This is a genomic window from Methylobacterium sp. J-088, from assembly GCF_022829295.1.
Taxonomy (GTDB): Bacteria; Pseudomonadota; Alphaproteobacteria; order Rhizobiales; family Beijerinckiaceae; genus Methylobacterium.
In genome coordinates, this window is sequence record NZ_JAKSYH010000251.1 from 1 (window position 1) to 104,950 (window position 104,950).

91 protein-coding genes, 1 other RNA gene and 2 pseudogenes are annotated in these 104,950 nt (G+C 67.7%); 62 read left to right on the top strand and 32 right to left on the bottom strand.

Going from position 1 to position 104,950, the window contains the following annotated elements; genetic code table 11:
• A pseudogene (locus MKK63_RS27080) lies at positions 1 to 191 on the bottom strand (IS21 family transposase); the annotation flags it as partial.
• On the opposite strand from MKK63_RS27080, the gene MKK63_RS27085 reads away from it, so the two are divergent.
• Entirely contained in the window at positions 144 to 941 is a 798-nt protein-coding gene (locus MKK63_RS27085; protein ID WP_244007036.1) for a tyrosine-type recombinase/integrase, read from the top strand. The pseudogene MKK63_RS27080 and the gene MKK63_RS27085 overlap by 48 nt on opposite strands.
• A 173-nt stretch (positions 942 to 1,114) precedes the next feature.
• On the opposite strand, the gene MKK63_RS27090 is transcribed toward MKK63_RS27085, so the two are convergent.
• Positions 1,115 to 1,507 carry a hypothetical protein gene (locus tag MKK63_RS27090; protein WP_147939994.1) on the bottom strand — a complete coding sequence of 131 codons (393 nt, stop codon included), beginning with the start codon at positions 1,505 to 1,507 and terminating at the stop codon, positions 1,115 to 1,117.
• Between the two features lie 907 nt (positions 1,508 to 2,414).
• On the opposite strand from MKK63_RS27090, the gene MKK63_RS27095 reads away from it, so the two are divergent.
• Both MKK63_RS27095 and MKK63_RS27100 read left to right on the top strand, forming a co-directional pair.
• The gene (locus MKK63_RS27095) at positions 2,415 to 4,634 is read left to right on the top strand and encodes a TonB-dependent siderophore receptor (RefSeq protein ID WP_244007038.1); all 2,220 of its coding nucleotides are present in this window, start codon (positions 2,415 to 2,417) and stop codon (positions 4,632 to 4,634) included.
• A gap of 116 nt (positions 4,635 to 4,750) precedes the next feature.
• On the top strand, positions 4,751 to 5,032 hold the full coding sequence (locus MKK63_RS27100) for a hypothetical protein (protein ID WP_147939992.1): 282 nt from the start codon (positions 4,751 to 4,753) through the stop codon (positions 5,030 to 5,032).
• Between the two features lie 346 nt (positions 5,033 to 5,378).
• Here MKK63_RS27100 and MKK63_RS27105 read toward each other — a convergent pair whose 3' ends face one another.
• The gene (locus MKK63_RS27105; protein ID WP_244007040.1) at positions 5,379 to 6,599 is read right to left on the bottom strand and encodes a DUF2325 domain-containing protein; all 1,221 of its coding nucleotides are present in this window, start codon (positions 6,597 to 6,599) and stop codon (positions 5,379 to 5,381) included.
• Between the two features lie 64 nt (positions 6,600 to 6,663).
• Positions 6,664 to 7,032 (bottom strand): winged helix-turn-helix domain-containing protein, encoded by a 369-nt coding sequence (locus tag MKK63_RS27110; RefSeq protein WP_147939990.1) that lies wholly within the window; start codon positions 7,030 to 7,032, stop codon positions 6,664 to 6,666.
• Positions 7,033 to 7,175: 143 nt separating this feature from the next.
• Between MKK63_RS27110 and modA (MKK63_RS27115) the strand changes: the two genes are divergently transcribed.
• From modA (MKK63_RS27115) to MKK63_RS27125, 3 genes are read left to right on the top strand one after another with little or no spacing between them, the layout of a single operon-like run.
• Positions 7,176 to 7,955 (top strand): molybdate ABC transporter substrate-binding protein, encoded by a 780-nt coding sequence (gene modA, locus MKK63_RS27115; RefSeq protein ID WP_147939989.1) that lies wholly within the window; start codon positions 7,176 to 7,178, stop codon positions 7,953 to 7,955.
• 32 nt (positions 7,956 to 7,987) lie between these two features.
• Positions 7,988 to 8,197, top strand: a complete 210-nt coding sequence (locus MKK63_RS27120; RefSeq protein ID WP_147939988.1) for a molybdopterin-binding protein — start codon at positions 7,988 to 7,990, stop codon at positions 8,195 to 8,197.
• A complete protein-coding gene (locus MKK63_RS27125; protein WP_244007042.1) occupies positions 8,197 to 8,709 on the top strand; it encodes a hypothetical protein in 513 nt (170 codons plus the stop codon). Before MKK63_RS27120 ends, MKK63_RS27125 begins: the two co-directional genes overlap by 1 nt.
• Positions 8,710 to 8,736: 27 nt before the next feature.
• Here the strand turns inward: MKK63_RS27125 and MKK63_RS27130 are convergent, their stop codons facing one another.
• On the bottom strand, positions 8,737 to 9,465 hold the full coding sequence (locus MKK63_RS27130; RefSeq protein WP_147939986.1) for a substrate-binding domain-containing protein: 729 nt from the start codon (positions 9,463 to 9,465) through the stop codon (positions 8,737 to 8,739).
• Positions 9,466 to 9,671: 206 nt separating this feature from the next.
• Positions 9,672 to 10,166: a tRNA (N6-threonylcarbamoyladenosine(37)-N6)-methyltransferase TrmO gene (tsaA, locus tag MKK63_RS27135; protein WP_244007044.1), complete on the bottom strand. Its 495-nt coding sequence runs from the start codon at positions 10,164 to 10,166 to the stop codon at positions 9,672 to 9,674.
• 436 nt (positions 10,167 to 10,602) lie between these two features.
• On the opposite strand from tsaA, the gene MKK63_RS27140 reads away from it, so the two are divergent.
• Both MKK63_RS27140 and MKK63_RS27145 read left to right on the top strand, forming a co-directional pair.
• A complete protein-coding gene (locus MKK63_RS27140) occupies positions 10,603 to 10,803 on the top strand; it encodes a hypothetical protein (RefSeq protein ID WP_147940008.1) in 201 nt (66 codons plus the stop codon).
• 564 nt (positions 10,804 to 11,367) lie between these two features.
• Positions 11,368 to 14,421: a response regulator gene (locus tag MKK63_RS27145; protein ID WP_244007045.1), complete on the top strand. Its 3,054-nt coding sequence runs from the start codon at positions 11,368 to 11,370 to the stop codon at positions 14,419 to 14,421.
• A 25-nt stretch (positions 14,422 to 14,446) separates the two neighbouring features.
• Here MKK63_RS27145 and MKK63_RS27150 read toward each other — a convergent pair whose 3' ends face one another.
• Positions 14,447 to 15,946, bottom strand: coding sequence for a DUF2252 domain-containing protein (locus MKK63_RS27150; RefSeq protein WP_147939983.1), 1,500 nt, complete (start codon positions 15,944 to 15,946; stop codon positions 14,447 to 14,449).
• A gap of 674 nt (positions 15,947 to 16,620) precedes the next feature.
• Between MKK63_RS27150 and MKK63_RS27155 the strand changes: the two genes are divergently transcribed.
• Positions 16,621 to 18,873: a TonB-dependent siderophore receptor gene (locus MKK63_RS27155; protein WP_243957026.1), complete on the top strand. Its 2,253-nt coding sequence runs from the start codon at positions 16,621 to 16,623 to the stop codon at positions 18,871 to 18,873.
• Positions 18,874 to 18,946: 73 nt separating this feature from the next.
• On the opposite strand, the gene MKK63_RS27160 is transcribed toward MKK63_RS27155, so the two are convergent.
• Positions 18,947 to 19,318 carry a transposase gene (locus tag MKK63_RS27160; protein WP_147939981.1) on the bottom strand — a complete coding sequence of 124 codons (372 nt, stop codon included), beginning with the start codon at positions 19,316 to 19,318 and terminating at the stop codon, positions 18,947 to 18,949.
• Positions 19,319 to 20,435: 1,117 nt separating this feature from the next.
• Between MKK63_RS27160 and MKK63_RS27165 the strand changes: the two genes are divergently transcribed.
• The 11 genes from MKK63_RS27165 (at position 20,436) to murD (ending at position 33,620) form a co-directional block, all read left to right on the top strand.
• Complete coding sequence (locus tag MKK63_RS27165) at positions 20,436 to 21,581, top strand: DUF2235 domain-containing protein (RefSeq protein ID WP_244007046.1); 1,146 nt, start codon at positions 20,436 to 20,438, stop codon at positions 21,579 to 21,581.
• Positions 21,582 to 21,714: 133 nt separating this feature from the next.
• Complete coding sequence (locus MKK63_RS27170; RefSeq protein WP_244007047.1) at positions 21,715 to 22,695, top strand: aldo/keto reductase; 981 nt, start codon at positions 21,715 to 21,717, stop codon at positions 22,693 to 22,695.
• Positions 22,696 to 23,248: 553 nt separating this feature from the next.
• Positions 23,249 to 23,689, top strand: coding sequence for a VOC family protein (locus MKK63_RS27175; RefSeq protein WP_244007048.1), 441 nt, complete (start codon positions 23,249 to 23,251; stop codon positions 23,687 to 23,689).
• A 46-nt stretch (positions 23,690 to 23,735) separates the two neighbouring features.
• Positions 23,736 to 24,134, top strand: an RNA gene (rnpB, locus tag MKK63_RS27180) — RNase P RNA component class A.
• 418 nt (positions 24,135 to 24,552) lie between these two features.
• Positions 24,553 to 25,614 carry a 16S rRNA (cytosine(1402)-N(4))-methyltransferase RsmH gene (rsmH, locus tag MKK63_RS27185; RefSeq protein WP_244007049.1) on the top strand — a complete coding sequence of 354 codons (1,062 nt, stop codon included), beginning with the start codon at positions 24,553 to 24,555 and terminating at the stop codon, positions 25,612 to 25,614.
• Entirely contained in the window at positions 25,611 to 26,024 is a 414-nt protein-coding gene (locus MKK63_RS27190) for a hypothetical protein (RefSeq protein ID WP_244007050.1), read from the top strand. The genes rsmH and MKK63_RS27190 overlap by 4 nt, the downstream gene beginning before the upstream one ends.
• A gap of 6 nt (positions 26,025 to 26,030) precedes the next feature.
• Positions 26,031 to 27,929, top strand: a complete 1,899-nt coding sequence (locus MKK63_RS27195; protein WP_244007052.1) for a peptidoglycan D,D-transpeptidase FtsI family protein — start codon at positions 26,031 to 26,033, stop codon at positions 27,927 to 27,929.
• A 10-nt stretch (positions 27,930 to 27,939) separates the two neighbouring features.
• Positions 27,940 to 29,400, top strand: a complete 1,461-nt coding sequence (locus tag MKK63_RS27200; RefSeq protein WP_244007054.1) for a UDP-N-acetylmuramoyl-L-alanyl-D-glutamate--2,6-diaminopimelate ligase — start codon at positions 27,940 to 27,942, stop codon at positions 29,398 to 29,400.
• Between the two features lie 18 nt (positions 29,401 to 29,418).
• Positions 29,419 to 30,870, top strand: coding sequence for a UDP-N-acetylmuramoylalanyl-D-glutamyl-2,6-diaminopimelate--D-alanyl-D-alanine ligase (locus MKK63_RS27205; RefSeq protein WP_244007056.1), 1,452 nt, complete (start codon positions 29,419 to 29,421; stop codon positions 30,868 to 30,870).
• Between the two features lie 94 nt (positions 30,871 to 30,964).
• A complete protein-coding gene (gene mraY, locus MKK63_RS27210; RefSeq protein ID WP_244007058.1) occupies positions 30,965 to 32,050 on the top strand; it encodes a phospho-N-acetylmuramoyl-pentapeptide-transferase in 1,086 nt (361 codons plus the stop codon).
• A 205-nt stretch (positions 32,051 to 32,255) separates the two neighbouring features.
• Positions 32,256 to 33,620 carry a UDP-N-acetylmuramoyl-L-alanine--D-glutamate ligase gene (gene murD, locus MKK63_RS27215; protein ID WP_244007060.1) on the top strand — a complete coding sequence of 455 codons (1,365 nt, stop codon included), beginning with the start codon at positions 32,256 to 32,258 and terminating at the stop codon, positions 33,618 to 33,620.
• 7 nt (positions 33,621 to 33,627) lie between these two features.
• Here murD and MKK63_RS27220 read toward each other — a convergent pair whose 3' ends face one another.
• Complete coding sequence (locus MKK63_RS27220) at positions 33,628 to 35,103, bottom strand: PAS domain S-box protein (protein ID WP_244007061.1); 1,476 nt, start codon at positions 35,101 to 35,103, stop codon at positions 33,628 to 33,630.
• 254 nt (positions 35,104 to 35,357) lie between these two features.
• Here MKK63_RS27220 and MKK63_RS27225 point away from each other — a divergent pair, with 254 nt between their 5' ends.
• The 3 genes from MKK63_RS27225 to murC are packed head-to-tail and all read left to right on the top strand — an operon-like array spanning position 35,358 to position 39,087.
• Complete coding sequence (locus MKK63_RS27225; protein WP_244007062.1) at positions 35,358 to 36,524, top strand: FtsW/RodA/SpoVE family cell cycle protein; 1,167 nt, start codon at positions 35,358 to 35,360, stop codon at positions 36,522 to 36,524.
• Entirely contained in the window at positions 36,521 to 37,630 is a 1,110-nt protein-coding gene (murG, locus tag MKK63_RS27230; RefSeq protein ID WP_244007063.1) for an undecaprenyldiphospho-muramoylpentapeptide beta-N-acetylglucosaminyltransferase, read from the top strand. The genes MKK63_RS27225 and murG overlap by 4 nt, the downstream gene beginning before the upstream one ends.
• Before the next feature lie 50 nt (positions 37,631 to 37,680).
• The gene (gene murC, locus MKK63_RS27235; RefSeq protein WP_244007064.1) at positions 37,681 to 39,087 is read left to right on the top strand and encodes a UDP-N-acetylmuramate--L-alanine ligase; all 1,407 of its coding nucleotides are present in this window, start codon (positions 37,681 to 37,683) and stop codon (positions 39,085 to 39,087) included.
• Between the two features lie 15 nt (positions 39,088 to 39,102).
• Here murC and MKK63_RS27240 read toward each other — a convergent pair whose 3' ends face one another.
• Positions 39,103 to 39,444, bottom strand: a complete 342-nt coding sequence (locus MKK63_RS27240; RefSeq protein WP_244007065.1) for a helix-turn-helix domain-containing protein — start codon at positions 39,442 to 39,444, stop codon at positions 39,103 to 39,105.
• 52 nt (positions 39,445 to 39,496) lie between these two features.
• Positions 39,497 to 39,766 (bottom strand): type II toxin-antitoxin system RelE family toxin, encoded by a 270-nt coding sequence (locus MKK63_RS27245; RefSeq protein WP_244007066.1) that lies wholly within the window; start codon positions 39,764 to 39,766, stop codon positions 39,497 to 39,499.
• A 152-nt stretch (positions 39,767 to 39,918) separates the two neighbouring features.
• Between MKK63_RS27245 and murB the strand changes: the two genes are divergently transcribed.
• The 11 genes from murB (at position 39,919) to MKK63_RS27300 (ending at position 51,249) form a co-directional block, all read left to right on the top strand.
• Positions 39,919 to 40,851, top strand: coding sequence for a UDP-N-acetylmuramate dehydrogenase (gene murB / locus MKK63_RS27250; protein WP_244007067.1), 933 nt, complete (start codon positions 39,919 to 39,921; stop codon positions 40,849 to 40,851).
• A gap of 30 nt (positions 40,852 to 40,881) precedes the next feature.
• Positions 40,882 to 41,115: an AbrB/MazE/SpoVT family DNA-binding domain-containing protein gene (locus MKK63_RS27255; RefSeq protein ID WP_244007069.1), complete on the top strand. Its 234-nt coding sequence runs from the start codon at positions 40,882 to 40,884 to the stop codon at positions 41,113 to 41,115.
• A complete protein-coding gene (locus tag MKK63_RS27260) occupies positions 41,102 to 41,449 on the top strand; it encodes a type II toxin-antitoxin system PemK/MazF family toxin (protein ID WP_244007071.1) in 348 nt (115 codons plus the stop codon). The genes MKK63_RS27255 and MKK63_RS27260 overlap by 14 nt, the downstream gene beginning before the upstream one ends.
• Positions 41,450 to 41,487: 38 nt before the next feature.
• A complete protein-coding gene (locus MKK63_RS27265; protein WP_244007073.1) occupies positions 41,488 to 42,411 on the top strand; it encodes a D-alanine--D-alanine ligase in 924 nt (307 codons plus the stop codon).
• Positions 42,378 to 43,319, top strand: a complete 942-nt coding sequence (locus MKK63_RS27270) for a cell division protein FtsQ/DivIB (protein WP_244007074.1) — start codon at positions 42,378 to 42,380, stop codon at positions 43,317 to 43,319. The genes MKK63_RS27265 and MKK63_RS27270 overlap by 34 nt, the downstream gene beginning before the upstream one ends.
• 52 nt (positions 43,320 to 43,371) lie before the next feature.
• Positions 43,372 to 44,694: a cell division protein FtsA gene (gene ftsA, locus MKK63_RS27275; protein ID WP_244007075.1), complete on the top strand. Its 1,323-nt coding sequence runs from the start codon at positions 43,372 to 43,374 to the stop codon at positions 44,692 to 44,694.
• A gap of 87 nt (positions 44,695 to 44,781) precedes the next feature.
• Entirely contained in the window at positions 44,782 to 46,524 is a 1,743-nt protein-coding gene (gene ftsZ, locus MKK63_RS27280) for a cell division protein FtsZ (protein WP_244007076.1), read from the top strand.
• Between the two features lie 437 nt (positions 46,525 to 46,961).
• The gene (lpxC, locus tag MKK63_RS27285; RefSeq protein ID WP_244007077.1) at positions 46,962 to 47,909 is read left to right on the top strand and encodes a UDP-3-O-acyl-N-acetylglucosamine deacetylase; all 948 of its coding nucleotides are present in this window, start codon (positions 46,962 to 46,964) and stop codon (positions 47,907 to 47,909) included.
• A 190-nt stretch (positions 47,910 to 48,099) separates the two neighbouring features.
• The gene (locus MKK63_RS27290; RefSeq protein WP_244007078.1) at positions 48,100 to 48,981 is read left to right on the top strand and encodes an outer membrane protein assembly factor BamD; all 882 of its coding nucleotides are present in this window, start codon (positions 48,100 to 48,102) and stop codon (positions 48,979 to 48,981) included.
• Positions 48,982 to 49,258: 277 nt separating this feature from the next.
• Positions 49,259 to 50,932 carry a DNA repair protein RecN gene (gene recN, locus MKK63_RS27295; protein WP_244007079.1) on the top strand — a complete coding sequence of 558 codons (1,674 nt, stop codon included), beginning with the start codon at positions 49,259 to 49,261 and terminating at the stop codon, positions 50,930 to 50,932.
• 116 nt (positions 50,933 to 51,048) lie between these two features.
• Positions 51,049 to 51,249 (top strand): hypothetical protein, encoded by a 201-nt coding sequence (locus MKK63_RS27300; protein WP_244007080.1) that lies wholly within the window; start codon positions 51,049 to 51,051, stop codon positions 51,247 to 51,249.
• Positions 51,250 to 51,271: 22 nt separating this feature from the next.
• On the opposite strand, the gene MKK63_RS27305 is transcribed toward MKK63_RS27300, so the two are convergent.
• On the bottom strand, positions 51,272 to 51,517 hold the full coding sequence (locus MKK63_RS27305; RefSeq protein WP_244007082.1) for a hypothetical protein: 246 nt from the start codon (positions 51,515 to 51,517) through the stop codon (positions 51,272 to 51,274).
• A gap of 229 nt (positions 51,518 to 51,746) precedes the next feature.
• Here MKK63_RS27305 and pstS point away from each other — a divergent pair, with 229 nt between their 5' ends.
• From pstS to phoB, 6 genes are all read left to right on the top strand, one after another.
• Entirely contained in the window at positions 51,747 to 52,787 is a 1,041-nt protein-coding gene (gene pstS / locus MKK63_RS27310) for a phosphate ABC transporter substrate-binding protein PstS (protein ID WP_244007084.1), read from the top strand.
• 85 nt (positions 52,788 to 52,872) lie between these two features.
• Positions 52,873 to 53,850, top strand: a complete 978-nt coding sequence (gene pstC, locus MKK63_RS27315) for a phosphate ABC transporter permease subunit PstC (RefSeq protein WP_244007085.1) — start codon at positions 52,873 to 52,875, stop codon at positions 53,848 to 53,850.
• A gap of 8 nt (positions 53,851 to 53,858) precedes the next feature.
• Positions 53,859 to 54,746, top strand: coding sequence for a phosphate ABC transporter permease PstA (pstA, locus tag MKK63_RS27320; protein WP_244007086.1), 888 nt, complete (start codon positions 53,859 to 53,861; stop codon positions 54,744 to 54,746).
• Between the two features lie 63 nt (positions 54,747 to 54,809).
• Positions 54,810 to 55,601 carry a phosphate ABC transporter ATP-binding protein PstB gene (gene pstB / locus MKK63_RS27325; RefSeq protein ID WP_243920627.1) on the top strand — a complete coding sequence of 264 codons (792 nt, stop codon included), beginning with the start codon at positions 54,810 to 54,812 and terminating at the stop codon, positions 55,599 to 55,601.
• A gap of 114 nt (positions 55,602 to 55,715) precedes the next feature.
• Complete coding sequence (gene phoU, locus MKK63_RS27330) at positions 55,716 to 56,435, top strand: phosphate signaling complex protein PhoU (protein WP_243920520.1); 720 nt, start codon at positions 55,716 to 55,718, stop codon at positions 56,433 to 56,435.
• A 125-nt stretch (positions 56,436 to 56,560) separates the two neighbouring features.
• Positions 56,561 to 57,256, top strand: a complete 696-nt coding sequence (gene phoB, locus MKK63_RS27335; RefSeq protein WP_244007087.1) for a phosphate regulon transcriptional regulator PhoB — start codon at positions 56,561 to 56,563, stop codon at positions 57,254 to 57,256.
• Between the two features lie 136 nt (positions 57,257 to 57,392).
• Here the strand turns inward: phoB and MKK63_RS27340 are convergent, their stop codons facing one another.
• Both MKK63_RS27340 and MKK63_RS27345 read right to left on the bottom strand, forming a co-directional pair.
• On the bottom strand, positions 57,393 to 59,549 hold the full coding sequence (locus MKK63_RS27340; RefSeq protein ID WP_244007088.1) for a protein-disulfide reductase DsbD family protein: 2,157 nt from the start codon (positions 59,547 to 59,549) through the stop codon (positions 57,393 to 57,395).
• Between the two features lie 106 nt (positions 59,550 to 59,655).
• Complete coding sequence (locus MKK63_RS27345) at positions 59,656 to 61,494, bottom strand: aminopeptidase P family protein (RefSeq protein WP_244007089.1); 1,839 nt, start codon at positions 61,492 to 61,494, stop codon at positions 59,656 to 59,658.
• Positions 61,495 to 61,704: 210 nt separating this feature from the next.
• Between MKK63_RS27345 and MKK63_RS27350 the strand changes: the two genes are divergently transcribed.
• On the top strand, positions 61,705 to 61,971 hold the full coding sequence (locus MKK63_RS27350) for a hypothetical protein (protein WP_244007090.1): 267 nt from the start codon (positions 61,705 to 61,707) through the stop codon (positions 61,969 to 61,971).
• Between the two features lie 97 nt (positions 61,972 to 62,068).
• On the opposite strand, the gene MKK63_RS27355 is transcribed toward MKK63_RS27350, so the two are convergent.
• Positions 62,069 to 63,001, bottom strand: coding sequence for a 50S ribosomal protein L11 methyltransferase (locus MKK63_RS27355; RefSeq protein WP_244007092.1), 933 nt, complete (start codon positions 62,999 to 63,001; stop codon positions 62,069 to 62,071).
• Between the two features lie 916 nt (positions 63,002 to 63,917).
• Between MKK63_RS27355 and modA (MKK63_RS27360) the strand changes: the two genes are divergently transcribed.
• Together modA (MKK63_RS27360) and modB are read left to right on the top strand one after the other, a co-directional pair.
• Entirely contained in the window at positions 63,918 to 64,733 is an 816-nt protein-coding gene (modA, locus tag MKK63_RS27360; protein WP_244007093.1) for a molybdate ABC transporter substrate-binding protein, read from the top strand.
• 16 nt (positions 64,734 to 64,749) lie between these two features.
• Complete coding sequence (gene modB / locus MKK63_RS27365) at positions 64,750 to 65,442, top strand: molybdate ABC transporter permease subunit (RefSeq protein ID WP_244007094.1); 693 nt, start codon at positions 64,750 to 64,752, stop codon at positions 65,440 to 65,442.
• 48 nt (positions 65,443 to 65,490) lie between these two features.
• Here modB and MKK63_RS27370 read toward each other — a convergent pair whose 3' ends face one another.
• Positions 65,491 to 66,174 carry a glutathione S-transferase family protein gene (locus MKK63_RS27370; RefSeq protein WP_244007095.1) on the bottom strand — a complete coding sequence of 228 codons (684 nt, stop codon included), beginning with the start codon at positions 66,172 to 66,174 and terminating at the stop codon, positions 65,491 to 65,493.
• 419 nt (positions 66,175 to 66,593) lie between these two features.
• Here MKK63_RS27370 and modC point away from each other — a divergent pair, with 419 nt between their 5' ends.
• The 6 genes and pseudogenes from modC (at position 66,594) to MKK63_RS27400 (ending at position 71,441) form a co-directional block, all read left to right on the top strand.
• Positions 66,594 to 67,697, top strand: coding sequence for a molybdenum ABC transporter ATP-binding protein (modC, locus tag MKK63_RS27375; protein WP_244007096.1), 1,104 nt, complete (start codon positions 66,594 to 66,596; stop codon positions 67,695 to 67,697).
• Positions 67,698 to 67,815: 118 nt separating this feature from the next.
• A complete protein-coding gene (locus tag MKK63_RS27380; RefSeq protein ID WP_244007097.1) occupies positions 67,816 to 68,262 on the top strand; it encodes a TadE/TadG family type IV pilus assembly protein in 447 nt (148 codons plus the stop codon).
• Positions 68,259 to 69,905 (top strand): TadG family pilus assembly protein, encoded by a 1,647-nt coding sequence (locus tag MKK63_RS27385; protein ID WP_244007098.1) that lies wholly within the window; start codon positions 68,259 to 68,261, stop codon positions 69,903 to 69,905. The genes MKK63_RS27380 and MKK63_RS27385 overlap by 4 nt, the downstream gene beginning before the upstream one ends.
• A gap of 322 nt (positions 69,906 to 70,227) precedes the next feature.
• Positions 70,228 to 70,362 (top strand): annotated as a pseudogene (locus MKK63_RS27390) (hypothetical protein); the annotation flags it as partial.
• A 60-nt stretch (positions 70,363 to 70,422) separates the two neighbouring features.
• On the top strand, positions 70,423 to 70,890 hold the full coding sequence (locus MKK63_RS27395) for a DUF1348 family protein (RefSeq protein WP_244007100.1): 468 nt from the start codon (positions 70,423 to 70,425) through the stop codon (positions 70,888 to 70,890).
• Positions 70,891 to 70,895: 5 nt separating this feature from the next.
• A complete protein-coding gene (locus tag MKK63_RS27400; RefSeq protein ID WP_244007102.1) occupies positions 70,896 to 71,441 on the top strand; it encodes a TetR/AcrR family transcriptional regulator in 546 nt (181 codons plus the stop codon).
• 556 nt (positions 71,442 to 71,997) lie between these two features.
• Here the strand turns inward: MKK63_RS27400 and MKK63_RS27405 are convergent.
• Positions 71,998 to 73,158 carry a M20 aminoacylase family protein gene (locus MKK63_RS27405; RefSeq protein ID WP_244007104.1) on the bottom strand — a complete coding sequence of 387 codons (1,161 nt, stop codon included), beginning with the start codon at positions 73,156 to 73,158 and terminating at the stop codon, positions 71,998 to 72,000.
• A 3-nt stretch (positions 73,159 to 73,161) separates the two neighbouring features.
• Positions 73,162 to 74,424 carry a GNAT family N-acetyltransferase gene (locus tag MKK63_RS27410; RefSeq protein ID WP_244007106.1) on the bottom strand — a complete coding sequence of 421 codons (1,263 nt, stop codon included), beginning with the start codon at positions 74,422 to 74,424 and terminating at the stop codon, positions 73,162 to 73,164.
• A gap of 131 nt (positions 74,425 to 74,555) precedes the next feature.
• Here MKK63_RS27410 and MKK63_RS27415 point away from each other — a divergent pair, with 131 nt between their 5' ends.
• Positions 74,556 to 74,963: a hypothetical protein gene (locus tag MKK63_RS27415; RefSeq protein ID WP_244007108.1), complete on the top strand. Its 408-nt coding sequence runs from the start codon at positions 74,556 to 74,558 to the stop codon at positions 74,961 to 74,963.
• Between the two features lie 110 nt (positions 74,964 to 75,073).
• Here the strand turns inward: MKK63_RS27415 and MKK63_RS27420 are convergent, their stop codons facing one another.
• From MKK63_RS27420 to MKK63_RS27430, 3 genes are read right to left on the bottom strand one after another with little or no spacing between them, the layout of a single operon-like run.
• A complete protein-coding gene (locus MKK63_RS27420; RefSeq protein ID WP_244007109.1) occupies positions 75,074 to 75,520 on the bottom strand; it encodes a lysozyme inhibitor LprI family protein in 447 nt (148 codons plus the stop codon).
• Between the two features lie 35 nt (positions 75,521 to 75,555).
• Positions 75,556 to 76,302, bottom strand: a complete 747-nt coding sequence (locus MKK63_RS27425) for a glycerophosphodiester phosphodiesterase family protein (RefSeq protein WP_244007110.1) — start codon at positions 76,300 to 76,302, stop codon at positions 75,556 to 75,558.
• Between the two features lie 2 nt (positions 76,303 to 76,304).
• Complete coding sequence (locus tag MKK63_RS27430; RefSeq protein WP_244007111.1) at positions 76,305 to 76,778, bottom strand: RidA family protein; 474 nt, start codon at positions 76,776 to 76,778, stop codon at positions 76,305 to 76,307.
• A 270-nt stretch (positions 76,779 to 77,048) separates the two neighbouring features.
• On the opposite strand from MKK63_RS27430, the gene MKK63_RS27435 reads away from it, so the two are divergent.
• From MKK63_RS27435 to MKK63_RS27450, 4 genes are all read left to right on the top strand, one after another.
• Positions 77,049 to 78,239: an aspartate aminotransferase family protein gene (locus MKK63_RS27435; protein WP_244007112.1), complete on the top strand. Its 1,191-nt coding sequence runs from the start codon at positions 77,049 to 77,051 to the stop codon at positions 78,237 to 78,239.
• A gap of 168 nt (positions 78,240 to 78,407) precedes the next feature.
• Complete coding sequence (gene argF, locus MKK63_RS27440) at positions 78,408 to 79,388, top strand: ornithine carbamoyltransferase (RefSeq protein ID WP_244007113.1); 981 nt, start codon at positions 78,408 to 78,410, stop codon at positions 79,386 to 79,388.
• A 244-nt stretch (positions 79,389 to 79,632) separates the two neighbouring features.
• Positions 79,633 to 80,649 carry an Hsp33 family molecular chaperone gene (locus MKK63_RS27445; protein WP_244007114.1) on the top strand — a complete coding sequence of 339 codons (1,017 nt, stop codon included), beginning with the start codon at positions 79,633 to 79,635 and terminating at the stop codon, positions 80,647 to 80,649.
• A gap of 170 nt (positions 80,650 to 80,819) precedes the next feature.
• Complete coding sequence (locus tag MKK63_RS27450; RefSeq protein WP_244007116.1) at positions 80,820 to 82,040, top strand: hypothetical protein; 1,221 nt, start codon at positions 80,820 to 80,822, stop codon at positions 82,038 to 82,040.
• A gap of 44 nt (positions 82,041 to 82,084) precedes the next feature.
• Here MKK63_RS27450 and speG read toward each other — a convergent pair whose 3' ends face one another.
• The 3 genes from speG to apaG are packed head-to-tail and all read right to left on the bottom strand — an operon-like array spanning position 82,085 to position 84,244.
• On the bottom strand, positions 82,085 to 82,633 hold the full coding sequence (gene speG, locus MKK63_RS27455; protein ID WP_267427545.1) for a spermidine N1-acetyltransferase: 549 nt from the start codon (positions 82,631 to 82,633) through the stop codon (positions 82,085 to 82,087).
• A 14-nt stretch (positions 82,634 to 82,647) separates the two neighbouring features.
• Positions 82,648 to 83,817: an acetylornithine deacetylase gene (gene argE / locus MKK63_RS27460; protein ID WP_244007120.1), complete on the bottom strand. Its 1,170-nt coding sequence runs from the start codon at positions 83,815 to 83,817 to the stop codon at positions 82,648 to 82,650.
• A gap of 34 nt (positions 83,818 to 83,851) precedes the next feature.
• Entirely contained in the window at positions 83,852 to 84,244 is a 393-nt protein-coding gene (gene apaG, locus MKK63_RS27465) for a Co2+/Mg2+ efflux protein ApaG (RefSeq protein ID WP_243920488.1), read from the bottom strand.
• A 274-nt stretch (positions 84,245 to 84,518) separates the two neighbouring features.
• Between apaG and MKK63_RS27470 the strand changes: the two genes are divergently transcribed.
• The gene (locus MKK63_RS27470; protein ID WP_244007122.1) at positions 84,519 to 85,643 is read left to right on the top strand and encodes a 2'-deoxycytidine 5'-triphosphate deaminase; all 1,125 of its coding nucleotides are present in this window, start codon (positions 84,519 to 84,521) and stop codon (positions 85,641 to 85,643) included.
• A gap of 33 nt (positions 85,644 to 85,676) precedes the next feature.
• Positions 85,677 to 86,138 carry an Lrp/AsnC family transcriptional regulator gene (locus MKK63_RS27475; RefSeq protein WP_244007124.1) on the top strand — a complete coding sequence of 154 codons (462 nt, stop codon included), beginning with the start codon at positions 85,677 to 85,679 and terminating at the stop codon, positions 86,136 to 86,138.
• Positions 86,139 to 86,153: 15 nt separating this feature from the next.
• Here the strand turns inward: MKK63_RS27475 and MKK63_RS27480 are convergent, their stop codons facing one another.
• From MKK63_RS27480 to MKK63_RS27515, 8 genes are all read right to left on the bottom strand, one after another.
• A complete protein-coding gene (locus MKK63_RS27480; RefSeq protein ID WP_244007128.1) occupies positions 86,154 to 86,675 on the bottom strand; it encodes a cysteine dioxygenase family protein in 522 nt (173 codons plus the stop codon).
• A gap of 184 nt (positions 86,676 to 86,859) precedes the next feature.
• The gene (locus MKK63_RS27485) at positions 86,860 to 87,948 is read right to left on the bottom strand and encodes an HD-GYP domain-containing protein (RefSeq protein WP_244007129.1); all 1,089 of its coding nucleotides are present in this window, start codon (positions 87,946 to 87,948) and stop codon (positions 86,860 to 86,862) included.
• Between the two features lie 73 nt (positions 87,949 to 88,021).
• On the bottom strand, positions 88,022 to 88,747 hold the full coding sequence (gene pgl / locus MKK63_RS27490; protein WP_244007131.1) for a 6-phosphogluconolactonase: 726 nt from the start codon (positions 88,745 to 88,747) through the stop codon (positions 88,022 to 88,024).
• Between the two features lie 9 nt (positions 88,748 to 88,756).
• Entirely contained in the window at positions 88,757 to 89,734 is a 978-nt protein-coding gene (gene gnd / locus MKK63_RS27495; RefSeq protein WP_244007133.1) for a phosphogluconate dehydrogenase (NAD(+)-dependent, decarboxylating), read from the bottom strand.
• Positions 89,735 to 89,872: 138 nt separating this feature from the next.
• Entirely contained in the window at positions 89,873 to 92,719 is a 2,847-nt protein-coding gene (locus MKK63_RS27500) for a bifunctional transaldolase/phosoglucose isomerase (protein ID WP_244007135.1), read from the bottom strand.
• A 169-nt stretch (positions 92,720 to 92,888) separates the two neighbouring features.
• Entirely contained in the window at positions 92,889 to 94,961 is a 2,073-nt protein-coding gene (gene tkt, locus MKK63_RS27505) for a transketolase (protein WP_244007137.1), read from the bottom strand.
• A complete protein-coding gene (locus tag MKK63_RS27510; RefSeq protein WP_313901802.1) occupies positions 94,958 to 96,901 on the bottom strand; it encodes a glycoside hydrolase family 15 protein in 1,944 nt (647 codons plus the stop codon). Before MKK63_RS27510 ends, tkt begins: the two co-directional genes overlap by 4 nt.
• 72 nt (positions 96,902 to 96,973) lie before the next feature.
• The gene (locus tag MKK63_RS27515; RefSeq protein WP_244007140.1) at positions 96,974 to 97,633 is read right to left on the bottom strand and encodes a hypothetical protein; all 660 of its coding nucleotides are present in this window, start codon (positions 97,631 to 97,633) and stop codon (positions 96,974 to 96,976) included.
• A gap of 216 nt (positions 97,634 to 97,849) precedes the next feature.
• Here MKK63_RS27515 and MKK63_RS27520 point away from each other — a divergent pair, with 216 nt between their 5' ends.
• The 6 genes from MKK63_RS27520 (at position 97,850) to MKK63_RS27545 (ending at position 104,913) form a co-directional block, all read left to right on the top strand.
• Complete coding sequence (locus tag MKK63_RS27520) at positions 97,850 to 98,437, top strand: ANTAR domain-containing response regulator (protein WP_243920468.1); 588 nt, start codon at positions 97,850 to 97,852, stop codon at positions 98,435 to 98,437.
• Complete coding sequence (locus MKK63_RS27525; RefSeq protein WP_244007141.1) at positions 98,434 to 99,435, top strand: CmpA/NrtA family ABC transporter substrate-binding protein; 1,002 nt, start codon at positions 98,434 to 98,436, stop codon at positions 99,433 to 99,435. The genes MKK63_RS27520 and MKK63_RS27525 overlap by 4 nt, the downstream gene beginning before the upstream one ends.
• Before the next feature lie 144 nt (positions 99,436 to 99,579).
• Entirely contained in the window at positions 99,580 to 99,741 is a 162-nt protein-coding gene (locus tag MKK63_RS27530) for a hypothetical protein (protein WP_244007142.1), read from the top strand.
• Positions 99,742 to 100,214: 473 nt separating this feature from the next.
• Positions 100,215 to 101,483 carry an NAD(P)/FAD-dependent oxidoreductase gene (locus MKK63_RS27535; RefSeq protein ID WP_244007143.1) on the top strand — a complete coding sequence of 423 codons (1,269 nt, stop codon included), beginning with the start codon at positions 100,215 to 100,217 and terminating at the stop codon, positions 101,481 to 101,483.
• Positions 101,484 to 101,494: 11 nt separating this feature from the next.
• Entirely contained in the window at positions 101,495 to 103,312 is a 1,818-nt protein-coding gene (locus MKK63_RS27540; protein ID WP_244007144.1) for a NirA family protein, read from the top strand.
• The gene (locus tag MKK63_RS27545; protein ID WP_244007145.1) at positions 103,309 to 104,913 is read left to right on the top strand and encodes a sulfite reductase subunit alpha; all 1,605 of its coding nucleotides are present in this window, start codon (positions 103,309 to 103,311) and stop codon (positions 104,911 to 104,913) included. Before MKK63_RS27540 ends, MKK63_RS27545 begins: the two co-directional genes overlap by 4 nt.
• Positions 104,914 to 104,950 lie beyond the last annotated feature (37 nt).

Genomic DNA, 104,950 nt, shown 5'->3' on the forward strand with positions numbered 1-104,950 from the left:
TCATCTTCAGCCGGCAGAAGCGAACACACGTTCGGCGTCTCGATCGGCTTCGAGTGCCTGTTGCGCGGTGGCAGTGAGAACCGGCACATGTTGGCAATTGCCTCGTGCTTGAGCCCGAATACCCGAGCTGCCGACCGACGAGCGTGGCCGACGATGAAAACGAACTGCCGAACGGCCGCGTAGACTTCCACGGCAAACCTCCTGGGCCCCTCCCGAAAGAGAAGCCTCTCGACTGGCCGGCTTTTACCCCGGCCGCATCAGCACCCCGCCGACGCTCCAGTGGATGGTTTTGTCACCGCCCTACACACGCTGCCTGGCTCGATAAGTCGGCCCCACACTTTCACGCCCTGCTGCTCATCTGCCTTGCCACCGGGAGTCGGCCGGAGGCCGTCAAGCAGCTTCAGTGGACGCAGGTCGATTTCGACGACGACTTGTTGCACCTTAATCCCGAAGAGCGCGAGCAGACGTCAAAGCGGCGTCCAGTGGTTAAGATGCCACCAAGTCTAATCGCGTATCTGCGTCAGCTTCCGCGTGAGTCGGATTTCGTGGTCAGCTTCCGGGGGAAGCCAGTTGACCGGTACTACACCGCGCTAGGCGAAAGCAGACGGCGAGCAGGGCTTGATGGTCGAGTGAACCTTTATAGCCCGCGGCACACGGTGGCACGCTGGCTGCGCAAGGAGCGGGTGCCGTTCGAGGAGGTGGCGGGCCAGCTCGGGCACCGGGTGGCGGGGTTTGCAATCACCGAGATCTACGCGGCGTATTCGCCGGACTACCAGGCGCTGGCCACCGCGGGGATCGAGCGGCTGCTGCAGGCGATCGCGGTGCACAGTCAGTCGTGTCAGTTCCTCGTCCAACGAGGGGCGAGGCCGGCGGGGCACGTGGGCGTATGCGCTTCCCGTCTGGACGCTATCGGTCTGCACGAAGCGTCCGGTCCGCGGTAATCTTGGCTCGATGGGGTCTACGGCACCCACTGAGGTCTCATAGACGGCGCTGGCTATCCCTCCAGCAGAGAGGGAAGACGAAGTCCAAGCTCGACCACCACAGGGTTCGTTTCACCTCCACTCTCGCCGTTCGCGAGCGGTCACCATGGCGATAGGCACCGCCATGGAGGTCATCAGAGCACGATGTCGTATGCGGCGAGCTCGGGCAGCATCGCTTCGACGACGAAGTCCACGAACGCCACCGGCACGTCCAGGTAGAACTCCCTGTCGGAGTAGGCCCCAATGCGGGCGGTCAGTCCTCGTGCGGTGAACCAAGACGCCAAGCGCCGCAGATCAGCTTCAGGGGTATCACTGAGGAACGAGACCTGCGAACGCTCCCGGTCAGCATCTCGGTGCCCGGTATCGCTGCGGCTGAGCTGGAGATCCACGTTGGCCCCGGTCTGCCGCAACCAAACGGCGCGTTCGGTGCGCCGCAGCTCCACGAAACCGAGCTGCTGGACGAACATGTCCACGACGATCTCGAAGTGACACGGATTGACGCGATTGGCTACGTGGTTGAACCGCAAGATCTGGCTCCCTCCCCTTGGGCGATAGCGTCTCTACGTCGAACACCAGCTGAGCGCTTGTCCCATCATGATCGCGCGTGGGGCTACGTGATAGGGGTGCTGCGCTGTGCGATTCAGGCTCTAGATGATTACCGCTACGATCCGCGGTGGGTCGGCGATTCGGGGCAGGGCGCAGGCGGTTGCGTCTCACCGGTATTCGAAGGTTCGCTCCCCCATACCCGGCGAAGCTTGATCCGTTGTGCAAGACCGGACGCTCCGCTTTGCGCCCATCCCGGCCATTCGATGGGTTATCACGAGTTCCCACAAGCAGACGTTACCACCGACGTTCGGAGAGCGGCCTACGGGATGATCTAACGGTACGGAAGCGGCTGCCGACATGGCCGAACATTCCTTAACCGTGTCTGTCCCGCGGCAATCCCGCCGAGTTCTATAAGGATCTCAGATGTGTGCGATTTTGCGTTCCAAAAGGCAGAGACCACCCGATGGAACGCTTATGATTCTTGGTACGGACCGTTCCACAGGAGCGGGCCCTATTGGACCGATTTTGGTAGTGGGGTTCGGTGCACGAGCTTGCAGCAATCGCCTTGGAGGCGGGTGCAACGGCTGCAGCGGGTGGGAAGCGGGATTTGACGTAACGCTTGGAAGCGGACCTTCAACTCCGCTCCCGGCTCAGTCGTTCGGGGTGATGCAGTTGGTATTTTTAAGGATCGCCCTCGGTCAAACACCATTTGGCGCAGCTCGCTTTCGCGCAGTACCAGCAGGTGCTCGATAAGCTCTAGCTTAGAACGCCTTCAGATTTGAACCGTTGTAAGTGTGTGATCTATAACACGTTTTCGGCTTGCTCAAGGATCTGTGAACGGCGATCACTGGGGCGTTGCGCCGTTCAAGGCGCGTGTCAGCGTGATCTATGTCTTACCGTTCCTCGCTCCTCGCCGTCCTTCTCGCCACCACCACCCTCGCTGGGAATGCGAGCGCGCAGGACGGGACCATCCAGCTCAACGAGATCTCAGTCGACGCGGCAGGACCCGGCAGCTCTGCCCCGGGACCGATGGGCTCCAGCGGCCTCAACCTCAGTGCGGGCGACGGCGGCACGGCCGCGACCAGCGGCGGTGGCGGTGGTCCGTCCGGCATCACCGGCTACACCGCCCGCGTGACGACTGCGGGAACGAAGACCAACACGCCAATCATTGAGACGCCGCAATCGATCTCGGTCGTCACCCGGGAGCAGCTCAACGACCGCAACGTCCAGACCCTGAGCGATGCGATCAACTACGTCCCCGGCGCCATATCGGCCCGGTCGGGCTTCGATCCGCGCTTCGACCAGATCTTCATCCGCGGCTTCGACGTGCTCACCAACCAGGGCACCTACCGCGACGGCCTGCGCGTAATCGGCAGCGGGTTCATCTTCCCGCGCATCGAGCCCTACGGCGCGGAGGCCGTGACCATCCTACGCGGGCCGTCCGCCGGTCTCTACGGCCTCGGCTCGCCGGGCGGCATCCTCGACATCACGAGCAAGCGCCCGGTTTTCGTGCCATTCGGCGAGGTCCAGTTCCAGGCCGGTAGCTTCGACCGCGTCCAGGGCAACTTCGACTTCGGTGGCCCAGTCGAGGGCTCGGGCGGTACCATGGCCTACAGGCTGACCGGCATCCGTCGCGAGGCAGGCACCTTCATCGGCCTCGGCACCAACGACGACCGGTTCAACATCGCGCCCGCCTTTACCTGGAAACCCGATGCCGCCACGACGTTCACGTTCCTGAGTGAGTTTCAAACGACCAACACGCCAGCCACGACGTTCTACTACAACTACCCAGGTTTCCGGGCGAGCCCGTACTATATGGGCGACCCGCGCTTCGCCGGTCTCGACCAGACGCAGTATCGGGTCGGCTACGCCTTCGAGCATTTCATCACGCCCGATTTGGTCTTCCGCCAGAACTTCCGGCACTACGGCGTCTTCCTCAGCGGGAAGTACGTCGATATCAACGGCATAAACGACGCAAACACGATCGGCACGCGCGACACTGGCTACATCCGCGAAGGCTTGGTGCAGCAGACGCTGGACAACCAGTTGGAGGCGCGCTTCGCCACCGGCCCGATCGCTCACACCGTGGTCGGGGGCGTCGACTATGCGCGGTACAGCTTGAGCCAGCGCCTCGGCTTCGGCCTTGCCCCAGATCTGAACCTGATCACGCGGAACTACGGCCAACAGTTCATCGCCACGCCGACCCTCGGGTCCGCCGCACGTCAGACCCAGGAGCAGATCGGCGTCTACCTGCAGGATCAGGCCAAGTTCGGCGACTTCATCCTCACCCTGAACGGACGCCACGATTGGGTCTTCCAAGACAACTTCACGACCCCCGACAGCGCGGTCTCACGCCAGAACAACAGCGCGTTCACGGGCCGGGTCGGACTGGGTTACGTCCTAGCGCCGGGCCTCGTGCCCTACGCCAGCTACGCCACAACCTTCACCCCGCAGGTGGGCCTCGACCGAAACGGACAGGCGTTCAAGCCGGCGACCGGTGATCAAATCGAGGCGGGCGTGAAGTACCTGATCCCCGGCACCAACATCCAAACCGCATTCGCCGGCTTCGACATCACACAGTCGAACATTTTGATCCCCGACGCGTCCTCCCTCGCGTTCCAGACCGCCGGCGGTGCCGTGCGCTCGAAGGGCTTCGAGGCCGAGGCGACCGCCAACCTCGCCCCAGGCACCAACCTAACGATCGCCTACACCCACGTCGACATCCGGTTCGTGAACTCGGTCTCCTCAACCGGCCAGTCGCTCGCCGGCAACCTCGTCTCGGGCATTCCCCAGGATACCTACGCGTCGTTCCTGACCTACGCGTTCCCACCATCCTCGCCTCTGCGCGGCCTTCAGATCGGCGGTGGCATCCGCTACATCGGTGCGAGCTTCGCCGACGATCAGAACACGGTGCGCAACACTGCCGTCACGCTCTACGACGCTTTGGTGGCCTACGACTTCGCGGCCCTCGATCCGAAGTACAAGGGCTTCCGTGCGCAGCTCAACGGCTACAACATCTTCGATCGGAACTATCAGACCTGCTCGTTTGGGTTCTGCAATCGCAACCAGCCGGCGACGGTCATTGGCAGCCTGATCTACCGGTGGTGAGAGGCGCCCCCTTCAACGGCTGGGTATTCAAGTGCTGAACCGTTACACCAGCACGACGACCGCGGCGCGCTGCATGGCGGGCTGCGGCTGAGGTGATACGGGCGTGAGAGGATGCCGTGCACGAGATCGATCTGACCCCAACTTACCAGGACACCCTTCGTCTCGCGCAGCTCCGGAAGCAGGCGAAGAGCCTCGGACTGAAGTTGTCGAAGTCGCGCTGGCGTCAGTCTTATATTCGGAACCGCGGCGGCCTGATCCTCCTCGATAGTCGGGACGAGGTCGTCGCAGGGGACGGCTACAGTCTCAATCTGGCGGCGGCCGAGAGGATCTTGTCCGTCATGGCCGATCAAATGCCCTCTTCGATGGCACGATCGATGGAACGTATGGGGTCGGCATAGAAAGCTTTGCTCAATAAGCGCCCCAGTGCCGGTAAGCAGACCTTTCCGAGGTCCTAGAAGGGTCGAAAGCAGACTCTAGACTCTACGCGGGAAAGATATGTAGCATCGTGCCGATCACGCCAAGCGCACATATGCCGATTAGAGCCGCTGTGATGTACAATAGCATCCAGCTTTCACTTTTGATGGGCGAGTGGCTGTCGTCGTCAGGATCGTCAAACCAATCTGTCACGTGGTCATATCATGTCGGGCAAGTTGAAGAGCGGCTTATGTACGCTATGCAATGAGAACATAAACCTATAAGCTTCTTCCGGTCTGCCCGTGCCCCCCGAGCGATCTGCTTGATCGCCTACGACGAGCTCGCCATCGGCGTGACGACGTGCATAAAGCTCGCCATGCCAGCGCTCCGCACCGGGTGGAAGGGTTTAGCCTGTGCTTCGCAGTATCGTTTCAGGTGAAGGCTCGCCTCGTGGCTGACACAGCTCACGGGGAACACCGCTAGATCCGCTTGCCCAACCAGCCCCGCCAGAAGGCACAGGTTGTCCTCGATACCTCCGTCATGGTTGAGCAGCCTGCCGCCCCTGGCCTCCACGAAGCGGCGGAGATTGGCCACCTGACGCCGCCGGCCGCCAACATAGAGGATGACCTGTCCGTCTAGCCGTCCCGATGTTTGGCTATCGGCTGTATCCACGCTCGGCACATCCAGAGCCGCTTCGAGGGCAGCCAGTTCCCTTTCGGCAACTGATCGGCGGGCTATCTCCGTGGCTAGATCAGCGCTGAGGCGTTCGGCTGCGCCAGCCAGCACCGCAAGCCGCTCCTCCAACGCGGTCGCATGCGCGATCTCCCGGGCCAGCCGCACCTCCAGGCCGCGCGTGGACGGTGGCTCGATGGTCGTAGTAGCCGGGATGGGACGCTCGATTTCGATCGTCCGGGTGCGCTTCCCGAGATCGTCGCGCTCGCGCATGAGCGCCATGATGCGCTCGTCCCGTGCCGCAAGCGCTTCATCGCGTCGGCCCAACTCCTCTTCGAGATGGCGCAGGCGGCGGATGTCGGCCCGGTTCGACTGACCGACGAGGTGCGAGAGCATGTGCACTTCGCCGAAGATTTCCTGCACGAGTGGCCAGTCGGTGGCTGGGTGGGTGATCGCTGCCCAATAAGCGCCAGGGATAGCCCCACGCTCCAGCGAGGACTTCCAGAGCGCCCGAACCGCGTCAGCGGTGCGCGCCTCGGCAAAGCGTTCGATCTCCCGCTCGTGCCGCCGGTCCAGGGTCTTTTGCAGCAGACGGCCACCCCCGTCCTTGCGACCGGCTATCTGGACGATCTCTCCGTGCAGGTGGTGCTCACTGATCGTCCGAGCGTCGGCACGCCCAAGCTTGGCCAGGATCGCGCGGGCTTCAGAGTTGGTCAAGCAGGTGCCTACGATCGAGCAGTGCAGGTTCTCGGCAAGCTCCCAGATCCGGTCCCGCGGTTTATCCGCCGAGTCGGGTTCAGGCGGCGGCACGAACGGCGGACGGGTGACGGAAGCGAGGGCGCGCAGCGCTGGACCGTCGAGGTGAGCGATTGGCGGCATCGGCGTCTCGTCAGTCGTTATATCCATTCGGATATAACACTCTGTCCAAAAACAATCGGCTTGCCTAGGGGGAGGTCACAGCCGGCAGGTCGTCTGCGGTTCGCTCGGGAGCAGCAATCCGATCTAGGAAGGGCGCGGCCGCCCGGTCGGCAGCACGCTCGATCGCCCTGTAATGCGCGACCAGATCGACTCCGAGTGTAGACAAGCGTGCCCCGCCTCCCGCCTTACCGCCAATCTGCGCCTCGACTACCGGCTGCCCGAAACCGCTGTTCATCGCCTCAATGAGCATCCATGCCCGCCGGTAGGACATGCCGAGCGCCCGCCCGGCTGCGCTGATCGAGCCGTGCTCGGCAACCATCTCCAGGAGTTGCACTTTACCGGGGCCGATACGATTGTCGGGCCCAACGTCGATACGAATGCTCAGGCTTGCCATCAGGTCTCTCCCTCGCCTCATGCCACGAACCGACGCGTCGACCGGTGGAGCAGTCGCGAACGCAGCGCAATCGATGGCTTTCGGCGATATATTCTGCTTGATATAGCGCTGCTGGCACATCCGACGTCGAGGACCGCTTCCGCATGCGCAGTTTGATCCGCTCCGGCCTCATCGCCGCCTTGTTCCTCACCGTTGGAGCAGCCCAAGCGGCCGAGACCACGACGGTGTTCGGAGCAGCCAGCCTCAAGAACGCTCTCGATGATGCCGGCAAGGCATTCACAGCACAATCTGGGATCGAGATCCGGGCAAGCTACGCGGCGTCCTCTGCCCTCGCCCGGCAGATCGAGGCCGGAGCGCCGGCCGACCTGTTCGCCTCGGCCGACCTCGAATGGATGGACTACCTCGCCAAGAAGAACCTCATCCGTCCGGACACGCGGGTGAGCCTGCTCGGCAACCGCCTCGTCCTGATCGCGCCGCGCGACGCCAAGGAGAACACGGTTGCCTTCACGCCGGAGGGCTTCGCCAAAGCGCTCGGCTCCGATGGGCGGCTGGCCACCGGCGAGGTCAACTCGGTGCCGATCGGCAAGTACGCTAAGACCGCTTTCGAAAAGCTCGGTCTGTGGGGGAGCATTCAACCTCGTCTGGCTCAGAGCGACAACGTCCGAGCGGCCCTGGCTCTGGTCTCGCGCGGGGAGGCGCCGCTCGGCGTCGTCTACGAGAGCGACGCGAAGTCGGATCCCGGCGTGAAGGTCGTGGGCGTGTTTCCGGCGGACAGCCACCCGCCCGTGGTGTACCCGTTCGCCGTCACCGCGGACGCGAAGGGCGACGGCGCGAAGCGCTTCCTGGACTACCTCCGGAGCGCAGCAGCAAAGCCCTTCTTCGAGGCTCAGGGCTTCAGCGTCATCGAGGATGGCAATAATTAAGCGACCCGGAATGGGCCAGGAAGGCGGACACCGTGAAGATCAGCGCGCGCAACATCATCAAGGGCACCGTGACGGCGATCGAGAAGGGCGCCACCACGGCGCACGTCAAGATTGAGATCATGCCGGGCCAGGTCGTCACCGCCGCCGTAACCAACGAAGCGGTCGACAGCCTCAACCTCACGGTGGGCGGTCCGGCCTATGCCGTGATCAAGGCGTCCGACGTCATGGTTGCCGTCGACTGATGAAGCCTGGATCCCGCGTTCTCCTCACCGTCGCATTGACGGTCTGCTGCATCGGCCCGGCGGTCGCTGAGGATGCGCCGGCTTGTGCGGGCTTCGCATGGTCGGTCGCGCGGGATCGTGCTGCGTTCACGGCGCCCGATTTGGCCGGGCTCGCATCTGGATCGGCTCTACCCGGCGGGACGGGGGCGGCGCAGGTGTCGTTGAAGCCGGCGGCAGAGGTGACACTGCCGGTTCAATCTGAGAGGACCGCGAAGCCAGGGACGTTCGCGGGCTTCATCACGGCCACGGTGCCATCCGCCGGCACCTATCAACTGACGCTGTCGGAGGAGGCCTGGATCGACGTCAGCCAGGATGGGCGCACGACGCTCAAGCCCGAGCGCATCAGCGGCAAGGCCGGCTGCCCGGAGGTCCGCAAGAGCCTGCGTTTCGCACTCGACGCCGGCCCGGTGACGATCGAGATCGGCCGCGCGCCGAGCCAGCAGATCAAGCTCGATCTGCTCCCGGCGGAGTAGCCGCGTCGGCCGCCTGTCTCGACTGCCTCACGGTCCGCTGATCGGCCCGAGTTCGTGGCGGGCGAGGATCGCCTGCCCCTTCTCGGACACGAGGAACAGGGCGAGGCGCATCGCGTCCGGGTTGTCGGTGATCAGTGCCATGGCGTAGGTCGCCGGCACCAACAGGTTGGGCGGAAGCTGCACGAGGCTTAGGCCGGGCGCCTCCTTCATGGTACCGCTCTGGCCACTGCAGTAGTACAGCAGCGCGTCCGCGTTGTTGCCTAGGAACACGGTTGCGCTGGGGCTACGGCCCGCCATCGGCACCATCGTATTGGGCGAGCCGAGCAGCTTCAACGCCTTCTTCTCCAGCATAGCCTTGGACCCTGGATGTGCGGTCTCGGCTCGATCGAATACGGCCTGGGCGTAATCGCCGCCAGGATCGGCGCCTGGCGTCGAGGTTGCCAGCCGCAGGTCGGGTTTGAGCAGGCGATCGAGGAGGTTGTCCGGGGTCAGACCAAGATCAGCGCGGGCGAGCACGCACATCGTGTTACGAGCAAACGGCACGACATCCTTGGCCCTGCCTGCATCGACAAGGCGGCGCGGGCTGGCAAGGTCGGCTGAGAGATAGAGGTCTGCCTTCTCGCCATCCTCTATCCGCTTTCGCAGCAGTCCAGCCGGCCCGAAGGTCGGTGCCGCCACCGCCTCGGCAGGGATGCCTGAGGCAGCGATCACGTCCTTGAGCGCAGCCACGAGGCTGCCAGCAGCATAGACCTGCATCGGCTCAGCCCACGCTCCGCCTGTAGATGACAGCGTGAGGCAGCCGAGGAGAGCTAATTGCCGAAGGATGCGCGAGGGTATGGTGAGACGGGTGGCGGGCAATGATGCCTCCAGACGGCTAGAGCAGTGCTATATCTGTTCGGATATAGCCCAAAGCCTGGCAGGATCACCCCTGGCACATGCGTTTCAGGCATCGAGTCGAGGCGTCAGTCGTCGGTCTCGAAATCACCCGGTTGCGGCGGGGCGATCGGCGTGAAGAGGGTCCGGTCTGGCTTGAGGTCGAGGAGTGGTGTGCCATCGAGGCAATCGAGGCCCCTGACCGTCAGGATGTTGCCCTCGATGGCGACGAGCGTGGCGATCGATGTTCCGATTGGGTTCGGCCGCACGGGCGAGCGCAGAGCAAAGGTGCCGCGCGTGCTCCCATTGTTGGCCGGGCTCTGCCGCACAAGATCTCGTCGGGAAGCATCGAGCCAGTACAGCACCTCAATCCAAGCGAATTTTGCTAGCCCGTCTAGCGCTGCGCCCCAAGGTTCAAACAGCTCGATACGGCAGATCGGGCCATCCGACCTGCCTTGTCGTGGGCAAGCGAGACGATCGGTCCAGGGGGTGTGGATACGACCGATGTAGACCAATCCGGCGTCATCGGCTGCAGGTGCCGCGACTGCGACTTCGCCGGTTCTAATTTCGTTGAGGCGCACCATGGACGGCCTTCTCCCATGGACATCAGGCTCACGCCACTAGGTTAAAGCCAGCTGCGTAACACTGAACAGCGCGAAGGGAATTTGCGTCCGATTGCACGATCGTTGGCCATGGGCCGGCGCTCGCGGTGTCCAGCTCCCCCGCAATGCACCGACCCTCGCACGACCGCCCGACCGAGGCTCCACGGGCGGGCGGCAGGGAACTGGCCTGCGTCCGCCTGTCGTCGCGTACTCACACCGCCGCACGTCTTGCGGCGTCGCGAACGCCTCGGATGTGCAGTCAGAAGAGAGGGCTTTCATAACCATTCTGACGTCGATGTCATCCACAGGGTGCCTTCAGCCGAACCGGAACCGGCTGATGCTGTCGCCGTTGACCTACCAGATTGGATCTGTTCTAATTCGCAACAAGACGGATCGACCATCGAGTAGGGGCACCGACATGGCCAACGCGCACTGCGAGAGCTGCAAGTTTTTCGACGAGCACAAAGGTAACGGCGCTTCCGCTCAGGGTGATGCCGGCCTGTGCCGCTTCAACCCGCCGATCAGCCAGCCGGCGCCGGAGGCGAAGGGCTTGTGGCCGGTGGTTTCGTCCGAGGACTGGTGTGGTCACTTCACCGCAGAGATGACTGCGGCCGAGTAAACCGTTCTCGTCGCATCCCTCACGGGAACGCGGGGCCAGCCTTCGGGCTGGCTTTTTTATTGCTGTGTCGTCACGACTGCCGATCGATAGAGCCGATCGGATGCTCGGCACAAAGCCGACTTTCTCGTCGAGCTGATGCTGTCCAAGCTGCCACGTTCCAGCGCGGCAGTTCCAATGCACTTGCCCTATTGGAACGCTGCACTCCGCGCTCGCTTTAGGGCGAAATAGCAGGGTGCGGTTTCCACCCCAGACCGAACCTGCCGAATGGCAGACGTACGCTCGCTCTGCCGGGGAAGGCTGTCAACGGTCATGGCGGCAGGGTCGGGTCGGTAGGAGGTCGTCCGCTTTTCCCGACAAAACGGCTTCGAAGCAGACCGGCCGGTTTCAGCCAGATCTAGAAACATGGGTATGCGCGACCGTACGAGGTACGAAGAGACCCTGTAGTCGCTTCCATCGCAGGGCCCTTTGATTGCAAATTCGAATTAGATGCCAGGGCTCGCGCATCATGTGTGAACCCGGCTACGACTTGCCGATGCCCGATCGTGGAGGGCGCAGGTAGCTCGCATGCCCGACACCCACCCGCTGATCCAGCGTCCAGGCCTGCGGGGCGCGCGTCCGCTCGCCGGGCTGCCCAGTTCGCCGCTCGCCTACGGCCTGCTCGCCCTGGCCTTGACGGCGGTCGGGTGGAACTTCGTGGCCGGCGATGCCGCTCGTCGCGAACGGTTGCACCGCCGAGAGTTGATCGGCCACAGCGAGCGCCTGCTCTCGACGATGAAGGATTTGGAGACCGGCATGCGCGGCTACGCGCTCACCGGCAAGCCCGAGTACCTCGAACCCTATGCCGATGCTCTCGGCCGCATCCCCGGTGAGAGCGCCTTCCTCGACAATCTCGACGGTGGCTCTTCCGATCCAGCGATCGCGGCACTCACTCCCGTGCGCAAGCTGATCGGCGATGAGACGGTGTTCTCCGACCGGGTCGTGATCGCGCGGCGTGACCAGGGGTTCGACAGCGCAGAAGCCCTGATCGAGACCGGCGCGGGCAAGCGCCTGATGGATGCGATCCGTGCCGCCACCGCGACGGCCAACCGATCCGCCGCGGAGGCGTCGGCGGAGAACGACCGTCGCGACAGCTTGCGCTACACCGCTCTGACGGCGTTCAGCCTGCTTTGCGCGACCCTCGCGATCGTGCTGCTGGTCCGCCTCACGATAGTACGGCGCCGCGAGAGCCAACGCAGCAGCGGGCTGTTCGAGGGCGTGCTCGCCAATGCCCCGGTCGGGCTCGGCTTCCTCGACGGCGGGTTTAACATCCGTCACATGAACCGCGCCCTGGCGACGATGAGCGAGCGCGGCTTCGGCGCGGATCTCGGCGCACCGATCTGGACGCTTCTCCCTAAGCTGGAAGATCAGCTCACCCCGCTGCTGGAGGCGGCGCGCGACCACGGCCTCGTCAGCGCTGACGTGCCGGTCAGCGTGCCGAGCGAGAGCGCGCCGGGCGGGATGCGCCACTTCCGCATGAGCTTCTACCCGCTGTGCCAGGATGAAGGGTCGGCTGTGGCCACCGGCGTCGGCCTCGTCGTGGCGGACGTAACTACGGCCGTCCTGTCCGAGGCCCAGGTCCGAGCGGGCGAAGCGCTGCTGCGGAGCGTTCTCGACACACTGCCGGTGGGCGTGCTCATCGCCGACGCGCCGTCCGGACGGATCACCGGCCACAACGCCCGCGCCGAGACGATCCTCGGGCACGGGGTGCTGCCCGCGCAACCCGGCGAGGGACCGGCCCGCTGGGTCGGCTTCCACGAGAATGGCCGGCCGGTCGAGCCGAGCGAGTGGCCGCTGATCCAGGTGGTGCGCGCCGGCGAGCCACAGTCCGAGCTGGAGGTCGACTATCAGCGCGGCGACGGTGCCCGCGCCTGGGTCGGCTTCGCCGGCGCGCCGATGCGGGATGCCGAAGGCGCGCTCATCGGCGCTGTCGTTGTGGTGTCGGACATCGACGCGCGCAAGCGCTCCGAGCACGTCCTCGCGGCGGCGAAGGACGCCGCCGAGGAGGCCAACCGCGCCAAGTCCGAGTTCCTGGCCAACATGAGCCACGAGCTGCGCACCCCGCTCTCGGCGGTGATCGGCTACTCGGAGATGCTGCAGGAGGAGATGGAGGACGCCGGCCAGGCGGACCTGCTGCCCGATATGAAGAAGATCGAGGCGAACGCGCGCCACTTGCTCGGGCTGATCAACGACGTGCTCGATCTGTCGAAGATCGAGGCCGAGCGCATGGAGGTGTACCCGGAAAGTATCGACGTCGCCGCGACCGTGCGCGACGTCGCCGCCACGGTGGAAGCCCTGGTGGAGAAGAAGGGCAACGCCCTGGTCCTCGACATCGCGGAAGGGCTTGGCGGTGCGTACACGGACGCGACCAAGCTGCGCCAGTGCCTGATCAACCTGCTGAGCAACGCGGCAAAGTTCACGGAAGGCGGGGAAATTACGCTGTCGGCACGCCGGCAGACGGACGCCGAGGGTGATCGGCTGGTGTTCGCGGTGGCCGACACCGGCATCGGCATGAGCGAGGAGCAGGCGTCACGCTTGTTCAAGCGCTTCAGTCAGGCCGACGCCTCGACCACGCGGCGCTTCGGCGGCACGGGGCTCGGGTTGGCGATCACCCGGGCGTTCGCGCACATGCTCGGCGGCGACATCGCGGTCGAGAGCCGTCAGGGTGAAGGTACGACCTTCACCCTGACGCTGCTGGCGAGCGTGGCCGAGGGCGAGGAGAGACAGGCGCAGGCGAGATCCCCGCGGGCGCCGCAACCCTCGGCCGAGTCGATAGCCGGCAGCGAGGTCTTGGTCATCGACGACGATCAAGCCACCCGTGACCTGCTCGCCCGCTTCCTGGCCAAGGAAGGCTTCCACGTCGCAACGGCGGCTGATGGAATGGCAGGGCTCGAGCAGGCGCGCACGCGGCGTCCGCGCGCAATCCTGCTGGACGTAACCATGCCGCGCATGGATGGATGGGCCGTGCTGCGCACCCTGCGCGCCGACCCGGAGCTCGGCGATCTGCCCGTGATCATGGTCACGGTGCTCGACGAGCAGAACCTCGCGTTCTCGCTCGGGGCGACCGACTACCTGCAGAAGCCGGTCGACTGGGTACAATTGAAGGAAGCGATGGAGCGGTTCCGGCCGAAGGCCCATGACGGGCCGGTGCTGGTCGTGGACGACGACGGCGACCTGCGCGCGTTGATGGCATCCCAGCTCACCCGGGACGGCTGGCAGGTGGTCACGGCGGCGGACGGCCGAGCGGGCCTGGCGGCGGTCGGCGAGCACCGGCCGCGGTTGATCCTGCTCGATTTGATGATGCCGGAACTCGACGGCTTCGGCTTCCTGCGCCTGCTGCGCACCCGCCCGGAGTGGTACGACATTCCCGTGGTGGTTCTGACGGCCAAGGACGTCACGGCGGACGACTTCCGCCAGCTGGCCGGGCAGGCCGACCGCGTGGTGCAGAAGGCCGGCCTGTCCTTCTCCGACCTCTCGGCGCTCCTGACGACGCTCTACGGAGCCGATCCCGCCGAGCATCAACACGGTGGGCTGGGATCTGATCAGGCCGACGGATCCGGGATGACGACGTCGTCCGAGTGATCAGCCCGTCGACGCATGCGCCAGATCAAAGATGTGGGTCGTCGGCCGCTCGGAGCCTGCCCGCCGCGATGGCCGTCCGGAACGCCTGATAGTCCGCCTCGTTCCGGTCACCGTAGGCCATCGCCCAATCGGCGAGGGCCTCCCGCAGGTCGGCGCGGCCATCGTGGCCGCAATAGCCCGCGATCGCCGCCGCATCCCCGGTCCGCGCATGGGCCTTGGCCAGCAGGGCGCCGTAGGCGTGCGAGAAGTACAGCAGCGACCGGCCGGTCATGCGCGCGACCGGAATCTCGCCCTTCATGTTCTTCATCTGCCGCACGTAGAACGGCCGACCATCGATCTTCGTCCAGCCCAGCAGCGGATCGCCCACCGCCTGCAGCAGACGCTGGCCGTAGATCACGCGCTCGCCCTCATGGTCGGCGTAGGGCTTGGGCATGCCGCGTAGATACGGCGCGTGGGCCGGTCGCACGGCTTCCTTGACCTGGAGGAAGAGCGCGTCCTGGTCCGAGTTGCCGCACAGCAGCGCGACGTACGCCCGGGTGCCGACGCTGCCGACGCCGACGACGCGGTGTGCGACGTCGACCACGTGGTAGCGGCTGAGCATGAACCGCCGCTCGCGCGGCAGCGTCTCGGCGTAACGCTCCAGGCCGGTGGTGACAGCCTCGCGCGTCGCCTCGTCGACGCGGACGAGGATCGGCGGCTCCTCGCGGAAGCGCCAGCCGCCGTCCGTGCGCCGCTCGCCCACTCGATCGAGCAAACTCGTGTTGTTCTTCCGCCGCGCCTTCTCGACAGCCTTGCGCACCACGGCCTGCGAACGCGCGTCGATCTCGATGCCGGCGAAAGCGAGGTCCTCGGCTCGCGCCGCGCGCTGCCAGACGTCGAGCGAACCGCGCGGGGCGAGGTCGTCCATCGTGTGCTGGTAACCAGCCACCGCGCTCAGTACCGCCTGCCGCCGTTCGGCCGGCGGGACGTCGGCATCCCGCGCGGCGACCTCGATGCTCGCGCACAGGCGCTTCAGGTCCCACTCCCACGGCCCGACCGTGACCTCGTCGAAGTCGTTGAGGTCGAGCACCACCTCGCCCTGGGGTGAGCCAAACAGGCCGAAGTTCGAGATATGGGCATCTCCGTTCATCACCACGTCGATCGCCCCGCGAGGTCCCTGTGCGAGATCCCAGGCCATGACCTGAGCAGCCCCGCGTAGGAAGGCGAACGGCGAGGACGCCATGCGGGCGACCCGCAGCGGAAGCAGGTGCGACTGTCGCCCGTCGTGGGCCGCCTCGATGAGCGTGACCGGGTCGGGACGGTCGCGGGCGAGATCGAGCACGGCATGAGCCGAATGCGGTAGATCCAGGCGCAGGATCTTGCCGGCGGCGCGACGTTTCTCCCACGGCTCCACGCCAGAGCGCAGGTCGATGTGCGGGAAGTCTGCCAGGGGCTCTAGGACCGCCTCCTCGGCAGCTCCGATCACCGCCTCATGCTCATCGGCCGCCGCCGATGAGGTATCCGTGGACTGCGCTGACCGTTCCATCGACCTCGTCCAACCGCCTCAGACCACACCAACGGTTCGACCAGGGAATAAACCTTCCCGCTCAACGTGGACTTAACCGCACACCGAACCCACCGCATCCTCAGCCACTATCGCTCGGCACCTCGCCCGCAGGGTTGCAGCCAAGCAGCGTGGCTGGGCGACGAAGGCCCCGCTCTCGTTCGCAACTATGACTATCCCCTCCCCATCATCACCCTGCGGCTCGAACTCACCGCGCGGTCTCAGCGTCGCGTGATCGCGATGGCGCAACGATTCTAGGGCGGCCGCCTAGATGGGATGAATGAAGATAAATTAGTCGCCAGCTGTACCCTCGGCGGTCGCATAGAATCTTCAGTGGCATCAACCTGTGATGCTTACTATTCGCGACCGAAGCCTCACACGCCGTTGCGCTAAGTTTGCCGATGCGAGGTGTGCGGTGACCGGTCCGCGGCTGTGACCTCGCTGCAACTGGTCCGCCGTATCCACCGAAGTTGGGGTCTAACCGTCTTGTCCATCCTGTGTCTCAACCGTATCCGTTAAGCAGAAAAGTAAAGCAAAACAGCAGTTTATAACAATTTCAAACAACAAGGCAGCCACGTTGCATCTCTTTGCGGCGAGCGCGGGCGGCTGCTTGGATCGGGCTCGGGGCTATGAAGATCATTAGCACTCAACACACCATGGTACGCTCGCTCGCCCTCGCGGGCGTTTCCCTCGCGGTGCTCGGCGGCGCGATGGGACGAACCTCCGCTCAGGAGGCGAACACGCCGCGACGGGGCGTCTCGGCGAACGCAGGTAGCGTGCAGCTCGACGAGTTGAGTGTCGAGAGCCGGGGCGCCGGTGAGCGCTATGGGCCGGTCTCGTCCGGACAACCGGGACCCGGCCAGCCCGAGAACCCGAATGGGCCAATCGACGGCTTCGTCGCCAAGCGCTCCGTCACCGCTCTCAAAACCAACACGCCGCTGATCGAGACGCCGCAGTCGATCACCGTCGTAGGACGCCAGCAACTCGACGCCCAGAACGCGCAGAACCTATCCCAGGCGACGCAGTACGTGGCCGGCACCTACGCCAGCCCGTTCGGCTACGACACGCGCTTGGACTACTTCCTCCTGCGCGGCTTCGTGGCGAGCGACTACGGCCTCTACCTGAACGGCTTGCAGACGCTGAACTACGGCTTCGGCTACTTCCGCTACGACACCTTCGGGCTGGAGCGCGTCGAGGTGCTGCGCGGGCCCGCTGCGGTGCTGTTCGGCGCCGGCCCGATCGGCGGCATCATCAACCAAGTCAGCAAGCGCCCAACCGAGGATCCGTTCGGCTACGTCGAGGTCGGCGGCGGCTCGTATGGTCAGAAGTACGCCGCCTTCGACGTCGGCGGCCCGGTCGACAAGGAGGGGCACTACTTCTATCGCTTGACCGGATACGGCCGCAACGGTGGCACGCAGATCGACGGTCTGCAGGACAACAGCTACTTCATCGCACCCGCGTTCACCTACAAGCCGGACGGGGCGACGACCTTCACGGTCCTGACCGCATTCCAGCATGACACGACCGGCGTGTCGGCGAACTTCCTGCCCTACGCCGGCACGGTTCGCCCGCAGGCGCTTGGCCTGCGCATCCTGCGCTCGACCAACGTCGGGGATCGCGACTTCAACACCTTCCAGCGCGATCAGGCGTTCCTCGGCTACCAGTTCGAGCACGTCTTCAACGACACGTGGTCGTTCCGTCAGAACCTGCGCTACTCGTTCGGCGACAGCTATCAGAACTCGTACATCGGCAACGGCTACGCCTTCGGAGACGCGACGCAGACCCAGCTCGCCCGCTACCAGTTCCTCGTGAAGGACCGGGTCAACATCTTCCAGGTCGACAATCAGGCAGAGGCGCGCTTCTTCGACGGCTTCTTCCGCCATGATCTGCTCATGGGTGTCGACTACAAGGATTACCGGCTGAGCGACAATCAGGGCACGAACTTCGGCGCGAACCCGTTCTACTCCGCGCCGGACCTCAACATCCTGGCCCCTGCTTACGGTGGTCCCGCCGGCACGCCGGGTCCCTACCAGGTCAACTTCGACACCTTCAAGCAGCTCGGCCTCTACGGGCAGGATCAGATCAAGCTCACCGACCAACTGACCCTGTTGGTCGGTGTTCGCCAGGACTTCGCCGAGAACCGGATCAACGACAAGCTCACCAATGGCGCCCGGAACGACGGTCGCAATGATACCGCGACCACCTACCGTACGGCGCTGATCTACAACTTCGACTTCGGCCTCGCGCCGTACGTCAGCTACTCGACCTCATTCCAGCCCTTAATTGGCACCGACATCAACAACCGAACGTTCAGGCCCGAGACGGGTGACCAGATCGAGGGTGGCGTCAAGTTCGAGCCGCCGGGCCAGGGCTACTTCGTCACCTTGGCCGGCTTCGACATCCACCGCCAGAACGTGCTGACGGCGAACCCAACCAACCCACAGTTCCAGTCGCAGCTCGGCGAGGTGCGCTCGACCGGATTCGAGGCGCAGCTCACCGCCACCGTGTTCAGCGGCCTCAACGTGTCCGCCTCGTACACGATCTACGGGCTGACCAACGAGAAGAACGGTGATCCCACCCTCATCGGTAAGGTTCCGGTGAACACCCCGGAGAACTTCGCCAACGTGTTCTTCGACTACACCTTCCCGACAGGCGAGCTGCGCGGCTTCGGGTTCGGCGGCGGTGCGCGTTACATCGGTCGGTCCTTCGCGGATCAGGCCAATATTTTCCACGTGCCTGAGTACGTGCTGTTCGACGCGCAGGTTCACTACAACTGGGATCGTTGGCGCTTCCAGGTGAACGCGACGAACATCGCTGATCGGCGCTTCGTCTCGTCCTGTCAGACGGTCAACGCCTGTTTTTACGGTCAGGCGAGACAGGTATTGGCGAGCATCAGCTATAAGTGGTGAGGAGACACTCCTGCAGTTCGCCTGCCATGCGTTGAGCCTGCGGCGCACCACTCAATCTGTGGTGCGTCGGTCGTCAGATGGTCGCTCCGGGGGGGGCGCGCCATTTGCGGTCAATTCTCAGGCCACGCCGGCGTGGACGTGATCGCGCCATCGCCACGGGATCGAGGGCGCGGGCTTCATCGGTCCACCCGGCATCGGACAGCTTCTTCAGCATGGCCGACCAGAAGGGTCGATGGCGCCATCGACTGAAACGTCGATAGACGGAGCCGCGCGGACCGTACACTGCCGGGCAATCTGGCCACCGGCATCCTGTCAGCGACACATGGATGATGCCGGACACGGTGTGACGGTCGTCTAGGTGCTCGGCGACTGAGTTAGGCATGTAGGGGGCAATGACAGCCCACTGCGCGTCGCTGAGCCAGAACAAGCCTTCCTGATCGACCATACGACGTAGGCCATCCGCGACGCTCTAACCTTTTTAGAATAGCTCCAATGAGATCGCAAGGCTTTCGGTGCCGATTCGACGAGCCAGGCGTCAGACGGTCTACATCGATTTGCTGATGTTTCAGCAAAAGTAATATCTTTAGAATCAACTTATTGTTTTCGGATGCGTCTAGAAATTTTACATAAAAATCCGAACTTTCGTGGCCAGATCGCAGTCGTTAGCTGGTACAGCGTTAGTATGTTGTCGGCTTTCGAGTAACGACTCAACTTCATATGTCCACCTCTTCCGAAATTTCAAGTTGGCTAACGGACGGCCGCCTTGGGGGAGCGCCGACAGCCGTCCGAACAGCTGGATTGGGTCATCAAAAAGCTGTCCGCTTCTCCAGTGCTTTTTCCCCGAAGCGGACCGGCCGCTGTCGGCCAAACCCGGACGTTCAGGCTGAGCTGAGAGTGTCGCTTTAGGACATCCCATAAAGGCTACGTTTGCCACTATGGGAACGGCCAATGGCGCGATACAAGTGCTTACTGAACGAGCAGCCGAATATGCCAGCAAGCTTAGATAGATGTTCTAGTGACGGCGTGTATTCGATTGAGGTTGCGAACAAGGACTAGGAGGGGGAACCGAGCAAATTAACCGGAGCGTGGCGGAGTGGGATCTGGGCATATTAACGATACTACTAACACTTCATACGACCCTTTTATGTCTCCAAAAGCTAAAAAATACCTTATTGATCAGGGCTTTACTCGGAAAACCCAACGTAAATATCTAGTCATGCGCTCGACTAACTGTCGAATTCGATCCGGAGCATCAGCGGTCGACCGATGCTGGCATCGCGGTAGGGTACGGCCCCGCATGCAGTCGTGGAGGATTGTAGCCAACCCGGGTAACGCCTCTATTTGGCCTACGACAGCATCAAGCGTCGGCCTGTTGCCTCCGCCTTTCCGCGCCTACGTCTTGGCGGACGGCCGAAGATCACCGGTAGGGTAGATATGAGTCCGAGACCGACCGTCATTCAGGGGCAGTCACCAAACTTGTGACGGCCCACATAGAGATTAGTTTCAAACAGTCCTAAATCATTACCGGCGGTCATTTAGCGGCGATCGCGGGGGAGGTCCCGATGAAACGGATCGTGGTTTGCTGCGACGGCACCTGGAACAATGACGACCTCCAAACCGACGACACAAACGTTGCGCAGATCGCCCGCTCGATCCACGGGTCGGTCGAGACAGGCGAGGCCTCGTTCCAAATCGTGCTCTACCTTCGAGGCGTCGGGACAACCGGCTTGACGTTGGAGACGTTCATCGAGGGCGCGACCGGATTCGGCATCGACGATAACATAAGGTCAGGGTACCAGTTCATCGCTCAGAACTACGTTCCCGTTGACGAGATTTTCCTGTTCGGATTCTCGCGAGGCGCTTTCACTGCCCGTAGCCTAGTCGGCTTGATGTCCGCTTGCGGGGTCCTGAAGCGGCAATCTCTGGCATCGCTGCCGGACGCTTGGGCGTACTACCGCTCCTCCAAGCCCCATTCGCCGAAGGATTTCGCTGTCAGATCCAAAGCCCAAGTCCACGACGGCGTGACGATCGAATTTTTAAGCGTGTGGGACACGGTAGGCAGCCTCGGCATCCCCGGCACCCTCCTTGCTGATGCCAACAAGAAGGCCTTCGCCTTCCACGATACAAGCCCTTGCTCCATCGTGAAGACGGCCGTCCAAGCCCTGGCCATCGACGAACATCGCCACAACTTTATTCCGACCTACTGGACGGGCACCGCGCCGGCCGGCTCTTCGGTCCAGCAGGTGTGGTTCGCAGGCGCGCATGCCGATGTCGGAGGCGGCTACAACAACCGAACGCTCGCCGACATTCCGCTGGTCTGGATGGCGAGGAAAGCCGAGGCGGCCGGTCTCGCGATCGATTGGGATTGTTTGCCCAAGGGACAGCTGGACGCGGGGGCGCCCGCCCACGACTCGTCATCAGGGCTGTTTGCCCTCGACCACTTCCGCCCAACGCTACGTCGGATCGGTGAACGTCCGTGTGATGCAGCGTTCAACGAGAGCCTGTATATCGCCCAGGACGAGAACGGACGGCCGATTCAAGCGATCAACCAGGCGGTGCACCGGAGCGTGATCAACCGCTACGGCAAGCCCGCTCAGCTGTGCACCGACGACGGGAGTGGAACGTGTTCGTCTGCGATCTACCAGCCTAAGACCCTGCAGCCTTACTTCGATAAAAGAGGTTTCTCAGGCCTGCCGGTCGTCGACTAAGCGCAGAAAGACCGAGTTCGGAAGGCCGCACGCCAACGGTGGGCGAGGGCTGAGTGAGCCTACCTTCTGCGCCGAACTCCAACCGATCGACGCTGCACCCATCGACAATTAAACTCACCGCGAGGAAAGCCGCATGGAGTACGTGAAGTTCGGTTCGACAGGGATCAAGGTCTCTCGCCTCTGCCTCGGCTGCATGACCTTTGGTGATCCCGAGAGGGGCGCCCATCCCTGGACGCTCGATGAAGAGAAGAGTCGGCCCGTCATCCGACAGGCCATCGAGCACGGGATCACCTTCTTCGATACAGCCAATGTGTACTCCGACGGCTCGTCGGAGGAGATCACGGGCAGGCTCCTCAAGGAATTTGCCAATCGCGACGACATCATCCTCGCCACCAAGGTCTACAACCGCATGCGACCCGGCCCGAATGGGATGGGCTTGTCGCGCAAGGCGATCATGCGGGAGATCGACGCCAGTCTGAAGCGACTTGGAACAGACTATGTCGACCTCTACCAGATCCACCGCTTCGACCACGACACACCCATTGAGGAAACTTTAGAGGCGCTCCACGACGTCGTGAAGGCGGGCAAGGCGCGTTACATCGGCGCCTCCTCGATGCCGGCCTGGCGCTTTGCCAAGGCGCGGTATGTCTCACGTCTGCACGGCTGGACGGAGTTCGTCAGCATGCAGAACCACGTGAACCTCCTCTACCGGGAGGAGGAACGGGAGATGCTGCCTCTATGTGCCGAGGAGGGGGTGGCGGTGATGCCGTGGAGCCCACTGGCAAGAGGGCGGCTCACGCGTCCCTGGGACGAGACGACGGATCGGCTACGAACGGATGATGCGCTTCACCGATTCTACGGTAAGACCGAGGACGCGGATCGCAAGGTTGTCGATGCGCTTGGCGAGGTCGCTGAGCAGAGAGGCGTACCTCGCGCTCAAATCGCGCTGGCATGGCTTCTCAGGAAGGGCAAACAGGTCACACCGATCATCGGTGCGTCTAAGCCGAATCACCTGACCGACGCTGTTGCTGCGTTGACGCTCGAGCTGACTGACGAAGAATGCTTGGCGCTGGAAGCACCTTACATCCCGCACGAAGTGTCAGGTCATAGCTGATCCTGGGGCACTCGCTGAGCATGCTGGAGTGGGCGAGGAGGATCAGGGGGGAGGGAGCTCCATCCTGAGGCTGAGACCGAAAAGCCCAAAGAGGCTGATTCGGGCTAGAGATCAGGCGGGGTAAATTTCCGACCAGGAATGGATCGGGCGATCTGGAGTAGCGAAGGGTAGCTGCGGAAGGTGAACTCGAACGACAGCTCAGGGTGCGGGATAGCGGCATAATAGCGATACTGCTCTGCTTCTCCTTCGCGAACTCGATCATCCGCCTTCCCGCAGAGCTGTTCCAAATCAAAGACTTACACCGTCACGTCGTTGCGCCGATCGCCAGCGCACCGACCCAACCGTCCAATTCGAGCGGTTTGGAAGATACCAGAACCCCTTAATGACCTCGGGCCGATAGCAGCTCACATCCGGCCTACTCACCGGCTCACTCGACGCTAACTATCGTCGCGATCAACCGGCTGCCGCGGGCGGTCGCCCTGCAACCAAGCGCGTGTCAGCTTCTTGCCAGGGCCCATAAAAACCCTGCCGATATCAATAGGATAGCTTCCCTATGGAATTTCTGCACACCATGGTCCGGGTGGCCGATCTCGACCGGGCGCTCGCCTTCTACGTCGATACGTTCGGCCTGCAGGAGGTCCGGCGCGTCGAAAACGAGAAGGGTCGGTTCACCCTGGTCTTCCTGGCGGCCCCCGGCGATGCCGCCCGGGCCAAGGAGACGAAATCGCCGCTGGTCGAACTGACCTACAATTGGGACCCGGAGACCTACTCGGGCGGGCGCAATTTCGGGCACCTCGCCTATCAGGTCGACGACATCTACGCCTTCTGCGCCAAGCTGAGGGACAAGGGCGTGACCATCAACCGGCCGCCCCGCGACGGCCACATGGCCTTCGTGAAGTCGCCGGACGGCATCTCGATCGAGATCCTCCAGAAGGGGGGCGCCAAGGAGCCGCAGGAGCCCTGGACTTCCATGGAGAACACCGGCACCTGGTGATCCGTCCTTGACCCGGACTGATCCGCGAGCGCATCTGCCCGCTGGATCAGCCGGCCGGGCGGCCGCTCCGGACGCTTTCGCGTCCGGGGAGGAAAGTCCGGGCTCCATGGAGAGACGGTGCCGGATAACGTCCGGCGGGGGCGACCCCAGGGACAGTGCCACAGAGAGCAGACCGCCCCGGACGCGTCCGGGGTCAGGGTGAAAGGGTGCGGTAAGAGCGCACCGCGGACGCGGCAACGCGGACGGCATGGCAAACCCCACCGGGAGCAAGACCGAATAGGGGCGGCGCGCCCTTCGCGAGAGGGGCAGGCCTTCTCTCCAGGCCAGTCGCCCGGGTTGGTTGCTCGAGGCGGTCGGCAACGACCGTCCCAGAGGAATGGCCGCCACGTCGGCGTGCGCAAGTGCGCCGGCCCTACAGAACCCGGCTTATAGGCCGGCTGATCCACCACCACCGGAAATTTTAAACGGACACAAGGGCTTACCGCCGACGGACATCGCCCGCCGCGGCCTGTGCGGACGTGCGATTTTCCGCGCGGTGAAAACCTTCGGTTAACCTTGCGGGGGTCAGATCGGTTCGCGCGGCAGCGCCAAGCGTGTCCGTTGACGATCCTCCGAGGCCCATGATACCCGGCATCCTCCCGTCAACGGCGCGTATCGGATCGCCGGGCGCAACCTGCCTCGCCGCAGGGCCCGTCCGTGCGCGGCGTTTTGCGCACGCTGCATCCGGTGCCGTTCCCGTCACGTGTGCCGCCCTCGGGCGGCCCGGCCCAGGGCACCATGAGACGCTTGAGCCGCTTCCGCGACCGGCTTTCCGGACCGCGCAGCTATCCCGCCCCGTTCCGCGCCGCCGCGCCGAGGCGCGCATGACCCGACGCCGTCCCCTGCCGGAGGATCATGACCCTGCGCACCAGCGCGGCGCAGCCGCGCCGCACATCCCCGTCCTGCTCGACGAAGTGGCGGCCGCGTTGCGGACCGACGGCGGCCTCGCGGTCGACGGCACGTTCGGCGCCGGCGGCTATACAGGCGCGCTGCTGGAACGGGATCCAGCCCTGAACATCATCGCCATCGATCGGGACCCGAGCGCGATCGCGGCCGGGCAGGCCCTGGTCACGGCCACCAAGGGTCGCCTCCGTCTCGTCTCCGGCCGCTTCGGCGAACTCGACGCCCTCCTCGCCGAGGCCGGCGAGGCGCAGGCGGACTACGTCGTGCTCGATATCGGCGTCTCGTCCATGCAGCTCGACGCGCCGGAGCGCGGCTTCTCGTTCCGCTTCGACGGCCCCCTCGACATGCGCATGGGCAGCGACGGCCCGAGCGCCGCGGACCTCGTCAACGAGGCCGAGGAAACGGCGTTGGCCGACATCATCTATCATTACGGCGAGGAGCGGCGCTCACGTGCCGTCGCGCGGGCCATCCACGAGGCCCGCCGCCGCGGCCGGATCGAGACGACCGCGCAGCTCGCCGAGCTGGTCGCCGGCGTCGTCCGGGTCGAGCCCGGGAGCCACATCCACCCGGCGACGCGGACCTTCCAGGGTCTGCGGATCGCCGTCAACGATGAACTCGGCGAGCTGGTGCGGGCACTGCACGCGGCCGAGCGGGTGCTCCGGCCCGGCGGCCGGCTCGCGGTCGTGACGTTCCATTCCCTGGAGGACCGGATCGTCAAGCAGTTCTTCGCCGCGCGCAGCGGCCGGTCCGCCCAGGGCTCGCGGCACCTGCCCGGCACGCAAGCCGAGGTTATGCGGAGCTTCACCCTCGTGACCAAGGGCCCGGTTCTGCCGGGCGAGGCCGAGATCGCGCGCAACCCGCGCGCCCGCTCGGCCAAGCTCCGCGCCGCCGAACGCACGGAATGCGCGGCACCGGAACCGCTGGCGGCGCTGACCGAACTCGCGAGCCTCCCCGAAGCCGCCCGTGGGGGCCACCGCCGATGATCCGCCTCCTCAACCTGCTGGCGGTCGTCGGGCTCGTGGCCTCGGCGATCTATGCCTACTCGATCAAGTACGACACGCTCTATCAGGGCGGTCAGGTCTCGAAGCTGCAGACGGCGCTGCACAAGGAGCGCCAGGCGATCGCAGTGCTGCGCGCCGAGTGGCAGCTCCTCACGCGCCCGGACCGCCTCCAGGCTGCCGTCGACAAGCATCTCGCCCTGGAACCGATCGGCACCAGCCATCTGGCGCGCCTCGCGGATCTGCCCGCCCGGCAGGAGCGCGGTGACGAGATCGGCCGGCTGCTCGCCGCCACCGCGACGCCCAAGGATAAGGGCGGGCCCGAGCCGCGCACCACCGGCTCGATCACCCGCACCGTCACCACGGCCCGCACCCCGACGACCGCTTCGAGGTAGTCACCCGTGTCCCAAGACACCGACCAGACCCCAGACGCCGCCGCTGCGGCGCCCGACACCGGCGTGTCGGAGCACGAGGCCGCGCTTCTCGAGGCCGCCGCCCTGGCCCTTGCGGCGTCCACCCCACGCCCGATCCCCGACGAGGCGCTTCCGCCGGAGCCGCGCGCCGACCGCGCCAAGGCGTTCGTGCGCAGCATGTTCCGGCTGGCGATCGAGCGGTCGCATATGCGCGTGGCGCTCGTCGGGCTGGTCTTCGTCGGCGTGTTCGGCACGATCTCGACCAAGCTCCTGATGATGGCGATCTTCGGGGAGCCGCCCAGCCAGGAGCACCGGGTGGCGGCCGCCTCCTCGACGGCGTTCCGGCCCGACATCGTCGACCGGAACGGCGAGATCCTGGCCACCGACATCCGCACCGTCTCGGTCTTCGCCGAGCCGGGCAACATCTACGACAAGGACGAGGCGGTGGAGCTGCTCACCGCGGTCCTGCCGGAACTCAACGCTACGGAACTCCGCGCCAAGCTGTCCTCGCGCAAAGGCCGCAGCGGCGCGGGCTTCGTCTGGGTGAAGCGCGAGCTGACCCCGAAGCAGCAGGCCGAGGTCCACCGGCTCGGCATCCCCGGCATCGGCTTCCTGCCCGACCACAAGCGCGTCTACCCGAACGGCGTGGCGGCTGCCCATATCCTGGGCGCGACCAACCTCGACGGCATCGGCATCGCCGGCATGGAGAAGTACATCGACAACACCGGGATCCAGGCGCTCAACAGCTTCGGGCTGATCAACAAGCAGGCCGACCTGAAGCCGGTGCAGCTCTCCATCGATCTGCGCGCCCAGTTCGCGGTGCGCGACGAGCTGGCCTGGGGCATCGACCACTTCAAGGCCAAGGCCGGCGCCTCGATGATCCTCGACGTGAAGACCGGTGAGGTCATCGCCCTGGTCTCGATGCCCGACTTCGACCCGAACGACCCGAAGGACGCGCTGTCGCCCGACCGGATCAACCGGATGAATGTCGGCGTCTACGAGATGGGCTCGACCTTCAAGGCGATGACGCTCGCCATGGCGCTCGATTCCGGCAAGTATAACGTCAACTCGACCTTCGACACCCGCGGCGGCGTGCTGAACTGGGGGCGCCAGAAGATCCACGAGTATCACGGGACCAACCGGGTCATCACCATGCCGGAGGTGTTCACCCACTCCTCCAACATCGGCTCGGCCAAGATGGCCTTGGGCGTCGGCGTGCCCGGCCACAAGGCGTTCCTGAAGAAGATGGGCCTGCTCGACCGGCTGCGCACCGAGCTGCCCGAGAGCGCGGCACCGATCGTCCCGTCCCGCTGGACCGAGATCAACACCATCACCATCGCGTTCGGCCACGGCATCGCGGTGGCGCCGATCCAGGCGGCGGCGGCGGTGGCGGCCATCGCCAATGGCGGCGACCTGATCACCCCGACCTTCCTCAAGGCGAATCCCGACGACAAGGCACGCTCCACCCACGTCCTGTCGGGTCAGACCTCCGAGGCGATGCGCTACATCATGCGCCTCAACGCCTCCGAGGGCTCGGCCAAGAAGGCGGCGATCCCGTACTACTTCGTGGGCGGCAAGACCGGCACAGCCGAGAAGGTGATCGGCGGCCGCTACATCCACAACCGGTTGTTCACGACCTTCATGGCGGCGGCGCCGATGAACGACCCGAAATACCTGTTCGTCACCATCATGGACGAACCGCAGGGCCTGCCGGAATCGGGCGGTTACGCCACGGCGGCCTGGAACGCGGGCGTGGTCACCGGCAAGGTGATCGAGCGCGTCGCGCCGATCCTGGGCCTGCCGCCGCAATTCGAGCCGCCGGTGCGGCCGTTCCCCCAGATGGTCAAGCTCAACGCCTACCACATCAACCAGCTCGGCGGCCCGTGAGGGAGGTGTCATGACGGCCCGGCTCGCCGATCTCTTCCCAGAAGCCCCCGCGGGCGCCGCGGAACTGGCGGTGTCGGGCCTGACCGCGGACAGCCGGCAGGTCGCCACCGGCACGGTGTTCGTCGCCGTGCCGGGCACGAAGGCCGATGGGCGTCGGTTCGCCCCCCAGGCGGCCAATCGCGGCGCCGTGGCGGTGGCGGGGGAAGGCGCGCGTCCGGCCGACCTGCCGGAGGCGGTGGCCTGGGTGCCCGTGGCGGACGCCCGCAGGGCTCTGGCGCTGGCCGCCGCGCGGTTCGCGGGATCGCAGCCGGACAGCGTGGTGGCGGTGACCGGCACCGCGGGCAAGAGTTCCGTCGCCGACTTCGTGCGCCAGATCCTGGCCCGCCTCGGCCGCGACGCGGCGAGCCTCGGCACCGTCGGGATCGTCACCAACCGCGGCGCGCAGTACGGCTCGCTCACCACGCCGGACCCCGTGACGCTGCACGAGACTCTGGCGCGTTTGGCGCAGGAGGGCGTGACCGACCTCGCCATGGAGGCGTCTTCGCACGGGATCGAGCAGCGCCGCCTCGATGGCGTACGGCTCATTGCGGCGGGCTTCACCAATCTCGGGCGCGACCACCTCGATTATCACGCGAGCATCGAAGAATATCTCGCGGCCAAGATGAGGCTTTTCACGGAGCTCCTGCCAGCAGGTTGCCCGGCGGTGGTCAACGCCGACGGGGCCTATGCCGACCGGGTGATTGCCGCCGCCGGGGAGGCCGGCCGGCCCGTCCGCACGGTCGGCCGCGCCGGCCGCGACCTGCGGATCGAGTCCGTCCAGACGGAAGGGTTCGCCCAGGCGGTCCGGCTCATCGAACGGGAGCGCGTCCGCACGCTGCGTCTGCCGCTCGTCGGCGAATTCCAGGTTGAGAACGCCCTGGTGGCGGCCGGCCTCGCGCTCGCCACCCCCGCCGGCGCAGCCGACCCGGACGGTGTGTTCGCCGCTCTGGACCATCTCACCGGCGTGCCCGGCCGGATGGAGCGGATCGGGGAGGCGCGGGGCGGGCTCTGCCTCGTCGACTACGCCCACAAGCCCGAGGCGTTGGAAAGCGTGCTGACGGCTTTGCGCCCCTTCGCGTCCGGCCGGCTCGTGGTGGTGTTCGGCTGCGGCGGCGACCGCGACCGCGGCAAGCGCCCGCTGATGGGCGCGATCGCGCAGCGCCTCGCCGACACGGTCATCGTCACCGACGACAACCCGCGCACCGAGGCGCCCGCGGCGATCCGCCAAGCGATCCTGGCCGCGGCCCCGGGAGCCGAGGAGATCGGCGACCGGGAAGCGGCGATCCGGACAGCCGTGGGCCGCCTCGGGCCCGGCGACGTGCTGGTCGTAGCTGGCAAAGGTCATGAAACCGGCCAGATCGTGGGAGATCGCACCCTACCGTTCTCGGACCACGCGATCCTGCGTGCCGCCATCGCCGACGCGGCCGCCTGACGGCGACGGGGGTTGACCATGACCGCACTCTGGACCAGCGCGGAGCTCGAAGCCGCCACCGGCGGCCGCCTGATCGGCGCTGAGCGGCCGATCGGTGGCGCCTCGATCGACACCCGAACGCTTCAAGCCGGCGACCTGTTCTTCGCCATCCGGGGCGAGGCGCGCGATGGACACGACTTCGTCGCCGACGCCCTGGCGCGCGGAGCCGGCGCCGCGCTGGTGCGCCAGGATCGCGCCGACGCGCTGGCGGCGCATGGCCCGCTGCTGGCGGTGCCGGAGATCGGCGAGGATCCGGTCCTGACCGCGATGGTCCGCCTCGGCTCGGCCGCCCGCGCCCGGACCTCGGCTCAGGTGGTGGCGGTGACGGGCTCGGTCGGCAAGACGGGCACCAAGGAAGCTTTGCGCCACGTCCTGTCCGAGCAGGGCGAGACCCATGCCTCGGCGGCCTCCTACAACAACCATTGGGGCGTCCCGCTGACGCTGGCCCGGATGCCCGCTTCGACGCGCTACGGCGTGTTCGAAATCGGCATGAACCACGCCGCCGAGATCATGCCGCTGACCGCGCAGGTCCGGCCCGCCATCGCGCTGATCACCACGGTCGAGCCGGTCCATATCGAGCATTTCGCATCGCTTGCCGCCATCGCGGACGCCAAGGGCGAGATCTTCTCCGGGCTCCAGCCCGGCGGCGTCGCCATCATCAACCGGGACGGCCCGCATTTCGACCGCCTCGTCGCCCACGCGCAGGCGTCCCGGGCCGGCCGGATCGTCAGCTTCGGCGAGCACCCGCAGGCCGATGTCCGCGCCCAGCGGATCGTGCTGCGCCCCGATCTCTCTGTGGTGGACGCGGTGGTGATGGGTGAGGCCGTCACCTACAAGCTCGGCACCGCCGGCCGGCACACGGCGCTGAATTCGCTCGGCGTCATGGCGGTGATCCATGCGCTCGGCGCCGACCTCGCCCGGGCCGCGCTGTCGCTCGGCACGCTGTCCCCACCCGCCGGGCGCGGGGCGCGGACCGCGCTGGAGATCGACGGCGGCACCGCCTACCTCATCGATGAGAGCTACAACGCCAACCCGGCTGCGGTCCGGGCGGCATTGGCGACGCTGGCCGGCATCGAGACCGGGCCGCGCGGGCGCCGCATCGCGGTGCTCGGCGACATGCTGGAACTCGGCGCCGCCGCCCCGGACCTTCATCGCGGCCTCGCCGAAGCGGTCGAGGCCGCGCACATCGATCTCGTCTTCACGGCCGGCCCGCTGACGCGCCACCTGTTCGAGGCGCTCCCGGTCAGCCGCCGGGCCGGCGTGGCCGACACCGCCGCCGACCTGATCGAGCCGCTCACGCGGATCCTGCGGCCCGGGGATGCCGTCATGATCAAGGGATCGAACGGCAGCCGCATGGGCCGGATTGTCGACGCGCTGAAAGCCCGCTACGCGAACGACCCGGCGCGGCGCGCCCTCGCGACGGCCCCCTGATCGCGCGCCTGAGTTGATCGATGCGGACGAGCGTCAAGGACGATCGGTGCCGCTCCCTGAAACCCTCGCCTGAACGAAGGGGCCGAGCGCCCGCATGCTGTACCTTCTCTCGGAACTGAGCGGCAGCTTCACGCCGCTGAACGTGTTCCGCTACATCACCTTCCGCACCGGCGGCGCGCTGTTCACGGCGGGCCTGTTCGTGTTCTGGTTCGGCCCCTGGATCATCTCGCTCCTGCGGATCCGCCAGGGCAAGGGCCAGCCGATCCGCGAGGACGGGCCGCAGACCCATCTGCTGACCAAGCGCGGCACCCCGACCATGGGCGGCTTGATGATCCTGGCCGGCGCCGTGGTGGCGATCCTGCTCTGGGCCAACCCCCGCAACCATTATGTGTGGGTGACGCTGACCGTCACGCTCGGGTTCGGGGCGATCGGATTCTACGACGACTACCTCAAGGTGACGAAGCAGTCGCACAAGGGCTTCTCCGGCAAGTTCCGATTGGCCTTGGAGGCTGTGATCGCGCTCGCGGCCTGCATCACCGTCGCGGTCTATTCCCCCTCCGCGCTACAGAACCAGCTCGCCTTCCCGGTCTTCAAGGACGCGCTCCTGAACCTCGGCTGGTTCTACCCACTGTTCGGTGCCTTCGTGATCGTCGGCGCCGGCAATTCCGTGAACATGACCGATGGGCTCGACGGGCTCGCCATCGTGCCGGTGATGATCGCCTGCGGCACCTTCGGGTTCATCGCCTACCTCGTCGGCAACTCCTTCACGGCGAGCTACCTGCAGGTGAACTACGTCCGCGACACGGGCGAACTTGCCGTGGTCTGCGGCGCGGTGATCGGGGCCGGCCTCGGCTTCCTCTGGTTCAACGCACCGCCGGCCCAGATCTTCATGGGCGACACCGGGTCGCTCGCGCTCGGCGGCCTGCTCGGCAGCATCGCGGTGGCGACCAAGCATGAGATCGTCCTGGCGATCGTCGGCGGCCTGTTCGTGCTGGAGATGATGTCGGTGATCATCCAGGTCGCGTCGTTCAAGTTGACGGGCAAGCGCGTCTTCCGGATGGCGCCGATCCACCACCATTTCGAGCAGAAGGGCTGGAAGGAGCCGCAGGTCGTGATCCGGTTCTGGATCATCGCGGTCATCCTGGCGCTGGCGGGCTTGGCGACGCTGAAGCTGCGCTGATACTTATGATAGACAAGCGATACGAGAGGGCGATCCTATCCGCGCCCTCATCCGGAGGTGCCGTAGCGTAGCGGAGGCCTCGAAGGAGCTCTCCAGCCGGCCGTGCGATCCCTGGAGCGCCCCTTCGAGGCCCGCTGACGCGGTCACCTGAGGATGAGGGCGAGGGTGGGATCGGCCGGTTCGGTCGCCGCATCCAGAGCTCCCCATGATTCCCGTCACCGTCTTCCAAGATCAGACCGTCGCTCTGTTCGGGCTCGGCGGCTCCGGACTCGCCACAGCGCTGGCCCTGAAGGCGGGCGGTGCCGATGTGCGGGCGTGGGACGACAACGCCGACAGCCGCGTCCGCGCGCAGGACGCTGGAATCGGCATCGCGAATCTGCGTGAGTCCGACTGGTCCCGCCTCTCGGCGCTGGTGCTGAGCCCCGGCGTTCCCCTGACCCACCCGGAACCGCATTGGAGCGTCCGCCTCGCCAAGGAGGCCGGCGTCGAGATCATCGGCGACATCGAGCTGTTCTGCCGCGAGCGCCGGGCGCGGGCGCCGGGGGCACCCTTCGTGGCGATCACCGGGACCAACGGCAAATCGACCACCACGGCGCTGATCGCCCATGTCCTGGCCCAGGCGGGCCGCGACGTGCAGATGGGCGGCAATATCGGCACTGCGATCCTCTCGCTGGAGCCGCCCTCCGCGGACCGCGTCCACGTGATCGAGATGTCGTCCTTCCAGATCGACCTCACGCCAAGCCTCGACCCGAGCGTCGGCGTGCTGATGAACATCACCCCGGACCATCTCGACCGTCACGGCACCATGGAGCAGTACGCCGCCATCAAGGAGCGTCTGATCCAGGGCGCAGGGGTTGCCGTTGTCGGCATCGACGACGCGCCGAGCCGCGCCATCGCCGAAAGGCGCGGCATCGACCTCGTGCGTGTCCACGTGCCCCACGGTGAGGTTCTCGCCACCGATGCCCTGACGGTACGCGACGGCATCGTCCGCGAGCCGGACGGCACGGCGCTCGCCGATGTGAATGGGATCGGCTCACTGCGGGGCGCCCACAATTGGCAGAACGCGGCGGTCGCCGTGGCGGTGGCGCGGGCGCTTGGTCTGTCGGGTGAGCAGATCCAGGCCGGGTTGGCCTCGTTCCCGGGCCTGCCGCATCGGATGGAAGAGGTCGGACGGCGCAGCCACGTGCTGTTCGTCAACGACTCCAAGGCGACCAACGCCGATTCCACCGAGAAGGCACTCCTCGCCTTCCGGGACATTCACTGGATCCTCGGCGGCAAGGCCAAGGATGGTGGAATCTTCCCGCTGGTGCCGTATTTCGAGCGGGTCGCCCATGCCTATTTGATCGGTGCGGCGTCCGACGCCTTCGCGGCGACCCTGGACGGTGCCGTCCCCTATACCCGCTGCGAGACGCTGGACGTGGCGGTGCCGAAGGCCGCCGAGAACGCCGCCGCGTCGGGCGCCCCGGAGCCCGTGGTGCTGCTCTCGCCGGCCTGCGCGTCCTACGATCAGTTCCCGAACTTCGAAGTGCGCGGCAACAAGTTCCGGGACCTCGTGCGGGCGCTCGACTGAGGGAGGCTCAGCGCGCCAGAACCTTGGCGGCCTCGCGGGTCGTCCCCACCGCCTGCGAGACGCCGGCCACCGACTGCACGATCGCGCCGATATTGCCCGTGATCGCCGTGACCGCGCCGGAGGCGCTCTGCATGTTCTCGGCGAGGTCGCGCGTCACCGCACTCTGCTCCTCGATGGCGGCCGCCGTCGCCACCACCGTCTCGCGCATCACCGAGACCGAGGCCCCGATCGAGCCCAGCGCCACCACCACCTCCTGCGAGACCCGCTGTACGCTGGCGATCTCGCCGTTGATCTGGCCGGTGGCGCGGGCGGCCTGATCGGCCAAAGCCTTCACCTCGGAGGCCACCACCGCGAAGCCGCGCCCGGCCTCGCCGGCGCGCGCCGCCTCGATCGTGGCGTTCAGCGCCAGCAGGTTGATCTGGCCGGCGATGTTCTGGATCAGGCCGACGATGCCCGTCATCGCGGTCGCGGTGACGGCGAGCCGCTTCGTGTGGGCGTCGGCATCCTGAACGCAGGCATAGGCGGTGTCGGTGGCGCTCTGGGAGCGCACGATGCTCTGGGACATTTCGGCCACCGACGCCGCCAGTTCCTCGGCCGCGGCGGCAACGGTCTGGACATTGCCGGAGGTCGAATCGGCAGCCGAGGAGGCCAGCACGGCCGCCTGGGTCGAATGCGACACGGCCTGCTCGATTTCGCCGAAATTCTGATCGATGAGCGTGCGCAGGTCGGCGAACAGGCGAACCTGCTCGCTGATGTCGGTGGCGAACTTGACCACCTTGTAGGGACGCCCGGCCGCATCCAGGATCGGATTGTAGGAGGCCTGGATCCAGACCTCGCGGCCACCCTTGCCGATCCGGCGGAACTGCGCCGCCTGATAGCTTCCATTGCGCAGGGCCGCCCAGAAGGCCCGGTAGGCCTCGCTGTCCCGGTAGCCCGGCTCGACGAACCGGCTGTGATGCTGCCCGACGACCTCGGTGCGGTCATAGCCCATGACCGCCAGGAAGTTGTCGTTCGCCTCGATCACGGTGCCGTCGAGGTCGAAGGCGATGACCGCCTGTACCTTGTCGATCGCCGCGATCTGGCCGGCGCGGTCGGCTTCTTCGGTCCTTTGCCGGGTGATGTCGGTGGCGAACTTCACCACCTTGTAGGGCCGGCCGCGGGCATCGAGCATCGGGTTGTAGGAGGCCTGGATCCAGATCGGGCGGCCGCCGCGACCGCTCCGCTGGAACTGCCCGGTCTCGAACGTCCCGGCCCGCAGCCGTTCCCAGAACGCCCGATAATCGGCGGAGTCGCGCTGGGCCGGCTCCAGGAACAGGCTGTGGTGCTGGCCGATGATCTCAGGCAGCGTATAGCCGACGACATCGAGGAAGTTCTGGTTCGCCGAGAGGATCCGGCCGTTCAGATCGAATTCGATCACGCCCTGGACTCGATCGAGGGCCGCGAGCTTGGCCTGGGCTTCACGGACGTTCAGGGTCTTGAACATGGCGTGCCGACTTCCGGTTGGCGGACCGGACGCCTCACGCTCCGTGTCGCCGGGTAAATACACCTGCAGGTTGCGTTACCAAAATTAACATAGCGTATCTCAAGTGCAGTATTCGGATACCAGTAAGCTTACGCCGTCGCCGCCGCGGTTCGCGCGTTCGCGGCCCTCCATAAGGCTCCGTTTACCATTCCTGCACAGGATCCAGCCCGACCCGCGCGGATCGTCGTCCGCACGGACTGGAGTCGTCACCCGGCATGATGTCACGTGCTGAACGCACCCCCCTGACGGACTGGTGGTGGACCGTGGACCGCGGCCTGCTCGCCGCCCTGTTCGCGCTCATGGTCGCCGGCCTCGTCTTCCTGATGGGCGGCGGCCCGCCGGTCGCCGAGCGCATCGGCTTGCCGACCTTCTACTTCCTGAACCGGCAGGCGATGTACCTCGCGCCGACCATCCTGCTGATCTGCGCGGTGTCGTTCCTGTCCCTGCGCGGCATCCGCCGGCTGGCCCTGGTCACATGGATCTGCGGCGTCGCCCTCTGCCTGCTCGCCGGCAAGTTCGGCCCCGAGATCAAGGGCGCGCATCGCTGGATCCAGTTCGGCCCCTTCGGCCTCCAGCCCTCGGAATTCGTGAAGCCGGCCTTCGTGGTGGTGGCCGCCTGGGCGTTCTCGGAGGGCGCCCAGCGCCGCGATATGCCCGGCGGCTTCCTGGCGATGCTGCTCCTGCCGATCACCATCGTGCCGTTGCTGCTTCAGCCCGATTTCGGCCAGACCATGCTGATTACCATGGTGTGGTGCGCGCTGTTCTTCGTGGCCGGCCTGCACCTGATCTGGGTCGCGGTGCTCGGGGTGCTCGGGCTCGGGGGCGTCTTTGCGGCTTACCTGTTCTTCCACCACGTGCGCGAGCGCTTCAACAAGTTCCTCGACCGGGATTCCGGCGGCGGCTTCCAGGATTTCTGGTCGCGCGAATCCTTCCGCTCGGGCGGCTGGTTCGGCACCGGGCCGGGGGAGGGCGTGGCCAAGCGGCACCTGCCGGACGCCCACACCGACTTCATCTTCTCGGTCACCGGCGAGGAATTCGGCGTGATCGTCTGCCTGTGCCTCGTGGCCCTGTTCGCCTTCATCGTGCTGCGCGGCTTGAAGCTCGCCCGCCGTACCGACGACACCTTCTCGCGGCTGGCGATCACCGGCCTGACCACCCTGTTCGGGCTTCAGGCGTGCATCAACATGGCGGTGAACACCCAGCTGATGCCTGCCAAGGGCATGACGCTGCCCTTCGTGTCCTACGGCGGCTCGTCGCTGATCTCGCTGGCGCTCGGCACGGGCTTCCTCGTCGCCCTGACCCGGAAACGTCCGCGCACCATCCAGCTCAGCCAGAAGCCCCCCGGCACCGCACCCGCCACCGTGGCCGGAGTGATGCGGTGACAGTTTTCACCCCGACGATCCTGCTCTGCGCAGGCGGCACCGGCGGCCACCTGTTCCCGGCCGAAAGCCTCGCCCACGCGCTCCGCGCCCGCGGCATCCGGGTGGCGCTCGCCACCGATGCCCGGGTCGATTCGATCGCCTCCGAGTTTCCGGCTTCGGAAGTGATCACCATTGCGTCGGCGACGCCGTCCGGCCGCTCGCCGCTGAAACGGGCCAGCGCCGTTCTGACGCTCGGCCGCGGCTTCGGCGTCGCCGCCAAGGAGATCCGGCGGATCAACCCGGCCGCCATCGTGGGCTTCGGCGGGTATCCAACCGTGCCGCCGGTCCTGGCCGGCCAGATCCTGCGGGTGCCCACGATCCTGCACGAGCAGAACGCCGTGATGGGCCGGGCCAACGCGTTCCTGGCGCGGGGCGCGCGCACCATCGCCACGGGCTTCAAGGTGGTGCGCGGCGTACCCGACACGGCGAAGGCCCCGCGCATCCACACCGGCAACCCGCTTCGCCCGGCAGTGATCGAGGCCGCGAAGGTCCCGTATCCCGCCTTCACCGACGGTGACGTTCTGCGCCTCCTGGTCTTCGGCGGCAGCCAGGGCGCCCGAGTCATGGGCGAAGTCGTGCCCGTGGCGATCGAGCGCCTGCCCGACGCCCTGCGCGCCCGGCTACACCTCGTACAGCAGGTCCGACCCGAGGATCTGACGGCGGTGCAGAACCGCTACCTCGCGATGGGTCTCGCCGGGGTCGAGGCGGCGCCGTTCTTCAAGGACCTGCCCGCCCGCATGGCCGCGAGCCACCTCGTGGTCGGGCGCTCGGGCGCCTCCACGGTCTCGGAACTGGCCGCGATCGGTCGTCCGGCGATCCTCGTGCCGCTGCCGGGATCCCTCGATCAGGACCAGGCCGCCAACGCCGCGACCCTCGATGCCATCGGCGCCGCTTTGGCCGTGAAGCAGTCGGACTTCACCCCGGATCGCCTCGCCGCAGAGCTCACAGCCTGCTTCGCGACGCCGGCAAAATTGACCGCGGCGGCCGATGCGGCCAGAAGCGCGGGCATCCATGATGCCGCCGAACGGCTGGCCGAGGTCGTCGTCGAGACGGCGGCCCGCACCTGATCCTTCCGGGATTCCGCGACCTGCGATCCCGCCACCAGACGGTTCGACCCATGAAGCTGCCCGACAAGCTCGGCCCCATCCACTTCATCGGCATCGGCGGCATCGGCATGTCCGGCATCGCCGAGGTGATGCACAATCTCGGCTACACGGTGCAGGGCTCGGACGCCAACGACAACGCCAATGTCCGCCGTCTCGCCGAGAAAGGCATGCGCACCTTCGTGGGCCACAACGCCGACAACGTCGCGGAGGCCGCGCTGGTCGTGGTCTCGACGGCGATCCAGCGTGACAACCCCGAGCTGGAATCCGCCCGGGAGCGCCGCCTGCCCGTGGTGCGCCGGGCCGAGATGCTGGCCGAGTTGATGCGCTTCAAGTCCTGCGTCGCCATCGCGGGCACGCACGGCAAGACCACGACCACGTCCCTGGTCGCGACCCTGCTGGATGCCGGCAACCTCGATCCGACCGTGATCAACGGCGGCATCATCAACGCCTACGGCACCAACGCCCGGATGGGCGAGGGCGACTGGATGGTGGTGGAGGCCGACGAATCCGACGGCACCTTCCTCAAGCTGCCCGCAGACGTGGCGATCGTCACAAATATCGATCCCGAGCATCTCGACCATTTCGGCTCGTTCGAGGCGGTCAAGGACGCGTTCCGGCGCTTCATCGACAATATCCCGTTCTACGGCTTCGCGGTGATGTGCACCGATCACCCGGTGGTGCAGGATCTCGTCGGCCATATCGAGGACCGGCGGATCATCACCTACGGCGAGAACCCGCAGGCGGATGTGCGCCTGATCGACGTGGACCTGCGCGGCGGCCAAAGCCGCTTCCGGGTGATGATCCGCGACCGCCGCCCGGGCTACCGGATGGAGATGGAGGATCTGGTCCTGCCGATGCCGGGCAAGCACAACGCCCTCAACGCCACCGCGGCGCTGGCGGTGGCCCACGAACTCGGCGTGAAGCCCGAGGCGATCCGCAACGCGCTGGCCGGTTTCGGCGGCGTGAAGCGGCGCTTCACCCGCACCGGCGAATGGAACGGCGCGACGATCTTCGACGATTACGGCCACCATCCGGTGGAGATCAAGGCGGTGCTCAAGGCCGCCCGGGCCTCGACCGAGCACGGGGTGATCGCGATCGTGCAGCCGCACCGCTACACGCGGCTGCAATCGCTGTTCGACGATTTCTGCACCTGCTTCAACGACGCCGACACGGTGATCGTCGCCCCGGTCTACGCCGCCGGCGAGGCGCCGATCGAGGGGTTCGACCGCGACAGCCTCGTGGCGGGCCTGCGCTCCCGCGGCCACCGGGACGCCCGGGCGCTGGAGCGGCCGGAGGAGCTGCCCGGGATCATCGCCGACCTCGCCAAGCCGGGCGATTACGTGGTGTTCCTCGGCGCCGGCACGATCACCCAATGGGCCTACGCGCTGCCGGATGAGCTTGCCGCGCGGGGGCGGTGAGGGGATGGCGATGCGTCAGGACGCGTCGAGCACGAGGTCCTCGGCGTCGATGCCGAGCGCCCGCGCGAGCCGACGGTAGACCGACATGTCCACTGTGCGCGCGCCCGTTTCGAGCGCGGTGATATCCTCCTCCGCGAGACCGCAGGCTTTCCCCAGCGCGGCGGCGGTTTCGCCCCGACGCCTGCGCCAGAAAGCCAGGGGGCTCGGCGCCGCCCGCAGGGCGTCGAGGTCGGCCTCACTCAGAAGTTCTTCCTGGCCGGACGCGAGCCGCGCCGCCGAGTCAGAGATGAGGCGGGCATCGAGATTGTCGTCCGCCAAGTCACGCAGGCGTTCGAATTCAGCCTCGGGGAGAATCACGATCGCCTCTCCGGAGGGCGTCCTGGTTCTGACGATCGTCACGGGCGGAGTCCTAATCGTAGATCGTGCTTCGCGGGCCGACCGCATGGACAATGATCCGATCGGGCTCGATCGTGAAGATGGCCCGCCAATTTCCGACGCGCAGGCGCAGACGCTTTCCCTCGCCTTTGAGCGCCTTCACGTTGTTGGCGAGGCTTCCAGAATCGCGTGCGTAGGAGCGGAGCTTCTCGCGGATCAGATCTTCGGCGTTCTTCGGCAGGCGGCCGAGGCTCCGCGCGGCGGCCCGCGTGAAGACCAGAGATTTGGCTGCCTCGCCATCCATCGCCCCGCGATCCCCTCACGCAAGCCGATTCTGCCGGCGCGAAGCTTAGAGCCGTGCCCGATCGCGTTACAATCGCGCGCGGCTCTAAGCCTTTGTCGTGACGCGCTCTCTTGCGCCGAACCGGTTTCCACTTCGGCGGAGAGCGCTCTAGCATGACCGTATCCCTCCACGACCGCGTCCGCGCCGCCGCCCCCGATCTCCGCGGGCGTCTGCTCAGCCAGCAGCCGCTGGCCGATCTCACATGGTTCCGCGTCGGCGGACCGGCCGAGGTGCTGTTCACCCCGGCCGACGAGGAGGATCTCGCCCGCCTCCTCGCCGCCCTGGAACCGGACGTGCCCGTGACGGTGATCGGGCTCGGATCCAACCTGATCGTCCGCGACGGTGGCGTGCCCGGCGTGGTGATCCGCCTCGGGGGAAAGGCCTTCGGCGGCATCGCGATCGACGGCGATACCCTGACGGTGGGCACCGCCGTGCCCGACATGCGCCTCGCCAAGGCCGCCGCCGAGGCCGGGCTCGACGGCCTCGCGTTCTACCGCGGCATCCCGGGCTCGATCGGCGGCGCGCTGCGCATGAACGCGGGCGCCCATGGCGGCGAGACCACCGACGTGCTGATCGAGGCAACCGGCATCGATCGCCGGGGGACGCTGCGCACCTTCAGCCACGCCGAGATGGGCTTCTCCTACCGGCATGCGGACGCACCGGAGGACGTGATCTTCACCCGCGCGCTGTTCCGCGGGAAGCCCGGCGACCGCGCCGCCATCGAGGCCGAGATGGAGCGGGTCACCGCCGCCCGCGAGGCCGCCCAGCCGATCCGCGAACGCACCGGCGGCTCGACCTTCGCCAACCCGCCGGGCGGCAAGGCGTGGCAGCTCATCGACGCCGCCGGCTGCCGGGGGCTGACCCGCGGCGGGGCGCAGGTCAGCGCGATGCACTGCAACTTCCTGATCAACACCGGCACCGCCACCGCGGCCGATATCGAGGGGCTGGGCGAAGACGTCCGCCGCCGGGTGCGGGAGACCAGCGGGGTCGCGCTGCGCTGGGAAATCCGCCGGATCGGCTTGGCGTCACCGGTGGTAAGCCGGTAAGATGTAAGCCAGACGGTGAGAGGGACCGACATGGCGGATCAACGCGCACGGACCGCTTATTCAAAAGTCTCGGTGAAGAGCCAGACTGTCCTGCCAACGGAGGTGCGGGAGCATCTCGCTATCCGGCCGGGGGACCGCCTGCGCTACCGGATCACGCCGGACGGCATCCGAATCGACAAGGCTCCCCCTGACGGGGAGGATCCGTTCGTGGCCTTCACGGAATGGGCCGGCCCGATCGACGATGAAGACTATGCCGACCTCTGAGCTGCCGGCCGGGACCGTCGTCGTCGTGCCGTTTCCCTATTCCGATCGGTTGGCGGAGAAGCGCCGGCCCGCCCTCATCGTATCGGGGCCGGCTGTGGCCGAAGCTGGCTACGTCTGGATCGCGATGATCACCGGTGCGCGTAACACGCAGGCCACGGGCGATGTCCGCATCGACGATGTTGCCGCGGCCGGCCTCAGCGTCGCCTCTGTGGTTCGCCCGCTCAAGATTGCCTGCATTGAGTCCACCCGAATCCTGCGCCGTATCGGGACGCTGCCGGCCGGCACGGCCGCCCAGGTCTTCACCGCAATCAAGAGCCTGATCGGCCCGGCATGAGCCGATCCCCAACACGAAGTCTCGCCCCGGAGCCCTCCATGTCCAAGCACGTCGCCGTCCTCCTGGGCGGCACCTCAGCCGAGCGGGAAGTATCGCTCAATTCCGGCAAGGCCTGCGCCGACGCGCTCGAGGGCGAGGGCTATCGGGTCACACGCGTCGATGTCGGGGCCGACATCGCTACGGTGCTGACCGCACTCAGGCCCGACGTAGCCTTCAACGCGCTGCACGGTCCGGACGGGGAGGACGGCAAGATCCAGGGGCTGCTGGAGATCCTGAAGATTCCCTACACCCATTCCGGCGTCCTCGCCTCGTCGCTCGCCATGAATAAGGAGCGGGCGAAGACCGCCATGCGCGCGGCCGGCATCGACGTGCCGGAGAGCCGGATCGTTAACCGTCACGAGGCCGCCCGGACACACGCCCTGCCGCCACCCTACGTGGTGAAGCCGATCGCCGAGGGCTCATCCATGGGGGTGATCATCGTGCGCGATGGTCGCTCGCATCCGCCCCAGATCCTGGGCTCGGACGCCTGGACCTACGGCGAGCAAGTCCTTGCAGAACCTTACATAGCCGGCCGCGAACTCACCTGCGGGGTGATGGGCGACAAGGCGCTCGGCGTCATCGAGGTGAAGGCCGCCACGGGGGACTGGTACGACTACGACGCGAAATATGCCCCCGGGGGCTCGGTCCACGTGCTGCCGGCCGAACTTAAACCAAATGTTTACCAGCGTGTCCAAGAACTGTCGTTAACGGCGCATCAAGCACTGGGCTGCCGGGGCGTCAGCCGTGCCGACCTTCGATTCGACGACACGCCGGGTGGAACCGGCCGACTCGTGGTTCTCGAGGTCAACACGCAACCCGGCATGACCCAGACGAGCCTTGTGCCGGATATGGCGGCCCATGCGGGCCTTAGCTTCGGTGAGCTCGTCCGATGGATGGTGGAGGACGCTTCCCTGAATCGCTGAGCGGCGACGCCGCCGGCCGGAGCGGTCCCGCGCGTTTCGCCGGGGCTGTGATGGGCCGGCTCCCGTCCCGGTCGCTCTCGGTTCGCCGCGCGCGCTCCGGCCAGCGCCTGGGCGCACGCCTGTCCCGCGGGACTGGAACCGTCGCCGTCTCCATGACCTTCGCGGCCTTTGCGCTTGCCGGCTTCGTGGCAAGCGGGCGATACGATTCCTTCGTGGCCGAGCAGGGACGCCCCCTTGATATCGCCGCGCGGGTTCTCGGCTTCGGCGTCGAGCGCGTGACCATCTCGGGCATCTCCCGGATGTATGAGCGCGAAGTCCTGGCTGCGGCCGGCATCGACTGGCGCTCCTCGGTGCCGTTCCTCGACGTCGGCGCCGTGCGCGAGAAGCTGCTGCGCGTGCCGCTGATCGCCCAGGCTTCGGTGCGCAAGATCTACCCCAACGAGATCGCCATCACCCAGGTGGAGCGCGAGCCCGCCGCCCTCTGGCAGAAGAACGGTGAGCTCAGCGTCATCGCGGCCGACGGCACGGTGATCGACGCCATGCGGGACGACCGCTACGCCAGCCTCCCCCTGGTGGTCGGCGAGGAAGCCAACACCAAGCTGCCGGAATATCTGGCCCTGGTCGCCGCCGCCGGCCCGCTCGCCGACCGGATCAAGGCCGGCACCTACGTTTCCGGCCGGCGCTGGACCCTCAAGCTCGACGGCGTCGATGTACGCCTGCCCGAGATCGACCCGGCCGCCGCGCTCGCCCGTCTCGTTCGGTTCGAGCGCGAGGCCGGCCTTCTGGAAAAGGACATCATCGCGGTGGATCTGCGCATGTCGGACCGCGTCGTGGTGCGCCTGACCGAGGAGGCCGCCGCAACCCGCGCGGAAGCCCAGAAGGCGAAGAAGAAGGGCGCGGCCAGCTGATGCCCTTCCGATCGATCTCCGCCCGTCCCGCACCCCGCGTTTGGTAGCGTCAATGCACAGCCAACACGGCCTCACGCCGCGCCTGAAGCCGCTCTCGGCCCGACGCTCGACCACCCTCTCGGTGCTCGATATCGGAACGAGCAAAGTGGTCTGCCTCATCGCCGAGCTGCAGCCCGCCGAAGCGCTCTCCACGCTGCGCGGCCGCACGCACCTCGCGCGCATCATCGGCATCGGCCATCAGCGCTCGCTCGGGCTGAAGGGCGGCGCCATCGTGGATCTCGCCGCCGCCGAGGGCGCGATCCGTCAGGCGGTCCACGCCGCCGAGCGGATGGCCAAGGTCGAGGTCCAGTCGGTCATCGTCAATATGTCGGGCGGCCGGCTCGCCTCGCAGCATTTCCAGGCGCGGGTGAACGTCCGCTCCGGCACCGTCACGGGCAGCGATGTCGAGCGGGTGCTCGAGACCGCGAGCGCCCACGGCGTCAGCCCCGGCCGGGCCGTGCTCCATGCCCTGCCGACCGGCTACGCGCTGGACGGGCAGGGCGCGGTGATCGACCCGTCGGGCATGATCGGCGAGGCGCTGAGCGTCGATCTGCACGTCGTCACCAGCGAGTTGGCCGCGGCCCGCAACGTCATGCTGGCGGTGGAGCATTGCCATCTCGGGGTCGAGGCGGTGATCGCCACGCCCTACGCGGCCGGCCTCTCGGCTCTGGTCGACGACGAGGCCGAGATGGGCGTCTGCGTGGTCGATATGGGCGGTGGCACGACCAGCGTCGGCGTGTTCTCGGGCGGGCACCTCGTCCATGCGGACGCGGTGGCGGTCGGCGGCCACCACGTCACCATGGATATTGCCCGTGGGCTCTCGACCCGCATGGCGGCGGCCGAGCGGCTGAAGACCCTCTACGGCTCGGCCCTCTCAACCCCCTCCGACGACCGGGACATGATCGCGGTCCACGGCGTCGGCGAGGACGAGGGCGAGGCCCCGGCGCACATCCCGCGCTCGCAGCTCGTGCGGATCATCAAGCCGCGGGTCGAGGAGGTGATCGAGCTGGTGCGCGACCGGCTGCGCGAGGCCGGCTTCGCGGCGCAGGCCGGCCGGCGGGTGGTGCTCACCGGCGGCGCCAGCCAGCTCGTCGGCCTGCCGGAGGTCGCCCGCCGCGTCCTCCAGGGTCAGGTGCGGATCGGCCGCCCCCTCGGGATCCGCGGCCTGCCGGAAGCCGCCAAGGGCCCGGCCTTCTCGGCGGCGGTCGGTCTGCTGGTCTACCCGCAGGTCGCCCATGCCGAGCATTTCGAGCCGCGGGGGCACGGCGCCTTCGCGGCCACCGGAACCGACAACTACCTGAACCGGGTCGGCCGCTGGCTCCGGGACAGCTTCTAGGTTTCGCCCCCACCCCACGGGTGGGTCGAAGAGAATCCGGCGCCGCGGCGTCGCACGGACAGCACAGTTAGCGAGAGGCTCGACACCATGGCCATCACCCTCCAGGCGCCGGACATCCGGGAACTGAAGCCCCGCATCACCGTCTTCGGCGTCGGTGGCGCCGGCGGCAACGCGGTCAACAACATGATTGAGTCGGGCCTGCTCGGCTGCGAGTTCGTCGTGGCCAACACCGACGCGCAGGCGCTCACCTCCTCGAAGGCCGAGCGGGTGATCCAGATGGGTCTGGGCGTGACCCAGGGCCTCGGCGCCGGCTCGCACCCGGAGGTCGGCTCGGCCGCCGCCGACGAGGTGATCGACGAGATCCGCGATCAGCTCTCGGGCGCGCACATGTGCTTCATCACCGCCGGCATGGGCGGCGGCACCGGCACCGGTGCGGCCCCGGTCATCGCCCGGGCGGCCCGCGACATGGGCATCCTGACGGTCGGCGTCGTGACCAAGCCGTTCCAGTTCGAGGGCGTCCGCCGGATGCGGACCGCCGAGAGCGGCATCCAGGAGTTGCAGGCCGCGGTCGACACCCTGATCGTGATCCCGAACCAGAACCTGTTCCGGGTCGCCAACGAGAAGACCACCTTCGCGGACGCCTTCGCGATGGCCGACCAGGTGCTCTACTCGGGCGTCGCCTGCATCACCGACCTGATGGTGAAGGAGGGTCTCATCAACCTCGACTTCGCCGACGTGCGGGCGATCATGCGCGGCATGGGCAAGGCCATGATGGGCACCGGCGAGGCGTCGGGCGAGAAGCGCGCCAACCGCGCCGCGGAGGCCGCCATCGCCAACCCGCTCCTCGACGATGTCTCGATGAAGGGCGCCCGCGGCCTGCTGATCTCGATCACCGGCGGCTCGGACCTGACCCTCTACGAGCTCGACGAGGCCGCCACCCGCATCCGCGAGGAGGTCGATCAGGACGCCAACATCATCCTGGGCGCCACCTTCGACGAGAGCCTGGACGGCATCATCCGCGTGTCGGTGGTCGCCACCGGCATCGAGCCGGCCCTGATCTCGGCGAACTCGCCCAACAACCCGGCCATCGCCGAGACCGAGCAGCGTATCGCCGAGGTTGCCGAGCGCCTGCGCGCCGAGGCCCGTACGCGCGCCGCCTCGCCGGTGCCGAGCATCCGTACCGAATCGGTCGCTCCGGCCCCCATCACCAGCCAGATGCCGGCCCCCGCACCGCTTCAGGCCCCCGAGATGCGGTCCGAGTCGCTGGTCAACCGCGAGCCCGCCGCCCCGATGAACCGCGACGACGTGGTGCTCGCTCCGGTCCAGCCCCGCGCTGCGGCCCACTTCACCCCGCCGCCCGCGCCGCTGCCGGCTGAGCCCGCGCCGCAGTACCAGTCAGGCCCGTTCGTGCCGCCGCGCCCGGCCGCTCCGGGCGGCACGCCCCTCGCCCGCGCCCCGCGCATGCCGCAGATTCACGAGTTGCCGCCGATCGCCCAGAACCAGATCCTGGCCAATCGCGCGGCGGAGGAGTCGGCTCCGGAATCGAAGCGGACCTCGCTCCTGCGGCGTCTGGCAACGGTGGGCTTCGGCGGCCGGCGCGACGAGATCGAGGGCGCTCCCGCGGCCCGCGCCAACCCGGCCGCGCCGCTGCCCCAGATGGCGCAGCCCCACGTGCCGCCGGCCCCGCGCGCTCCGGTCACGCCGGCAGTCCCGCAATACCGTCCGGCCCAGGGCCATCTCGACGCCCAGGGCCGTGTCGCGCCCCAGAGCCGGATGATGGACGACGACCAGCTGGAGATCCCGGCTTTCCTCCGCCGTCAGGCGAATTAATCAGCCGCTGCACTGCGGCAACGGGGAAGGCCGGCGGGTGACCGCCGGCCTTTCGCGTTCCACATATTCAACTTCAGGTTAGCGCTGCCGCGGACTTTGGCGCTCCGGAAGATGCTTGAGCTGTGGGAAGCGGGGACTCGTGGTGTATCCATGACACAGATCGGCCGTGGGTTAGCCACGCGTTAACCACTTTTTAAGCCCTTGATCACACTGCATTTTACATCTCCCGGACCGCAAGCGTGTCTGTAACAGAGCGTAAGAATCCGTGATTTGGCTGCCCTGTGCGGTGCAGTTATAGAAGCATCAAGACCGACGAGACATGCATCGGGATACAACCTGATCGCGTGAGCAGGGGCATCAAGCAGCGGACGGATCAGTCGGTGTTCGCCCATTCCCCGTTGGAATGGCGGAGCCTGATCGCGGCCGGGGGCTAAGGAATGCGAACGCTGAAACAGACGACCCTCAAAGGGCCGGCGACTCTCTCGGGCATCGGGGTTCATTCCGGGAACCCCGCCGAGATCACGCTCAGGCCCGCACCCGCCAATCACGGTATTGCTTTCCTCCGCACCGGTACGCCCCACGGCAATGACCGCCTGATCAACGCGCATCACGCACTCGTTTCCGCCACCGAGCTCTGCACCGTCCTGGGCGACGTCGAGACGGGTGCGGTGGCCACCGTCGAGCATCTGATGTCCGCGCTCTACGGGCTGGGCGTCGACAACGCCCTGATCGAGATCGACGGGCCCGAGATGCCCATTCTCGACGGCTCCGCACTTCCCTTCGTGCAGGCGATCGATCAGGTCGGGATCGCCGCCTGCGGGGCGCCCCGGCGCTGGCTCAAGGTGCTGCAACACGTCCGCATCGAGACCGGCCGGTCCTTCGCGGAACTTCGGCCGATCGACCGGGGCTTCCGCCTCGATGTGGAAATCGATTTTGAGAGCCCGGTGATCGGCCGCTCGCGCCGGGCCATGGATCTCTCTCCCGCCACCTACCGCCGTGAGATCGCGGGCGCCCGCACCTTCGGGATGATGCGGGACGTGGAGCGGTACTGGAAGGCGGGCTTCGCCCTCGGCGCCTCCCTGGAGAACACCGTGGCGGTCGGCGAGACCGCGGTGGTCAACCCCGAAGGCCTGCGCTTCCCGGACGAGTTCGTCCGCCACAAGATCCTGGACGCGATCGGCGACCTCGCCTTGGCCGGCCTGCCGATCCAAGGTGCGTACCGCTCCTATTGCGGCGGCCACCGGATGAATGTCGGCGTCCTCTCCGCCCTTCTGGCCGACCGGGCCAATTACGCGATCGTCGAGGCGCAGGGCCCGCGCCGCGAGACCGTCCTCTCGGAACTCGGCGTCGGTTTGGGGGTCGCCGCCTTCGCGGGCGACCTCTGACGATCAACCTGTGGTCCGCAAGCCACAGTCGGCGATCGTTCCGTACCGCCTCAGCCTTGCCGCTTTCGTGCCCGAATCAAACGTCACGGTTTAACGGTCCGTGAACGGCGGGTTCGGCTCAGAAGGCCGGATCCACGCACGCGATGGCATGACGGCGCGGGATGGCGCCGCTTCCGGGAAAGAGCGCCAGATGCCTGTCACCATTCGTTACCGCCGGGCGGCAGCCTTCGCGGCGCCTCTCGTGGCCATCCTCGGCCTCGGCCTGGGCGGCTGCGATTTCGACCCGACCAATCTGTTCTCCGAGAAGTACAAGCCCGAGGTCGTTCCGGACATCCCGGCTGACAAGCTCTACAGCGATGGCTTGGCCAAGCTTGAAGACAGCGACTACGACGGCGCGGTCAAGAAGTTCGACAGCCTCGACAAGCAGTACCAGTATTCCGAGTGGTCCCGGAAGGCGCTGCTCATGACGGCCTACGCGAACTATGAGGGCCAGAAGTACGACGACGCGATCAGCGCCTCGAAGCGCTACCTGCAGCGGCACCCGGCCAGCAAGGATGCGGCCTACGCGCAGTACCTGATGGCAATGTCGAACTACAAGCAGATCCCGGATGTGACCCGCGATCAGGAGCGATCCGAGAAGGCGCTGACGGCCCTTCAGGAACTGGTCCAGAAGTATCCGACCTCGGAATACGCGATCGACGCGAAGGCGAAGATCCAGATCACCCGCGACCAGCTCGCCGGCAAGGAGATGGAAGTCGGGCGCTTCTACCTGGAGCGGCGCAACTTCCCGGCGGCGATCAACCGCTTCCGTGACGTGGTCTCCAAGTACCAGACCACCCGCCACGCCGAAGAGGCGCTGGAGCGCCTGACCGAAGCCTACTGGGCGCTCGGCATCACCCAGGAGGCGCAGAACGCCGCCGCGGTGCTCGGCCACAACTTCCCGGACAGTTCCTGGTACAAGGACGCGCACGCGCTCCTCGCCCAGAACGGGCTCGAGCCGCGGGAGGAGAAGGCCTCGTTCCTGTCGAAGATCTACCGCTCGGTTGCGGGCAAGACGGCCTCGGCCGAGTGAACAAGCGGTTTGACCCGCTTTCCGGGTTTCCAAAGGGCTTCAGCCCTTTGGCGGGTACACAGAGCAGCGCCCTGAGATATTCATCAGGGCCCCGCCCGGGACCTGCGAAAGGTCTCGACCTTTCGAAACCCTGACCGGATAGGTCGACCGCCCCGAACACGTTGAGGCCCGGAGCGCCTGCTTCGGGCCTTTCCCATTGTGCGACGCATTTTTGGGGTGAATCAGCGGCGCCACGGCCTTATCTCTGCGGTCCCCTTCTGAGGAATGCCCCCGCCGCATGCTGGCGCAGCTCGCGATCCGCGACATCGTTCTGATCGACCGTCTCGAACTGAATTTCCGAACGGGCCTCAGCGTCCTGACCGGAGAGACGGGCGCGGGCAAATCGATCCTGCTCGACGCCTTCGCGCTGGCGCTGGGCGGGCGTGGCGATGGCCGCCTCGTCCGGCACGGCGAGGCGCAGGGCGTCGTCACCGCCGTGTTCGATCTGCCCCTGGACCATCCGGCTCGCCGGATTGCCACGGAGGCCGAGATCGACACGGAGGGCGATCTGATCCTGCGCCGGACCCAGATGGCGGACGGACGCACCCGCGCCTTCGTCAACGACCAGCCGGTGGGCGTCCAGGTCCTGCGCGCGATCGGCGCGGCCCTGGTGGAGATCCACGGTCAGCACGACGACCGTGCGCTGGCCGATCCGGCCTCGCACCGGGCGATCCTCGACGCGTTCGGCGGCCTGCAGGGCCAGCTCACCAAGGTCGCGGCGGCCGCCCGCGCGGTCCGCACCGCCCGATCCGACCTCGCCGAGCACCGCGCTCGGGTGGAGGCGGCCCGGAAGGAGGCCGATTTCCTGCGCCACGCCGTGGAGGAGCTGGCTGCACTCGCGCCGAAGCCCGGTGAGGAGGCTCAGCTCGCCGAGCGCCGCAGCATCATGCAGCAATCCGAGAAGGTCGCGCGCGAACTGAATGCGGCGCTGGAAGCGGTGGGCGGGACCCATTCCGGGGTACCCCATATCTCGGCCGCCCTGCGTAAGCTGGAGCGCCGCGCATCGCAGCTCCCCGCCCTCGTCGATCCCTGCGTCAACGCCCTCGACGCCGCGATCGTAGCCCTCGACGAGGCTCGAGCCGTGCTTGACGCCGCGGTGGCGGAGACCGAGTTCGATCCCCGCGATCTCGAGCGGGTGGAGGAACGGCTGTTCGCCCTGCGGGCGGCCGCCCGCAAATACGACGTCGCGGCCGACGATCTTGCGGCGCTTGCCGAGCGCTATGCCGGCGACGTTGCGGCGATCGATGCCGGGGAAGCGGCACTGGCAGGCCTCGAACAGACTCTTGCCACCGCGGAGGCTGCCTATGCCGAGGCCGCCGAAAAGCTCAGTGCCGGTCGCCGCCGCGCCGCCAAGCAGCTCGACGCCGCCGTGAAGGCCGAGCTGCCCCCCTTGAAGCTCGAGCGCGCCCGATTCATCACCGAGATCGTCACCGACCCGGAATCGCGCGATCCGGCCGGCACCGACCGGGTCGAGTTCTGGGCGCAGACCAATCCCGGCACCAAGCCCGGACCGATGATGAAGGTCGCCTCGGGCGGCGAGTTGTCGCGGTTCATGCTCGCCCTGAAGGTGGTGCTGGCCGATAAGGGCTCGGCCCCGACCCTGATCTTCGACGAGATCGACACCGGCGTCGGCGGTGCTGTTGCGGATGCCATCGGGCTGCGCCTGGCACGCCTGGCCGCGAACGTACAGGTTGTCGCCGTCACCCATGCGCCGCAGGTCGCGGCTCGCGCGGAGACGCATTTCCTTATCGCGAAGGCACCCGTGAAAGGGGCCGGCCGTGTCGCAACGCGGGTCGCCAGCCTTCCCGTGGCCGAGCGCCGGGAGGAGATCGCCCGGATGCTCGCGGGGGCAACAGTGACCGATGAAGCCCGCGCGGCGGCTGCGCGGCTTCTTCAGGGCGCCGACGGTTAACTGACAGGTAAGCTTAACCGTCGGTTCACGGTAACGGTTCGTTAACCATTCTTGGTGACTCTCTTGCCATCCCGGCGCCGCAGCGGTTTGGAGCGGCCGAAGGACGAGAGGGAGCCATGAAGCTGTCAGGCGTCGATTCCGAGGACCTTTCGCACGTGGGACAGAATCCGAAGCGGACGATCGATACGCGTCGGCTGGGTCTCTCGCTGCGCACGGTCTATGAAGGCAGTGTCGACACGCAGCCGATCACCGACACCCATGTCGAGCTGCTCCTGCGCCTGCGCCAGAAGGAGCGGGAGCTGCGCCGGGCCGGGTAGGGCGATCCCGCTCCCGAATGCCTCACCAGCGGCGCGCCCCCGGCCGCCGCCGATACTCGGCCGCTCGAATCAGGGTTAGGATCCGGTCGAGATCTTTCAGCAGATCCGCCTCCTCGCGCCGCGCTGCCGCGGCTGCATCCGGATCGCCACTGAACTTCTGACGCGCCTGCGCGAGGGTCAGGGCGCGCTCCACCGCTTCCCGTTCGGCATGCAGGGCAAGCCAGTTCGGGTCAGTCTCCGTCGCTGAATCGGCGTTTTCGCCCACCACGGTTCCCAGTCCCTTCCCGTGCCGTTGCCGGTAGGAACGCGCGAGACCCGTGAACCGTGCCGCGCGACCTGCGACGCGATGTCATGCCGGTGTCATCTACCTGTCGTAACCGCGCAGCCATCGGGCGGCCGGCGCTGGATCTTTCACGGATCGGCCGCAAGGCTCTGCCGCGGGCATGAGCATGCCGGCGGGGTGGCGCAGGCTCTTGCCCGACGGCAACGGAGATTCCATGAGACCCTTCGCTTACGCGCTCGCCGTCGGACTCGCGACGGTACAGCTGGCGTCTGCGGCGCTGGCCGCCGACATCACCGGGGCCGGGGCTACGTTCCCCTTCCCGGTCTACTCGAAGTGGGCCGAGGCCTACCGGAAGGAATCCGGTTCGGGTCTGAACTATCAGTCGATCGGATCCGGCGGCGGGATCAAGCAGATCCAGGCCAAGACGGTCGATTTCGGCGCCACCGACGCGCCGCTGAAGGGCGAGCAGCTGGCCAAGGACGGCCTCGTCCAGTTCCCCACCGTGATGGGCGGCGTCGTGCCGGTGGTGAACATCGCCGGAATCGAGCCGGGCAAGCTCAAACTGACCGGCGACGTGCTGGCCGACATCTATGCCGGGAAGATCGCCAAGTGGACCGATCCGCGGATCGCGAAGCTCAATGACGGCCTGAAACTGCCCGACACGAACATCACGCCGGTCTACCGGTCCGACGCCTCGGGCACGACCAACATCTTCACCACCTACCTGTCCCAGGCTTCGGACACGTGGAAGAAGGAGTACGGCGCGGCCACGACGATCTCCTGGCCGGTCGGTCAGGGCGGCAAGGGCAACGAGGGCGTGACCGCCACCGTGAAGCAGGTGCCGAATTCCGTCGGCTACGTCGAGTCGGCTTACGCCAAGCAGAACAAGCTGGCCTACGCCCTGCTGCAGAACAAGGCCGGCAAGTTCCCGCAGCCCGACGACAAGGCGTTCCAGGCGGCGGCGGCCAGCGCGGACTGGAAGTCGGCCCCCGGCTTCGGCATCTCGCTCACCAACCAAGCCGGCGAGGAGGCGTGGCCGATCACGGCGGCGACCTTCATCCTGGTCCACAAGGACCCGGCCGATCCGGCCAAGGCCGCCGATGTGCTCAAGTTCTTCGACTGGGCGTACAAGAACGGCGACAAGCTTGCCTCGGATCTCGACTATGTTCCGCTGCCGGACAACGTCGTGGCGCTGATCCACGAAGAGTGGAAGAACGTGAAGGGCAAGGACGGGAAGCCGGTTTACAATATGTAAGCCCAACGGGGAGGAGGCTTCGACCTCCTCCCTCGCTTCTGAGATCCCGCCGCGCTACCACGTTATCCTTCGCAGAGAACCGCGGATGTCTGCTTTGACTGAAACGATTGCCCTCGGCCGAACCCGTACGTCGGCGGCGCGGAAGGGACCGAGCCGGAACATGGACGCCGTGTTCCGCGGTTGCGCGTACGGCGCGGCGTTGCTGGTGCTGACCGTCCTCGTGGGGATCATCGGCTCCATCGTCTACGGCGGCCTGCCGGCCTTCCGGGAGTTCGGCGTCGGCTTCCTGACGTCCAGCGTCTGGAACGTCGGCACCGAACAGTACGGCGCGCTCGTGGCCGTCATCGGAACGGTGATGTCGGCGCTCCTGGCCCTCCTGATCGGCGTCCCGGTCTCGCTCGGCATCGCCATCTACCTGACGCAGCTCTGCCCGGGCTGGGCGCGCAAGCCGGTCGCGATGACGATCGAGCTGCTCGCCGCCGTGCCGAGCATCATCTACGGGATGTGGGGCCTGTTCATCTTCGCCCCACTGTTCGCCCGCTTCGTCGAGATCCCGATCTCGAACGTCGTCGAGGGCCTGCCGATCGTCGGGACCGTGCTGTATGCCCGCATCCCCTCGGGGGTCGGGGTGCTCACCGCCGGCATCATCCTGGCGATCATGATCGTGCCGTTCGTGGCCTCGATCGCCCGCGACATGCTCGACCAGATCCCCACGATCCTGCGCGAGAGCGCCTACGGCGTCGGCTGCACCACCTGGGAGGTGACGCGCTTCGTCCTGATCCGGCACGCCTCGGTGTCGATCATCGGCGCGATCATGCTCGGCCTCGGCCGTGCGCTGGGCGAGACCATGGCGGTGACCTTCGTGGTCGGCAACGCCAACCGCCTCTCGGCCTCGATCTTCGATCCCGGCTCGACCATCGCGTCCCGGATCGCCAACGAATTCAACGAGGCGGACGGCATGCAGCTCAACGCCCTGATGGCGCTCGGCTGCATCCTGTTCGTCATCACCTTCATCGTCCTGATCGCCGCGCGCATCCTGACGTCACGCGTGCGGGTCGCTTGAGGAGCCCCATGGACGCGATCAACACACGCGCTGCGCCGCCGCTCGTGCAGGCCCGGGTCCGCCCCGGCCGGCGCCGCGCGGACGCCATACTCCGTGGCTTCTGCGCCTTTGCCACGCTGCTCGGCATCATCGTGCTCGGCTCGATCCTGCTGATGCTGATCGTCGAAGGCGTGCGCGGCTTCACGCCGACCCTGCTGACGCAACCGACCCCGGGGCCGGGCAGCGAGGGCGGCGGCATCGCCAACGCGGTGCTGGGCAGCCTGATCCTGACCACGATCGGCATCGTCATCGCGACGCCGGTCGGCGTGATGGCCGGAACATTCCTGGCGGAATACGGCCGGACCTCGAAGCTGGCCGTCCTGATCCGCTTCCTCAACGACATCCTGCTCTCGGCGCCGTCGATCCTGATCGGCCTGTTCGTCTACACGCTGATGGTGCGGCCCATGGGCAGCTATTCCGGCTGGGCCGGCGGCATCGCGCTCGCGATCATCGCCACGCCGGTGATCGTGCGGACCACCGAGGACATGCTGAGCCTCGTGCCGGGCACCCTGCGCGAGGCCGGCGCGGCGCTCGGCGCTCCGCCCTCCATGGTGATCATGAAGGTGAGCTGGCGCGCCGCCTCGGCCGGCATCGTGACGGGCATCATCCTGGCGCTGGCCCGCATCGCCGGCGAGACCGCGCCGCTCCTGTTCACCGCACTCAACAACAACAGCTGGTTCAGCCCCGACCTCATGGGTGGCGTCCCGAACCTGCCGGTGATGATCTACCAGTTCGCGCTCTCGCCCTATTCCAACTGGCAGCAGCTGGCCTGGGCCGGAGCGCTTCTGATCACCATGACCATCCTCGCCCTCTCCGTGATCGCCCGCTTGGTGGTCAAGCCGCAGCGTGCCCGCTGAAGCGCGAGCCGAAGGATTAGCCCGATGAGCCATGCTGCAGCCACCGCCGCCGCCGAGCCCCTTATGCAGCCCTCCGCCAAGGCCGGCGCCGACACCAAGGCGCCCGTCCGGATCGCCGTGAAGGGGCTGAACTTCTACTATGGCCAGTTCCACGGCCTGAAGGACATCAACCTCAACTTCCATGATCGGCAGGTGACCGCGCTGATCGGCCCGTCGGGCTGCGGGAAGTCGACGCTGCTGCGCACCTTCAACCGGATCTACAGCCTCTATCCGGAGCAGCGCGCCGAGGGCGAGATCCTGCTGGACGGCGTCAACATCCTGGATTCGAAGGTCGATCTCAACGATCTGCGCGCCCGGGTCGGCATGGTGTTCCAGAAGCCGACGCCCTTCCCGATGTCGATCTACGACAACGTCGCCTTCGGCATCCGCCTCTACGAGAAGCTGCCGAAATCGGAGCTTGACGACCGGGTCGAGGCGTCGCTGCGCAAGGCGGCGCTCTGGGACGAGGTCAAGGACAAGCTGAAGCAGTCCGGCATGGGCCTGTCGGGCGGGCAGCAGCAGCGTCTGTGCATCGCTCGCACGGTGGCCCAGCGCCCGGAGGTGATCCTGTTCGACGAGCCGACCTCGGCGCTGGACCCGATCTCGACGGGCCGGATCGAGGAGCTGATCGAGCAGCTGCGCGACGAGTTCACCATCGCGATCGTCACGCACAACATGCAGCAGGCGGCGCGCATCTCGCAGTTCACCGCCTTCATGTATCTCGGCGAGCTGATTGAATTCTCACAGACCGAAAAAATGTTCATGAACCCGACCGAGCGGCGGACGCAGGACTATATCACCGGCCGCTTCGGCTAAGCTGTTTCGAAGACCGGTTTCCGCGCCATCGCGACCCGGGCGCCGCGGCGGCCGGGCGGGATCGCGGCAACCGGGTGGGATCGCACGTTCTGGCCCCCATCGAAGGATTCATCCATGCCCGGCCATATCGTTACCTCCTACGACACCGATCTCGAAAACCTCCGTCGCTCGATCTCGGAGATGGGCGGCGTGGCGGAGAAGATGACCACCGAGGCGACCGACGCCCTGGTGCGCCGCGACGACGGGCTCGCCCAGGCGGTGATCCTCGCCGACAAGCGCCTGGACGCCCTCCAGAGGGACATCGAGGAGCGCTCCGTCCTGCTGATCGCCCGGCGGCAGCCCCTGGCGATCGACCTGCGCGAGACCATCTCGGCGATCCGCGTCTCCGGGGACCTGGAGCGGATCGGCGACCTCGCCAAGAACGTGGCCAAGCGCGTCGTGGCGATCTCCGATCAGGCGCCGGCGCAGAAGATCGTGCTCGGCGTGCGCCACATGAGCGACCTCGCGGAGGGCCAGCTGAAGGACGTGCTGGACGCCTATGCGAGCCGCGATATCGAGGCGGCCCACGACGTGTGGGAGCGCGACGGCGAGATCGACGCGCTGTACAATTCCCTGTTCCGCGAGCTCCTGACCTACATGATGGAGGATCCGCGCAACATCTCGTTCTGCACGCACCTGCTGTTCTGCGCCAAGAATGTCGAACGCATCGGCGATCACACGACCAACATCGCCGAGACGATCCACTACCTCGCCACGGGCGAGACGCTCGCCGGAGAACGGCCGAAGAACGATGCGTCGAACTACGTGACGGTGGATGGGGGTCTGGCGCCGTGAAGCGCTTCCCGGGGCGCAGGATCCTGGGGGCGTCGCCGCCGTGACGGTCGGTTTCGGTTGAGGCTGGGCGGAGCCTCCGGCACCATTGCCGCGTCCGCCGCGAGAACGGGTCATCGAAGGTGAGTATGCAAGTCCTGATCGTCGAGGACGAGGAGGCATTGACCACGCTGCTGCGCTACAACTTGGAAGCCGAGGGCTTCCTGGTGGATACGGCGGCCCGGGGCGACGATGCGGAACTGCTTCTGGCCGAGCGCATGCCCGATCTGGTCCTGCTCGACTGGATGCTGCCCGGCCTGTCCGGGATCGAGCTTTGCCGCCGCATCCGGGCCCGGCGGGAGACCGAGCGGTTGCCGGTGATCATGCTGACCGCCCGGGGCGAAGAAGGCGACCGGATCCGGGGCCTCGGGACGGGCGCCGACGATTACATCGTCAAGCCGTTCTCGGTGCCGGAACTGCTCGCCCGCATCCGCGCGCTCCTGCGCCGGGCCAAGCCGGCTCATGTCTCGGATCGTCTGGCCGCCGGCGACCTCGAACTGGACCGCACCGGTCATCGGGTGCGCCGGGCCGGCGAGGAGCTGCATCTCGGCCCCACGGAGTTCCGGCTGCTGGAATTCCTGATGCTGGCCCCGGGCCGGGTCTTCTCCCGCGAGCAGCTTCTCGACGGGGTCTGGGGTCACGACGTCTACATCGACGAGCGCACCGTCGACGTCCATGTCGGCCGCCTGCGCAAGGCGCTGAACGGCCCCCGCCAAGCCGATCCGATCCGCACCGTCCGCGGCTCCGGCTACGCCTTCGACGAAACCTTCTCCCTCGAAGCCTGAATCACCAAGTCCCGGCTTCGAAAGGTCAAGACCTTTTGCGGGTGCAGGGCGGAGCCTTGCTATGGGGCGAAGCCCGAGCGTCTGGACTCCGCCCCGACACCCCGCCAAAGGGCTTCCGCCCTTCGGGAAGCCTCGATCAGCGGGTGAGCGCGGCACTCCTGTCGGCGGCCGGCACGGAGGCCAGGGCCTGGAGCACCGTGCCCTCGGTGAGGATCTGGGGCAGCACCTGGGGCTCGCCGCCGCCGGTGTAGAGCAGGTAGAGCGGCACGCCGCTCCGGCCGTGCTTCTCCAGCAGGCGCGTGATCTCGGGGTTCTGGTTGGTCCAGTCGCCCTTCAGATAGGTGATGCCCCGCTCGGCCATCGCGGCCCGCACGGCCTTCGTTGAGAGGGAGGTCGTCTCGTTGACCGCGCAGGTGATGCACCACGCCGCGGTCATGTTGACGAAGGCCGGCTTGTGCGCGCTCGTCAGCGCATCGAGACGGGCCTGCGTGAACGGCTCGATACCACCGGCGGCGGCCTGCGCGGTCGGCGCGGCACGGTCCTGCGGGAGGGTGGACACCAGGGCCACCACGGCGATCAGGGCGAGCGCCGCACAGACCTGCGCGATCCGGCGTGCCCCGGGCGCGGCGGCGCGTCCGCGCTCCCAGGCCCAGGCGGAGAAACCCACCAGCACGAGGCCGATCAGCGCCGCCAGAAGGCCCCGCGGATCAACCTGCTGCGACAGGACCCAGACCAGCCAAGCCACGGTGGCGTAGACCGGGAAGGCGAGCACCTGCTTGAGCGTCTCCATCCAGGCGCCCGGCCGCGGCAGCGCCCGAAGGGCCGGGGGCCAGAGAGTGAGAGCCAAGAACGGCAGGGCGAGGCCGAGCCCGAGGCTCGCGAACACGGCAAGCGCCACACCTGCGCTCTGGGTCAGCGCGAAGCCGATTGCCGAGCCCATGAACGGCGCCGTGCAGGGCGTCGCCACCAGCGTGGCCAGCACGCCCGTGAAGAACGAACCACTCAGGCCGGAACGCCGGGTCAGGGGATCGCCGACACCCGCGAGCCGTCCCCCGACCTCGACCACGCCGGACAGGCTCAGGCCCATCGCGAAGAGCAGATAGGCGAGCCCCGCCACCACCAGGGGCGATTGCAGCTGGAATCCCCAGCCGATCGCCGCCCCTCCGCCCTTCAGGGCGATGAGCACTCCGGCCAGACCCAGGAAACTCGCCAGCACGCCGGCCGTATAGGCGAAGCCGTGCAGGCGCAGGCGGGCCGGACCCTCGCCCGCATGCCGCACGAGACTCAGCACTTTGATCGACAGGACGGGGAAGACGCAGGGCATCAGATTGAGGATGAGGCCGCCGAAAAAAGCGAAGGCGGTGGCGGTGGCAAACGTCAGCAGGTCGAGGTCGGGCGCGGCGGCCCCGGCCGGCGTCGCCGCGACGGGAACCGACGGATCGGTCGCGGCCGGAAGCACCGGCTCGTCGCCATACGCGAAGGCGAGGCGGCGGCTGCCGGATTCGGTCACCTCGTCCAGGGTCAGCACACCCGGAAGGGCCGTGGGAGCCGCTTCGGTCGGGCTGCTCCGGGCGACGGTGAGGTGCAGGCCGGTGCCGTCGACCGCCATCACCTGTGCGGCCGCGTTGTCGATCGCGGTCTCGGCATACGGGAAGTAGGCGGCGTTCCGGATCGTGTCGGGCCTGAGCCCCGTTGCCGTGAAATCGAGCTGCAGGGTATCGCCCTGGCTCGACAGGTTCATCGGCCAGAGCGCAGGGGTCGGGAGGGCGGCCCGAGCGCGGGCGAACAGGGCTGCATTGTCCGGATCGGGACGCGGCTCGCCCACCGGCACGGTGAGGGCAAGATCCGCGGAGCCCGGCACGCACTCGGTCTCACAGACGAGGTAGGTCAGCTTGGCCTGGATCTGCACCGGGTTGGCCGGATCGAGGCTCGGCGGCGGCGTCACGGGGACGAGGAGCGTGACCTCGCCCTCGTAGCCGTAATTCATCAGCGTCGCGATCGGGATCCGCTCCGGCGCCGGCCACTGGAGCGCCCCGGCGTTGAAGCCGGCCGGCAGGGTCCAGGTCACCTCGGGCGGCAGGCCCGAATCCCCCGGGTTGCGCCAGTAGACGTGCCAGCCGGGCTTCACCAGCATCCGCACCGCGAGGGTAAAAGGCCGCGCCCCCGCCACCGCGGCGGGCTCGGCGACAAGGCTCGACCGCACCAGATCCGGCGGCGTGCGCAGACCCTGCGCCAGGGCCGCCGACAGGCTCGCGGCGAGGACCAGAATCGGGAGGACGAGGCGGCGGATCATGCTGTCCCTTCGCGGGCCAGGCGGCCGCGGTTTCAGGCCCAGCGTTCGGGCCATTCCGTGACGACGCGCTTACCACGAAGGGCCGTGGCGGTCGCGCGCCGCGGCCTCACCCGGGCAGCGGCGCCGTGGCGCGTGCCAGCCAGTCGCGCGCTCCGGCATCGAGCTCCGGCGACAGCGCCTCGCGGACCCAGACATGGTAGGCGTCGATCCAGGCGCGCTCCCCCGGTTCGAGCAGCTCGGTCTGGATCAGGTTCCGGTCGTAGGGCGCCAACGTCAGCGTCTCGAAGCCGAGCATCGGGCGCTCGCCGTCCGCGATGGCGCGCGTCTCGACCAGAACGAGGTTCTCGATCCGGATGCCGTAGGCGCCGGCCGCGTAGTAGCCCGGCTCGTTCGACAGGATCATGCCGGGCTCGAGCGCCACCGTACCGGTCTTGGCGATCCGTTGCGGCCCCTCGTGCACCGACAGGAAGGCGCCGACGCCGTGGCCGGTGCCGTGGTCGAAATCGAGCCCCGCCTGCCATAGGGGCGCCCGGGCGAAGGCATCGATCTGCGCGCCGGTCGTCTTGTTGGGAAACACCGCCCGGGCGATGGCGATATGGCCCTTCAGCACCCGGGTGAAGCGGTCGCGCATCGCCGCGCTCGGCGCGCCCACCGCGACGGTCCGGGTGATGTCGGTGGTGCCGTCCGGGTATTGCGCGCCGGAATCGATCAGGAACAGCTCGCCCGGCCGGACCGCCCGGTCGCTGGCGCGGGTGACCCGGTAGTGGACGATCGCCCCGTTGGGTCCGGATCCCGAGATGGTCGGGAACGAGACGTCGCGCAGATCGCCGCCCGCGGCGCGGAAATCCTCCAGCGCCTCGACGGCGGCGATCTCGGTGAGGCCCCCGGCCGTGGATGCCGCGTCGAGCCACGCCAGGAAGCGGACGACGCTGGCCCCATCGCGCTGATGGGCGGCGCGCGCGCCCGCGATCTCGGCGGCATTCTTGAGCGCCTTCATCGCGGTGATCGGATCCTTGCCGACATCGACCGTGCCGCCGGCCGATTCGATCCGTTCCTTGAGGGCGACCGCGCCCGTGGCCGCATCGAGCCGGACCCGGGCCCCGCTGAGCGACGCCAGCCCATCCTCAAGCTCGGCCCTGGGCAGGATCTCGGCGACGGGCGCGAGCGCCGCGCGCAGGTCCGGATCGACGGCCGGCGAGGCCAGAAAGAGGCGCGCCTGCCCCTCGCGCGGCAGGATCGCGTAACCGAGGGCCAGGGGCGTATGCCCGACATCGGCGCCGCGCAGGTTGAAGGCCCAGGCGAGGTTGTGCGGATCGGAGATCACCAGGGCGTCGCAGCCGGCCTCCGTCAGGCTGTCCCGCACCCGGGCGAGCTTGTCGGCGACCGTTTCGCCCGCGAGCGCGTCCGGATGGCGGATGACCCGGCCGGCAGGCGGCTTCGGCCGACCGGCCCAGACGGCATCCACGAGGTTCGGCACGGCCCGCAGGGCACCGCCCGCCTTCGTGGCCACCCGTTCCAGGCGCGCCAATCCGTCCGGCGTGTGCAGCCACGGATCGTAGCCCAGCACCTGATCGCGCTTGAGGTTGGCACCGATCCAGGCTTCGGGCGTCGTTTCGGCCAACGGCACGATCGCGAGGATGCCGGTATCGACCTGCTCGGGCGCCTGGAGCGTGTAACGGCCATCCACCACCAGTGCGGCGGCTTCCGACAGAATCACCGCAGTCCCGGCCGACCCGGTGAACCCGGTGAGCCAAGCGAGCCGCTCGGCGTCGGCGGGGACGTATTCGGACTGGTGCTCGTCGGCCCGCGGCACGACGAAACCGTCGACCCCCGTCTCGCGCAGGGCGGCCCGCAGAGCCTCGATCCGTTCCGGCCCCTTGCGATGGCCCGGGTCGTCGAACGTCTGAAAGCGCTGGCGTGGTCGGGACGGCGGCGGCTCGATCATGGCGGGAGGGTAGAGCGCTCGCCGCCGGCATGGCAACCGACCCGGCATCGGGAATGCAGGGTGAGGGCGCGCACGATGCCCGTACAGGTTGTCAGACGGCACCCGTCATGCAGCGCGCAGCCCAGCAATGGCTGGCCCGCATACCTTATTCAACATGAAAAAATCGCGAACAATCTTATCACGCCGTGGGTTTTGGCCTATCTCGGGATCATGGCACGTCGCGTTTACTACCGGATCAGCGACAGAGCGGATGGCTGCTTCGACGCCATCGTGACGGTCGAACCCGATACTGTCGTTCGCCGGGAGGGCTTCGCGTCGCTCGCGGAGGTCGAGGAGTGGATCGAGGGCCTGCGTGTCCTGATGGCGGCGCTCGGCGCGCCGGTGTCGCAGTGCTTCCAGGATTCGACCCCGCCGGAGCCGGCCGAGGCCGGATCCGACCGTGTCTGCCCGCCCGGCAAGGTCCGCGCCGCGCGCTGAGGGCGCGGGCAGCGATCAGAGATACTCCGCGGGGACATAACGGGTCGAGGACTGGCTCAGACCTTACGCGGGCCGATCGTGCCCGCCTGCGCGCGGTTCAGCGCTGAAGGCGTCGCACGGGGCGCGCGGCCGCGCCGCCGCGCATCAGCACGAGGGCGACCCAGCCCTCGATCAGACCGCGGCGCACGAGGGCGAAGCCCTGGTGTCGGTAAGCCGAGAGGACGCCCGGGACATCGCGCTCGATCAGGCCGGACAGAACCAATACGCCGCCGGGGGCCACCACCCGCGTCAGCGAGGGGGCGAGGAGTCGCAGCGGCCCCGCCAGGATGTTGGCGAAAACCAGATCGAAATGACGCGGACGGGCAGCGAGGCGGTGGCGCACACCGGGGCCGAGATAGAGCTTGAGATAGGGGCCGAGACCGTTGGCGCGGGCGTTCTCGCGGGCCGTGAGCACCGCCTCCGCGTCGAGATCCCCGGCCACGATCGGCTGTCGCAACGCCTTGGCGGCCGCGAAGGCCAGGATCCCGGTGCCCGTGCCGACGTCGAGGATATGGGCCGGCCGCCGCCGTTTCAGCACCTGAACCAGCGCCCGCAGGCAGCCGAGCGTCGTACCGTGGTGCCCCGTGCCGAAGGCCAGCGCCGCCTCGATCTCGATCGGCAGATCGTTGGCGCGCACCGCATCCCTGTCGTGCGAGCCGTGAACGATAAAGCGCCCGGCCCGGACGGGCTTCAGCCCCTCCAGCGAGGCCCGCACCCAATCCTGCTGGTCGATCGTACGAAATTCCGCCGCGTCGGCGGCGTCGCCGATCACCGGCCGGATCAGCGCGCGGACGTAGTCTTCATCGGGTGCATCCGCGAAATAGGCTTCGAGCCGCCACGTGCGTCCGTCCGCATCCTCGAAGGCCGCGACGGCGGTCTCGGTGGGATCGAACATCTCGCCCAGAAGATCCGTCATGGCCCGCGCCGAGCGCTCGTCGGTCAGCAGGCACAGGACGTGGGACGGGCGATGGGGCGGCAAACCTTCCAGCATGGGTCCGGGCTGTAACGCCGACGCGCGCGACATCACAGGGGGCAAGCGGATGCCGACGCGAAAAAACCGACGCCGCCGGGCGGGACCGGCCCGTGCCCTCACGGTCGCGGCGCGATTTGTTGCGCGGGAGACACAAGCGGCAATACTCATTTCGTTGATGTTCTAAATCACTATCTCGGTCCGGAATGTATGATTAGACAGTCTCGGCTTCCCAAAGCCAGACCCCTCAACTCCGGCACGCCACTCATTCGTGAGTTGGCGCGCCAGTTTTGGCAGGCACGCATAGTCGATGACCGCCCCCTTCTTCATCAGTGCCGCACTTGCCTGTGCCACCACGTGCGCCGCGTGGCTGTGGGCACTCGTCGTGGCGGCCGGCATGACCCCGCTGCCGGAGGCCGGATCGCCTGAGCGGCGCGACCTCCGGACCTGGTGAAAGACCGGACCACGAATCGCCACCGCGCACGCACAGCAATGCGGCATCGTGCGCACACGTTAACCACAGGCGACCGCGCAACCGAGCGGAACCCGCTTCGCGGAGCGACGTTTTCGGCCGGCTTTCGACGTGAAACGCGATGAAGCAGGGTGCGTACCGCGTGACCAAGTCCAGACGTTCCGGCCGCTTCGGGCCCGTGGTCGTCGCCGAGCCGTCGGCGCCTGCGCGGCCGCCGCGTGAACGGCTCTTCGGCGGCCCGACACCCGATGGGCCACTGCCGGGGCACCTTCTCGTCCTGCTGAGCCGCCTGCATCGCGCGGAAAATGCTCCGAAAGAGCCCCGCGACCCGGCGCATGGCTGAACGCCGCACGCGCGCACGTCGCCGGGCAGGGCACCGGTTCTTGGCCGGGCATCAAGCGGCGTTTATGCTCCCCGTCATACCCGGCCGGATATAGCGGACGGCGACAAAGGGGACCTTCGGCCATGCGCCCGACCCGACGCATCCTCGTGGCGCTCCCCCTCGGGGCTCTGGCGTTCGGCTCAGCGCCCCACGCCGCGCGGGCGGGAGATCCCGTCGTGGTGTTCGCTGCGGCCAGCCTCAAGGACGCGCTGGACGATGCGACCGCGGCTTGGGCGAAGGAAACCGGGAAGTCCGTACGGATCTCCTATGCGGGCTCGAACACCCTCGCGAAGCAGATCGAGGCGGGCGCGCCCGCCGACCTGTTCATCTCGGCGGACCAAGCCTGGATGGATGATGTGGCCCGGGCCGGCCTGCTGAAGCCGGGCTCGCGGGTCGACCTGCTGCGCAACGCGCTGGTTCTGATCGCCCCAGGCCCGAAGACAGAAGATTCCGATCCCCGGGTCGCGCTGGCTCCGGATCTCGGCACGACGCTGACCAAACTGCTCGGCAGCGGCAAGCTCGCTATGGCGACGATCGATGCCGTCCCGGCCGGCCGGTACGGCAAGGCCGCCCTGGAGAAGCTGGGCGCCTGGGAAGCCGTGAAGGGGCAAGTGGCCCAGGCCGACAATGTGCGCGCGGCCCTTCTGCTGGTCGCCCGGGGCGAAGCACCGCTCGGCATCGTCTACGCCACCGACGCGGCCGCCGATCCCAGCGTGCAGGTGCTGGCGACCTTCCCGCCCGACAGCCATCCGCCGATCGTCTACCCGGCGGCCGTCATCCAGGACGCGCGTAACCCCGATGCCGCGGTCCTGTTGCGCAATCTGCGCGGCCCGGCGGCTCGAAGCGCCTTCGAGCGCCAGGGCTTCTCGGTGGTCGAGGCCCCCGCTGCCGGCCGGTAGCGGGTGGAGCCCCGCCATGCTGGACCTGACCCCGGCGGAGTGGACCGCCGTCGCCCTGAGCCTCAAGGTGGCCTCAGTCGCGACGCTCGCGAGCCTCGGGCCCGGCCTCGCGACCGCATGGCTCCTGGCCCGGCGCCGCTTTCCAGGGCGCGCGCTCCTCGACGGGCTGGTTCACCTGCCGCTGATCCTGCCCCCTGTGGTGACCGGCTACCTGCTGCTCCTGGCCTTCGGCCGTCGGGGCCCGGTCGGAAGCCTGTTGGCGGAGATCGGGGTCGTCCTGGCGTTCCGCTGGACCGGGGCGGCTTTGGCCTGCGCGATCATGGGTTTCCCGCTGATGGTGCGGGCCATGCGGCTGTCGATCGAGGCTGTGGATCGCCGGATCGAGCAGGCGGCCGGGACGCTGGGCGCGAGCCCTCTGTTGGTCTTCCTCACCGTCACGCTGCCGCTCAGCCTGCCGGGCTGCATCGCGGGTGCCGTGCTGGCCTTCGCCAAGGCGATGGGGGAATTCGGCGCCACCATCACCTTCGTGTCGAACATCCCGGGCGAGACCCAGACGTTGCCCTCGGCCATCTATACGCTGACCCAGGTTCCGGGCGGGGAGGGGCCGGCGCTCCGCCTCACCCTGGTGTCGATCGCCATCTCGGTGACGGCGCTGCTCGCCTCCGAGTTCCTGGCCAATCGGCTGGGACGAAAGCTGGGCGCGGGCTAGATGGCTACTTCCGTCCCGCCCCTCTCTCAGCCCGCGGCGCGCGCCGTATCACCCGGTCGGCGGCGATCCGCCGGTGCCGGCATACGCGTAGGGACCGCCCGCCTCCAGGGCCCGGCGATAAGCGGGGCGCGCGTGGATACGCTCCAGCCATGCCAGGACCCGCGGCCCCGCCCCGGTGCCGCGGGCCGCGAACGCCTCCAGCGGGAAGCTCATCATGATATCGGCGGCGGTGAAATCCGCGCCGCAGACATAGGGACCATCGGCGAGTTCCGCCTCCCAGAACGCTGCATGCCGCCGCAGGTCGGGATCGACGAAGCCACGCAGTACCGTCCCGGTGATCCGGCGAACGAGGGGTCGCAGCAGCCACGGGCTACCCGGCGCAAGGCGGGAAAAGATCAGCTTCAGCAGGAGCGGCGGCATCGCCGACCCTTCCGCGTAATGCAACCAATAGATGTAGCGCCTGCGGGCCTCCGTCCCGGCCACCGGCACCAGGGCGCCCCCCGCCGTCTCGGTCAGGTAGGCGACGATCGCCCCGGTCTCCGCGACAACGACCCCGTTGTCGGTGATCACGGGCGCCTTGCCCAACGGGTGGATGGCGACGAGGTCCGGCGGCGCCCGCATGGTTCGGGGATCGCGCGCATAGCGCTTCACCGTGTAGGCCAGCCCGAGTTCCTCCAGCAGCCAGAGCACACGCTGCGAGCGGCTGTTTTCGAGATGATGGACCGTGATCATCGCGATTCTGTCCCCGCTGGAGCGCTCTCCGCCGAAGCGGGCACCGGTTCGGCCCAAGAGGGCGCGTCACCTCAAGAGGTGAGTGCCGCGCACGATTGCAACGCGCACCGTACACGACACACGTCTCCAGACAGGTTGGCACGCGCGACCGGCCCCCTCTCGCGCGCGGGAGAGGGTTGGGGTGAGGGACGAGAACCCACAGGATCGAGCGCACTCTCGAGGCGCCGACAGGGGATGCCTCGTGCTGAAAGTTCGCATCCCTCACCCGGCTCTCTGCGAAAGCAGACCTGTCCCGCATGGCAGAGGGGACCCGCGCCTCACTCGGCGACGGTGGCACTGTCGTTTAACGTGTCCAACGTGATCGGGTACGACGCCAACGCAGGACCACGCCGCCCGGTTGGTTACCCGAGTCGCTGCGCGTGAGCATCCAGGTCGACGTCACCCTGCGCCGCGGCGCCTTCGCGCTCGACGCGGCCTTCGAGGCCGGGCCGGGTCTGACGGCGCTGTTCGGGCGCTCGGGCTCAGGCAAGACCACGCTGATCGACCTGATCGCCGGGCTCGCCCGGCCCGATCGAGGTCGGATCGTCGTGGACGGCACCACGCTGGTCGATACGGGCATCGGCCTCTTCCTGCCGCCCCATCGCCGACGGGTGGGCGTGGTGTTCCAGGACGCGCGGCTGTTTCCGCATCTCAGCGTGCGAACCAACCTCGCCTACGGTCGCGTCTTTGCCCGCCACCGGGCCGACCCCGCGCATGTCGAGGCGGTGGTCGGCATGCTCGGCATCGGTCACCTGCTCGATCGCCGGCCCGCCGGGCTCTCCGGCGGCGAGCGCCAGCGGGTCGCCATCGGACGGGCGCTCCTGGCCCGGCCGCGCCTCCTGCTGATGGACGAGCCCCTCGCGGCCCTGGACGAGACCCGCAAGGCCGAGATCCTCCCCGCGATCGAGCGCCTGCGCGACGAGGCCGGCGTGCCGATCGTCTATGTGAGTCACGCGGTTTCGGAGGTCGCGCGACTCGCCACCACGGTCGTCGTGCTGGAGGCGGGCCGCGTGGCCGCCGCCGGACCCGCGGAAGCGATCCTGCGCCGGGCCGATCTCGCGCCGGTCCACGACGCCGAAGCCGGCGCACTGCTGGACATGGTGGTGGAGGCGATCGATCCGGACACCGGCCTCACGCGCCTCACCGGCGCTGCGGGGCGCCTGCTGGTGCCGGGGCTGGCGCGCCCGGTCGGGACGCGTTTGCGCGTGCGTATCCCCGCCCGCGACGTGCTGATCGCGACCGCACCGCCCCAGGGCCTCAGCGCGCGCAACATCCTGGCCGGTCGAATCAGCGGAATGAGCGCTTCGGGCACCGAAATGGCCGTGGAGATCGCTTGCCACGACGCGCATCTCGTCGCGCGCATTACCCGGGCGGCCGTCCGCGATCTCGGGCTCGCGATCGGACAGCCGGTCCACGCCATCGTCAAAAGCGTTGCGTTCGACCCGGCCGGGATCGGCGAGCTGCGCGCGTCTGTCGCAATCTGACGCGGCTGAATACCGTTATTTACCGCGTTCTTATTTTGAATACACAACCCTTGGTTAGGATTCGAGCGCCACGATAGATTGAAAGGGAAAATCGAGCACAACTCTCAGAGGTAGACCGATGGGCATCAGACGCCTGCTCCATCGCCCGACAACCACCAGACTCGCCTGCCGCAGCGGCAGTTCCGCGGTGGAGTTCGCCCTCGTGGCACCGCTGCTCCTGGTGCTCTTCGCCGGGATCGGCATGCTCGGGATCTGCCTCGGCGCGGCCCACAACCTGCGCCAGATCGCTGCGGAAGCGGCGCGCGCGTCGGTGGCCGGCATCACCGACACGGAGCGTGCGACCCTCGCGCAGAACACCGTGAACCGCAGCCTGAGCACGGGCGCGATGTTCCGGCCGGGCAGCGTTGCCGTGCAGGTCGGATCCGACCCCAACGACGCGACGATCTACACCGTCACGCTCTCCGCCAACACCGCCTCCCTGGGCATCAACGCCTTTTCGAGCCTGCTCCCGATGCTGCCCACCATCCTTCGCAGCACCATCAGCGTGCGGAAGGGGGGTCTGTGATCGGCTGGATCCGGAACCGGTTGCGCCGCTTCGGCACGGCGCGCGGCGGCAACGTTGCGATTCTCGTGGCGCTCGGCAGCACGTTCCTGTTGGCGGCCGGCGCCGTCGGGGTCGATCTGGGCCTCGTGTTCCAGGAACGGCGCAAGGCGCAGGCGGCGGCCGACATCGCCGCGATGATGGGGGCGATCGATCCGACCCAGGCCAACACGATGGCGCGCCGATCGCTGGGCGACAACGGCTACGGCAGCGCGGTCGCCACGGTGGATCCCGGCACCTACGACGCGAGCGTACCAGGGGTTGCACCTGCCAACCGCTTTCACCCGGGGTCGAGCCCGGCCAACGCCGTTCGGGTCGGGCTGTCGACGGCGGTACCGATCACCTTCGGACGGACAATCGGGCTTGCCGGGTCGATTCCGCTCCGGGTCGTCGGGACCGCCGCCAGCGCGCAATTCGCGGCCTTCAGCATCGGATCGGGCACGCTGCAAGTCAGCAACGGCATCACCAATGCCCTGCTCGGTGCGATGCTCGGCGCACAGCTGTCGCTGAGCGTCAGCGACTACAATGCCCTGCTCGGCACGCGCGTCGACGGGCTGCGGGTTCTCGATGCCCTGGCGACGAGCCTGAATCTGGCAGCGGCGAACTACACCGACCTCGCGCAGGCCAATGCCAGCGTCGGGCAGGTCCTGATGGCGCTTCGGGTCGCCGCGCAAGGCAACAGCGGCGCGGTCAATGCCCTGACGGGCATCCTGAACGCGCTGCCGAATGCCGGTCCCACGGTCCCGATCGGCCAAGTGGATCCCCTCGGCGACGCCGCAGCGCTGGCGCCTCAGAGGGGTCTCGCTGGCGCCTCGGTCGATGTGATGAGTGTCCTGGGCGCCACCGCCGCGCTGGCGAATGGCCAGACGCAGATCTCGGTCGATCTGGGGGCCACGATCCCGGGCCTTCTCTCCACCCGCCTGACCGTGGCGATCGGCGAGCGCCGCCGCAGCTCGGGCTGGGTCCGGCCGGGGGGGCCGAACGCGACCATCCAGACGGCGCAGACCCGGCTGCTGATCGAGGCCACGGCCTCTGCCCCCCTCGGTTTGGGAACGCTCACGATACCCATCTACGCCGAGGTCGCACCCGCGCAGGCGACGCTCCAGGCGCTGAGCTGCATCGGCGGCGCGCGTCAGGTCACGATCAGCGCCCAGACCGGCCTCGCAACCCTGGCAGTGGCCAACGTCGCGCGCAGCGCCATCACCGGCGGCAGCACCGGTCCGAACCTGTCGCAGCCGGCGACCCTGATCGCGCTCCTGCTCCCTCCGGTGAGCGTGACGGGACGTGCCGTGGCGACCATCGGATCGACCACACAGACCCTCGTCTTCAACGAGGCCGACATCGCCAATCATACGGTGAAAACGGTGTCGTCGACCGGTCTGACCCAGTCCCTCACCGGCAGCCTGCTGAACAGCCTGACGTTGAACATCAACCCGATCGGCCTGGGCCCGCTGCTGCAGACGCCGCTCAGCGCGACCTTCGCCGCCCTGACGCCGGCCCTTGACCTCGTGCTGGACAGCACCCTCCGGAGCCTCGGCCTGCACCTCGGCTACGCGGATATCGACATCGACGGCGTGCTCTGCAGCCAGGCCGTGCTGGTCCAGTGAGGCCCGGACGCGGCTAGCCGATCTGCGTCAGCAGCGTGAACGCACCGAAGAGCAGCACGGCGCCGACCGACACGGCCAGCAGGATGAGCGCGGTGCGCGATTCCCGTACTTCCGGCGACATGGGCCTGCCCGATCTCACTGCCTCGTGGCTCGCGATCCCGCGAAACGCCGAGATACGCACCGAAGCCGCCGCCTGTCGACTTGCATCGGAGCCGCGCGCCCGACAGCTTGGCGGATCTGACGCTGCGTTTGACCGAACCCGGCGCGCGATGCGGACCGATATCGCCTTTGTCTCGGAGGGCCGCACCTTGCGCGGTCGGTCACCGAGACAGCCCTGACCCTCGGTTACGCGAGCCTGAGCGCCTTCGCGGGCATGTTCCGCAGACAGGTCGGAGCCTCACCCTCGGCGTTCCGGGCCGAAGGCCGACGATCACGGGTAAGCGTAGAAATCGTTTGACAGGCGGCACGGCGGGCGGCCAGCTTGTACCGATCGGTACAAACGCTGGAGACCCGAACGATGTCCGACCGTCCGCCCCTTCCCCCCTTCACCGCCGAGACCGCCGCCCAGAAGGCCCGCATGGCCGAGGATGCCTGGAACGGGCGCGATCCCGAGCGTGTCTCGCTCGCCTACACGCCGGACAGCGTCTGGCGGAACCGCAGCGAGTTCCTGACCGGGCGCCAAGCCATCGTGGCGTTCCTCGCGCGCAAGTGGGCGCAGGAACGCGAGTACCGCCTGATCAAGGAGGTCTGGACCTTCGGCGGCGATCGGATCGCGGTGCGCTTCGCCTACGAGTGGCACGATGCGGAGGGGCGGTGGTTCCGCTCCTACGGCAACGAGAACTGGGCGTTCGACGCCCACGGCCTGATGCGGCGCCGGATCGCCAGCATCAACGATCTGGCGATCACCGAATCCGACCGGATATTTTACTGGCCGCTCGGCCGCCGGCCCGACGATCATCCAGGCCTCACCGATCTCGGCCTCTGACCGCGGTGACCGGCCGGGCCGAAACGCTCCAGAGGCTCGCGGAGGTGTTTCGCGAGCACGGCTACGAGGGGGCCAGCCTCGCAACGATCAGCCGAGCCACCGGCCTCGGAAAGGGGAGCCTGTACAACCTCTTCCCCGGCGGGAAGGCCGAGATGGCGGCCTGCGTGCTGGCAGAGATCGACGGGTGGTTCGAGGCCAACCTCTACGCACCCCTCCGTGAGGCGAGACAACCCGCCGAGGCGGTGTCGACCATGTTCGACGCGGTCGAGACCTATTTTCGCTCCGGCCGGCGGGTCTGCCTCGTGGGGGTCGTGGCGCTCGGCTCGGAGCGCGACCGCTTCGGCGAGGCGGTGCGGAGCTACTTTGCGCGCTGGGTTGCGGCCCTGGCCGTTGCCCTGGAACGGTCGGGCCGTGACGCGGCGGGGAGCATAGCCCTGGCGGAGGAGATCGTCGTCCAGATCCAGGGGGCCATCGTTCTGGCCCGTGCCCTCAACGAACCGGCGGTCTTCGCGCGGGCGATGGCGGCGCTGCGGATCAAGGCCGCAGCATAGCAAACGCGGAGATTAAGGGCCTCAATTCGCTCTCCTCGTGGCTCCGGGCTTCACAGGTTTGGGGCTTGAGGCTGATGACGGAGCACGACCGCCCCCCTCTCCCGTGCGGGGAAGGGTTGGGGTGAGGGCTGAGAAGCGTCAGAACTGAACACGCCATCGACGTGCGGTCAGGAGGAGTCTCTTTCGGAAGGTTCTCGTCCCTCACCCGGCTCTCTGCGAGTGCAGACCTCTCCCGCTCGGGAGAGGGCCCCGCGCCCCTTCAAGCTTGCGCCTCAGCCCGCCGAGACATCAAACCTGCTTAGCCCGCAGCCACGAGGGGAAGGAGCAGGAGGTGAGGGTCGTGCAGGATCGAGCGCTACGGTGCCATCTGCACCACCCCCACCCCTGACCCCTCCCCACAAGGGGGAGGGGAAACGCGCAGATCCGTCAGGATGTGAACCTCGACTGAGATGTCGGGACCGATCACCTGCACGCGTCAGGGGGGCAGGGCACGCGTGGCAGGAACCGACACGCGAACGTCGTAGAAGACACCGCGCCGCCGCGGTGTCCCCGAGCCTCACGCGGCTGTGCGGCGCTCGACCATCCGGGCCAGGAACGCGCTGCCGACCGGGATGATCGAATCATCGAAGTTGTAGCCGGCATTGTGCAGGCCGGGGCCCGGATTGGCGCCAAGCCAGACATAGGCACCGGGCACCGCCATGGTCATGTCGGCGAAATCCTCGCTGCCCATCTTGGGCGTGACGTTCGGCTCGACCTTGTCGGCCCCAAGCAGTTCAGTCGCGATTTCGGTGGCGGCGGCAGCCTGCTCCGGGGCGTTCTCCAGAACGGAGAACACGTCCTGCAAATCGACCGTGACCTCGGCGCCGTAAGCCGTGCCGAAGCCCGCCGCCAGCTCGCGCATGCGCGTGCCGGCGAGCGCCCGGATCTCCGGGTCGAAGGTGCGGATCGTCCCGGCGAGGTGCGCGGTCTCCGGGATGACGTTGTAGGCCGAGCCGGCCTCGATCCGGGTGATCGACAGCACGATCGACTTCAGTGGATCGGCGTTGCGCGACACGATCGATTGCAGCGCCTGGGCGAGGCCGGTGGCGACGATGATCGGATCGGTGCCCCGGTGCGGCTGGGCGGCGTGGATGCCCTTGCCGCGGATGTGGATGTCGAAGAAGTCGGCCGCCGCCATGATCGGCCCGGGCCGCAGCTTGATCGTGCCGGCGCCGCCCCCCGGCTGGTTGTGCAGGCCGTAGATCTCGTCGCAGGGGAATTTTTCGAAGAGCCCGTCCTTCAGCATGGCCCGGGCGCCGCCGCGGCCCTCCTCGGCGGGCTGGAACACGAACACCGCGGTGCCGTCGAAGTTGCGCGTCTCCGCAAGGTAGCGGGCGGCGCCGAGCAGCATCGTGGTGTGGCCGTCATGGCCGCAGGCGTGCATCTTGCCCGCATAGGTCGAGCGGTAGGGGAGATTGGTCTCCTCCTCAATCGGCAGGGCGTCCATGTCGGCCCGCAGGCCGATCCGGCGCCCGTTATCGGTGCGGCCCTTGAGCAGGCCGACCACCCCGGTGCCGCCGATTCCGCGATGCACCTCGCAGCCCAGCGTCTCCAGCATGTCGGCGACGATGCCGGACGTGCGCACCTCCTCGAAACCGAGCTCCGGATGGGCATGGAGGTCCCGGCGCAGAGCCGTCAGCTCGTCGGCATAGGCTTTGATGTGGTCGATCGGACTCATGTTTCAGGTACTCTCGGGGGAAGCTGTCGTGGCAGGCTCCACGCCGTCACAGGAGGCGCCATCGTCCGTCCGTCGGTACGGTGTCAAGGTATCGAGAACGTCCACCGCCTCGGCGACGTGGGCGCGTTCCCGCTGCAAGTAATCGGCCACGGCGCGGCGGAGCGCCGGGTCGGCGATGTCGTGGGCCGAGTGCATCAGCACCGGCCGATAGCCGCGGGCGAGCTTATGCTCCCCCTGCGCCCCCGCCTCGACCCGCTTCAGGCCCCTGCGAATCGCAAAATCGATCGCCTGATAGTAGCAGACCTCGAAATGCAGGAACGGGATGTCCTCGATGCAGCCCCAGTTGCGGCCATAAAGCGCCGTATCGCCGATCAGGTTGATGGCCCCGGCGATATAGTCGCCTGCACGTTTGGCCATCACGAGCAGCACCCGGTCGGCCATACGCTCCGACAACAGCGTGAAGAACTTCCGATTGAGGTAGGGCCGGCCCCATTTCCGGGAGCCCGTGTCCGTGTAGAACGCATAGAACGCATCCCAGTGGGCCTCGGTGATGTCCGCGCCGGTCAGGTGCTCAACCGTGATGCCGGGGGCCAGCGCGTCGCGGCGCTCCTTGCGGATGTTCTTGCGCTTCCGGGAGGCCAGGGCTGCGAGGAAGTCGTCGAACGTGGCGTAGCCATCGTTCTCCCAGTGGAACTGCTGGTCGGTGCGTTGCAGGAAGCCCGCGGCGCCGGCCCGGTCCCACTCGGCCTCGGGCATGAAAGTCACGTGGATCGAGGAGGCCTTGGTCTCGCCCCGCAACGCGCGAAGCCCCGCGACGAGACCGGCCGTGGCCTCGTCCGGATCGGCCCCCGGCGCGATCAGGAAACGCGGACCGGTGACGGGCGTGAACGGGATGCTGACCTGGAGCTTCGGATAATAGGATCCGCCGGCGCGCTCGTAGGCGTCGGCCCAGCCGTGGTCGAACACGTATTCGCCCTGGCTGTGCGATTTCAGGTAGCAGGGCACGACGCCGAGCCGCTCGCCATCACGCTCCACCGAGACGTGGAGGGGTAGCCAGCCGGTCCGGCGCGAGACGCAGCCGGAATCCTCAAGCGCCGACAGGAAGGCGTGGGAGACGAACGGGTTGTGGGTCTCGTCGCCCGCCGCCAAGGTCTCGGCGGAGAAGGCGCAGGCATCCCACTCCGCCGCGCCGATCTCCTTCAGTCCGGGCAGCGCCCGCACGGTGAGCGTGGGGGTTTCCGGCGTCGGCCCGGGTGCTTGTTTCATAGGACCGAGTCTAATCCCTGTCCGGGCAGGAGCAAGCGGGCGGATGCGCGCGGCGGGGTAGCCGCCCTTGTCAGACGGGGGCGGACGTCACACCATCCGGTCTTGAGAATCCGGGACCGAAGTGCATCACCATGACCCGGCACGCCGCAGACCTCGCGATCCATACGGGCACCGACCGGCATCCACCGGACGATTTCGCCGAGGACGTGCTGTGCGAGATGAGCAATCTCGACTCGCAGGATACCAACGTCCCCGGCACGATCTTCGTCTCGACCGCGCTCGGTTCCCACGGGCCGCGCGTGAAGTGGTATCCCGGCCGGGCCGGGCGGATGCTGCCTTGCCTGATCGTTTCCATCGAAGCGGATCCGAAGGTCCGGGAGGATTTCGTCCGGACGCCGGCTTCCCGGGCGGCTGCGCCACTGGTCGTCGCTTGGGTGCGCTTGAACCATGCCGCGCTTCTAAATTTCTGGGCGAACGGCGCATCGTGGAGTCGCCGCGAGGTCTCGGCCTTCCTCGATAGCCTGCACAAGCTTCCGTGAGGCTCGTTACGGCACACGCCCTTCTCCCGGACAGGTGAAGCGCCAGCGGAACCTGATCCGGGAACGAGCATAAGAAGCGCCGCGCCAGCGCATCCCGGCCGCCATACCGTTCACTCGGTCATCTGACCGACGCAGGAAATCTCGTCCGACTTGCAGCTGAGATACCCTTTGAGGACCTTGATCCGCTGATCGGTCAGCCCCTTCCGGCAGCCGTCGTATTCCATCGAATAGGCGGAGCCGCCCTCAAGGCCCATCGTCTCCAGGGCGCAGGTCGCGTCGCGGAACGGCAGCCAGGCCTTCTGCGCCGCCCGCAGGCCGTCCTTCGCCTTCGGGCCGATCTTCTTCATCAGCTGGCCATAGACGGTATTCAGCGCCTGATCGGCGGTCCCGTAATCGGCCGCCGCGCATTCGTTGAGATCGGCCTGGGTGGAGCCCTCGCACGGTCCGGCGGCCGAAGCGGGGGCCGCCGCGAGCAGGAGCACGGCTATGGCCGCCGCCCCGCAGAACCGGACGCATTGCGGCTGCATCTCAGTGGAATCGCGTGTGACGGTTTGCATCGAAAGAGCTCGAATCGGATGATCCGTAGGAAAATTTACGGCACGAAGCCCTCGAACACCATCTGGTCCGCATGCGCGCCCGCGCGGGTGCGCTGATCCTCGGTCCGGACCGTCCAGGCCATCACGGGGATCTGCCCGAGCAGCCGGCACAGGAAGGTCGGCGCACAGGGCAGGTCGTCCACCCGCCAGGACAGGAAGTCGGGACGGGTCTCGGCGAAATGCAGAAGGTCGGAGAGTGCCCGGCGCAGGCTCGGCGGCAGCGCCGCGTAGACCGGGTCGTCCTGCGTCGTCTCCGCCACGATCCCCCGGGGGATCGTCGGGCACAGGGCGCGCAGGGCCGCGACCACCTGCGGATCGAAGGATTTCAATGCCACCGGCCCGTCATAGGCGGCCGCAACCTCCGCGGCACGGGTGGCGAGCCGCAGGTCGCCGTCGTAGCGGGACTTCACCTCGACCACCACGGGCACCGCCCCGCCGATGGCCGCCAGGAAGGCCTGCAGGGTCGGGATCGTCTCCGCGGTCCCGGCGATCGAAAGAGTGCCGAGATCGGCGGCCGAGCGCTCCGACACCGCCTCGCTCGCCTGCGTGAGGCGCCCCAGCGCAGCGTCGTGAAACACCATCGCCTCGCCGTCGCGGCTGAGCTGCACGTCGCATTCGATGGCGAAGCCGCCCGCAACCGCCGCCCGGGCCGCGGCCAGCGTGTTCTCCGGCCGGCCCGCAGCCCGGTCGTGCAGCCCGCGATGGGCGATCGGCCGCGCGGTCAGCCAGTCGGGGGCCGCCACCGTCAGCGGACCTCGAATAGCGCCTCGACCTCGACGGCGGCGTCGAGGGGGAGTTCGGCGACGCCGACCGTGGAGCGGGCGTGGCGGCCCCGGTCGCCCAGCAGCTCGACCATGAGGTCGGAGGCGCCGTTCATGACCCCGGCCACCGCCGAGAAGCCCGGCGCCGCGTTGATGAAGCCGCCGAGCCGCACGCACTGGACCAGAGCGCGGTCGAGATCGCCCACCGCGGCCTCGAGCTGGGCGAGAATGTTCAGGGCGCAGAGCCGGGCCGCGTCCTTGCCCGCCTCCGCCGAAACGTTGCCGCCGACCTTACCCTTGTGCTCGGCCGCGATGGTGCCGTCGGCACCGAAGCAGATCTGCCCGGAGATTACCACGAGGTTGCCGGTGCGAACGAACGGCACGTAATTGGCCACCGGCGCTGCCGCCTTCGGCAGGGTGAGACCGAGCGTCTGCAGGCGTTCCTTGATCGCGCTCATCGCAGGCTCCGTCGCTGATCCAAATCCGCCGGAGCAGGAGCATGGCCGGACCCTTTCAGGCAAGGGGTGCCGCCCATGCGACGGGTAGAATTTGGGTGTTCCGAAGCATCGCGCAGACCTGCCGCGCGGGTGCGGTGAACATTGAATCGTTGACAGGACCGCACGCTTTCATAGTAATCGCGCGCGTGCCGCCCCTGACTGAGGCGGCACTTTCATTTGGAGCCGGCTAACGCTTGCTCCGGGATCGATCGATAAACGGAGATGGGACCCGTGACGTCAGCCCTTCTGCCGACTTATGTCCGCGCGCCGCTCGCCTTCGAGCGCGGCGAAGGCGCTTGGCTCGTGACGGAGGGCGGCGAGCGATACCTCGATTTCGGCGCCGGCATCGCGGTCAACGCGCTGGGCCACGCCCATCCCCACCTCGTCGGCGCGCTGACCGAACAGGCGAATCGGATCTGGCACACCTCGAACCTGTTCGAGATCCCCGGGGGCGAACGCCTCGGCCAGCGCTTCGTGGAGGCGACGTTCGCCGACGTGGTGTTCTTCTGCAACTCGGGGGCCGAGGCCAACGAGGCGGCGATCAAGATCGCCCGGAAGTACCACGCGGTCGGCGGCCATCCGGAGCGCTACCGCATCGTCACCTTCGCGGGCGCCTTCCACGGGCGGACGCTGGCGACGCTCGCGGCCGGCGGCCAGCAGAAATACATGGAGGGCTTCGGGCCCAAGGTGGAGGGGTTCGATCAGGTCCCCGCCGGCGACTGGGCGGCCCTCGAGGCGGTGATCGGACCGGAGACGGCCGCGCTGATGATCGAGCCGATCCAGGGCGAGGGCGGCGTGCGGGTGATCCCCCACGCCGATCTCCGGCGCCTGCGCGAACTCTGCGATGCCAACGGCCTGCTCCTGATCATGGACGAGGTCCAGACCGGCATCGGCCGCACCGGCAAGCTGTTCGCCCATGAATGGTCGGGCATCACCCCGGACATCATGAGCGCCGCCAAGGGCATCGGCGGCGGCTTTCCGATGGGCGCCTGCCTCGCCACGCGCGAGGCCGCTCGCGGCATGACTGCGGGAACGCACGGCACCACCTTCGGTGGCAACCCGCTCGCCATGGCGGTGGGCAACGCGGTGCTGGACGTGGTGCTGGGCGAGGGCTTCCTCGATCAGGTGGCCCATTCCGGCCTGCTGCTCAAGCAGAAGCTCGCAGCACTTCGCGATCGGCATCCGCACGTCTTCGAAGAGATCCGCGGCGAGGGGCTGATGCTCGGGCTCAAGCTCGGCGTGCCGAACACCGACTTCGCCGCCGCGGCGCGCAACGTGCATCTGCTGGTGATCCCGGCGGGCGACAACATCGTCCGCCTGCTGCCGCCGCTGACCATCGGCGCGGCCGAGATCGACGCGGCGGTCCAGCGCCTGGACGCAGCCGCATCCGAATTCGAGGCCGTGCGCGGCGCGGCCGAGTAGGCCCGAGCCCGGGACCCGTGAACACCGCCCGCCGCCCCGCGGCGGGTGGCCCGAAGCGTTTCCGGACACGGTCGATTCCGCCGTGCCTGACGGAAATGCCCCTACAAGGAGGTAGAGTACGGTTCATGATCAGGTGATCGTTGAGCGGACTCTAGTTATTGTGACGCGATGAAAGCCCAGATGAACGGCCGGGCGAAGGCCCAGGCCCCGCACCCGAATAGTGCCGGCCCCCGTCATTTCCTCGACCTCAAGGATTTCTCCGGGGCGGAGCTGCGCCGGGTCCTCGATGCCAGCGCCGCGATCAAGGCGGTACGCCGGAAAGGCGAGCGCGCCGCCGAGCGCCCGCTCACGGGCAAGACCCTGGCGATGGTGTTCGACCGACCCTCGACCCGAACCCGCGTCTCCTTCGACATGGCGATGCGCGAGCTCGGCGGCGAGACGCTGATGCTCACGGGTTCCGAGATGCAGCTCGGCCGGGGCGAGACCATCGGCGACACCGCGCAGGTGTTGTCGCGCTTCGTCGACGCGATCATGATCCGCATCCTCGATCACGGGCAGATGCTGGAGTTGGCCGAACACGCCACCGTGCCGGTGATCAACGCGCTGACCAAGATCTCGCATCCCTGCCAGATCATGGCGGACGTGCTGACCTTTGAGGAGCATCGCGGACCGATCGAGGGCCGGACCGTGGCGTGGTCGGGGGATGCCAACAACGTGCTGGAGAGCTGGGTCCACGCGGCGGCCCGGTTCGATTTCACCCTCAACGTGGCGAGCCCGCCGGAACTGGCACCGCCGGCCGCGCTGATCGCCTGGGCCACGCAGGAGGGCGCCAGGCTCAACGTCACCACGGATGCCTTCGCGGCCGTGGACGGCGCGGATGCGGTCGTCACCGATTGCTGGGTCTCGATGGGTGACGACGACGAGGCCCACCGGCACAACCTGCTGAGCCCCTATCAGGTCAACGCCAAGCTGATGGCGGCGGCCAAGCCGGACGCGGTCTTCATGCATTGCCTGCCGGCCCATCGCGGCGAGGAGGTGACCGCCGAGGTGATGGACGGCCCCCGCTCCGTGGTGTTCGACGAGGCGGAGAACCGCCTGCATGCGCAGAAGGGCATCTTGGCTTGGTGCCTGCGCGCGGGCGGGCTCTGAGTCCGGGCTCGCGCCCGCGGCTCGGGCGCACCATATAGCACTGGGCGGGCGGCACGCGCGGCCCGTATCCCCATCACGGCTGCCGACAGGCGGCATCCCGGCGACGGGCGTGGCGCAGCGCGCCCGTTCTGCCGCAGGGTCCGGGCGGGGTGAGGGATCGCCCCGCGCAGGTCAGCCCCTCACGACGTTCGGCTCGCTGCGATGACGGATCCCCGTCTCGCCGGGCAAATCGATCGGAGAGGGCATGACCTCAGGAACCCCAACACAATCGCTCGCCAGCAACGGTCATGCGGGCGACGACGATGCCGTGCTGCCCTTCGCCGTAGAAGCACTGGATGTGCGCGGGCGTATCGTCCGGCTTGGGCCTGCCGTCGACACGATCCTGCGCCGGCACGGCTATCCGGACCCGGTGGCGCGCCTGCTCGGCGAGGCGGCGGCGCTGACCGTGCTGCTCGGCTCCTCCCTGAAATTCGAGGGCCGCTTTCAGCTCCAGACCAAGACCGACGGTCCGGTGGCGATGATCGTGGTCGACTTCGAGGCGCCCGATCGCCTGCGCGCCACCGCGCGGTTTGACGCCGAGCGCGTCACCGCCCTGGGCTCCGGCCCGCTCAAGGATGCCGACCTGATCGGCGCCGGGCACCTTGCCATGACCATCGACCAGGGTACCACCACCAGCCGCTACCAGGGCGTCGTCGCCCTCGAGGGGCAGAGCCTGGAGGAGGCCGCCCACCAGTATTTCCGACAGTCCGAGCAGATCCCGACCGAGGTCCGCCTCGCGGTGGCCGAGGCCGTGGAGGAGGGGGCAGGGCATTGGCGGGCCGGAGGCCTGCTCGTGCAGTTCCTGCCGCAATCGATCGATCGCGCCCGCCTCGCCGATCTGCCGCCCGGCGACATCCCGGAGGGGCACCTGCACCTGTCGGGTGAGGCACCCGAGGATGACGCCTGGGTTGAGGCGCGTTCCCTGGTCAACACGATCGAGGATCACGAACTGGTCGATCCCAATCTGTCGAGCGAGCGCTTGCTCTACCGGCTGTTCCACGAGCGTGGCGTGCGGGTATTCGACCGTCAGCCGGTAAAGGAGACTTGCCGCTGCTCCCACGAGCGCGTGCTGGGCATGATCCGCTCGTTTTCCCCTCAGGAGCGGCACGACATGGTGGCGGATGACGGCCGCATCGTCATCACCTGTGAATTCTGCTCCCGGCGCTACGATCTCGATCCGCAGATGGTCGAGGCTGAGATCGCCGACCAGCCGAAACAGTAGAAACCGGCCCGATCGCCGATCAGGGAGGATTTCCTCGCCTATCAACGGTCAAGCTTATCTCGCGAAACGCAGAAATATCGGTATTCGTTGCGCGAATTTTTCGTACACTTGGCCAGAACCGTTTTCAGACCTTCGACGTTGCGTGGCAGATTCAACATTGGAGGAACGCCATGCGGAGAGTGTCGATCGGTTTGGCCGCGCTGCTGATGAGCACCTCGGTCTACGCGCAACAGCCGGGCGGGGCCGAGCGGGGACCTGGAACGGCCGGCCGCGGGGGCCAGGGCAGCGCCGAGTCGAGCATGAAGTCCGGCGCCGGGGGCGACCGGATGGTTGGTGGCGAGCGCGGCGGCATGCAGAGCAGCGAAGCCGCCGACCGGAATGCCGGCCCGGCTCAGGCCGAGCGGGGCCGTAGATCCGGCGGCGAGGGCCGGACCGCGCAGGACCGCGAGCAGGGCAGCCGCGGCAATCGCGCCAGCGCTGAGCGAGGCGACCGCGATAATGCTCGGACCGCCGACCGGAATACCCGCGGAGACCGCGACGGCGCCCGCGCTGAGCGCGGTGATCGCCGGGGCGACCGCGTCGATGTCCGCGCGAACACTGATGTCTTCAGCCGGACCGACGTGCGCTCGAGACGGGTTGAGGGCGGCTTACGCCGCGAGGGCCGATTCGTGTTCATCGGCGGCCGCCGGATCGTGTACGGTTCGCCCGAGTACCGCCGACTCCTTGTTACCGAGAATCGCGGCCCGCGGGAGCGCTACGTGGTCATCCGCGGTCAGCGCGTCCTGTACGGCTCGCCGGAGTATCGCCGTCTCGTCAGCGTCCGCGAGACTGGCCCCCGCGCCCGCTACGTGGTGGTTCGCGGCCAGCGGGTCCTCTACGGCTCCCCCAAGTATCGCCGCCTCGTCACGGTGCAGGAGGAGCGCTTCGTGACGATCCACGGCCGGCGGGTCCGTTACGGTTCGGATGAGTATCGTCGCCTCAGCGGCGGGACTGCCGTCAGCGCGAGCTTCCGCTCGGAGCAGCGCGCGGGCGCCCGGTTCGATAATGGCGGTGAGCGGGATCGGGACGCCATCCGCAACGCCTCGCGGATTGAGGGTCGCGACAACGGCCGTAACGCCGGACGGACAGATCGCGGGAACGAACGGGGCATGGAGCGTAACGCTAAGCGCAACGGCCGGAACGACGGCATGCGCAACAGCGAGATGCACGGCAACCAGCAGGACGGCATCCGAAACGCCTCCGACCGCGGCAACGCGCAGGGTGGCATGAAGTCCGGCGCGGAGGGTGGCCGGACGGGCGGTGAGCGCGGCGGCATGCAAGGCAATGCCAACGGCTCTGGCAACATGGGCGGCGGGCGGACCGGAAGTCAGCCGGGTGACGGGCGCAACTGATCGGGCCAGAATTATCCTAGGGAGGGGCTATCCGAGCCCCTCCCTTAAACTTTCAGCACCGGTTCCGCGATGTCGCCGCCGCCGCGAGCCCTGAGATAATCCGGCTGGAACAGGCACATCCGCACGGCGTCGCGATAGCGCCCGTTCACGAAGAACTCGTCCTTCAGCACCCCCTCGGGGTGGAAGCCGCAACGCTCGTAGATGCGCACGGCCCGGGCGTTCTCGCGATCGACGTGCAAGTAGAGCTTGTGGATGTTGAGCACGCTGAACGCGTAATCCATGGCGATCCGGGTCGCCTGCCACGCGTAGCCCCGGCCCTGGAAGCCCGGGTGGATCGCGATCTGAAACTCGCAGCGTCGGTGCAGGTGGTTGATCTCCACCAACTCGATCAGCCCGGCCGGCTCACCGCTCGGATCGGCCACGATGAAGCGGCGCTCGCCCTGATTGTGGATGTTGCGCTCGTAGAGCTGCTGCAGTTCGGCGAAGGACTCGTAGGCCTCCTCGAACCAGTAGCGCATGATGCTGTCGTTGTTGTTGAGCTGGTGGACGAAGCGCAGGTCCTCCCTCTCCAGCGGCCGCAGCTTGATGGTGATGTCGGTGAGCGCCTTCATGACGCGCAGGCTCCGATCAGGTCGCGCAGGAACCGCTCGCCCTGGCCGAGGGCGTCCAGGGTGATGAATTCGTCGGGTTGATGCGCCTGGGCAATGTCGCCGGGGCCGCAGACGACGGTCGGGAGCCCCGCCGCCTGGAACTGGCCGGCCTCGGTGGCGTAGGGCACCGCCACGGTGCGGTTGCGCCCGGCGAGCCGCAGGCACAGCCGCTCCGCCGCCGAGCCCGGATCGGGGGCGAGGCCCGGGATGTCGACCTCCTCCAGCGTCTCGATCCGCCCGAAATCGCCGTAGCGGTTGAGCCGCTCCCGAATCACCCGCTCCACCTCTTGGGCAAAGAGCCGTGGGATCTCGGCCGGGTTGAGGTCCGGTAGGCCGCGATACTCCCAATGGAAGCGGCATTCCTTGGCGATGATGTTGCGGGCAGTTCCGCCCCGGATCGTCCCGACATGGACCGTGGTGGCGGCCGGATCGAACCGGCCGGATGCGTCACCCCGCTCGATCATCAGGTCGGCGATCCGGTTGAGCCCGGCCACCAGTTCGCAGGCGGCCGACACGGCATTGGCCCCAAGCGCGGGCCGGGCCGAATGGGCCTCGCGGCCATGCACGGTGGTGAGGCAGGTTACGATGCTCTTGTGCGCGTCCGCCACCTCAAGGCCGGTCGGCTCGCCGACGATCACCGCAGCGGGCCGGGGCAGGTCCTTGCCGAAACGGACGATCCCGTCCATCGAGCCGAGGCAGGTGGTCTCCTCGTCGTAGGAAAGCAGGATGTGGATCGGCCGCTTCAGGTCGGCCGCCAGCATGTCGGGCACCAGGGCGAGCGCGAGGGAGTCGAACCCCTTCATGTCGACGGCACCCCGCCCGTAGGCCCGGCCGTCGGCAACGCGCAGGGTGAACGGGTCGGTGCTCCAGGCCTGCCCCGCCACCGGCACCACGTCGGTATGGCCGGAGAGCACAACGCCGCCGTCGACCATCGGGCCGATCGTGGCGAGGATAGCCGCCTTGTCGCCGGCGGCGTTCGGCAGGTGCAGGTACGGCACGCCCCACCCGTCCAGGTAGGCGCAGACCGAATCGATCAGGGCGAGATTGGACTTGTCGCTCTCGGTGTCGAACGACACGAGGCGGGCCAGCATGTCGAGCGGGCTCAGCCGCTCGCCGGTCGCAGGCATGGGTTCCTCCGGGGCGAGGCCCCAGGCCAGGGCCTCAATGCAGGCTGCGGCGGACGTGCGGGCTGTCGAGGGAGAAGGCGGGGATCTCAGCCTCGAAGCTCTCACCGGCCACCGTCGCCATGGTGTAGCTGCCGGCCATCAACCCGTCGGGCGTGTTGAGCGGGCATCCGCTCGTGTAGCAGAAGGACTCGCCGGGCTCCAGCACGGGCTGTTTGCCGACCACGCCTGTGCCACGCACCTCTTGGCAGGAGCCGTGCCCGTCGATGATGCGCCAGTGGCGCGAGCGGAGCTGGACCTGCTCGCTACCGTTGTTCACGATCTCGACCGTATAGGCAAAGAAATAGCGACTCTCACCCGGCGAAGATTCCTCTTCGACGAAGCGAGACTGGACGGTGACACTAATTCCCCGCGTCTCGGCCTTGTACATCGCCCTATTTGGCCCTTCTTGCGGACGGTACGATTCGCGAAGCAGAATGAAACGCGGTTCCTGCGCCGTGGTAGTTGGCTGTGGAATCCCCGTCAATTGCGGCTGACTACCTCGCGCGGCCACGAAGCGCGCACGGGTCCGCTGCTTCGGCCTGTCCTATTTCGGCTACGCTGTGATGGGGGGAGGGACCGGTTAAGGCCGCGTTAGCCAGTCCCGGAGGAAAACGGAGGCGGACGCGGACCGGCCGGCGGCGCGCAAGAGAGGTATAGGCGCGATGACAGCGGGTGCAGCCACGGACGGGTCCCATGCGGACGCCGGCAGCCGAAGCGGCATCCTGCCGGCTCAGGCCATCGCGGCGCTGGCGCGGGCGGGCGGGATCCGCACCGGGAGCCCGTTCGCGGCCGATCAGATTCAGCCGGCCAGCATCGACCTGCGCCTCGGCGACACCGCCTACCGGGTGCGCACGAGCTTCCTGCCGGGGGCCGGCCGCACGGTGCAGGCCTGCGTCGAACGCCTGGCCCTGCACACGATCGACCTGCGGCCGGGCGCGGTTCTCGAGACCGGCTGCGTCTACATCGCGGAGTTGCAGGAGCGTCTGGCGCTGCCCGGCGACCTCGCAGCGGCGGCCAATCCCAAAAGCTCCACCGGGCGCATCGATGTGTTCACCCGCGTGATCACCGACCGGGGCGAGGCCTTCGATCAGGTCGAGCCAGGCTATGACGGCCCACTCTACGCCGAGATTTCGCCGCGCACCTTCCCGGTCTTGGTCCGCACCGGCTCGCGCCTGTCCCAGATTCGCTTCCGCCGCGGGGCGCCGCGGCTGAACGAGACCGAGCTCGGCCTGCTCCACGCCCGCTCGGCCCTGGTCGATGTGGGCAATCCGTCCCTCCAGGGGGGCGTGGCGGTCTCGGTCGACCTCGCCGGGTTCGACGGGTTGATCGGCTACCGGGCGAAGCGCCACACCGGGCTCGTGGATGTCGACGCCCCCGGTCGCCATCGCGCGGCCGACTTCTGGGAGCCGCTGGCGGCCGACGGATCGGGCAGCCTGATCCTTGATCCCGGCCAGTTCTACATCCTGGCCTCCAAGGAGGCCGTGCAGGTCCCGCCGGACCACGCCGCCGAGATGGTGCCGTTCGATCCCCTGGTCGGCGAGTTCCGGGTCCATTATGCGGGCTTCTTCGATCCGGGCTTCGGCTATGCCGGGGCGGGGGGCGCAGGGGCGCGCGCCGTGCTGGAGGTGCGCTCGCGCGACGTGCCGTTCCTGCTGGAGGATGGCCAGATCGTCGGCCGCCTCGTCTACGAGCGCATGCTCGACGTGCCGGAGACCCTCTATGGCGCGGGCGCCGGCTCGAACTATCAGGCGCAGGGGCTCAAGCTCTCGAAGCACTTCGTCCTGTAGCGCTGGGACCCGCGGGACAGGAGCCTGGATCGCATGGACGCGGTGGACCGGAAGATCCTGGACATCCTCCAACAGGACGCGACGCTGCCCGTGGCCGAGCTCGCCGAGCGGGTCGGCATCAGCGCCGCGCCGTGCTGGCGCCGGGTGAAGAAGCTCGAAGCCTCCGGGGTGATCCGCGGCCGGGTCGCGCTGGTCGACCGCCGCAAGGTCAACGTGCCGACGACGGTGTTCGTGGCTGTGAAGGCGCCGCGCCACGCCGCCGACTGGTCCGAGGCGTTCCGCAGGATCGTGGCCGACTTCCCGGAGATCGTCGAGGCGTGGCGCCTGACCGGCGAGATCGATTATCTGCTGCGCATCGTTGTGCCCGACATCGAGGCCTACGACGCCGTCTATCAGCGGCTCATTGCCAAGCTCGAGTTTTCGAACCTGTCGTCCTCCATCGCCATGGAGGAGATGAAGTACACGACCGCGGTCCCGACGCTTTACGTGGGGTGAGGCAGAAGTGACGCCTCAGCCCGCGGCAATTTCGTAGGTCCGGTGGATCGAAGAAGCCTGGGCCCGGTGATCGTAGCCGTAGACGTGGATCGAGACCGCAGCCTCCGGCCCGTCATTGGCGATCCGGTGCAGGTTCGGCCCTGAGGGCATCATACAGGCGACGAAGCCGGGTTGGCGGACGGTGTCCAGGGTCGCGACCGCATGCGTGGCGCTGATCGGCCGATACCACGTCTCACGCAGCGAACCGCGCAGCAGCCCGAAGCAGCACGAGCAGTGATGATCGTGCACCGGCGTCACCGTGCCGGGCGCCCACACCATCGCCCACACGCTGATCGTCTCGGTACCGAACAGCAGGTTGCGGCTGAGGCCCTCGCCCTGGCCGACGAGGCGGGACGGATCGAGGAGTTCCGGCCGGGACAGGAGCCGCAACAGCGTCTTCCGCGCGGCGGCGAGATAGGCCTCCGGCGCATGACGCGCCGACACCGCAAGATCTGTCATCATCGCCGCAACTTCAGCGGAGGTGACCGAATGCGCCATGTCAGATCTCCTTCGCTGCATCCCTCGCAGCGATGGCTATCGTATCGCGGACGTTCCGCCGCGTGTTTGCGTTGTTTCCGCGACTGACCGAGGACGGCGCAATCGAATTGCGTAGCCGGCGGCTTTCGAGAAACGTCATTGCGCGACCCGGTGATCAACGTGAGACCGGGCGCCCGCTGATCGATCAGGACCCTTCGACTGCACGCGCAAAGGCGTGAACCAGAATTGAGTCCAGCTTGCCCTCCATGCCCCGAAGGATCCCCATGGCGGCGACAGCCGGCAGGGGCGCCCGGTAGGGACGGCGCTCGACCAGGGCCGCGTAGACGTCGCAAATCGTGATGAGCCGGACGATGTCGGGGATGGAATCACCCCGCAGCCCGTCCGGGTAGCCTGTACCATCGAGCATCTCGTGGTGATGACGGACCACGGTGAGCACGGGCTCGTCGAACCCGCCGGCCTGGATCAGGATCGCGTGGCCGACAGCCGCATGCTCGCGCATCACGGCCCGCTCGTGCGTGTCCAGCGGGCCCGGCTTGTTCAAGATCTCCAGGGGGATCCGGGCCTTACCGACATCGTGGACAAGGGCGGCGCGCACGAGCTGCTGGCGGTCCGCCACCGAGAAGCCGAGATCGATCGCGAAGGCCGCCGCAAGACCGGTCACCAGCAGGCAATGCTGGTAGGTGGCGTCGTCGTAAGCCCGAACGGTCGCCAGCCAGGACCCGAGGCCACCGACGCCGACCGCCTCGATCACCGGTTCCAGGCCCTCGTCGATCCGCGCGGCATCGACAGCCCCCGATCTGCGGGCGGCATCGAACAGATCGGCGATGACCGCGCCCGTCGCACCGGCGGCCCTGGCGACGGGGGATGGGCCGGGCTTCAGTCGCTCCCGCTCCGCTGATCCGATCTGGGTCCGAAGGGCCGCCACGATGGTGTCGACCGGCGTCTCGGCAGGCAGGCAGAGGCGCGATCCGAGCCCCCGGGCCGCCGACAGGCTGCGCTGCCCCATGCTGCGCATCAGAAACACACGCGGCAGGCCGGGTGCGTTCGCGATGATGGCCCGCAGGCCGGTCAGCGGCGAGGGCTGCAACAAGTCGAGATCGACCACGAGCGCGCGATGCGGGCCGGGGGGCGGGGTCTCCGAGGCGCCCAGCACCGTACAGGGGGCGATCCCCTGCAGGGCGCCCAGGAGATCGGAGCGGACCGGTTGCTGGTCGGTGTAAAGGACGAGGTTGCCCGCGTGCATCTCACCCGGCTTCGCAACGGCTGGCGCCACCCCGTGATCGGCGCGACGCCATTGTTCGGTACAGGCTAGCGCACCAGCCTTGCCAGATCGTAATGACCCGGGTTCAGCCCGCCGCCGCCCCGTCGAGCAGCCACGCGATCTCGCCCGCGCTGGTGACGCGGCCCGCCGGCAGGTCCTCGCCGGCGGCGAGACGGGCTAAAGCCGCACGCTTTCCCGCGCCGGTCACGAGGAACAGCACGTGCCGGGACGAGGCCAACGCCGAAAACGTCAGGGTGATGCGCGGCACGAACGGCGCTAGCCCGGCCTCGGGCACCGGCGCGACCAAACGTTGCGTCTCCGCCACGGCCGGCTTGCCGGGGAACAGCGAGGCAGTGTGCCCGTCCTCGCCAAGGCCGAGGACCACAAGATCGAACAGGGGGTGAGCGGGATCGAGCGTGTCGGCACCGTAAAAATCCAGCAGCGTGCGCTCGTAGGCGCGGGCGCCGGCCTCCGCTCCCGCATCCGAGGGAATAAAGTGCAGATGCGTCGGCGGGATCGCGGCGCCGTGGCCGAACGCCTCCCGGACCATGCCGACGTTGCTGCGCGCGTCGTCCCAAGGGACGACCCGGTCGTCGCCGAAGAACCAGTGGATCCGCTCCCACGGCACCCTACTGGCGTAGTCTGGTCCGGCCAGGAGGCCATAGAGCACCTTCGGCGTCGATCCGCCGGAGAGGCAGATCGCGATGCGCTCAGACTGGTTCTCGCCGCAGGCCACGATCAGCCGCTCGGCCGCCTCGCGGGCGATGGCCTGCGGATCCGTCAGGACATGGGTGACGGCAGGAAGGCTCATCGGGCGCCCCTACTTCTTCGGCTCCTGGTGTCCGCCAAAGCCCTTGCGCATCGCCGAGAGCAGCTTGTCGGCGTAGCTCTCGTGCTCGCGGGAGCGGAAGCGGCGGTACAAGGCGGCGGACAGCACGGTCGCCGGCACGCCTTCCTCAATGGCAGCGTTGATGGTCCAGCGGCCCTCGCCGGAATCGTCGACATGGCCGGAGAAGTCGGAGAGCTGCTCGTCGCCGGCGAGAGCCTGGGCGGTCAGGTCGAGGAGCCAGGAGGAGACGACGCTGCCGCGCCGCCAGACCTCGGCGATGTCGCCCAAATCCAGGTCGAAGCGGCGCTCCTCAGGCAGACCCTCCGAATTGGCATGGCGGAGGATGTCGAACCCCTCGGCATAGGCCTGCATCAGCCCGTACTCGATGCCATTATGGACCATCTTCACGAAGTGGCCGGCACCGGTCGGCCCGGCATGGATGTAGCCCTGCTCGGCGCGGGGATCGCGGCCCTCGCGGTTCGGGGTCTTCGGGATCTCGCCGATGCCGGGGGCGAGCGTCTTGAATATCGGATCGAGCCGGTCGACGGTCTCTTTGTCGCCGCCGATCATCATGCAGTAGCCGCGATCGAGGCCCCAGACACCGCCCGACGTGCCGACATCGACGTAATGCAGTCCCTTCGCCTTCAGCGCGAGGCCGCGGCGGACATCATCGCCGTAGAAGGAGTTGCCGCCATCGATGATGCAATCGCCGGAAGGCATGAGGTCCGCGAGGGTCTGGACGGCCTGCTCGGTGATCGCACCCGCCGGCAGCATCACCCAAACCGCGCGCGGCGCTTCGAGCTTGGCGACCAGATCCTCCAGGCTCGACGCGCCGACGGCGCCGGCCTCAACCAAGGCCGCGACGGCCTCCGGGTTCTGATCGAACACCACCGCCTTGTGCCCGTCGCGCAGCAGGCGCCGGACGATGTTGCCGCCCATCCGGCCGAGGCCGATCATGCCGAGTTGCATCGCTGCTCTCCTCCGGATTTTTTCTCCCCCTAGCGGGGAGGGGTCAGGGGTGGGGGTGGTTCAGAATCGAGCGACGCGTTTTATTCTGCGCCACCCCCACCTCCGGCTCCCCCCGCAAGGGGGAGGAGAGAAGGGTGCCTAAGCCACCGCAGCCTTCAACGCCGCCGTGATGCGCTTCAGGCCGGTCTCAAGATCGCCCTTGATGTGGACCCGCAGCGCCCGCCGGCCGCGCTCGGCCAACACCGCGAAATCGCCCCGTGCCTGCGCGGCCACTACGGTGGTGAAGCCGAGCTTTCGGCCGGGGATCGGCAGGTCCTGCGACGGATCGGCGGTGATCTGCAGGAACACGCCGGTATCCGGGCCGCCCTTGTAGGCTTGGCCGGTGGAGTGGAGGAACCGCGGCCCGAATTCCAGGCAGGTCGCGACCTTCCGGCCATCCCGGATGGCGATCCGCGCTTCCTGCAGGATGCCGGCGGTCCGTTCGTCGCGCGGCACGTAGGCGAGGAGGGCGAGGTAATCCCCGTCCTTCAGCCGGGCGACCTGCGCCTTAAGCGCTACGTCCAGCCCGTGCGAGGCCTGCTTCAGCCCCTCGGCGTTCTTCGGATCGGCGTAGAGGGCGATCGTATCGTCCGCGAACAGCGGCGTCTCGGAGGGCAGGGACCCGCTGGCCTCGGCCTCGGCGAACAGCTTCTTCGTCTCGACCTTGCTTGCCTCGACATCCGGCTGATCGAACGGGTTGATGCCAAGCACTCCGCCCGCCACCGCGGTCGCCATCTCCAGGCGGTAGAATTCCTGCGGCAGCTGCTCGATGGAATCGAGGGTGATCCGGGCGATCGGGTGCCCGTCGCGCTCCAGGGCGCGCAGGGCGTCATCCTGTGCCACCGCGGCCCCGCCGTCGAGGCGCAGGTAGAGGAAGAACCGGTCGTGGCCGTAGACGGCCGGGACACCGACGGGCTCACCGTCCACCGGCACCAAGCCCTTGCCCTGCTTGCCGGTCGATTCCGCGATGAGCTGCTCGGCCCAGGCGCCGAAGCTGTCGATCGCAGGCGACGCGATGACCGTCACCTTGTCCCGCCCCGCGAGCGCCGCCGCACCCAGTGCGGTGCCGAGCAGAACGCCGGGGTTCACGGCCGGGGGGACCACCGGCCCACAGGAGCGGACCATGACGCGGGCAGTCTCCAGCATCGCCTTCACGTCGAGGCCCATGGCGGCGGCCGGCACCAGCCCGAAGGCCGAGAGCACCGAGTAGCGCCCGCCGATCTGCTTCACCCCGTAGAAGATTTTTTTGAACCCATCCGCCTTGGCGGCGCGCTCCATGTCGGAGCCCGGATCCGTGACCGCCACGAAGTGCTCGCCGGCCATCTCGCCGAGCACGTCCTTCGCGCGGCTCAGGAAGTAGTCGCGAAACACGTTGGGCTCCAGCGTGGAGCCGGACTTCGAAGCGACGATGAACAGCGTCTTGCCGAGATCGATGCTCGCCTCCAGGGCGCGCACCTGATCCGGGTGAGTCGAATCGAGGATCTGAAGCTTCGGGAAACCCTCACGCTGGCCGTAGGTCAGACTCAGAACCTCCGGGCCGAGGCTCGATCCGCCCATGCCCAGCACCACCGCATCGGTGAAGCCCTGGCTCTTCACCCAATCTGAGAACGCTGCGTAGTCGGCGGCCTTCTCAAGCTCCTCCTCGACGATGTGCAGCCAGCCGAGCCAGCCCGCCTCGTCTTGGCCGGACCAAACCGTGGCGTCACCCGCCCAGAGCCGGCGGATCGCGCCGCTGGCGCGCCAGGATTCGACGGTCTTCTTCGCTTCGTTCGCCAACGTCTCCTCGAGTGCGAGGCTCTGGCCGTCGAGGCGGTGGCCCAGCAGCGCCGCGCGCTTGCCGGCGACAGCCCCGAGCAGATTGTCGGCAGCGTCGATGAAGAGCTGGACGCCCTCTCGCACCAGTTGCTCGGCGATCTTTTCGATGTCGACGCCGGTGCGGGCGAGGCGGGCCATCACGGCCTCGGCGCCCGGCACGTCCTCCTCGATCGTCGCCCGCACCACGCCGTGGTCGCGAAACGCGTCCATGGTGGCCGGCGGCATGGTGTTGACGGTGTTCGGGCCGATCAGCTCTTCGACGTAGAGCACGTCGGAATAGGCCTTGTTCTTCACGCCGGTCGAGGCCCAGAGCAACCGCTGCGCCTTGGCGCCCTTCTCGGCCAGCGCTGTCCACTTCGGCTCTGCGAAGATCGACCGGTAGCGCTGATAGGCGAGCTTAGCGTTAGCGATCGCCACCTTCCCCTTGAGCTGTTCCAGGGCGATCTTCTCGTCCGGGTCGTTAGCCTGGGCGATCTTCTCGTCCAGCAGCTTGTCGACCAGCACGTCGATGCGGCTGATGAAGAAGCTTGCCACGCTGGCGATCCGCGAGACGTCGTGCCCGGCCCTAGCGCGCGCGTCGAGACCGTCGACGAACGCACGAGCCACCGCCTCGTAGGCCTCCTGCGAGAACAGCAGGGTGACGTTGATCGAAATCCCCTCGGCGGTGAGCTGACGGATCGCCGGGATGCCCTCGGGCGTGGCCGGAACCTTCACCATCAGGTTGTCGCGCGACACTGCCTTATGCAGGCGCCGTGCCTCGGTCAGCGTCTCCTCGGTGTCGAGGGCGAGGTAGGGCGAGACCTCCAGGCTGACGTAGCCGTCGGCGCCGTCGCTCGCCTCGTAGACCGGGCGCAGCTCGTCGGCGGCGGCCTGGATGTCCGCGATGGCCAAGCCCTCGTAAAGGTCGATGACCCGGCTGTCGCCGGTCTCCTGCACGGCCTTGATGCTCGCATCGTACTCGTCCGAGTGGCCGATCGCCTTCTCGAAGATCGACGGGTTGGAGGTGACGCCGCGCAGGCCGTCCCGCTCCACGAGCTGCTTGAGTTCACCCTTCTCGATGAAGCCCCGGGCCACGAAATCGAGCCAGACCGCTTGATCCTGTTCGTCGTGCAGGGCCTTGAGCGCGTTCATGTCGGTTCCTCGTCTCGCGTGCCGCGTTCCGCACCCGGAACGCGCTCTCCTCCCCCTTGTGGGGAGGAGTTGGAGGTGGGTGTGGTTCAAGTGGCACCGGAACGTTCAATCCTGTACCACCCCCACCCCTGACCCCTCCCCGCAAGGGGGAGGGGAAATGGCGCCGAGCCTACTTATGCTTGGCCACCTGGGCCTTCGCCGCCTCCAGGACCTTCTCGGGGGTAAACCCGAACTTGGTCTGGAGATCCTTGATCGGCGCCGAGGCGCCGAACGTGTGCATGCCGATGATCGCGCCCTCGGAGCCGGCATAGCGGTCCCAGCCGATCACGCTGCCCTGCTCGACCGCCACCCGCGCCTTCACGGCGGGCGGCAGAACCGATTCACGATAGGCTCGGTCCTGCCGCTCGAACAGCTCCCAGGACGGCATCGACACCACCCGGGCCTTCACGCCGTCCGCCGTCAGCGCCTCGTAGGCACCGACGCAGAGCTGCACCTCGGACCCGGCGCCCAGCAGGATCACGTCGGGCGTGCCCTCGCAATCGGCCAGCACGTACCCGCCCTTGGCGGTGCCCGAAGCCGCGCCGAACTTCGTGCGGTCCAGGGTCGGCAGCGGCTGGCGGGAGAGCGCCAGCACCACGGGCTGGTTCTTCGACGAAAAAATAACCCGGTAGGCCTCGGCGACCTCGTTGGCGTCGGCCGGGCGGAGAGTGATGAGCCCTGGAATGCAGCGCAGTGACAGGAGCTGTTCCACCGGCTGGTGGGTCGGCCCATCCTCGCCCACGCCGATCGAATCGTGCGTGAAGATGTGGAAGACCGGCAATTCCATCAGCGCGGCCAGTCGGATCGGCGGGCGCATGTAGTCGGCGAAGACCAGGAAGGTCGCGCCGTAGGCCCGAAGCCCCGAGAGGCCGAGGCCGTTCACGATCGAGCCCATGGCGTGCTCGCGGACGCCGAAATGCAGGTTGCGGCCGCCCGGCGAGAACGGGCCGAGTGAGCCCGCGCCATCGAAGGTCAGGTTCGACTTGTTGGACGGCGCCAGATCCGCTGAGCCGCCGAGCAGGAACGGCACGTGCTGGGCGATGGCGTTCAGCACCTTGCCGGAGGATTCGCGGGTGGCGAGTCCCTTGGCGTCGGGCTCGAAGACCGGGATGTCCTTGTCCCAGCCCTCCGGCAGGCGGCCCTCCAGCAGAGCGTTCAGGTCTTCGGCGTGGTCGGCATCGGCCTCCTTCGCCTTGCCGAGCAGGCCCTGCCACGCAGCGTAGAGGGCCGCACCCCGCTTGCCGATGCCATTGCGGAAATTCTCCTCAACCCCATCCGGGACGAGGAACTGGGCATCCTCCGGCCAGCCATAGGCGCGCTTGGCGCCCTTCACCTCGTCCGGGCCGAGCGCGTCCGAATGGGCCTTCGGGGTACCCTGCTTGTTCGGCGCGCCGTAGCCGATCACCGACTTGACGATGATCAGCGTTGGCCGGTCGTCGGTAGCGAGGAACGCCTCGATCGAGCCGGCGAGCGCTGGTACGTCGTTGGCGTCAGCGACGCGCAGCACCTGCCAGCCATAGGCCAGGAACCGGGTCGCCACCTCTTCGCCGAAGGCGAGTTCGGTGTGACCCTCGATGGTGATGGTGTTGTCGTCGTAGATCCAGCAGAGGTTGCCGAGCCGCAGATGGCCGGCGAGCGACGCGGCCTCCGAGGCCACGCCCTCCATCAGGTCGCCGTCCGAGCAGATCGCGTAGACGTTGTAGTCGAACAGCGGCAGGCCGGGCCGGTTCAGGTGCTGGCTCAGATAACGGCTGCCCATCGCCATGCCCACTGAGTTGGCCACGCCCTGACCGAGCGGCCCGGTGGTGGTCTCGACGCCGGTGGTGAAATGGTATTCCGGATGGCCCGGCGTCCGGCTGTCGAGCTGCCGGAACTTCTTGATATCTTCCAGCGTGACTGCCGGGGCGTTGCCGCCGTCGCCTTCGGCAACGCCTGCCAGATGCAGCAGCCCGTAGAGCAGCATCGAGGCATGGCCGCAGGACAGCACGAACCGGTCGCGGTTTGGCCAGTGCGGATGCGCCGGATCGTAGCGCAGGTAGTGGTTCCACAGGGTGTAGGCGACCGGCGCCAGGCCCATGGGCGCCCCGGCATGGCCGGAATTGGCCTTCTGCACCGCGTCGATCGCGAGCGTGCGGATCGTGTTGATGCTGAGCGTGTCGATCTCAGCGAGGGCCGCCTTGGCGGGAGTGTCAGCGCCGCTCATGGTTTTACGTCTTCCAGTTCGCCTTGCGCATGCCGCTTGTCGGCTTCGCGCTGCCGCAGGACGGCGGGGGGAGCTCCGTTGCCCTTACCACCCTGCCGATCCGCCGGCCCTTCGCCGCGCGTATAGCTGAGGAGCGTGTTGACCAGCGCCACATGGGTGAAGGCCTGCGGGAAGTTACCCACAAGGCGCTTGGCTTGCACGTCGTATTCCTCGCTGACGAGGCCGAGATCGGTGCAGATGCCGATCAGGCGCTCGATGATCGCCCGCGCTTCGTCCCGCCGGCCGAGACCGATCAGGTTGTCGGCGTACCAGAAGGTACAGGGCAGGAACGCGCCTTCGTTGCCCGAGAGGCCGTCGGTGGTCTGGCCCTCGGTCTCGTAGCGCAGGATGAAGCCGTCCCGCATCAGGCCCTTGCCGATCGCCTCGACGGTGCCGACCACCCGGGGATCGTCCTGCGGCAGGAAGCCGGTATGGGCGATCAGCAGCAGGCTCGCGTCCAGCGCCTTCGCGCCGTAGGACTGGACGAAGCTGTTGAGTTCGGGATCGAACCCCTTCTCGCAGACCTCGGCGTGAATAGCGTCTCTGACCGCACGCCAGCGCTTCGCGTGCTCCTCGGTGGCGCCCGATTCGTGCATCTCATGCATCCGCAGCGCCCGGTCGAACGCCACCCAGGCCATCACCTTCGAGTGGGTGAAGTGGCGCGGCCCGCCGCGCACCTCCCAGATCCCCTCATCGGGCTGATGCCAGGCCTTCTCCAAATGTCCGAGGATCGCGAGGCCGACGCGCAGGCCGTCTTCGCTCACCGGCAGGCCGCGGGCATGGGCTTGATAGAGCGCGTCGAACAACTCGCCGTAGACGTCGAGTTGGAACTGACCGGCAGCGGCATTGCCGATCCGCACGGGCTTCGAATTCTCGTAGCCGGGCAGCCAGTCGAGTTCGATCTCGGGGAGCAGCCGCTCGCCGCCGATGCCGTACAGAATATGCGCCTGCTCGGGGTTTCCGGCGACGGCCCGCTGGAGCCAGCCGAGCCAATCGGCGGCCTCGTCGATATAGCCGCCATCCATCAGGGCGATCAGCGTCAGCGTCGAATCGCGCAGCCAGCAGAACCGGTAATCCCAGTTGCGCTCGCCGCCGAGCCCCTCCGGCAGGGAGGCGGTGGGCGCCGCCACGATGCCGCCGGTCGGCTCGTAGATCAGCGCCTTCAGGGTCAGAAGCGAGCGCTGCAGCATCCGATCCCAGGCGGTCCCACCGGCGGCGCGGCTCGACCAATCGCGCCAATGCCGGTCGGTGGCGTCCAGCGCCCTGCGGGGCTCGATCGCCACCGGGTCGTCTTCGTGGGAGGGGCCATAGCTTAAAACGAAGCGGTGCTTGTCGCCGGCTTGGACGGTGAATTCGGCCACGGTCGTTTGCGCATCCGAACCTTTGAGGTGAACATCGGTGCGCAGCACCACCTTGTGGGGCCCCGAGACGGCACGCAGGTCGCCGAGTTCCGAGCGGGACACCCAGGGCACCGCCGAGCCGTAATCGAACCGGACCGCCATCTCCATCCGCATGGCGACGCGGCCGTGGACGCCCTCCACAAGCCGCACGAGGTGCGATCCGTCGCCGACCGGCATGAAATCGGTGACCAGCACCTCGCCCTGCCGGGTGATGTGCCGGGTCTCCAGCACGAGGCTGCCTGGCCGGTAGGCCCAACGGCTCTCGACATGCTCGGCCTCGGGAAAGATCTTCCAGAATCCGTGCGCCTCGGTCCCCAGCAAGCTGGTGAACAGGGCGGCCGCATCGAAGCGCGGCCAGCACAGCCAATCGACGCTACCCCGGCGGCTGATCAGCGCGGCGCTGCGGCAATCGCCGACGAGCGCGTAATCCTCGATGCGTGCAGCCATTCGGCCCCGGCTCCAGCCAGCGGCCGGAAACCCAGACCGTCTGCCGCAACGCACCTAGAACAGCGGCCCCACAGATCCAGAGGTCTGTTCAGTCGAGTTTGGAGACGCCGGGTCCGCACCAGCCTCTCAGCGCAGGCATTCGGCCACCGCCAGCGAGACGGAACCCCGGACCACCGCGGCGCCATTGCGCATGAGCTCGGCGGCGTCGCCGATGACACGGGTGGCCGGTGCCAGGGTATCGGTCACCGATTCGGTCACTGCATCGGCGACCGCATCTGCGAACGGCAGGGCTTGCCCCGGGATTGCGTCGCGTCCGGCTACATCCGCGGCCTCAGCGTGGGCGGCGGCGAACGGATCGGTGCCGCGCAGGGGCGTCTCCGGGCACCGGCGTCCCGGGCAGGGGCGCCGGTTCGCGGCGAGACGCGGCGCCGGACGGACCACGGCGGCGACGTGGGGCTGCGGACCAGCCACCTTCGACGCCGAATCGCTGATCGGAAACGCTTCGGCGAAGGCCAGGGTCGCGGGGAGGCGGCCCGGCGCGGCGGCAATGGTGGGCACCGGCGCGAACGACGTCCCGGTGGCCGCAGACGCGACCGGCGCGAGGAATTCCGTGGTGAGCGGATCGGACAGGGCGCGTTCCGCCAGCGCCGCAGGGTTCGGATCCGAGGACGGGCAGTAGAACGATGCCACGCCGAGAAGGGCGATCACCGCCAAGGTCGGCAGGAACGGCATCGTGACGCGGGCTGCGCCAGCCTCCGTGAGAGCGGGCTGATCTGGCCTGCGCATCCGAATCACCGATCACCTCGTCCGCTCCGACACATCCAGGGAGCCCCCGCATTGCGGCGGAAGCTAGACCATTTCTTTTCGCGGGCGTTGCAGGCCAGTGCAGATCGGCGGGGGATGACGCGGGATCCCGCTTTTCCATAGGATCGGGCAGGGGGCATACACCTTGCTTGCCTGGGTGGGCCCGGTTCGGGCCAACCTGCCCCGAACCGGGCTCCGATGACCGAAACAAGCCTAACCGTCGCCGTGATCGACCCGAGCCGCGCCCGCGCGGCGATTCTGGAGGAGGGCTTGCGCGCGGCTGGCGTCGGCCGCGTGGTCGTCATCCCCGACACCGCCGACCTGATGGAGCGTGTGACCGCCCTCAAGCCCGACGTGGTGGTGATCCATCTGGAGAGCCCGAGCCGGGACATTCTGGAGCAGATGTCGGGGGTGTCGCGGCAGGTCGAGCGGCCGGTGGCGATGTTCGTCGACCGCTCGGACACGACCATGATGCAGGCCGCCGTCGATGCCGGGATCTCGGCCTACGTGGTCGACGGGCTGCGGGCCGAGCGGATCAAGTCGATCCTCGACATCGCGATCCTGCGCTTCAACGCCTTCGCCCGGCTTCAGCGGGAGCTCACCGAGGCGCGGGGCGAACTCGCCGACCGCAAGCTGATCGAACGCGCCAAGGGCATCCTGATGAGCATGAAGGGTCTCACGGAGGACGAGGCCTACAAGCAGCTGCGTCGCAAAGCCATGAACGAGAAGCGCAAGATCGCCGACATCGCCCGCGCGATCGTCACCACCGCGGACCTGCTCGGATGAGGCTCCAACTTGGCTACGTCCCGCTCTGCGATGCCGCGCCGCTGATCGTGGCGCACGAACTGGGCTTCGCCCGGACCGAGGGCCTCGAACTCGACCTCACCGCCGAGCCCTCCTGGGCAACGTTGCGCGACCGCTTGGCGTTGGGCCATCTCGACGGCGCCCATATGCTGGCACCGCTGGCGCTGGCGAGCCGGCTTGGCCTGTCTGGGCCACCCTCGGAGCTGATCGTGCCGATGCAGCTCAGCGTCAATGGCAACGCGATCACCCTTGCGCGGAGCCTCTGGGACGCGATGGCCCCGGAATGCGAGGAACCCGCCGAGATCGCCCGCGCCTTCGCCCACGTCGCCGAAGAACGGCGCGCGGCGGGCCGGCCGCTGACGCTGGGTACCGTCCACCCATTCTCGTGCCACAGCTATCAGTTGCGGCTGTTCGCCGAGGCTGGCGGCCTCGATCCGGCGGCGTTCCGCACAGTCGTGGTGCCGCCCCAGTACACCGTCGAGACCCTGGCGCGGGGCCTCGTGGACGGCTTCTGTGCGGGCGCCCCGTGGAACGACGTGGCGGCCGCCGCAGGCCACGGGCGCATCGCGGTGCTCGGCAGCGCCCTGGCGCCGGATGCCCCCGAGAAGGTGCTCGCCGTCTCCGAACGTCTCGATGGCACGATCCTGCCGCTGGTTCGCGCGGTGGCGCGGGCCGGGCGATGGTGTGCCGATCCCCAAAACCGTGGAGAGCTGATCAACCGCCTCGCCCGCCGGCCCTACCTCGATCTCGACCCGACCATCATCGCCCGCACATTCGCGGACGGATCGGCCGATTCGCCCGTTGCCGGTGCTGGGCCGACGTTCGGCGCCGCGATTCAGGAGGCGCGGCCGGCGGATGCGGGGTGGCTTCTTGCGCAGATGCAGGCCGCGCGTCAGATCGCGGATCGGACCGCCCTCGAAGACGCGATCCAGACCATCTACAGGCCGGATCTCTACCGTGCCGCGACAGCGGAACTTTAGCCGAGCGACAGCCCGCCGCTTTCGTCGCCAATAAGTGCCGCCGCGCCGGGAAAGTTCGGAACGTCGGACAGCGTGGCCCGTTGTGTCTGCGCCATGCCCGGATGCCGCAAACTCGATACTAGCTCTTATTCGTCGCATCCTCGGATGCGCGATGAGCTTCGTCGTCACATCTATCGGGGCGGCAGGCCTCCCCGGGCGAACAACGACAATCGGCGCGCCGGCATGAATCGCGGATGGTATTGGGCCCTCATGATCGGGGCGATGCCGACCATTGGCCTGCTGGCCGTCCTGTCGGTGCTCATCTGACGGTCGGACCGGTCCGAAATCGCCCTTTGCTCGACGACATTCTGCGCACCCGCGACTGCCCAACGGCAGTGCGTTCCGGCCAATTTTATCCCACACCTCATACTGACCGCAACGCGGTGGCGCACGTTCGGTAGCATTGGCCCAATTGTAGCCCGTGCTGTCGGCGTTGCGCCTGATCATTTGACCGCCAGCGCCCGATTTTTGTACAGCGTACGTCGCGCGCCAAGACCCATTGCGTTCCGCAACCCGACTGCTCGTCAGATGCCCGTAGCGGCGCATCGAGCCGATCGTCGATCTGGCACAAAAGCTGCTTCACATCAGACGTCCGTCAACGGCGACGGGCAGCGCCGTCAGCGAGGCCGCTGATCCGGTCCTCCTGAGGCTCGAAGCCCGCTGGGAGATCACCGGCAGCGGCTTTTTCGTGGGCGGTCCGCCAACGACCCTGCAATCGAGGTTCCAGACGCGATCGAGCGATGGCGACATCTCCTAGCGAACCACGCATACACGATGCGCGCGCCGAGACCGGCTTGCCGCGCGAGAGACTGGTCGTAATCGGCAACGGCATGGCCTCGCTGCGCTTCCTGGAGCGCTTGACCGAGGGATGTCCCGGCCGGTTCGACGTAACCTGCGTCGGGGCCGAACCTCAGGCTGCCTATAACCGGGTCCTGCTTTCCTCGCTGCTTGGCGGCGAGGTCGACGAGGCGGCCTGCGCATTCCGCGGACTCGATTGGTACGCGGCTCACGGGATTCGCCTGATCACCGGCGCGCCCGTCACGCAGATCGACCGGGAGAACGGGCTGGTCGTCGTGGGCGAGACTCACGTCCTGCCCTTCGACAAGCTCGTCCTTGCGGTTGGGTCCCTGCCGATCCGCCTGCCGAAGCCCGGCATGGATCTCCCCGGAATCATCACGTTTCGCGACCTCGCCGACGTCGCAGCGATCCGCAGAGCAGCGGTGCAGCATGCCCGCGCGATCGTCATCGGCGGCGGCCTGCTGGGCCTCGAAGCCGCGGTCGGCCTCGCGCGTCTCGGCGTCGGCACGACCCTGCTTCACGTCATGGACCGGCTGATGGAACGCCAGCTCGATCACCACGCCGCCGGGCTGGTGAAGCGCGCCATGGAGTCCCGCGGCGTGCGGGTCATACTCCAGGCCGATACCGCTCGGGTCGAGGGCGACAATCGGGTCGAGCGCCTTATCCTGGCAGACGGCACCGTCCTCCCGGCCGATCTCGTGGTGATGTCGGTGGGCGTGCGTCCCTCGATGGCGCTGGCGCAGGCCGCCGGGCTCGCGACCGGCCGCGGCATCACGGTCGATGACCGGATGACCACCTCCGATGCGCGCATCTTCGCCCTCGGCGAGTGCGCCGAGCATCGCGGTATGGTCTACGGCCTCGTCGAGCCCGCCTACGAGCACGCCGACACGCTGGCCCGCCACCTCGCCGGCCAGCCGGCCGAGTACCGGGGCACGGCCCTGTCCACGAGCCTCAAGGTGTCCGGCCTGCCGGTCTTCTCGGCCGGGATCGTGGATACGCCGGACGATGCCGAGGCGATCGTGCTCTCGGATCCCGGCGCAGGACTCTACCGCAAGTTGCTGGTGCGGGAGGGCAAGCTGATCGGCGCCGTGTTCGTGGGCGACATCGCGGAGCAGGCGGCCTGCAAGCGCCTGATCCGCACGGGTGATCCGATCGAAAACGTGGACGACTTGATGTTCGGGTGCCCCGCGCCCGAGCCGCTGGCCGCTTAGGGAGGCACGGGATGTCCGAGACCATCACCCAGACCGCCGCGGACGCATTCGAGGCCGAGCAGAAGCGCTATCTCGAAGGCTTCGCATCCGGCATCGCCGCCGTGCGCCTGACCGGAGGCCTGGCAGGCGGCGGGGCAGGGGCCTCCGCCCCGCCCGCCGAACCGACCGGCCCGGACGCGATTCACATCAAGGCGCAGGACAAGACCGTCAAGGACGGCGGCAAGCTCTGCGAGCAGGAGAAGTGGAAGCGCGCCGAGAGCCCGTTCGACGGCCATAACCGCCTGATCCAGGAGGCCGCAGCCGGCAAGCAGCCCAAGCCCGAGGACAATTTCCGCTGGCGTTACCACGGGATGTTCTGGGTGGCGCCCAATCAGGTTTCGTACATGTGCCGGATGCGGATCCCCAACGGGATCCTGCACCATTGGCAGTTCACGGGCGTCGCCGACCTCGCCGACCAGCATGGCGGCGGCTACGTCCACGTGACGACCCGGGCCAATTTGCAGGTGCGGGAGATCAGCCCCGAGCACGCCCAGCCCTTCCTCGACGGGCTTACCGATATCGGCCTCACGGCACAGGGTTCGGGCGCAGACAACATCCGCAACGTCACCGGATCGTCGACCGCCGGCATCGACGTTCAGGAGTTGCTGGACACGCGCCCGCTGGCCAAGTCCTGGCACAACTGGATCCTCAACGACCGCTCGCTTTACGGCCTGCCGCGCAAGTTCAACGTCGCCTTCGACGGTAGCGGCGTGATGCCGACCCTGGAGGAGACCAACGATATCGGCTTCCAGGCCGTGGAGGTGCTGGACGGCGCCGCCGTGCCGCCGGGCATCTACATGCGCCTCGTCCTCGGCGGCATCTCGGGCCACCGGGACCTCGCGCGCGACACCGGCATCGTGCTGAAGCCGGAGGATTGCAACGTGATCGCCGACGCGATCATCCGGGTTTTCATCGAGAACGGCGATCGGACGAACCGCAACAAGAGCCGGATGAAGTACGTCCTCGACGCCTGGGGCTTCGACAAGTACCTCGCCGCCGTCGAGGACAAGCTCGGCCGCAAGCTCGACCGGGTCGCGCCGGAGCAGGTGGCGCCGCGTAAAGCCACCGACCGCTACGCCCATGTCGGCGTCCACGCCCAGAAGCAGCCGGGCCTCAACTGGATCGGCGTGGTCCTGCCGGTCGGCAAGATGACCAGCGATCAGGTCCGGGCGCTGGCCAAGATCGCGTCGGAATGCGGCGACGGCCAGATCCGCCTGACGGTCTGGCAGAACTTCATCTTCTCCGGCATTCCGGATGCGAAGGTCGCCGAGGTCGAGGCCCGCGTGGAAGCCCTCGGCCTCACCACCAAGGCTGCCGGCATCCGCTCCGGCCTGGTAGCCTGCACGGGCGCCCGCGGCTGCAAGTTCGCGGCCTCCGACACCAAGGGTCACGCCCTCATCATCGCCGACCACATCGAGACGGCCATGCCGAACCTCGACGTGCCGGTGAACGTCCACCTCACCGGCTGCCACCACAGCTGCGCCCAGCACTACATCGGCGATATCGGGCTGATCGGCGCCAAGGTGGTCGTCTCGGAGGAGGGCGACACGGTCGAGGGCTACGACATCGTGGTCGGCGGCGGCTTTGCCGAGAACCCGAAGATCGGCACCGAGATCTGGAAGGCCGTCAAGGCCGAGGATTGCCCATCCCGGGTGGAGGCGCTGCTGCGGGCCTATCTCGATCGCCGCCAGGGTCCCGAGGAGAGCTTCCAGGCCTTCACCAGCCGCACCGGCGCGGAGGCGCTCCGCGACGCCGCCGAGGACCAGCCCGCCCTGAAGGCCGCCGCATGACCCAGCACGTCTCGCCCCCCCTCGTCCTGATCCCCGAAACCGCGCCCTTCAACGAGGACCAGCGCGCTTGGCTGTCGGGCTATTTCGCAGCCTTGCTGGGCCCCGCCGTCGCGGGTGCGACGGCGCTCGCGCCAGGCGAAGGCCCTGCGACCGGGCCGAAATTGGCTGACAATGACGATGCGCCCTGGCACGACCCCTCCGTGCCGATCGGCGATCGGATGGCGATGGCCAAGGACCGCCCCGAGCCGCACAAGCTGATGGCCGCCATGGCGCAGCAGGATTGCGGCCAGTGCGGCTACAACTGCGCGGACTACGCCAACGCGATCTTCCTAAAGAACGAGGCGCGCCTGAACCTTTGCCAGCCCGGCGGCAAAGAGACCCTGCGCATGCTCAAGAAGCTGGACGAGGAGTTCGGCGCCGCCGGAGGCGCCCCTGCGGCCCCGAAGGCGGACGAAGACGCCCCGAAGGCGGCGGCCGATCTCGGCCCGCTGGGCTTCTGCCGCGAGAACCCGGTCGAGGCGCTGTTCCTATCCCGCCGCCGCCTCAACGATCCGGGCGGCGAGAAGGAGACATGGCACATCGAGATCGGCCTCGACGGAACGCCAATCCAGTACGAGGCCGGCGACTCGCTGGGCCTGTTCCCCGCCAACGCCCCGGCTCTGGTGGACGCGGTGATCGCGGAACTCGGCGCCCGGCCCGAACGGGTGATCGGGCAAAAGACCCTGCGGGAGCACCTGCTGATCAACTATGCGCTGGGTGCGGCTCCGGACAACCTCTACCAGCTCCTGTCGCTGCTCACCTCGGGCGCGGCCCGCAAGAAGGCGCAGGCGCTCGCCTCCGGCGAGGATCCGGACGGCGACGCCGCCTATCTCGACGTGCTCGGCGCCCTGCACAAGTTCCCGGGCGCCCGGCCCGACGCCGAGGTCTTTCTGGAGGCCTTGGATGAGTTGCAGCCGCGGCTCTACTCGATCTCGTCCTCGCCCAGGATGGATGTCGGCCGGGTTTCGCTGACCGTGGATGCGGTGCGTTACAACCACCGCTCGCGGCTGCGGCTCGGCGTTGCCTCGACCCATCTCGGCGAGCGTCTGCCCGAGCAGACGCGCGTGAAGATCTACCTTCAGAAAGCCCACGGCTTCGGCCTTCCGGAAGACCTGTCGAAGGATGTGATCATGTGCGGCCCCGGCACCGGCATCGCGCCGTTCCGGTCTTTTCTCCGCGAGCGCGCCGCCACGCAGGCGCCCGGCCGCAACTGGCTGTTCTACGGCCACCAGCGGCAGGCCAGCGACTTCTTCTACAAGGACGAGCTGACCAAGCTGAAGGATGACAAAGTGCTGACGCGCCTGTCCCTGGCATGGTCGCGCGACGGCACCGAGAAGACTTACGTCCAGGATCGGATGCGCGAGAACGGCGCCGATCTGTGGAAGTGGCTGGAGGGCGGCGCCCATTTTTACGTCTGCGGCGATGCCAAGCGGATGGCCAAGGACGTCGAGCGGGCGATCATCGACGTGGCGGCGCAGCACGGGGGCAAGAGCCCGGAGGACGCGGTGGCATATCTCGCGGCGCTCAGGAAGGCCGGCCGGTATCAGGCGGACGTGTACTGAGCGGCAAAACCCTCCCCCCTCTGCGGGGGAGGGTGCC

Bases quoted from the DNA above. Each gene is read 5' to 3' on its own strand.
- MKK63_RS27270 (WP_244007074.1), top strand. From the start codon at position 42,378: ATGGATGGTGGAGGACGCTTCCCTGAATCGCTGAGCGGCGACGCCGCC.
- MKK63_RS27525 (WP_244007141.1), top strand. From the start codon at position 98,434: ATGAGGCTCCAACTTGGCTACGTCCCGCTCTGCGATGCCGCGCCGCTG.
- pstA (WP_244007086.1), top strand. From the start codon at position 53,859: ATGGACGCGATCAACACACGCGCTGCGCCGCCGCTCGTGCAGGCCCGG.
- MKK63_RS27515 (WP_244007140.1), bottom strand. From the start codon at position 97,633: ATGCGCAGGCCAGATCAGCCCGCTCTCACGGAGGCTGGCGCAGCCCGC.
- MKK63_RS27170 (WP_244007047.1), top strand. From the start codon at position 21,715: ATGGAGTACGTGAAGTTCGGTTCGACAGGGATCAAGGTCTCTCGCCTC.
- modA (WP_244007093.1), top strand. From the start codon at position 63,918: ATGCGCCCGACCCGACGCATCCTCGTGGCGCTCCCCCTCGGGGCTCTG.
- MKK63_RS27380 (WP_244007097.1), top strand. From the start codon at position 67,816: ATGGGCATCAGACGCCTGCTCCATCGCCCGACAACCACCAGACTCGCC.
- MKK63_RS27145 (WP_244007045.1), top strand. From the start codon at position 11,368: ATGCCCGACACCCACCCGCTGATCCAGCGTCCAGGCCTGCGGGGCGCG.
- MKK63_RS27410 (WP_244007106.1), bottom strand. From the start codon at position 74,424: ATGAAACAAGCACCCGGGCCGACGCCGGAAACCCCCACGCTCACCGTG.
- tkt (WP_244007137.1), bottom strand. From the start codon at position 94,961: ATGAGCGGCGCTGACACTCCCGCCAAGGCGGCCCTCGCTGAGATCGAC.
- MKK63_RS27450 (WP_244007116.1), top strand. From the start codon at position 80,820: ATGCGGAGAGTGTCGATCGGTTTGGCCGCGCTGCTGATGAGCACCTCG.
- MKK63_RS27140 (WP_147940008.1), top strand. From the start codon at position 10,603: ATGGCCAACGCGCACTGCGAGAGCTGCAAGTTTTTCGACGAGCACAAA.
- MKK63_RS27415 (WP_244007108.1), top strand. From the start codon at position 74,556: ATGACCCGGCACGCCGCAGACCTCGCGATCCATACGGGCACCGACCGG.
- MKK63_RS27160 (WP_147939981.1), bottom strand. From the start codon at position 19,318: ATGGTCGATCAGGAAGGCTTGTTCTGGCTCAGCGACGCGCAGTGGGCT.
- murC (WP_244007064.1), top strand. From the start codon at position 37,681: ATGAAGCTGCCCGACAAGCTCGGCCCCATCCACTTCATCGGCATCGGC.
- MKK63_RS27520 (WP_243920468.1), top strand. From the start codon at position 97,850: ATGACCGAAACAAGCCTAACCGTCGCCGTGATCGACCCGAGCCGCGCC.
- MKK63_RS27245 (WP_244007066.1), bottom strand. From the start codon at position 39,766: ATGGATGGCGAGGCAGCCAAATCTCTGGTCTTCACGCGGGCCGCCGCG.
- MKK63_RS27300 (WP_244007080.1), top strand. From the start codon at position 51,049: ATGAAGCTGTCAGGCGTCGATTCCGAGGACCTTTCGCACGTGGGACAG.
- MKK63_RS27345 (WP_244007089.1), bottom strand. From the start codon at position 61,494: ATGATCGAGCCGCCGCCGTCCCGACCACGCCAGCGCTTTCAGACGTTC.
- MKK63_RS27255 (WP_244007069.1), top strand. From the start codon at position 40,882: ATGGCGGATCAACGCGCACGGACCGCTTATTCAAAAGTCTCGGTGAAG.
- MKK63_RS27110 (WP_147939990.1), bottom strand. From the start codon at position 7,032: ATGGCAAGCCTGAGCATTCGTATCGACGTTGGGCCCGACAATCGTATC.
- phoB (WP_244007087.1), top strand. From the start codon at position 56,561: ATGCAAGTCCTGATCGTCGAGGACGAGGAGGCATTGACCACGCTGCTG.
- MKK63_RS27125 (WP_244007042.1), top strand. From the start codon at position 8,197: ATGAAGCCTGGATCCCGCGTTCTCCTCACCGTCGCATTGACGGTCTGC.
- MKK63_RS27445 (WP_244007114.1), top strand. From the start codon at position 79,633: ATGACCTCAGGAACCCCAACACAATCGCTCGCCAGCAACGGTCATGCG.
- MKK63_RS27475 (WP_244007124.1), top strand. From the start codon at position 85,677: ATGGACGCGGTGGACCGGAAGATCCTGGACATCCTCCAACAGGACGCG.
- MKK63_RS27405 (WP_244007104.1), bottom strand. From the start codon at position 73,158: ATGAGTCCGATCGACCACATCAAAGCCTATGCCGACGAGCTGACGGCT.
- MKK63_RS27500 (WP_244007135.1), bottom strand. From the start codon at position 92,719: ATGAACGCGCTCAAGGCCCTGCACGACGAACAGGATCAAGCGGTCTGG.
- MKK63_RS27175 (WP_244007048.1), top strand. From the start codon at position 23,249: ATGGAATTTCTGCACACCATGGTCCGGGTGGCCGATCTCGACCGGGCG.
- MKK63_RS27200 (WP_244007054.1), top strand. From the start codon at position 27,940: ATGACGGCCCGGCTCGCCGATCTCTTCCCAGAAGCCCCCGCGGGCGCC.
- tsaA (WP_244007044.1), bottom strand. From the start codon at position 10,166: ATGGTGCGCCTCAACGAAATTAGAACCGGCGAAGTCGCAGTCGCGGCA.
- MKK63_RS27545 (WP_244007145.1), top strand. From the start codon at position 103,309: ATGACCCAGCACGTCTCGCCCCCCCTCGTCCTGATCCCCGAAACCGCG.
- MKK63_RS27350 (WP_244007090.1), top strand. From the start codon at position 61,705: ATGGCACGTCGCGTTTACTACCGGATCAGCGACAGAGCGGATGGCTGC.
- MKK63_RS27470 (WP_244007122.1), top strand. From the start codon at position 84,519: ATGACAGCGGGTGCAGCCACGGACGGGTCCCATGCGGACGCCGGCAGC.
- MKK63_RS27205 (WP_244007056.1), top strand. From the start codon at position 29,419: ATGACCGCACTCTGGACCAGCGCGGAGCTCGAAGCCGCCACCGGCGGC.
- ftsZ (WP_244007076.1), top strand. From the start codon at position 44,782: ATGGCCATCACCCTCCAGGCGCCGGACATCCGGGAACTGAAGCCCCGC.
- MKK63_RS27340 (WP_244007088.1), bottom strand. From the start codon at position 59,549: ATGATCCGCCGCCTCGTCCTCCCGATTCTGGTCCTCGCCGCGAGCCTG.
- MKK63_RS27395 (WP_244007100.1), top strand. From the start codon at position 70,423: ATGTCCGACCGTCCGCCCCTTCCCCCCTTCACCGCCGAGACCGCCGCC.
- apaG (WP_243920488.1), bottom strand. From the start codon at position 84,244: ATGTACAAGGCCGAGACGCGGGGAATTAGTGTCACCGTCCAGTCTCGC.
- pstS (WP_244007084.1), top strand. From the start codon at position 51,747: ATGAGACCCTTCGCTTACGCGCTCGCCGTCGGACTCGCGACGGTACAG.
- MKK63_RS27430 (WP_244007111.1), bottom strand. From the start codon at position 76,778: ATGAGCGCGATCAAGGAACGCCTGCAGACGCTCGGTCTCACCCTGCCG.
- MKK63_RS27355 (WP_244007092.1), bottom strand. From the start codon at position 63,001: ATGCTGGAAGGTTTGCCGCCCCATCGCCCGTCCCACGTCCTGTGCCTG.
- pstC (WP_244007085.1), top strand. From the start codon at position 52,873: ATGTCTGCTTTGACTGAAACGATTGCCCTCGGCCGAACCCGTACGTCG.
- MKK63_RS27225 (WP_244007062.1), top strand. From the start codon at position 35,358: ATGATGTCACGTGCTGAACGCACCCCCCTGACGGACTGGTGGTGGACC.
- phoU (WP_243920520.1), top strand. From the start codon at position 55,716: ATGCCCGGCCATATCGTTACCTCCTACGACACCGATCTCGAAAACCTC.
- mraY (WP_244007058.1), top strand. From the start codon at position 30,965: ATGCTGTACCTTCTCTCGGAACTGAGCGGCAGCTTCACGCCGCTGAAC.
- murB (WP_244007067.1), top strand. From the start codon at position 39,919: ATGACCGTATCCCTCCACGACCGCGTCCGCGCCGCCGCCCCCGATCTC.
- MKK63_RS27265 (WP_244007073.1), top strand. From the start codon at position 41,488: ATGTCCAAGCACGTCGCCGTCCTCCTGGGCGGCACCTCAGCCGAGCGG.
- ftsA (WP_244007075.1), top strand. From the start codon at position 43,372: ATGCACAGCCAACACGGCCTCACGCCGCGCCTGAAGCCGCTCTCGGCC.
- lpxC (WP_244007077.1), top strand. From the start codon at position 46,962: ATGCGAACGCTGAAACAGACGACCCTCAAAGGGCCGGCGACTCTCTCG.
- murD (WP_244007060.1), top strand. From the start codon at position 32,256: ATGATTCCCGTCACCGTCTTCCAAGATCAGACCGTCGCTCTGTTCGGG.
- MKK63_RS27480 (WP_244007128.1), bottom strand. From the start codon at position 86,675: ATGGCGCATTCGGTCACCTCCGCTGAAGTTGCGGCGATGATGACAGAT.
- MKK63_RS27370 (WP_244007095.1), bottom strand. From the start codon at position 66,174: ATGATCACGGTCCATCATCTCGAAAACAGCCGCTCGCAGCGTGTGCTC.
- MKK63_RS27290 (WP_244007078.1), top strand. From the start codon at position 48,100: ATGCCTGTCACCATTCGTTACCGCCGGGCGGCAGCCTTCGCGGCGCCT.
- MKK63_RS27220 (WP_244007061.1), bottom strand. From the start codon at position 35,103: ATGTTCAAGACCCTGAACGTCCGTGAAGCCCAGGCCAAGCTCGCGGCC.
- rsmH (WP_244007049.1), top strand. From the start codon at position 24,553: ATGACCCGACGCCGTCCCCTGCCGGAGGATCATGACCCTGCGCACCAG.
- pgl (WP_244007131.1), bottom strand. From the start codon at position 88,747: ATGAGCCTTCCTGCCGTCACCCATGTCCTGACGGATCCGCAGGCCATC.
- MKK63_RS27420 (WP_244007109.1), bottom strand. From the start codon at position 75,520: ATGCAAACCGTCACACGCGATTCCACTGAGATGCAGCCGCAATGCGTC.
- modA (WP_147939989.1), top strand. From the start codon at position 7,176: ATGCGCAGTTTGATCCGCTCCGGCCTCATCGCCGCCTTGTTCCTCACC.
- MKK63_RS27530 (WP_244007142.1), top strand. From the start codon at position 99,580: ATGCGCGATGAGCTTCGTCGTCACATCTATCGGGGCGGCAGGCCTCCC.
- MKK63_RS27190 (WP_244007050.1), top strand. From the start codon at position 25,611: ATGATCCGCCTCCTCAACCTGCTGGCGGTCGTCGGGCTCGTGGCCTCG.
- MKK63_RS27260 (WP_244007071.1), top strand. From the start codon at position 41,102: ATGCCGACCTCTGAGCTGCCGGCCGGGACCGTCGTCGTCGTGCCGTTT.
- MKK63_RS27165 (WP_244007046.1), top strand. From the start codon at position 20,436: ATGAAACGGATCGTGGTTTGCTGCGACGGCACCTGGAACAATGACGAC.
- MKK63_RS27535 (WP_244007143.1), top strand. From the start codon at position 100,215: ATGGCGACATCTCCTAGCGAACCACGCATACACGATGCGCGCGCCGAG.
- modB (WP_244007094.1), top strand. From the start codon at position 64,750: ATGCTGGACCTGACCCCGGCGGAGTGGACCGCCGTCGCCCTGAGCCTC.
- gnd (WP_244007133.1), bottom strand. From the start codon at position 89,734: ATGCAACTCGGCATGATCGGCCTCGGCCGGATGGGCGGCAACATCGTC.
- MKK63_RS27150 (WP_147939983.1), bottom strand. From the start codon at position 15,946: ATGGAACGGTCAGCGCAGTCCACGGATACCTCATCGGCGGCGGCCGAT.
- MKK63_RS27155 (WP_243957026.1), top strand. From the start codon at position 16,621: ATGGTACGCTCGCTCGCCCTCGCGGGCGTTTCCCTCGCGGTGCTCGGC.
- argF (WP_244007113.1), top strand. From the start codon at position 78,408: ATGAAAGCCCAGATGAACGGCCGGGCGAAGGCCCAGGCCCCGCACCCG.
- MKK63_RS27105 (WP_244007040.1), bottom strand. From the start codon at position 6,599: ATGCCGCCAATCGCTCACCTCGACGGTCCAGCGCTGCGCGCCCTCGCT.
- MKK63_RS27540 (WP_244007144.1), top strand. From the start codon at position 101,495: ATGTCCGAGACCATCACCCAGACCGCCGCGGACGCATTCGAGGCCGAG.
- recN (WP_244007079.1), top strand. From the start codon at position 49,259: ATGCTGGCGCAGCTCGCGATCCGCGACATCGTTCTGATCGACCGTCTC.
- argE (WP_244007120.1), bottom strand. From the start codon at position 83,817: ATGCCTGCGACCGGCGAGCGGCTGAGCCCGCTCGACATGCTGGCCCGC.
- MKK63_RS27095 (WP_244007038.1), top strand. From the start codon at position 2,415: ATGTCTTACCGTTCCTCGCTCCTCGCCGTCCTTCTCGCCACCACCACC.
- pstB (WP_243920627.1), top strand. From the start codon at position 54,810: ATGCAGCCCTCCGCCAAGGCCGGCGCCGACACCAAGGCGCCCGTCCGG.
- MKK63_RS27130 (WP_147939986.1), bottom strand. From the start codon at position 9,465: ATGCAGGTCTATGCTGCTGGCAGCCTCGTGGCTGCGCTCAAGGACGTG.